Raw genomic sequence first — 107,185 nt, 5'->3', positions numbered from 1 at the left:
TGACTAAAGTCACAAGTGTGCGTAGCTATTTTTTAATCAAATAATTCATCGCCAAAATCCTCACTTGTTCTTTCAATTTCTTTTATGACTAATATTTTATTCTCTTTTTTTATCTTTTCTATATCTATGTCCATATCTGGTATATCTATAAATTCAACTTTTATCTCATCCATGACTGAGTTTATACTTTTGGCAGCTCTCTTTGAAAATACAAGCCCTTCAAGTAAAGAATTACTTGCCAGTCTATTTGCTCCATGAACACCTGTGCAACTAATCTCTCCAACTGCATATAAATTTTCCATAGATGTTTTTGAGTCCAAGTCGACATGTATCCCACCCATAAAATAATGTTGTGCAGGTGATACTTTTATATATTCCTTAGTTATATCTGTCCCTCTAGTCAAACATTCATTGTAAATGAAAGAAAATCTGTTAATTAAATATTCGCTATCTAAATGCGTTGCATCTAGATATACATAAGGTGAATTATCTTTTTCCATTTGCTCAAAAATAGCTTTTGAAACTACATCCCTAGGAAGAAGTTCATCGACAAATCTTTCTTTATTTTTATTTAAAAGTTTAGCTCCCTCTCCTCTTAGTGATTCAGATATAAGCATTCTCCTACCTTCACTATTCTCTTCATAAAAAGCTGTAGGATGTATTTGAATATACTCTAAGTTCTCTATTTTTATATCATTTTTTAAAGCTATAGCAATTCCATCACCTGTAAGGTGTCTTTGGTTGGTAGAGTTTTTGAAAAGTCCACCTATTCCGCCTGTAGCCAAAACTACCACTTTTGAAAAAACATGAATTTCTCTTTGAGATTTAAAAATTCTAGCTCCTATACACTTATTACCATCTTTTAATATATCTAAAAGATACGCATCTTCTATAAGAGTTATATTTTCTCTAGTTTTAGCTTCTTTTAATAAAGTCTTAAAAACAACCTCTCCAGTATTATCTTTACTATGAACTATTCTATTTACACTATGAGCACCTTCTCTAGTGTAATCTATTTCTCCATTTTCTCTATCTAAAGGCATACCATAATCTACTATTTGTCCTACATTTTCAATAGATTCATCTGCAAGAACTTGGACTGCTTCAACTCTATTTTTATACTGACCAGCTTTCATTGTATCTTCAACAAAAGACTCTATATCATCAATATTTCTAGCAGTTGAAATTCCACCTTGTGCAAGATATGTATTATTGTTTTCAATTGTAGATTTTGATACTACTAATACATTTAAATTTTTATCTAAATTTAATGCACAATATAACCCTGAAATACCACTTCCAACTATTAAAACATCTTGTTCTAAATTCATAAGTCTATCCCTCTATCCTTCTGCTAATCTGTGCATATTAAGCAGTGAATTTAAAGCCTTTTCCATGATTTCATCTTCTACAGTGACTTCATTTTCCATATTTTTAAGCGTACTGTATAAATTTTCTAATGTTGTCTTTTTCATATCAGTACATAGTATTCTTCCTCCAGGGATATAAAAGTTTTTATTAGGATTCTTTTTCTTTAATTCATGTAATATTCCTTCTTCAGTTGCTATTATAAAATCTTTATTTTCACTATTAGTAGCATATTTTATTATTCCTGATGTACTGCCTACATAATCTCCTAAATCCCTTACTTCCTTTTTACATTCTGGATGTACCAACACTTCTGCATCTTTATACTTATCTTTTAATTCAATTATTTCTTCAGCCTTTATATTATTGTGGTATTTGCAATATCCATCCCAAAATATAAAGTCTTTATCTGGAAATTTCTCTGCAATATATCCTCCTAAGTTTTTATCTGGAAGAAATATAATTTCTTTATTATCTATGTTTTCTAATATTTTAATTGCACTGGACGATGTAACGGAAACATCACAATGTGCCTTGACTTTAGCTGTAGAGTTTATATAACATACAACCAAAGCATTTGGATACTGTTGTTTTAGTTTTATCACGCCTTCTTCATCTACCATATCTGCCATAGCGCATCCAGCGTTACTTACTGGCATTAATACAGTTTTCTCAGGTGATAATATCTTAGCACTTTCTCCCATAAATCTTACTCCACAAAATACAACCACATCTTCGTTACAATCTCTAGCAATTTCACTTAAGTAATATGAATCACCAACTGCGTCTGCTAATTCTTGTATTTCTGGTGGTTGATAAAAATGGGCAAGTATTATTGCATTTTTTTCTTTCTTTAGCTCTTTGATTTGATATGTTAAATCTTTATCCATAATTGCACCGCTTTCTATATGTACTAGTGTATATACACCTGTAAACTCATTATATCACTTGACTATTCTTTCTTCAAGAATTTTAGACCTCTTAATATTGTTAAGATATAGACATTTACATTATCAATTGATTTATCTTTTTTACTTATATATTTAAACTATTTTTTATGTTTTTTAATTTTTTTGTAAAATATTATCAGAATTTTGTTTATATTCTTTATTGCTATAATATTGAAAATTTTACCAAACACATGTATACTAAGTACATGATTATGTGTATGTATTAATTTCTGAAATTATATTACTTTTAGTATTTTATAGAATTTGTAGGTTATTTCAATACGTATACAGAATCCAAAAATTTTATAAATGGGGTGATATTATGACAACGTTCTTAATTGGATTGGCTATATTACTAATAGGAGGTGCTTTATATGGTGCTTATTGTGAAAAAGTATTTAGCCCAGATGACAGAAAAACACCTGCTCTTGCTCAGAGTGATGGTGTAGACTATGTTCCAATGAAAAAATGGAAGAATAGTCTCATTGAATTGCTTAATATAGCTGGTACAGGACCAATTCTAGGACCTATCCAAGGTATATTGTTTGGCCCAATAGCATTTATACTAATCCCTATTGGTTGTGTATTTGGAGGAGCTTTACATGACTATATGAGTGGAATGATTAGTATAAGAGAAAAAGGAGCACAGATGCCTTCTCTTATCAGTAGATTTTTAGGTAATAAAGTATTTCAAGTCTATAATATATTCCTTTGTCTATTAATGCTTTTAGTTGGTGCAGTTTTTATTTACACACCTGGAGATTTGGTTGTTACACAAATCTTAAATATGAAGTCAACTATAAATAATCCAGTTGTATGGATAGTTTATGGAATTATTTTTGTATATTATTTATGTGCAACACTCTTCCCAATTGATAAGATTATAGGAAAAATATATCCAATATTTGGGGCAATACTACTTTTATCTGCTGCTGGTGTTGGAATCGGAATATTTACACAAGGTTATGATCTAGCTAATCTAAGTCTTGCAAATTGGAAAGGTATTCATCCTGATGGAATTCCTCTTATCCCTACATTCTTCGTTACAGTTGCTTGTGGTATAGTTTCTGGGTTTCACTCAACTCAAGCCACTCTTATAGCAAGATCAGTTTCAAATGAAAAAGAAGGAAAAACTACTTTTTATAATATGATGATTTTAGAAGGTTTAATTGCAATGATTTGGGCTGCAGCTGCTATGGGTATTTACAATAAAGGTATACCTAAGGAATTGATAGGCTCTCCTGATGTAATAGGCTTAGTTGCAAGAGATTTACTTGGTTCCATTGGTGGAGTCATAGCTATAATAGGTGTTATCATTTTACCTATAACTTCTGGAGATACAGCTTTAAGATCTCTAAGATTAATGCTTGCTGATTATTTTCATTATGACCAAAAGGAAAAGAAACATCGTGTTATACTATCAATCTGTATATTTATCCCTGTCATAGCCATCCTCATATTTGCAAAACTCAGTACTTCTGGATTTAATATATTATGGAGATATTTCTCATGGAGTAATCAAACCATCGCTATATTTGCATTTGCTATGATTACAGTCTATCTTATAATAAAAGAAAAAAATTATATTATAAGCTTGATTCCAGGTATGTTTTATTCTTTTATCATATTTAGCTATATATTCAATGCTCAAATTGGATTTAATCTAAGTATAAACATATCCTATATTTTAGCTGCTATATTTACTGTATTATACGCTGTTTTAACTGTATACTATGGTAGAAAGTTAAAAAACAAAGCAGATGTGAAACTAGCTGACTAAAATTAACCAGAGTTACACTTAAATTAAACTTTTAATATAAAAATCATAAAAAGAGGCTATCTCAAATTAGAGATTGTCTCTTTTTTATTTAACACATAAATAACTAGGTATTTACTCTTTATTGGAATATTTATCCTGAATTTCTAATATAAATAAATAAAAGTTTTAAAACAATCTACACATTTATATACTTAAAATAAATTTTTTTGGAGGAATACTTATGAATAATAAATTACATGAACTTGAAAAAAATCTACCAGAGACATCTTGTTCTTTTTGTACGCATCTTTCATTCAAGGGGCCCAGCCTAGACTATAGATATGATATTAGATGTGTTATTTCAGATACTAAGCCTGACTTTAGAGGATGTTGTGAATATTTTGAACCAGAATATACAGAATTAGATACAGGAGATTTAGATAATCTATACATAAACTTTCTTGAAACATGCCTCAAGGTGAACTACAATGATTACATCAATTCTATGTACTGGAAGTTATTTAGAGAAAGGACTTTACTAGAAAACAATTTCAAATGTTCTATATGTGGTTCAACTGAAAATACAGATGTATATCATGTCAATAGAAATTTAGGAAGAGAAACTTCAAAAGATGTAATTGTTAAATGTGATAAATGTAATTGTAAATAGGTGTATAAAATTTAAATAACTTCACATAATAAGTTTAAATAAAACTTAGGAGGTTATTTTATGAAAAATAATAATTTAAATTGCGATGCTACTAATTGTGCTTATAATACTAGTGGATACTGTTATGCTGGGAGCATAAAAGTAGATGGAATGCAAGCAACTACTACAGGAAACACTTATTGTGCTTCTTTTGAAGACAAATATACTTCTGGAATAACTAGTCGTTCTAATGATACTAATCAAGTTGATACAGACAATATCCATTGTGAAGCTGTAAAATGTAAATACAATAAAAATGAACTTTGTAAAGCTGAAAAAGTTCATATAAATTCAGGAAATGCAAGTTGTGAAACTTTTGAAATGAAATAAATTTCTTGTTATTAATTCTATAGTATTTATAAAAATCAAAATGGAACCTATAAAACAGACTTCTTTTATTAATGATGTCCATTTATAGGTTCTTTTTTAAATCAAATTATGAGTCGCATTCATAAAATAAATTATTATTGTAATACATTATCTAGAAGTAAATTTAACACCTAAAATATCCATAAGGAACATGAATATTGGAACTCCAATTAATAATCCCCATACACCCAAATAATGCTCTCCTACAAGTAAAATAATAAACACAAAGCAAACTGGAAGTTTTGTTCTATTTGACATCAGCTTAGGATTCAATATGTATGTTTCTACTGCATGTACTATACAAATCATTGCCAAAACTCCAAGTACTTTTGTTATCCCACCTATATTAAAGGCTATTACAGTTAGTGGAATTAATGATACTATAACTCCTGCCACTGGAATAAGACCTAACACGAAAATCATAAATCCTAAAGCCCATATTTGAGGGAATCCCATAAAACCTAAAAAAATCATGGAAACAACAGAGTTTATAAATGCAATCATTACTTGTACTTTCATTACTTCACCAAAATTTTTCACAAAACTCTTTCCGAAAAATACAAGGGAATTATAAATAAAAGAAATCTTACTATCTGCAAGTTTATTTCCAAATTTCTTGATATCATTTTTTTCAAGTAAAAGAAGCAAACTCAGTAAGAAGCCTAACAATATATTTACTCCAAAGCTTCCAACCTTTGTTGCTGTTGATGCTATAAGTAGCCCTGCCTGTGAAATATATTTATTAAAATCTAACTTTGAAACAACAGGATAAAGTTTTGGACCTAGAGATTGAGCAAATTGATTTACATCAAAATCACTAAAAATCCTGCTCAATTCCGTAAGTTGGACTATAATTATTGGTACAACTGCATAACTAATCAATACCAGTAATATAGCAAATAGTAAGTATAACACCACAATTATCAACGAATCTGGAATAATTCTAGAGGAAATTTTATTAATTCGTTTTCTTATGGCTACAAGTAAGTTATAGAAAATAAAAGTCATTATAAATGTTAAAAGCACCATATTTAACATGTACCAGAACGTAATTAAAATAATTACTACAACAGATATAGAAACAATTTTATATTTTGAGCCATCATGTGTCAATTCTTTGTTATCTTTCACAGTTTAAACCCTCCCCAAATTTTTATGACTTTACAGTGTCACTCTTTTTTATTCTAATTCTAAAAATAATCAAAAAGCTTTCAAAACAACTTATTAATTCTTCATAAAACAATATTAAAATTTAGAGAAGATATTTCTATACAATTACGTTTATACTAAAATCTGCTCCATATTATAAGTTTAAATTATTATTATCTATATCATATAGTAATTCATATATTTCTGGATATTCAAAAAATAAACCATCCTTTATCAATTGTCTTATTCTGTCTGTACTTACCCACTTTATATCACTTACTTCTTCTTCTTGCAAAATAGCTTTTGATATATCATACTCCTTCTTAACAAAGTATACATCCCAAAGAGTATCACCATGAATCATACTTCTAAAAACTTTCATTTCATCTTTAGATATATCTATCCCTATTTCTTCCTTTGCTTCACGAATTGCACCTTCCAAACTATCTTCTCCAGAAACAATACATCCAGTTGTCATTCCCCACATATTTGGTAATGTCTTTTTACTTTTAGACCTTTTCTGAATTAAAATCTGAGAGTCACTATTTACAATCTATACCTCAACTGCTAAATGGTAATAACCTTCTTCAATAGAATTACCTCTTTCTATAACTTTTCCTGTTTTAATTCCATCAGTATTATATAAATCCCATAATTCCATTTCCAAATCTCCTTACCTTTACATAAATTAAACAAAATACAAATATATTTTGGTATACTTAATTTTGCTCATTTTTTATTGCAATACTTGATTTACACTTATGTTCATCTCTTTTCTTTTCTTTCCATTCTTTTATATCATCTATAATAAATCTATGTTTAAGCGACTTCGTGTCAAAATTAAACATCCTAAACACTATTTGTAATACATATCCTAGTCCTAATGCACTTACAAGTGTACCAATACCTACAGAACCTCCTAATAACCAACCAACAACTAGAGCTAGTATTTCAAGAACTGTCCTAACAAGGCGTACTGATTTATTAGTTCTCTTTTGAAGAGCAATCATAAGACCATCTCTTGGTCCACTTCCTAGACAAACACCTAAATATAGAAAACTTGCTATAGCTGCTAAAATAATTCCTATAACAACCATAAATACACCTACATAAGTGTTACTTGCATGAGGTATTACTTCAGAGAATATTACTAAATCAATAAATATTCCTATGAATGTCATGTTAAGTAGTGTTCCCCATCCTATGTTTTCACCAAAAACTGCATCCAATATAACGATTATAACCCCTACCATTATAGATGCCTGACCTATAGTTATACCTAATTTTATAGATAAACCTTGATGAAGCACATCCCAAGGCATAAGCCCAACATGCGCATTAATCATCAATACAGAAGAAATTGCAAATATAAAGAAACCTGAAAACAATCTTATCATACTTTTTAAATTTATTTTTCCCATCAAAAATCACTCCTCATAATAATAATAACAATAAATACCAATAAAATATATATATAAATACAAAATTTTACATAACTCTTCATTAATTTAATATAAAATTTCAATTATAAAAAAAGTGGCAATTCATATTTTATACACTTTCACTTATATTCTAAGCTTTCGTGTATAAAAATGGATATACCACTTTTTAATATATAAACATTTTTAGTTGTTCTTATTAATTTTCACTATAAATTCTAGCTTCTTCTTCTCCATTTAGTACTCTTAAAGTTCCAAAAGCAAGTGATTCTAACTCATTTTCTCCTGCCATAATTTCTACTGGTGCAATAAATTCCACTTTCTTTTTAACCATTGAAGTAAACATTTCAGAATATGCAATTCCACCTGTTATAATTATAGCATCTACTTTTCCATCCACTACAGTTGCTAATTCTCCAATACCTTTTGCCAATTGATAAGCCATTGCTTCATAAATAATTTTTGCTTCTTTATTTCCTTCTCCTATCATCTTCTCAACTTCTCTAGCATCTACAGTGTTTAGATATGAAACGATACCACCTTTACCTCTTATCTTTTTAGTCATTTCTCTTTCTGAGTACTTTCCTGAATAACAAGCTGCCACTAATTTTGTAGCAGGTACTCTTCCTGACCTTTCTGGAGAAAATGGCCCTTCATCATCAGATAACATATCAACCATTCTTCCATTTTCATGAAGATAAATACTTACTCCTCCACCAATATGAGCTACTATTAGATTTAAACTCTTATAATCTTTCCCATTATCTTTAGCATATTTTAAAGCCATAGCTCTAGTATTTAATGCATGCCCTGTACTTGCTCTATCCATTCCACAAAGTCCAGATACTCTGGCTACATCTATAAGCTCATCTACTGCAACAGAATCATAAATATATGAGTTTATTCCAAGTGGCTCTGATATTGCGTGTGCCACAATAGCTCCTAAATTTGAAGCATGTTCAAGCACTGGTCTATGTCTAAGTACATCAATCATTTCTTCATTTACTAAATATGCTCCTGATTTTACTGGTGGTAAAACCCCACCTCTTCCTACTATTGCACTAAGAGATTTCAAATCTATATTATTTTCTTCAAGAATATTCAAAACAGCTTCTTTACGCATTTCAAATTGGTCTTGTATTGTATTATATTTTGCAATCTCTTGAGCTGGATGGTCTATTGTCTTCACAAGAATTTGTTCTTCTCCATCATATACTGCTATTTTTGTAGAAGTAGAACCTGGATTTATGGCTAATATTCTGTAAGTCATAATTTTCTTCCTTTCACCTTAATTTCTATAGTTTATTTATATATATTATAAACTATTTGTTAACCATTTCCATACCTTCATGGAAAGCTTTTATATTTAATTCAACAAATTTTGGTTTAACATTTTCACTTATAATTTTTTCCCAATCGATAGACTCTAATTCCATAGATTTAACTAGACAACCTAATAAAATAACATTCATTATTTTTGAATTTCCTAGTTCTTCAGCTTTATCAGCAGCGTTTATAACTTTTGCATTTAATCTATTTAGTTCTTCATCTATATCACCTTCTAGATATTCAGCTCCTCCGATTAAGACAGTCATAGAATCTATTCTATAATTGTTTACTAAAGCTTTTCCTTCTGGTTTTAAATAATTAAACCATCTTAAAGCTTCCATTTTTTCAAAAGATACTAATATGTCTGCTCCACCAATTTCTATAACTGGAGAATGCACACAATCTCCATATCTAACTTGTGAGGAAACAGAACCTCCTCTTTGACTCATTCCATGTATTTCACTCATTTTTACATCGTATCCAGCTTCCATCAATCCCATAGTTAATAATTTACTAGCAAGTATAGTTCCTTGACCTCCTACACCTACCAAAAGTATACTCTTAGTCATATTATTTTTCCTCCTTAACTATTGCTTGTTTTGGACAAACTTGTGAACATACTCCACATCCTACACACTGATTTCTATCTATATTTGATAATTTATTTTCTTTATCAAATGATAGGGCTGGACATCCAGTTTTCAAACATAATTTACATCCAATACACTTATCATGGTCAACTTTACACTTAGTCTTAAATGGGTTATTAAATTCTTCTATATCTTCTTTAGAGAATTTTTTAAGTACACATGGCCATCTTGTAATTATTACTGATGGTTCATCTTCTATAGCTAAGGCCCAATCTAATGCTTCGTTTACTTCTTTTAGATTGTTAGGGTCTATAACTCTTACATGTTCTATTCCACAAGCTTTAACTAATCCTTCTATATCAACATCTTTAGTTTTAGCACCTTGTAAAGTATATCCTGAACCTGGGTTTTCTTGGTGACCTGTCATTCCAGTTATTCTATTGTCTAATATAACTGATATAGAATTTCCTCTATTGTAAACTACGTCTAAAAGACCATTTATTCCTGTATGGAAGAAAGTTGAGTCTCCAAGTACACCTACTAATCTTTTTTCATTTCCTTCTTTCATATTAAGAACTTTTTGAGCTCCATGTGCAGTTCCAAAAGCAGAACCCATACAAACAACATAATCTATTCCATTATATGGAGGAGCAAATCCAAGAGTATAACATCCTATATCTCCACCAACTATTAAATTTTTTCTCTTTCCAAGTTCATAGAAGAATCCTCTATGTGGACATCCTGCACAGAAACTTGGTGGTCTTGGTGTTACTAATTCAGATTTGTATTCTATAGTATCATTTGTTTTTCCAAATATAGCTTTTCTTAAAACATCTGGTGTCATTTCACCATATGGAGGCATTACATCTTTTCCAATACAGTCTATTCCATATGCTTTTATTTGTTCTTCTATAAATGGGTCATTTTCTTCTATTACATATATTTTGTCAACTTTATCTGCAAATTCTTTTATTTTTTCATAAGGTAATGGATTTGTAAATCCTAACTTCATATATGATGCATTTTCTCCAAATACTTCTTTAGCAAAATTGCAACACATACCTGAAGCTATAACACCTATTTTTGTATCATTTATTTCATAATAGTTTAAGTCAGTTTCATTTGAGAATTTTTTAAGAATTTCCATTCTTTCCTCAACAACACCCCTTCTTATTTGAGCGTTTGCTGGAACTGTTACCATTTTTTTAGCATTTTTAGTGTATTCTTTAATTTCAACTTCTTCTCTATCATAACATTCCACTAAACCTTTTGAATGACAGAGTCTTGTTGTAACTCTATATAAAACTGGTGTATCGTATTTTTCACTAACTTCAAACGCTTCTTTTATCATATCTTTAGCTTCTTGGCTAGTTGATGGTTCAAATAAAGGTATCTTTGCAAATTTTGCATACATCCTATTGTCTTGCTCATTTTGAGATGAATGCATTCCCGGTTCATCTGCTGTAATAAGTACCATACCACCATTTACGCCTGTATATGCATAAGTAAATATTGGGTCAGCTGCAACATTCACACCAACATGTTTCATAGAAGCCATAGTTCTTGCTCCTGCAATTGAACCCCCTATAGCAGCCTCAAGTGCTACCTTTTCGTTTGGAGCCCATTCTGCAACTATTGCATCTTTATATGTTGCTATATTTTCTAATATTTCTGTACTTGGAGTACCTGGATATGCGGATGCATATTTAACACCAGCCTCATAGGCTCCACGTGCAATTGCTTCATTACCTGTCATCAATTGTTTCATATAAAATTCCCTCCATCTACAATTATTAAATTCATAGTCCACCCAATTTGTTCAATGAAATTAATTATTTATTTTTACTTCTAAACTTTCAAGTGCTTCTTTTATAATACTTGGTGCTTTCTTACATTTTTCTTCTGAAACTGCACAAACTGCAAATCTTAATCCCATTTTTAATGGAACTGCAAATAGATTATGTTTAGTCAATTCTTCACATACTTCTTTTGGATTATCACATGGTATACTTACAAAGAATCCTGCTATATATGGAAGAATTTCTAAGCCTACTCTTTCAGCTTCTTTTACAAATACATCTGCTCTTCTAGTTAGCATTTTTTTGTATATGTCTTTTTCATCTTCATATTCTTTAAATTTTTTAGGGTCATTTACAATGTTAGATAATACTGCCATAGCGCTTCTATTACAATTTGACCAGTTTGCTCTACATGAATGAACACATGAATAATGGAACTCTTCAGCTACCTCTTCACTTGAAGATATACAAATTATAGCTCCCATTCTCATACCATAAGCTGTAAATCCTTTTGACATACTGAATCCAACTAATACGAGAACGTTTTCAGGTAGATTTGAAAATTTCTTAAAAAACTTTCTACATACATCATCATCACCTGCAAAGTCAATATATGCTGAATCTACGAAAAATATTATCTTTTTATCTTTATCTTCTGCAATTTCTTTTGATAAATCTAATATTTTATCCCATTCATCATCTGCAACACTATATCCAGTTGGATTGTGAGCTGGTGTATTTATAATTGTAAAAACTCTATCTTGTTTTTGTGCTATATTTACAAAATTTTCTTTGAATGACTCAAAATTAAATCTTCTATTTTCATCAAACAATTGGTAGTTTACTACTTTTCTATTGGCTTCTTCAGCTATACTTACATATGGACTCCAAAACCAATCAGATGTTAAAACCTCATCACCTTCATTAGTATAATTCCATACAGCCAATTTTATTGCACCACTTCCTCCTGGTGAAGCTAATACTCTTATATGTCCTTCTGGTAAGTAATCTCTGAAAAATACTTTTTTAACTGCTTCTAAGTAATCTGGCTGACCTTCAAGAGCCGCATATGCACCTATTTCACAGTTATCTAATGCCTTATATTCTTCATATACAGTTTTCATTGTTATTAATTTTCCTGAATCATCCATTAGAGCGCCTATTGTTGCATTTATTACATTATCCATGCCTAAAGCCTTCTCTGCTGCTTGAGCTCTACCAGATATGCTAAATATAACATCATTTTCTTTTGGCCACATCGCATGCTTACCAACCATACTTTGACTCATACCATCACCCCTAAAATTGTATTTACTCTCACATTATATATTAAGCAATTAGCATGCCAACAAATTTTACTTTATGTAAAACTACTTTTGTTTAGAATTCTGATTTTTTTCATTATTAAATTAAGTATTTTAGTTATTTTTCTTAGAAATATATATACTTGTCTAAAAAAACAAAAAATTACAAAAAAGTAATGTTAATTTTTTTTAACACTTGTTTCAAAAAATTAACATTACTTTCAAAATATTTTATATGTATTTGTATTTATATATTTTTGTTATACTTTTTCCATAAAGACGTACGACTTATTCCAAGAACTTGTGCCACTTCATTTTTAGAGAGTCCTTGAGCAAAAAGCATGTTTATTATTTTTTCTTCAACATACTTATTTACCTCTTTTATGTCTATACACACCTTACCATCGTTTATCTTACTTATATCTACAACTTCATCTTGAACTTCTACACTGGCTGTCGTTTCAGAATTAAATTTGTCTATTTCAGAACTAGGTGCTACCTTTTGAGTTTTAAAATCTCGTTCTTTTCTCAATTTAATTTTTCCTGTTACAACATATTTCTGGGCTATTGTTTTTAATTCTCTAACATTTCCAGGCCAACTGTAATTATACAGTTTATCAATTTCATCTTTAGTTAAAACAAAATTTTCATCTATGCTATTTATTCCATTAAGACCATCGTCCTTTAATACTTCATTTACAAAGTTATTAAATAGTGGTATTATATCCTCTCTTCTATCTCTTAGAGGAGGAATATTTATCTCCAAACTACTTAATCTATAAAACAAGTCAGCTCTAAATGTTCCCATAACTATTTTTTCAGTTAATGATTCATTTGTTGCTGCTATGATTCTTATATCTAAAGGTATTATATAGTCAGAACCAATTCTCATTATTTGGCGTTCTTCTATTACTCTTAATAGTTTTGTCTGAATATTAAAAGATAAACTATTTATTTCATCTAAAAAAAGTGTTCCTCCATGTGCAAGCTCAAATAGACCTCTTTTTCCACCTTTTCTGGCACCAGTAAATGCACCTTCTTCATATCCAAAAAGTTCACTTTCAAGCAAATTCTCTGCTATAGTAGCACAGTTTATTGCAACGAAAGGTCTGTCTTTCCTTCTACTTATATTATGTATACTATGAGCTATAATTTCTTTACCAGACCCACTTTCTCCATATAGTAGAGTTGTATAATCACTTTTTCCAATTTTTTTAGCTTCTTCAATAAATTCTTTAGTTAATTTATCTTTAAATAAAAAATCATCAAAAGTATATCTAGCATAAAGACCTTTTTGATTTAAATCAAATCTTATTTTTCTTTCTAAGTTTTGTAGTTTAGTTATATCTTGTATTATTCCCAAAACTCCATAAGTGCTATTATCTACTTTTATTAATGTAGTTCTAGTATTAACAATTAAATTATTTATATTTCTTATCTTTCTATCTTCTACATCATTTTTTTCATGTAAACAGTCTAACATCCACTCCATTTTTGGGAATACATCTAATATATATTTATTGAGTGCACATCTTCTTTCTACTTTAAGCATGTTTTTTGCACTTTCATTGTACAAAATTATACTACCATTACTATCTATCGCGATTACTCCATCTTTTATACCATCAAGTATATTTCTTAAAACTTCATTATTAAATTTTTCTTCACCTAATGTATCTAATAATTTCTTACAATACTCAACAGCTTCTCTTATAGATTCATCACTAGCAGTTGCAAATACACTATCAATGCCATATTGTCTTGCAAAAGAACAAGCTAGACCTCCACCTACTATTACAACTTCGTCTTTTTGGTCTATATACTTTACAACTTTACTTCTTATCTCATATTTAGATTCAAACCATTCCTCAGTTATCTCAGTACTTATTACATTTCTCCAGCCAACATAATCAAAAGAAACTTCATTATCTCCAAGAATCAATACCACTTTTTTAGAATATCTCTTTGCTATTTCTATTGCTCTTAAGAGGTCAGTCGATTTCATATTCATAGGTATAACAGGTACACTTACTGTATCTATTACTAAACTATAACCTCCACCTCTACCAATTATAGCTTGAGCACCTTTTTCAACAAGTATACGTCCTTGATTTTCCATTAAGTCTAAATTGAGTATGTCAATTATTATGGTTCCATTTTCTACATCTTCTTTATATAATTCTTCTATTCTTTCTTTTAATTCAATATCAGAGGCTATAATTCCTATTTTTTTTTGCAACAAAATCACCTCAATTTTAAATTATAATGTATTGATTTCTACCTGCTTTTTTTGATTTATATAGGTTCTTATCTGCATCTTCAATTAATACTTCAGCATCTTTTCTGCTACGACACCTTTTTATACTTACTCCAGCACTTATAGTTATATAGTTTTTTACTTTAGAATACATATGTTCAATACCTTCAAATTCTAGAAGTTTAAAAACTCTTTTAATATATAATTCTATATTATCAATTTCTTCAATATCTACTGATTTTATAGAATCTACTAATATTAAAATTTCTTCGCCTCCGTATCTAATTATGTGTTCAGTAATGTCTATAAATACATTTCTTATAATATCAGTTACCTTTGTTATAACTTTATCTCCTGCTAAATGACCATAGTTATCATTATAACTCTTAAAATAATCTATATCTACCAATATCGCGACCATATTTTTTTCTCTAGTTCCATTAAATAAATCTAATTGTTCCTCTAAATATCTTCTATTATATAGTTGAGTAAGTCCATCTTTTAATATATCATTTTCTAATTTTTTATTATTATCTACAAGTGCTCTTAAACTTTCTTGTTTTTGCCTAAGTTCATATTGTTTATGAATTCCTTGAGATGTTTTATAGGAATTATTTTTTTCCCATTTGTCAGAATACCAATCCATACTTTTATAGTATTCTATCGCTAGTTTAAAATCTTTTTTTAGTTCATATCCATTTGCTATTAGACCATAAAATATAGACATTTTCTTAGGATTTAATGAGCTTTTTTTAACCAAGCTTAAGCCTTTTAGATAACAGCTTATACCTTCATCTATATTACCAAATTTTATATATAAATCTCCATACAATTTATATATATAATCTAGTTTGGAATTATATATAAAAACATCTCCAAAACTTTTATATATATTTTTTGATAAAATCAAATAGGCGTTTACTTTTTCAAAATTACAATCACTTTTCTTTAACTCAATTTCAGCTGAATATAAAAATATAAATGAGTATAAATAATCCTTATACACACCTTCAACAGCTTTCATCAACTTTATAGCTTTTACTAGAACATCTTCTGCTTCTTTATTCATATCTTCCTTTAAATAGGCCCATATAAGGTCTATTTTTATGGCTACTCTTTCAGTTAGTGATATTGAATTATTATTGTGTGCAACATCTAGTACATTTTTTATGTATTTTATGGCTTCTATATTATTTCCACTTTCTAAATAACACAAGCTTATTATACATTTACAAAAAGCTTCTATAGAATACAAGTTATTTTCTTGAGCCAACCTTAGGCATTCAATTAGATACTCCATACTCTTTATAAAGTTATTAAATAAATAAAGATAAACTCTTCCAAATATATAATTTGCTCTACTTACAAGGACTTTATTTTTTAAATTTTTTAAAAAAGATACTTCCTCTACTAAAGATATTACATCCGTTTTAGTCTTATATAATGCACTTATTTCTACACATAAACTCATATTAAACAAGACTAATAGCTCGTTTAAGTGGTTTTGTTTTATGCTTTTTTTTGCTAAAAAATAAAAGTTATTTGCCTTATCATATTTTCTTATAGAAATAGCTGATAGTGTAAGATAAATATAAATCTTAGATATTATCTCTGCATTCTCTTTTGATGGCAATTTTTTAATGTCTTTTAATGAATCCAGCAGATATTTGTATGATGCTTCTCTATCTTTTTTTATATAGTTTATGAGACTAATTAAATATAAAACATAAACTCTATTCTTAACTTCTATTTTTGTATTTAAAAGTTCTTTGTGATAATCCAAGATGTAGTTTAAATCTGTCAAATTCAGATAGAATTTAGTCAACATATCATATTCTATCTTTTTTATATTTCTCTTTAAATCTTCTATTAAACACCCTTTCAAATGAATCACCAATCCTATTTAAATAGTTAAAAATTTTTAAAATCATGATAATGCAAACATCGATTTCTGCCACTTTGTTTGGCCTTATACAAGGCTTTATCCGCATTTCCTATTATCTCACTTATATCTATACTACTATTTTTACATGTATCAATACCAATACTAATTGTCAAATTATTGTTTAAAATCTTTTTTACACTTCTACATAACTTTCTTCCAAAGATTTTACTTTTTTTATAATCTTTACATATAGATAGTATTAAAAATTCTTCTCCACCATACCTTATTATAAGCATGTCTTTTTTTAGATATTTTTTTATTATTGTTGTTATGTTTTTAAGAGCAATATCTCCATTATAATGTCCATAGGTATCATTATAGTTTTTAAAGTAGTCTACATCTATCATGAATGCCGTACTGTATTCGCTGACTTCTTGTCCTTCTAAAAAATTATTTAGAAAAACTCTATTATACGCACTCGTCAAATGGTCAATATATTTTTTCTTATCTAAATCAGTCTTTACTTTTCTCATGTTATTTATTTCTTTTTCAACATATTCGTACCTATAATTTAAAGAATCTATATAATTTCTATTTCTAGCTTTTACATACATCATTTTTAACTCATAATACATTTTAAAGTATTTCATACTCATTTCATAATCTTGAATCATTTCAAAACACATATATATATTCTTATATGCTAGTCTTACATAATTATAATTTTTAGCATTTTTAGATTTCTCAAGTAGTTTTTTACTTGTATCTAATGCACTATTATAATCTCCAAAACAATAATATATCTTTACTTGATGATAAACTACTTCCAAATAATACAGTATATATTCTTCTTCACTTTTTATAATACTTAAGATATCTTTAGCTCTATCTAAATAACAGATTGACTGTTCAAATGAATTTTCATTACTTTTTGCATAATACATAGCTAAATTTATAAATAATCCAAACTTCTCAGTTTCTTTTAAATTATTATTTTTAATTTTTTCTAAGTACACTTCAGATTTTGCTAAATTATTTATCGCTTCAGGATAGTTTTTAGTTTTTATTAATATCTTAGTTATATTATTTGACGCTCTATATTTTTGTATTGTATCTACATTTATATATTTTTTATTACTTATTACTTCATTAAAACAGTCTATCGAGCCTTCATAATTTTCAAATGAACACTCACATTCACCTATTTTTATATTACATAATGAAGACACGTCCATATCCTTTAATAAATCTGCATATTTTCTTGCCTGTAAAAAATTTACTTTAGCTACTATAGCATCATCTAAAAACAAAAAATATATTTTACCAACAATAAAAAAATATATTTTTTTACAATTAAAATCGTTAATTTCTTTTACCTTTATATATAAATCTTCTATTTCTTTAATTATTATAGAAGATTCTATGCATTTACTTGCCTTAATGTAAATCAGTTGTGATTTGAAAATAATTTCTTCAACCGAACAATTATTATCGTTACAAATAACATTAAATTTATCTATATGTAAATTTGCCTTATTTATATTTTCATTTTTTAAACTTAAAATAGCTATTTGTGAATAAAACCTCGCTAGAAATTTATAATCTTTAGGTAAGTATTTATCAATATATTTATAGGAAATCAAAATATACTCTTTCATTTTTTCACTAATCCCTTGAACACCATATAATAAAGCCAGCAAAAAATTTGATTTTAATAACATCAAACTATTTTGTTCAGTTTTATAGCAATCGATTGAATTCTTTACTACATCAATGTTATTTTCAATAAAATCATTATTATTCAATAATCTTTCATTCAAGGTTAACCTAAACATTAAATCTAAAATTGTATCATCTATCTCTTCCAAACATTTAATATATATTGTAACTCACCTCCGACTTACATTATCTCATAAAATTAGTAATTTTCCATACTATTTGATAAAAAAGTCAGTGTCTCAATTTAGAAATTTCTCCTAAATTAAGACATACTTTACATTAAACCATACAATTTTCTACCTGAACTATATAATCCTGACAATTTTCGCAAATTATCACGCTCACAATATAACTATTATCAACTTTATTTGCTCTTGATAATTTATTAAAAGATAACCCCTTATAGTCACTAGATATGTTACTTATTACATATTTTCCATCTTTACTGAAAATATAAAAATGATATTCTAAGAAAGGAAAGAACTTTTTCTTTTCTTTCACTCCTTCCAAACATAATGGACATGCTTCTTGATAATATTCTATGTCAAAATCAACCTCTTCTGTTTCATTAAGTATATCAATTATTTTTGAAACAGTTATTCCTTGAATTGGATTTTCTTCATCATTTATTAAAGCACTACAATTCTCTTCTTTTAACAAATATTCCTTATCATCATATATAAACTTGTATAAACTCATATTATATCCTCCTTATAATTATTAATCTCCAAGTTATTCTACCACTTAAATAACCTTAATAAAAGTAATTGTTTATAATATCTCCAATTAATTAAATCTTGTATACATATATCGTCATACATTTACATTAATCAATTGTCTCAAAATCCAAGTTTACGCTTTAAATATCCAGTTTTTCAAAACCTATTGTCAAAACTTACTTTAGCTATTAATATAAGGATATAAATATAGAACTGCATAGATGTGACACGCTCAAATATTTTATATGATACGATTTAGTATCTAAATTTATATATTGTATATAGGGGGAGATATATATGTATAAAGATAAAAGTGATGAATGTATACACTTAATGACTGCCTACATTGATAGCATAAGTGGATATTATTCATTTATTGACACACAGTTAGATGATTTTATGGTTAGATATGGAGAAAATATTGTTGATTCAAATTTACACAGTATAATGATGTTGCTCTGTAAATGGGGATTAGCGTAGCATTTTGAGAAACTTTTTTGTATATTGTATTCTATATTATATATTCATTAATAAAAAAAGGATTGACATAAATTTAAGGACTATAGATAGATTTTCAAAAAAATCTATCTATAGTCCTTTTAAAGTTTCTCAAAATGTATACTTGAATAAGCACTATTTATTTTTCTATAATTAACTTAGCTCATATGCTATACTTTAAGTATCTACAACAATAAAAAATATCTAATATGTATTATATTTAACTCATCATAATATCATTTCTACACTTACAATTAAGATATTTTCAATATAGTACTACTCAATTTTAATATTATGAAAAGGAGAGTTTTTATATGAATTATAATGAATTGTTAAAATCAGCTAGGGAGAACTTTAATGGAACATGTAAAGTCTGTAAAATTTGTAATGGATTAGCTTGTGCTGGAAATGTTCCTGGCATGGGAGGCAAAGGAAGTGGTTCATCTTTTATTGAAAATAGAAAGAGTCTAGAAAAAATAAAGATAAATATGAGAGTAATACATAATGTTTCAAACCCAGATACTTCTATAGAATTATTTGGTAGAAAAATGAGTTCTCCTATATTTGCTGCACCTGTATCAGGTACTATATTAAATATGGGTGGTAAAGTTTCTGAAAAAGAATACATAGAACCTGTCGTTAGAGGCTGTTCCAACTCTGGAATTTATGCTATGGTTGGTGATACCAATGTGGATACTTTTTTATTGAATAATTTAGATGTATTAAAAGATAATGATGGAAATGGAATTGTATTTATAAAGCCTTGGAAAAATTCAAAGATAATAGAAAAAATTAGATTATCTGAAGAAGCAGGTGCTTTTGCGGTTGGTGTAGACCTTGATGCTTGTGGATTGATTAATAATCAACTTCAAGAGAATCCTTTTTCTCCTAAGACGATTAGTGAGATTAGAGAATTGGTTGAATCTACTAGATTACCTTTTATTATAAAAGGAATTATGACTGTGGATGATGCTTTGATGGCTGTAGAGTCTGGTGCTAGTGCTATTATTGTTTCAAATCATGGAGGAAGAGTACTTGATTATACTCCTGGTACTTGTGAGGTACTTCCAGATATAGCTAAGGCTGTAAAAGGAAAGATAACAATACTTGCTGATGGTGGTGTTAGGACTGGTGTTGATGTAGTTAAGATGCTTGGATTGGGTGCTGATGCTGTTTTGATGGGAAGACCTTTTGTTACTGCTTCTTTTGGTGGTGGTCTTGATGGTGTTGAGTTTTTTATAGATAAGGTTAGGAATGAGTTATGTGAGACTATGATTTTGACTGGTTGTCAAGAGATTAAGGATATTGATGGTAGGGTTATATGGAAGTGATTTTAAACTCATTTTATAACATTTATATTTAAATAGTATATCATTTTATATTTAAAAATAGTGTCTCATTTAAATTGAAAAATTATATTGAGACACTATTTAGTATATTTTTAGATTTTAATCCTATGAAAGAGTAGGATCAGTTAGTCTACCCAATTTATCCCAAGTAGCTGAGCCAATTATTCCATCTGCAGATAAACCGTATTTTTTTTGGAAGCTTACAACTGCATTATATGTATTGCTTCCAAAAATACCATCTGTACTTGTACCATAACCAAGTTTATATAACATAATTTGTGCAGCTTTAACTTCTTTTCCAGTATCACCCTTACGTATAACTTTTGTTGTGCTTATAGTCAGATATTCATTACCAATAATTGTTATAGTTTTAGCATCTATATTATAAGAAACTGTATAATTTATATAAACACCTTTACTATTATCATCATTCATTAGATTAGCTGATTCTGGAACAAATATTTCATCATCTGGCTTAGGTTCTATATTTATATCTTCACAATTTTGTTTATGTTCATCTCTTATTTCTTGTGGTGCATTTTCATATGTATATACATAACCAGAAATATTAAAAGAATATATTTTTTTCTCTGAAATAGCTTTGTTACTTCCTCCTTCTTCTTTACTTGTGTCAGCAAATGCTACACTTGTAAAAGTAAGCATTAAACAACACATAATAGTTAATGTTTTTCTTGATTTTTTTAACATAAAATCCTCCTTATAATTATTTTATTAATTTATTGTAATCATCTATATTTATTGCTATTATGTCATAGTCTCTAGGTATCTTACCTTGTAATTTACATTCATCTTCATAAAAGTTTCTAATTTTACTTGGTGCATCCTTATAATAAATCTCTCGAAATATATCAGTTGTCTTATTCAATAAAAATTCATTACTATTTTTATTCATTCCATCATTACTCTCATCAATTTTAACTTGAGCATTTATTTCAATAAAAGATGTCATAGAAATCGTAAATACTAAAATAGCAATTAATATTCCACTTCTACCTTTCTTTTTAACAATACTATCAAGTCTCTTTTCTAAATTTGTCTTGTCAAATTCTGTTGTCAAAATCCTGCTATTATAATTTTTACTAAGCTTAATTGATTTTATAAGAGCTAATGCATATTCTTTCTTATCTTTTATAGAACAATCAGATAAAACACTTTCATCACAACATAATTCACAATCAAGATTTACTCTGTTGCTCATTATATAAACAAGTGGATTAAACCAATATATTATTTTAACAGACAACACTAAAAACTTTATCAAAATATCCTTGTTCTTAAAATGCATTAATTCATGTTTTAAAATCCAAATCAACTCATTCTTACTATAAGGATAATCTGGTAGAAATATGTACGATTTGAATAATCCCATACCTGCTGGACTTATCAATTCATCAGAACCTCTTAACTCAATTTTCTTTTTTATATTTAATTCTTTCAACAAACCTTTATAGATACAGTTTATATCAGAATCTTCAATATCATAGGATACATCAACAATAAGATTTTTAAATCTTGTATATTTTATAAATGTATAAACTGCAATGACTATAGTTACAAATATCCACAAATAAGCTACACACAACATGAAATTATTATCTTTAGGAATATCAATTTGTGTAATATTATTTCCTACTGTATTTCCTTTGGGTTCTTTTACTTCATATGTTACTGTATAATTAAATAGAAAAAGTAGCATTCTAAAAACTATTATCAACCAAATATAATAATTGAATCTCTTACTAAACTTCTTAAACACATATCTTTTCAAAAATAATAATAGACAAATACCAAGACTACATATAATAGTTGTCTGTATAAGATTGTCAAAGATATACAACATATAATTATTCATCCTTTAAATTATCAAAATAACTTTCTAAAAAATCCAGCTTATCTTTGCCTAAATTTTCATCCTCATGTAATGCTGAAATTAAACTTGTAAAAGAATCATCATGTATATTGCTTAGGAAATCCTTTGTCTCAAAGCTTAAATATTCTTTATGTTTTACCACTATTGTGTAATGTGTATATCTGTCTATTTTTTGAGCATCTAGGAATCCTCTTTTTACTAGCCTTGATAAAAGTGTCAGTGTTGTTGTTTGTTTCCAGCCATATTGTTCCTCCATTGCTTCAATAACATCTTTTGATGTCACTGTAGCATCTACTCTCCAAATAAATTTCATTACTTTTAGTTCTGCTTGTGGTATTTTTTTTATCATTATTTACACCTCCCCCAAAACTCCCGCTAACATAATTCTACAACACGTGAATTTTTTAGTCAAACAATTTATGAAAAAAATGTGAATTTTTGTATTTTTTGTTAATTTTCTAATTTTTATACCATATTAAAAGTTAGATTTAGAAATATACTTTTCTAAATATTTTACTTTTTATATGTTTAATTACAATAATGTATAGTAATTTTTTTATACTAAATTTTTTTCATAAGAATGTCTATATTTACACACAAAGGATATTATAATACTTTTTTTTAAAATAGACTATACTAATCAGCAAATAAATTTTAATAATTTCTTTACTGTCCCTTTATTACACATGTATATTTGTTTTATATTGATTATTTTCCAATAAAAAATATATCTAGATTTTGAAATTCTTATAATAATTACTATTTTTCAATATCAATTTATTTATGAACCTTAATAATTGAAAGTATAATACTATTAAAAAATTTAGCTTTTGTAAAATATGATATAATTTTAAATAAACAAAACTGGAGGTTAATAGTGATTATAAAAGTGAGTTTTGGTGGAGATTACAATCCTGATTACATAAAAGTACCTAATGACATTAATTTGAAAAAATACGAAATTAGACGTAAATTCTATAATTGGATTGATAATACAGAAGAAGAACATCCTTTCTGGGAATATGAAAATGGACTTAGAATTGGATTAAATTATAGAGGAAATGCAATTGTTTATTGGCTAAATAATTATATTCTAAAAAATGCTAAGTGTAAGTCAAGGTTAATTGAAAGTTTCTCTAACAAAAGTCTAGATTATGATTTAATGATAAAGTTATAGAATATAATATATGATTTAGATTTTCAAACATATCTACTTAAATTAATTACATACCTCATTGAGTAAATTTATTTAGAGTTATATCTTTTTAAAGATGTAAAATTTAAAAAGATATAGTAAAAAACCCTTAAAATACTTTGATTTATTATTTTAAGGGCTTTTATTATATTATAAATTTTTATTTTCTATCTATAAAATCTAATTATTTATAAAGTGTTTTAAATTTATAACTTTTCTTTGCTATCTCATAATATAAACATAAATGTCCCCTAGCTTCATAATTATCCATATTAATACTTAATTTATCTATTGCTTTTTAACACTTTTAATATTACACAATTCCTTTGAAATTTCTTCAAATCTTTCATCAGATATGCCAAGCTTTTTCTTAAACTTTTCATCATTCATTCTTTCAACAATTACTTTATCTGGAGATAATTCCTGAATAATACTCTTTATCTTATCAATAGACTTATCATCATCATTATATCCCTTGATAACTGTTATATCTAAGATAAATGTTCCTCTATACTGTCTATTAAATAAAATCATATTTGAAATATATTCATCTAGAATATATCCTACAATTGGTCTTTGAATTTTCTGAAAATCTTCTTCTGATATTGTTTTTATCTCTCCAACAACTTCATCACACGTATTAGCTATTTTTATATATTCAGCTTTACCAAATAAATACCCATTAGAAAGTAATCGTACAGACACTTTTTTTCTCTTTATTAATTCAATAATATCGTAAATTTTATCATTCAATAGAGCCTCTCCTTTTGAATTAATAAAAACCAATTCTACTCCATTCTTTTCTATCATACTTTCTAATTCTTTCAATGAGTCATTCATATTTTCAAAAGATTGTGGTGTATCTACTTTATTATATGACCTTCCAATAGGACAAAATATACAATCAAAATTACAGTACTTTTCAGGAAGTATATTGACTTCTACTATTTTTCTACCATCCTCAATATAGATGTCTTTATAGCTAAAACTACTCATCACTATATCATCTCCAAATTAATTTATTAATACTTCTTTATTATTAGTATCTAAAATTGAAATTTTACATGTACCACCTAAATTTTCTTGAACCGTTTTAGCTAAGTCACTTAAAGCATTTTCAAACTCTTCAAATCTACTTTCATCCACCAATTCAATACATAAAAAGGCATTGTTTGTACTTTCAGTAAGCATTGTTCTTATTGCTTCACGCCAATTCCAACACCTACAAATTGCTCCTTCATCATCTTTATAGACTACTTCACCTTCATATGGAGGTGTATTTTCATCTGCTCCCAATGGAATAAATTCCTCATTTCCAACTGCTTTAGTTAACCTAATATCCCCTATAAATTTGTCTATATCTTCTCCTCCACAAGGTAGCGCATATTTTAGTGAGATAGAATTATAAATATCCACTAAAGGGTTGATAGTTCCTATGTTATTTCCATTATATACTCTTTTTAATAGTGCCTCAATAGATGACCTTGCTCCTTTTTTCGTTTTAAATTTTTTAAATGCGTCTCTCCATACTTTAATTACTTGATTATTACTAAACTCTGAATCTTTTAAGTATTTTAATGCCTCTTCTTCTCCCTGCAAAATCATTTTTTTATATTCTTTATTTCTTATATAGTTGTCTATATTATTACAAATAACAACTCCAATCTTAGCACTGGGAAATAGATTCCAGAACTCATCCTCAATAATAAATCTCTTCACTAGAATACCTCCTAAAATTTAAAATATATAAAACAAAAAAGCCTAGAGAAATATTATTAAATATCTCCCAGGCTTTTATCCTTCCGTGTACACAATAATCGTGCGTTTTCTCTTGGACCTGACCATTATAAAATGCGGAACCCTAGAAAACTAAAATATTTTTTTGTTTTATAAAATACAAGTAAATTTTAGCATAATATAATATTTAAAACAATACTACATTCTACATTTTATACAATAAAACAATTGCCACCAAATTACAACTTTGGTGGCAATATGGTGGCAAAACAGTTTTTTATTATATATCACTAGACTGAAAACACTAAAAGCACTAGATTTTATATTTTCTTAATCAATTTCCGACTTAAAAGGAGTGTCATCAGCTTTAGCTATTCTATATTCCTTATCAGTTATATAACCAAGCTCATGCATCTTATACAATACAATTAATTGTCTCTTTTTAGCCTCTCCATGGTCAATATACCTTGCAGGATTATTTGTCATACCAGCCAACATAGCACATTCAGATAAATTTAACTCACTAACTTTTTTACCAAAATACACTTCAGCTCCCTTTGCAGCTCCATATGCATTTTTACCTAAATACATATTATTTAAATAAGCTTCAAGAATTTCATCCTTACTCATAATCTTATTCATCTGCTTAGCATTGTACATATCCCTTATTTTTCGTTTCATAGTTTTATCATCACTAGTAAGCAGATTTTTTGAAACTTGCATATCTATAGTACTTCCACCTTGTGTTGTATCTGTAAATACATTATTGAGTACTGACCTAGTTAAAGAAATAACATCTACTCCTTTATGCTTGTAAAATCTCTCATCTTCTATAGAAACTATAGCATGCTTTAAGTCATTTGGCATTTGCTTTATGCTTACAACTTCACTACTTATATATTTAGACCTAATTAATTTTTTAGTGACTTCAGGTGACCCTTTTATAGCCGAAACTGTAAATATTGCACCTGCTACTGAAAGTATAATCAGAGCAACTAGCATAATAGATAACAATGCTCTAGCTATCTTAATCCTTTTTTGTTTTTTTCTTTTTTTACTTTTTAGCTTTTTCTCTCTTTGCTTATAATCAACTCTTCTTCTTTCTCTTTGATTGTAATCTGTATTTAAAGGTCTTACATTATCTCTTGTAAAACTATCTCTTTCTCTTTTTATAAGATTCTGTGAATCTACTTTTTCACTCATTCTTTTACTAGAGCTTGTCTTAGAAGTTTTATTTTTTTTATTTGTTGAAGTATAAGAATGTTTAGATTTTTTATTACTATCTTTACTATTATTTACTTTTTTACGTCTTATTTTATTATTATCATCATCATCGTAATAACCCATTTTAGTCTCCCTTCTTTATACTAAGGTACATTATACATTGTTCTACAAAATAAATCAAAGAACAAAATTGTAAGTTTAAGGGTCAATTTTATAAAGGATATTTTCACTAATTTTCTCTATATTTAAGATTAATATTCATCTTTTATTTTCAAAAATAGTTTTGCAGTTGCTAAAGTGTCACTGTCAGCTCTATGAGCATTTATATTCTCTATATTGTAATAAGCACAAGCTGTTTCAAGCTTCTTATTTTTTCCTTTATAACTTTTACATTTTTTTAATAATTCTAGTGTACATATATAATTGTTTATTGGTTCTAAATCTAATATTCTAAGATAGTAATTTAAAAACTTTAAATCAAACTTCGCATTGTGTGCAATTATAGTTCTATTTCCTATGTATTTTCTAAATCTAGGTAAAACCAATTCTAGAGGCTCTTCATTTTCTACCATTTCATTACTTATATGTGTCAATTCTGTTATAAATGAAGAAATTATACCTTTAGGTTTTATCAATCTTGAGTAGTTTTTTACAATTTCGTCATTTTTTATTTCTGTTATTCCTATTTCTATTATTTCACAACCTTTATATGGATCTAAGCCTGTAGTTTCTAAATCCACAACTACATATTCATTCATATCTCTTCTCCTTATTATCAAATGGATATATTTATATTCTATATTTATGTAATAGACTAATCAATACTTAATTTTATACCATATAGAAAGATTTTACAAATTACAACATATATATATTATTTTTCCATTATAAATAAAGATTATTTTTTTATAATCGCTAGATTTTCACTTTATTATTATTTAATCTATTTCGATAAATATTATTTATCTCCTTATTGTTTAAATCTTTAAGGTCTAAATTTTTACATTGTTCATCATCTTCCCATATTCCTGCCTGTTTATTTCCATCATTTTTATATAATATACCTTTACCATTTTTCTTATTATCTAAAAAATATCCCTTATAAATATCATTATTTGGATATGTCAATTTTCCCAAACCATTTTTTAATCCATATTTAAATTCTCCTGTATATATTGAGCCATCTCTATAAGTATACTTTCCTATTCCATGCATCTTATCATCTTTCCATAATCCTTCATATCTTTCATTACTTGAAAAAACATATATTCCAAATCCATTTTTCTTTCCATCAACAAACTCACCTTTATACAGGTCTCCATTGTCATATTTGAATACTTTTTCTTCTTTTAATTTTTTATTACTATTGTTGCTCTTAGTTTTGTTGATATTATTAATTTTTATATGTACATCTTCTCTTCTCGTTTCAATCAAATCTCTATCATACCTAAATCCTTTTTTCAATTTATTTTTCTGATTAACTTTTTTCTTATTAATAAATACTCTTGCCAGTTGAATAAATATAAATGCAGACGATAAACATATAAATACACATAGTATCGTTCTAAAATAGCTAGTTATACTTTCCATAATAAATCACCCTTTAAAAATTTATTTAAAATACCTAATACAATATATATTTTTATTAAGTGATATTTATACTTTTATAATAATATATTGAATAAAATTAATATTAAAGTTATTTGTGTTAAAATAAGGTCACTATAAAATTAATAAATTGAGCTTCTAATTAACATAAAACTATTTATAAAACATATTTAACTATTTCAAATAAACTTTTTTATCTAGATAACTGATTTTCTATGAGCAAATAAAAAAATGAACCCTATCAAATAGAGTTCATTTTTTTTAATATATTTATTCTTTTACAAGAACTTTTATAATTTCTGAAATATACATAGTGTGATAATCCTTATTTGGATACCACTTTTTATCATTTTCTTTAGCATCGAAATTTTCTGGTGGCATAGTATCATGATACAATTTCTTACATACCATAATCATATTAGCTTCTTCAAAAGCTACAGTATCATCTACAAAATATGGTGTAAGTCCTGCTTTTTCTACTTTATTTATATCTCTACCAGAAATAGTTCCACAGATATTTAAAGCCTCTCTATAAGTTTCATCAAAAAATGCAATTGTAAATGTATCATTATTATCTACAAATTCCTTTGTATATCTCTGTGGTCTTATGTAAGTTGTAACAACGTTTTTACTCCAGTATACTCCGACACCACCCCAGCTAGCAGTCATTGTGTTAAATTTTTCTGAATCACCAGCTGTTATTAGCAACCATTCTTTACCAATCTTAGTAAATGGATTAAACTGTAATTCCTCAATTTTCACTTCTTTAAAGCTCATGACTTCATCCTACCCTTCACCTTTTAATATATAAACTAATAGTTAAATTTTTGAATATATCTACTCTTATAATACTTTTTTTAATTGTCTTACATATTCATGTAAATTATAATACAACAAATCAATTACTTTCGCAAGAAATAGTTTCTATATTTTATAACAGTAAAATATCACTAAAATATATTAATTATAAAACAGATACTATATTTCTTAAACTAAAAAAATGTAGAAAGTATACATCCTTTCCACATTTTTTATTATTTTATATATTTTTATATCAATTTAGTTCTATCTAACTTTAATCTTATAAAAAATTATCATAGTCATCAAATTTTATTATATTATATATAATTTCCTATACCTTGTTAATAGCATCTAAATTATTATCTTTATTGATATATATTTTTTCATTACATAAATCTTCATCAAACATTTTTATTATATTTTCTACTTCATACTTATACTCATCTTCATGCACTCTATAAAGCATTAAATCTTCTAGCAAATCTTTCATATCAAAATATACATCTTCTAATAAGTAAAAATAACCTTCTTCTATATCTTTCAGTTTATCTATAGTATCCAATTTCTTGCTTATATCTTTCATAACCTCTAAATTTTGTATATTTATATTTATGATTGTTAATAAGTACATTCTCACAGTTTTTATTATCTCGATAGAAAAATCTACAATATTATAATTTCCTTCTTTATTATACAGAGACTCCTTAAATTTATTAAAACAAGTATCTAAGTCACAATTTATGTCATTAAATGGTGGTCTTATTATATCTCGTATTATCAAAAGATTTTGTATATCAATATTATTTGTTATTGCTTCATCCAAAACAAATAAATTATATGCGTCATTTAATGGGTCATGAGCATCTCCACTAAATTCTAAATTAGCAAATTCAAGTAAGTTTTTTAATGATATATAGTTCATACATCTCATACCACAGTTTATATATTTTTCTTTTATATCTATAAATAAATCCCTAATATTATTTACAAATCTTGGATGATTATTCTTCTTAGAACTTCTCATATCAGTATTATTAAAACATGTCAAATCTAAATTGCCAAAAGTATATATTCCTTCAATGTCAGAAAATATGCCTAACCATTTTTTAAACTTTCTCATGACCTCTTCATAACTTGGTGCATTCTTCAATTCTTCTGAAGATATATGTGTTAATTCCTGTATATGAGGATACAATTCTTCATTACTTACTGGCTTTATTAAAGATTTAAATTTATCAATATTTTTTGTCTTTTCATCATACATAACTGCTCCAATTGCAATTATATCAGAATTTAATACTGCCCTCTTTGATTTAGAATTTGGCATATTCATTTCAAAGTCTACATATACTCTTTTCAATATAAACACCCTTTCCAATTGTTTATAGTGATTCTTTTTAATTATTTTTATTCAAAATCTTCTAAGAAAGAATGTTTCTCCCCATTTTGTTGCCAACCAAGTATTGAATCAAGATTTACATTTTCTGCTGCCTTAAATATAGATTTCTCTACATTTTTAAAATTTGGCTCTAAACTTTTTATTAAGTCTTTTATTTCATATCTCTTGTTTCCTGTTTTTTTAGCTGCAACCATACATGCACAATTTAGTGGCCATATACCACTATTTTGAATAAATCTTATAATATGCTCTTCTCTTATATAATAAAGTGGTCTTATGATTTTTATACCTTCAAAATTAGTAGAATTAAGTTTAGGAAGCATTGTTTTAAAATTACCAGCACACAATAAATTAAGCATTGTTGTCTCTATTACATCATCATAATGATGACCTAATGCAAGCTTATTACATCCTAACTCTTCTGCCTTTGAATATAATGCTCCTCTTCTCATTCTTGCACACATATAACATGGATAATCTTTTGCTATTTCATCTGCGATTTCAAATATTCTTGAATCAAATAAATGTATTGGTATATTTAGGTACTCACAATTATCTATAAGTAATTGTCTTATATTTGCATGATATCCAGGGTCCATAGCAATAAACTCAACATCGAAATTAACTTGTCCATGTCTTTTTAACTCCTGAAACATTTTAGCCATAAGGATACTGTCTTTTCCACCAGAAATTGCTACAGCTATCTTATCCCCTTCTTCAACTAATTTATAATCTCTTATTGCTTTCATAAACTTTGACCATAAATTTTTTCTATATTTTTTTATTATACTTTTTTCTATATCTCTTACTGGAAGTCTTTCCTCAAAAGGAACTATAATTTCACAGCCTTTTCCTGATAGCTCACTCATTTAATCACCTCATATATTTATGTTAATAATATTTTACAAAAAAGTCTACCTTCATCTATAAAATACTATAATTTTCACTTTAATTTCAGCAAATAATTTATAATTTTCAATAACACATAAACTTATAATAACATAAATAACCTCTTTCTTTTATTATCTTTTTTATTTTTCTCATTTAATATTTTATTATGAGTAACGATTTTTAAATGACTGAATATTATACACTAGATAGACTTACCTATCTATTCACAACAAGGAGGTTTTCAACTTGGAAAATAAGACTAGAGATATCAAAAAAAATTGTGGTCCATCTTTGGCTAGACCATACATTAATAATCAAATTTTCACAGAAATGTACTGCCTTTCTGATGCATTAAAATTTGGAACTATATTCCCAGAACTAAACTTATTAGAATCTGAAATGTACAACAAAGAATTATATGCTAAGCCAAAAAAATTTAGAGGAGGTAGAAGATAATGAAAGATTCATCTAGAGCTGAACTTATGAGAAAAATTCAGGAGACATCTTTTGCATGTGTTGATATGAACTTATATTTAGACAATCATCCCGATGATAAAAATGCTATCAACACTTACAATTCATTATGTAACCAATTTGCGCAAGCTAGATATGCTTACGAAAATAAATATGGTCCTTTAACTAACTTTGGGTATGCTCCAAGTAGATGCCCTTGGCAATGGGCTGACCAACCTTGGCCTTGGGACAGAGAATTTAATTATTAGACATCAAGTATTGGAGGATTGAAAATTCATGTGGATATATCAGAAAACTATACAACACCCAGTTAATATAAAAACTTGCGACCCTAGAATGGCTAAATTTCTTATAACTCAATTTGGGGGACCAAATGGAGAACTTGCTGCATCTTTAAGATATTTAAGCCAAAGATATACAATGCCTACTGGCAATATGCGTGCACTTTTAACAGACATTGGTACAGAAGAATTAGCTCATGTTGAGCTTATATGTACTATGGTTTATCAGTTGACTTCTGATGCAAGTCCAGAAGAATTAAAAGCTGCAGGTCTTGGTTCAAACTATGCACAAAATGGATATGGAATTTATCCAACAGATTCAAATGGTGTTCCATTTGATGTAAGACCTATAGCCGTTATGTCAAATCCTGTAACTGATTTACATGAAAATATGGCTGCTGAACAAAAAGCACTTGCGACTTATTATCAACTTATAAATCTAACAGATGATGTTGATGTTATAGATGTACTAAAATTCTTAGGTCAAAGAGAAATAATTCACTATCAAAGATTTGGTGAAGCTTTAATGGATGCTTACGACTTAGAAGAAAACCAAAAAATGTTCTAAAATTTTTATTTATATAAACTAATATTATTTGATAATTTATAATTTACTGTTGTTATTAAAATTTACAAAATAACATAAATCCAGTTTATTTTCTATAAATTGAAGAAGGTAAAGAAAAAAGCAGGTACTAATTAAATAGTAATATAGAATGTAATCTATAACACTATTAATATTGTACCTGCTTTTTTATTATAAGCAATAAAGAAAAATCTATTGATTAAGTTCTATAATAAAAAATTATTATAAAACTCTTCTTGCGTTTACATATCTACTTGAATAGTAACTACTATTTATATTAGATATTGTTACCTTTTTCGATGAACCTGAAGATGCATGTATCATATCTCCATTTCCCATGTATATTCCAACGTGACTTACAGAACCATTATTTGACCCTTGTGTATCAAAGAATATTAAGTCTCCACTTCTAAGGTCTCCTCTGTTTACATATGTTCCATACTTACTTTGGTCTCTAGATACTCTTGGTATGCTAACACCTGCTGATTTTTTCATAACGTATTGTGTGAATCCTGAACAGTCAAAACTATTTGGACCTTCTGCTCCCCATACATATGGTTTTCCAAGTAGTGTCTTTGCAAAACTTATTACACTATCAGCTCCCTGACTTGGAGTGTTAGTTGAATCAGATGGAGTTGAAGTATCAACAGAACCTTTTTCAGCAAGATATTGACTTGATACATATCCTGTTTGATTGTCATGATTTACCTTTGTCCATCCTCCATCTTCAGAAATACTTCCAACTTCAGTTCCATAGCTTAATGTTGCTACTTTAGAATGACCTGTACCTGGCCCCGTTCTAAGGTTTAATGATTTTGCTGTTACAACCTTTGTGTCCTTTACAAGGTCATTTGAACTACTTCCAGAATTTCCATTCGTAGATTCATTTATGCTAGTTCCTAAATATTTGCTTGAAACATAACCCACTCTACCATTAGAACTTATTTTTGACCACCCATTTGACTCAGATATGTATCCAACTTCAGTTCCGTATCCTAACGTAGATATTTTAGAACTACTTGTACTTGGTCCTGTTCTAAAATTTAATCCTTTGGCTGTAACAACTTTTGTTGACTTAACTGAAGCATCACTACTTTCATTACTATTCCCAAGGTTATTTATTCCTACATAATTTGCATGTACATAACCTGTGTTTCCATTATATTTAACTTTTGCCCAAGAACCATCTTTTCCTACATACTCAACTTTATCACCTTTGTAAAGTTTTCCCATTGATTCATGGTTTGTACTTGGTCCTTTTCTAAAATTTACTGCATTCCCTGTTATTGTTCTACTTTCTATACTTACACTCTCTACTCCAGATTCATCGGCATATGCTAAATTCCCCATTGTAGGCATTATTATCGCAGTTGCCATTATACTGGCTGCTATTCTCTTTTGATTAAAATTCATAACTTTCCACTCATCTCCTCTTTTCTAGTAACTTTATTTAATTTTTAAATATAAAAGAAATAATTGACACTCTATTGAAATATCAATTATTTCTTTTATATTAATATTATTACAAATTTGTAACTATTTGTCTATAGCAATATTTATTTACCACAAATTACCATAAATGAATTTTAATTATTAACAGTCTGTAATTCAGCAATATAGCCATCTTTTACCTTTTTAAAAGATGGCTATATTTTTTAACTTTTTTGTAACTTTTTAAAAACCTGTTGAACCAAATCCACCTTTTCCTCTTTCAGAATCACTTAATTCTTTCACTTCTTCTATGTTGATATCATAGATAGGTTTCACTATCATTTGAGCAATTTTCATATGTTTCTCAACTTTAAAATCATTTTTCCCATGATTTATTAATATAATTTTAAGCTCTCCTCTATATCCTTCATCAATAGTTCCTGGTGTGTTTAACACAGTAATAGAATGTTTTAAAGCAAGTCCACTTCTAGGTCTTACCTGTGCTTCTGTCATAGCAGGAAGCTCTATACATATACCAGTTTTAATAAGTTTAGTCTCCCCAGAAGGTATTACAACCTCTTCTATAGAATACAAATCCATACCAGCATCACCCTTGTGAGCAAAATTAGGTATTATAGCATCATCATTTAATTTTTTTACTTTCAAATTATACATTTTATATCTCCTTTCAACTTTCTATAAATATTATAACTTAAATTTCGACCTCTTGAAGTTTTTTATTTTTTTGTGGTAATATAATTATTAGTGTTTTAAAGGAGGATTTTTTATGAAACTTGTACTTGCTGAGAAACCATCTGTTGCAAAAACTATAGCATCCTTTCTAGGTGCAAAGACTAGACAAGATGGTTACTTTGAAGGAAATGATTATATAATTACTTATGCAGTTGGGCACTTAGTATCATTATATGATATGAAGGATTATGATAAAGATAAATATTCTGGTTCTTGGAAAATGAATAATTTTCCATTTGTTCCTGAAGATAAGTTTAAATTTAAGATTGATAGTTCTAAAACCAAACAATTTAATACTGTAAAAAAGCTCTTGAATAGAAAAGATGTAGAATACATAATAAATGCTACTGATAATGACCGAGAAGGAGAACTCATAGCATTTCTGATATTTTTACTTGCAAACAATAAAAAACCAGTAAAAAGAATCTTAGTAAATGAATGGACACCAGAAGACATTACAAGAGGTATAAAAAACTTAAAAGATGAAGATGAAATGAGAAATCTTCAAGCAGCTGGATATACAAGACTTATCACTGATTGGTTGATTGGAATAAATTTCACTTCTGTTGCTACATTGAAATATGGAAATGGAAAATTATTAAATATAGGTAGAGTAATTCTTCCAACAGTTAAATTAGTCTATGATAGAGATATGGAAATACTAAATTTTGTTCCTAAAACTTATTACGAAATCGAAGGTCATTTTAAAGCTGAAGCTGGTGAGTATAAAGGTAAGTATGTTAAGGGCAAAGAAAGTAAATTTGATACACTTGAAGATGCAAATAAAATTATAGCTTCAATTACATCTGAAACAGGTAAAATACTAGATAAAAAAGTTACTATGTCAAAAGAATATGCACCCAAACTTTTTAGTTTGACATCACTTCAAGGATATATAACTTCTAAGTATTCTAATTTTACATCTGACAAGGTTTTAAATGTCTGTCAATCTCTTTATGAAGGTAATGGTAAGGGTGGATATATAACTTATCCTAGAACTGATTCTATTTTTTTAGAAGAAAGCTTAACTTCAAAGGTATCTCAAACCTTAGACAAATTAAAGGTTGGTCTTGAATATGAAAATAAAATTAAATTTTCCAAGACTAAAAGAGTCTTTGATTCTTCTAAAGTAGATTCACATAGTGCTATAATCCCTACTTATATAATTCCAAAAAGCTTATCTAAAGATGAACAACTAGTTTATGATGCTATAAAAGATAGGTTTATAGCAAACTTTATGCCTCCTGCTGAATATGAGAATACAGAAATTAAGACAGAAGTAGATAATTGTACTTTCCTAACAAAAGGTAAAGTACTTAAATCAAAAGGATATCTTGAAGTATATAATAAGGAAGAAAAAAACGATTTACTTCCACTTGTAAATAAAGATGATAGTGTAGATGTCTTAGAAGTAAAACCATTAACTAAACAGACTAATCCTCCTAAACCATATACTGAAGACACTCTTCTAAAAGCCATGAAAAATTGTGGTAAAAACGTGCCTGAAGAAGATACAACAGTGTTATCAGGATATTCTATAGGGACATCAGCCACACGTGCTGATGTATTGAAGAAAATAAGCCAAGTTGGATATGTAAATAAAAAAGGAAAATCTTACTCTATAACAGACCTTGGAAAAAACTTAGTTGAAATTTTCCCTGTTAAAGACTTATTTGATGTAGACTATACTGGAAAACTTGAAAAAAGTTTGAGTGATATTCAAAAAGGAAAATACACTAGAAAAGAATATCTTACTAATATCATTAATTTTATATATCAAAATGTCAATATTATAAAACACGATACTTCAAAAAACATAAACACAGAAGCATATATTTTTGATTCAAAAACTAAAAAATTTACTAAAACAAAGGAAAAAAAGCAGAAAAAAGGTATAGCTAATTCCACAAAGGAAATTGCTGTGTCAAAAGATTCTGATGACAAAAATGAAAGTAAAAATAATGATGATAATCCATCTCTTGGTAAATGTCCTGTTTGTCAAGGTGATGTGCTTGAATTCGATAAAGGGTTTGCTTGTAAAAATCATAAAGAATGTAAATTTGTTATTTGGAAAAATGATAAGTACTTAAGTCTTTATAAAAAGAAAGTTAATAAAACAATGGTCAAAAACATTTTGAAAAAAGGTGAAACCAAGGTAAAGTCTTTAACTTCTAAAAATGGGAATAAGTTTGATGCCACATTAAAATACAATAAGAATCCAGATAATGGTTATTTTAGTTGGAAAATAGAGTTTGATAATTAAATAATACTCATAAAACAATAAATGTCAGTAGTATAATATATAATATTATGCTACTGACATTTATTGTTTTACAAAATTTTTCTTTTTTAATTATGACTTTCACAACTACATCTAACCTAATTTTTTTACTATTTCTGATAGCTTCAGTGTGTGTTCATCCAATAAAGTTAACTCTTCTTCAGAAAGATTTGATAGTTTCTTTACTAAAGACTCTTTAAGTATAGCTTTTACTGCATCAAACAATTTAAATGCCTTATCCGTTAATTCCACCCTAAGAATTCTTCTATCTTTTGGGTCAGGAAATTTATTCACTAAATCATGTTCTACCAACCTATCAATAATTGGTGTCATATTTGATTTTAATATTCCTAAATTAGAAGCTATTTGAGAAATTGATGATGAGTTCGATGTCATAAGATAAAGAATTACCTTCGCATGCGATGGAGCCATTGGACATTCTTCAAAATACGCTTTCATTATATCCGAGTTATTTTGAAATTTTTTTAACAAATCACTTTCTTTAAATATATTATTTTCAAGTACAAATAAGAAATCTAAGAAAGAGTCTGCTATTTTAAGTATATTATTGTTATCCATCTTTGTAACATCCCTTCAACAAATAATGTAATAAAACATTCGTTATTTATATAGTATAAATTATAAACTATTAATAAATTTAAAACAAGAAAAAGTTATTGACTCATAATAATTATAAATTTATAATCAAATTAGAGAATTATAAATTGCCAATAAAGGGAAGTTTTTTTATTAGCCTAAAACTAAACTTAAAATAAGACACTTTAAATTCTACAACAAGCTAGTGTGCAATATATAATAGGAGGAGATATGAAAAGATATTTAATAGTTTTCTTAATGTGTAGTTCACTGTTTTTAGTTGGATGTGGAAAAACAGAAGAACCTGAACCTGAGAAACCAATAGCAGTTTCTGTTCAAAAAGCAGTAGGGGGAGAAATTGAAAACACAAATGCTTTTTCAGGAACTACAAAGGTTAAAGATGAAACAGCTGTTACTGCACAGACTGTTGGCACAGTTCAAGAAGTTTATGTAAAACTTGGGCAAAATGTAAGAAAGGGAGATGAATTATTGAGTATAAGCAGTCCAGATCTAGAAAATAGTGTAAAACAAAGTAAAGCAGCATTAGATTTGGCTAAAGCAAGTTATTCAAGTGCAACTGGTGGTTCATTAGAATCACAAGTAAATCAAGCAAAGACAGCTCTTGATAATGCAAAGATTCAATATGATGAATCTCAAAGGAATTATGACAATAATAAGGTTCTTTATGAGCAGGAAGTAATTAGTTTAGACCAATTTAAAAAAATAGAATTTGCTTTAGAACAATCAAAACAACAACTAGATTCTGCTCAAAGATCATACGATACAGCAACTTCAAAGAGTATACCTCAAGCTAAAGCTCTTGCTAAAAAACAACTTGACCAAGCTCAAGTATCATATAATTTGGCAATGAGTAACTTAGATAAATTAACATTAACAGCTCCAGTAGATGGTACAATAACGGCTAAAAACTTTGATGCAAAAGAAATGATAACACAATCACAGCCAGCTTTTACTATTTCCAACCCTAACATATTAGAAGTTGACTTAAATGTAGCCGAATCAGACATAGGTAAATTTAAGAAGGATGGAAACGTAGAAGTTATAATTGAAGACCAGAGAATCTTAGGAAAAGTAGATTATGTACCTTCAGTAGTTGACCCACAGACATCTTTATATCCTGTTAAAGTGCTTGTTAATAATACAAACAATAAATTTAAAGCAGGAATGTCTGCTCAAGTAAATTTAAGTGTTGAAAAAGAAAATGGTGCTGTTACAGTACCTAAAAAGGCAATATTCGAAGAAAAAGGAAAGAAATATGTATACATAGCAAAGAAGGATAATATAGCAAAGAAAAAATTAGTTCAAACTGGAATTGTAACAGAGGATAAAATAGAAATCAAAAGTGGTGTAAGCGAAAAAGATACAGTGGTTATTGGGGGTATAAGTCTTATTTCTGATGGAACTAAGATATTTCCTGTAGAAAAGGAGAAATAGTATTATGAATTTTATACAAACTTCTGTTAAGCGTCCTCTCACAATCATAATGGTCTTCTTAGTATTAATAGTTTTTGGTGGTATTGGATATAAGAAAATGTCAATAAATCTAATGCCTGATATAGAAATACCTGTTGTAATGGTTATGACTACTTGGACAGGTGCTGGTCCTCAAGACGTTGATGAACAAGTTAGTCAAAAAGTTGATGAAAGTTTATCAGCTGTTTCAAACGTAAATACTACCATATCAAGTTCACAAGAAAGTGTTTCTATGGTAGTTGCTCAATTCGAGTTTGGAACCAATTTAGATGAAATAATGAACGATGTTAGGTCTAAAGTTGATGCATTACAGACTAGTCTTCCAGAGGATGCAGCTAAACCAACAGTTCTAAAATTAGATATGAATGCACAAGCCATAGGTCAGCTTGTTATATCTGGAGGAAATGAAAATAGTTCACAGGCATTAAGAAAATATGCTGAGGATGTGATTCAACCTAAAATAGAATCTATAGATGGTGTAACTTCAGCAGACCTTAAAGGTGGAGAAAAAGCACAAGTCAATGTAATAGCTGACCCAGCTGTTCTTTCAAATTATGGAGTTAGTTTATCAACTATAAAGGGTATCTTATCATCTAGTAATAAAACATATCCTTATGGGTCAATTACTCAAGGTGAAGATAAAATAGTTTTAAGAGCAATTGATAAACTTGAATCTTTAGATGATATAAAACAGCTTCAAATTCCTGTAAAAGGTGGAAATACAGTTAGATTAGATAACCTTTGTAGTGTAGATTATGGATATGCAGACAAAGACAGTATTTATAGATATAATGGAAAAGACAGTTTGGTAATAGATATTTCTAAACAACAGGATGCCAATACTGTAAAAGTTATGCAAAATGCATATAAATATGTAGATGAATTAAATAAAGAAAATCCTCAATTTAAAATTAAAATTGCTAACGATACAAGTGAGTACATAAGTGAATCAATAAATAGTGTAATGAGCAACTTGCTTATAAGTGCTGTTATTGCCTTTGTGGTAATCTTTGCTTTCTTAAAAAGTGTAAGAGCTTCACTAGTTGTTGCCATAGCAATCCCAATTTCTATAATAGGTGCTATAGCAGTTCTATACTTTACAGGAGAAAGTTTAAACCTTATCACTGCAAGTTCCTTGGTAATTTCAGTTGGTATGGTTGTCGACAATGCTACAGTTGTAATTGAAAATATATTTAAATATAGGAAAAGTGGTCGCATGAGTATTGATGATTGTGCTATTGAGGGTACAAGAACTGTAACCAATGCCATACTTGCATCAACATTGACTACTATAGCAATATTTTTACCTATTATGTTTACAGAAGGTATAGCTAAAATAACCTTTGGAGCATTAGGTAAAACACTTATAGCTTCTCTAGCCTTCTCTTTCATAGGCGCAATTACTCTTGTTCCTAGTGTATTCGCAAAATTAAGTAGAGGTAAGAATAGCGAAAAAATGAAAGAAAAAGATAGCCCTATATTTGATAAAGTAAGTGAAGGGTATAAAAAATTACTAAGTGTATGCTTAAGACACCAACGCTTAGTAGTAATAGCAAGTTTACTTATTTTTATAGCTTCTCTATTTGGAATGAGCTTTATAGGTATGGACTTTATGCCTGCTGCAGACAAAGGGGCATTGGCGATTTCTATAGAACTTCCAAAGGGTCTTAGTCTAGAATCTAATGACTACTATGTATCTATGACTGAGAAAAAAGTTTCAGATATCCCAGAAGTTAAAACTTTAATAACAACTTTAACATCAGATTCAAATAATAATACAGCAAATATAGCAATTGAATTAGAATCTCAAAAAAATAGAAAGAGAACTACTGATGAGATAGAAAAAGAAATAATTGATAGAGTTGCCACTGTCCCAGACTGTAAAATAAATGTAAGTCAAAATAGTAGTGTCATGGGTGGAAGTACAGGGGCAGACTTTACATTAGAAATGAAAGGCCCTGATTTAGATGTATTAAAAATATTAGGAAAAGAAGCCGAAAAACAATTCAGCTCCATAAAAGGATTTAGAAATGTTAAGACTTCTCTTACAGATACAACACAAGAAGCTCAATTTACTATAGACAAACATAAAGCTCAAGAGTATGGTGTAAATACTGCCGAAATTGCAGGATTACTACGTACAGCAATAAATGGTGATTCAGTCACTACTGCTACTATTGATGACTATAAAGTGGATGTAAATTTAAAATTTAAAGCAGACAGTATTGACAATCTGGAAGATATAAAACAATTAAAAGTAAACTCTGCAACTGGAAAAGAAGTTCCTCTTGGTGCTTTTTCAGATATAAAAATGGCAGATGGTCTACAATCTATATCTAGGACTGATGGAGATTTCTCTGTAAATATAACTGCTACACTTGATAATGTAGATGCTGGTACTGCTACTAAACTAGCACTAGAAAAAACTAACAAGATGGTAATTCCTAAAGATTACTCTATTGGTGTTGGTGGAGAAACAGAGATGATGAACGAATCTATGGCAAGTCTTGGATTCTCAATGGTTATAGCCATAGCATTAGTTTATATGGTAATGGTAGCTCAGTTTGAATCATTTAGTAAACCATTTATAATCATGTTCTGTGTTCCATTTGCATTTGTTGGAGTTGTACTTTCTCTCCTAGTCAGTGGGCAAAGTTTGAGTACTGTAGGTATGTTAGGTATAATCTTACTTATAGGTATAGTTGTTAACAACGGTATAGTTCTTATTGACTACATAGAACAACTTAGAAAAACAAATCGTAGCAATGATTTAATTGGATTGGTTTCTATTGGTTGTGCAGCAAGATTAAGACCAGTTCTAATGACAACAGCAACAACAATTTTAGGTATGTTACCAACAGCACTATCTCTTGGTGAAGGCGGAGAAACAATGCAACCACTAGCAATAGTTATAATGGGAGGTCTGACTGTATCTACACTTATAACTTTGGTACTTATACCTACCATATACTTGATGTTTGATAGATGGGAAGATAAGTTTTCAGACAAAATGCCTAAAATATTTGGTAAAATAACAGATAAAATAGGTGATATAAAAAGAAAAATAATAAAGAAACCAAAATTGAAAGCTAAAGTTTAAATAGAATGGAGGGTGATTGTATTGAATAAGAAAGTTAGTAAAATAGTTGCAATCGGATGTGGTATTGGTATAATAACAGCTAATCTAATGCCAGTTTATGCAAATGATAATACTTCTTCTATAAATAAGGTTGATAACTCTATCATGAATGACTCAACTAAAAGAACATCTGAAAAGGAAATTTTGACTGCTAGAGAAGCTGTCAGTGCAGCACTTAAAAATAGTGATAAATTAAAGATGAAATCAGAAGAAATAAAAATGTTAAAAGAAAAGTTAGAAGTACAAGATGAGTTTGATAGTTTTACTGGAAGTGATAATGCATTTCCATACGACCAAATTGGACTTCTTAAAAATCAAAGTGAGCAAGCTAAGGGATTTATGGAAGACCAAATAGCCAATGATATTACTAATAAATACAATGATTTAGTCTCAAGAGAAAATGAGTTGGATAAAATAAAAAACAATCTTGAAATCAAAACTAAAGAAATTAAAGATATGAAATTAAAAAAAGAATTAGGTTTAGTAACATCATTGGAAACTGAGTCAGCTGAACTTGAACTTCAGACACTACAAAATACTCAAAAATCTAAGCTTCAAGAATTAAAAAATAATCAAGACTATTTCAAATTGTTAACTAATATAGATTTAAATAATTATCAATTGGATAAGGAATATAGATTTGAATCTTTTAGAGTTGGTGGCTCAGTCGATTCATATATGGAAGGTAAGGTTAATGAATACTTAAAGTACGACCAATTGATTTTAGAACGTACTGAAGAAAGTTTTAATGATAAGGATGAGAATAAAGCAGATTTACCAGATAGACCTAATCTTACAAGACCAGTTGCACCTACAAAACCAGAACAAAATGGTTTACCTGATGATGAATATAAGGTTCTTATGGATAAGTATAAAAAAGATTATGAGCAATATGAAAAAGAAGTTGAGGCATACAATCTTGAAAGACAGACTTATGCTGCTGGGCTTACTACATATGCAAATTATCTTCAACAAAAATACAATACTGAAAATGGTCTAGTGACATTAGAAGACAGTAAAAAAGCTCTAAAAAAAGGCTTAATTGACAGTTATGCTCAATTACTTGCTTTAGAAGATACAATTGAAATTACTAAAAAGCAACTTGAATTATCAGAAAAACAAGTGAAAAATACTAAATTAAGATATGATTTAGGATTAATTACTCTAACTGATTATAAAAAACAAGTAGTAAGTAATGAAGATGCTAAAAATAGCTATGACACGCTTATTGTAAACTATAACTCACTAAAAAATGGTATAGAAAAGCCTTGGATACTTAGTACTGGAAATAATACTGGTAAATAGAAAGTATTAAATAACTTTCACAAAGTTGTTTAATAAAAATATATAGAAAATTGATTTATTATTAAATAAAAGACTGTAGATATATTTATATAGAAACAAATATATCTACAGTCTTCTTAGTATACAATTTATAAATTTATTTTATATAAATCTACTTAATTCTCTATATTCAATATTTCAATTTCATATCAAATAATTTTCATTTTAAATCATTATAACTTTTCTAAGTTCCATATGACATAGTCATTTTACCTAGAGCTTATATCTATGTAAGTCTTTATTATAATAAAATAATTGACAGTTAGAAAAATAAAACTATTTTGAAACCTGGAATCCATATTTTAAAGGGTCATCATTGTCAATAATATAAGTAGATACTCCTGTTATATAAGCACTTCCTGTAATTTTAGGTATTACTGCAGAATAATCTCCAGCCTTTGCTTCTTCCTTAATTACACCTGTAAATGTAGTACCAATAAAGCTTTCATATATAAAAGGCTCTCCAATACCAATTTTACCTCTTTTATAAAGAGTTGCGAGTTTAGCGCTAGTACCAGTTCCACATGGAGAACGGTCTGCCATATAATCACCAAATATTACAACATTTCTCATGTCACATCCAGGTGTTGAAGTAGGACAATACAATTCAGCAAGGTCAACAGAAGTAATATCACATTCAGGATGTTGTATTTCGTTTTCTTGGTTAGCATGTTCAATTAATTTCATACCAAAATCAGTTAGAAATGGAATATTTTCAGGTGTTACATCCATACCAAATTGTGTAACATCACACAATGCGAAGAAACTTCCTCCAAATGAAATATCATATGTAATCTCTTTTCCATCAATATTAGTTGTTAAGTTTTCCTTATACAAAAATGCAGGTACATTTGTTAGTGTTACATTTACAACTTTACCATCTTTTACTTCTGCTTTTGTACGTATTAGACCAGCAGGTGCATCTAAAACAACTTCTGTATATGGCTCTTTTGCTTCTACAAGTCTAGCTTCTATAATCGCAGTAACTGTTCCAATAGTTCCATGCCCACACATATTCAAATATCCACCAGTATCCATATATATAACTCCATAATCTGCTTCTGAATGGATTGGTTCAGTAACAATAGAGCCAAACATATCATGATGTCCACGAGGTTCAAACATTAATGCCTTACGATACTGGTCACAATTCTCTTCCAAATATTTTTTCTTTTCAATCATTGTATTTCCTGGCAATTTTGGAAATCCAGATAATACAACACGTGTAAATTCTCCAACTGTATGTGTATCAACAGCAGTAAAACATTTTTCGTAAATACTAAGATTTACATTTGGTTTTAGTTCCATTTTGGAAACCCCCTTAATATTATGTAATATAGTTATGTAACTTTATTTTATAACTTTATTTTTAAATTGTCAACTCAGAGAACTGGAAAAGATTAAGAAAATATGATATCGTATATTTAAACAAAAGTAACGACTAATGGAATATAACAAGAAAGGAAATGTAATCTATGGGAAATAGAGAGAAACAGTTGAAAAATGCTTCAATGCCATCAGACTTAAAATATTTAAATCGGAAACGAATACTTGATATCATCAGAAATACAACGGAAGTATCAGTCAATGATATTAGTGAAGCGACCAAAATCAGTCGTCCTACAGTGAAAAAAGCTATTCAGAGTTTTGAAGAAATAGGGCTTTTGGTCTCAGCAGGTAAAGGCAGTTCTACAAATATTGGTGGAAAACGCCCAGAATTATATTCGTTTTCTTGTAATAAAAGGATATTGTGTATCTCTCTTGAAGAGAGCTATATTCATTTTGCAATTTTGACTATGAAAAATGAATGTGTCTTAGAAATAGAAATTCCTGCTACTTACAACAATACATTAGACACATTTCAGAAAGAATTAGCAATTCATATTGAAGATATTCTAGTAAATGCAGAAGTCTCTCATGATGAATTATATGGCATAAGCTTTGCAATCGCTGGATTCGTAGACCAAAAATATGGTATTGTCAGATTTTTTATGATGGCTCCACATTGGGGAAGAAATATCAATATAAAAGAATGGCTTGAGAAATTGTATCCAAAACAGGAGATTATAGTAGAAAACCTAGTTAGAATGGCTGGAAATGCGCTTCTTCTTGAGGAAGAATTTCGTAATAAAAGGACAGTTGTCATGTATGCAGAGGCAGGAATTTCTTCATGCTACATTGATAATGTTGTACTTACTGGTAGAAATGCTCTTATTGGAGAAATCGGACATATGACTGTTGATTACAGTGATGAAGAGATTTGTTCCTGTGGAAGTAAGGGATGCTTTGAACGTATGGTTAGTGCTGAAAGAATTCGCCATAGGTTAAAGAAAAATTCAATGAAACTTTTAAAGTCTTCTATAAATCAATGGATAGAATCTAAAGATTTAATTCGACATGTGTTTGAAGAGGCAGACAATGGAGATGAACTGTCAATGATAGAGGTTGGTTATCTGGCAGAAATGTTCTCATTAATGTTGAAAAATGTAGCAATCAATTTTGACCCAGAAATTGTAGTCCTCCTTGGACAATATGCTTATGCAGGAGACTATTTTAAGATTAAATTGAAAGAAGATCGAAAAAAAGCTCGATTCTTCCCAGAAGAAACTGCATCTGTAATATATTATGATATACGACCATTAAGAGAACTCCAAAAAGCTGGTGGATATCAGGTATTAACACAAAAATTCTTTGAAAATCCCATATTTTATAAAGGTAATATTAAGGAAAATGAAGAGTAATCAAAAGCTTATGATTTTATAGAGCCATCCAAAATGGATGGCTCAAAAGTTTAACTCTGAATTTAATTATCTTTTATCAAATGTCTCATCTATTTTACATCTTACCATGTTAACAAATTCAGAAATATTATATCCTTTCAGTTTGCATCCACATTTAGGACAATAATCTAGTCTCCTAGATACCAAAGCCCTACAACTAGGCTCTGGGCATCTCATTTTTAAACTTTCCTCTGCTACTTTAAATCCACATCGTGGGCATATACTACCTGGACGTGATGATACTTCCTTTCCACATTTAGGACACTTTGTCAACTTTATCCCCTCCAGTAAACTCAATTTAATTATTAGTTAAAATTTCTCTCTACAATAATATATGCAATACAATTAAATACGTTTCACCTTAAGTTATATAAGTTATCTTTTTATAATAAAATAAAAATCCCCTATACTTAACTTACAAATAATTTATTTGATACATTAAATATATAGGGGATATTACTTTAATTATATAATTTTACAGTATATTACTATCTAGGATTTTTTATAGATGCCTGAGCTGCTGCAAGTCTAGCAATTGGCACTCTAAATGGTGAACAAGATACATAGTTAAGTCCTACATTATAACAGAACTCTACTGAAGATGGTTCTCCACCATGCTCTCCACATATTCCTAGTTTTAATTCTGGTTTAACTTCTCTACCTAACTTAGCTCCCATCTTAACTAATTTACCAACACCATTTTGGTCTAGTACTTGGAATGGGTCTTTTTCTAATATTTCTTCATCTACATATTGACCTAAGAATTTACCAGCATCATCTCTTGAATATCCAAATGCCATTTGAGTTAAGTCATTAGTACCAAAGCTGAAGAAGTCTGCCTCTTGTGCTATTTCATCAGCAGTTAAACAAGCTCTAGGTATTTCTATCATAGTACCTACAGTATAAGGAACTTCTACACCTTCTTCTTTTATTATAGCATCAACAGTATCTACTATCATTTTTCTTATTATCTTTAACTCATTTACTTCTCCAACTAATGGAACCATTATCTCTGGAGAAACTTTAACACCTGCTCTTATTGCCGCTATAGCTCCTTGTATTATAGCTTTAGATTGCATTACACATATTTCAGGATAAGTTATTGCAAGTCTACAACCTCTGTGTCCAAGCATTGGGTTAAATTCATCTAAATCAACTATTCTCTTCTTAATATCACTTACTTTTATACCCATAGATTTTGCAAGCTCTTCTATAGTCTCATCATCATGAGGTAAGAATTCATGTAGTGGTGGGTCTAGTAATCTTATATTAACTGGTTTTCCATCCATAACTTTAAATAACTCTACAAAATCTTCTCTTTGCATTGGTAATATTTTTTCAAGTGCTTTTTCTCTTTGCTCTACTGTATTAGATAATATCATTTCTCTAACTGCTGGTAATCTATCTTCATCAAAGAACATATGCTCAGTTCTACATAGACCTATACCTTCAGCACCAAACTCTATAGCTGCACGAGCATCTCTAGGATTATCTGCATTAGTTCTAACCATCATACACTTGTGTTTGTCTACCCACTTCATTAATTTCTCAAAGTTACCAGTTAAAGCTACTTCTGTTTTCTTAACATCTCCTAAGTAAACATTTCCTGTAGAACCATCTATAGAAATATATTCTCCTTCTTTTATAACTACATCATCAAGTGCTCTTATTTCTTTGTTAAATTCATCAACTTTTATTTCTCCACATCCAGCAACACAACATTTACCCATACCTCTAGCAACAACTGCTGCATGTGATGTCATTCCTCCTCTAGCTGTAAGGATTCCTTCAGCCTTAACCATACCTTCTATATCTTCTGGAGATGTCTCTAGTCTAACTAAAACTACTTTTTCTCCTTTTTCACTTGCTTTTACTACATCATCAGCATTGAAATAAACTTTACCACTTGCTGCACCTGGTGATGCTGGTAAACCTTTTGCTATAACTTTAGCTTCTTTTAATGCCTTATCTTCAAATTTTGGATGTAATAATTGGTCTAATTGATTAGGCTCAATCCTCATTATAGCTTCTTTTTCGTCTATTATTCCATCTTCAACTAAATCAACTGCTACAGCTATTGCTGCTGCTGCTGTTCTCTTACCATTTCTAGTTTGTAATATATATAATCTTTCATTTTCTATAGTAAACTCTATATCTTGCATATCTTTATAGTGACCTTCAAGTATATGAGTAATTTTTACGAATTCATCAAATACAGCTGGCATTACATCAGCAAGAGTTGATATATTTTGAGGAGTTCTTATACCTGCAACAACGTCTTCACCTTGTGCATTCATTAGGAATTCACCAAATAATTTATTTTCTCCTGTAGCTGGATTTCTAGTAAATGCAACACCTGTACCACTAGTTTCTCCCATGTTACCAAATACCATTGATTGGATGTTTACTGCTGTTCCTAAGTTATGAGCTATATCATTCAATTTACGGTATACGATTGCACGAGGGTTATTCCATGATCTAAATACAGCCTCTATAGCAAGCATTAATTGCTCTTTTGGGTCTTGTGGGAAATCACTTTTAATTTCTTTTTTGTATATTGCTTTAAACTCTTTTACTATTTCTTTTAAATCATCAGTTGTAAGCTCTGTGTCAACTGTATATCCTTTTGCTTCTTTTACTCTATCTAATACATTCTCAAATTTATATTTTGGAACTTCCATAGCAACATCAGAAAACATTTGTATGAATCTTCTGTAACTATCATATGCAAATCTTTCATTTTGTGTAGCTTCTGCTAGACCAACAACACTATTATCATTAAGACCTAGATTAAGAATTGTATCCATCATTCCTGGCATAGAAAATACTGCACCAGAACGAACTGATACTAATAATGGATTCTTATTGCATCCTAATGTTTTATTTAAGTCTTTTTCTAAAGTAGCTAAATGATTTTCTATTTCTTTTATTATCTCTGCTCTTATACTTTCATTGTTAACATAATAGTCATTACATGCTTCTGTTGTTATAGTGAATCCAGGAGGGACAGGTAAGCCTATCTTAGTCATTTCTGCTAAATTGGCACCTTTACCTCCTAGTAAAGATTTCATGTCTTTGCTTCCTTCACCAAAACTATAAACATACTTAGTTTCCATTGTTAAATCCCCCATTAATCTTTTTATTTTAATTTATATCATTTTTATTAATAGACATTATTAAATTTCTATTTCTTTGTATATCTTTAGACCATTTTCTTTCATTATATCTAAGATTATACCTGCTGTTTCTTCTATTGCCTTATTTGAAACATTTATTACTGGGCATCCTATTTTTTTCATTATTTCTTCTGAATAATCTAATTCCTGAAGTATTCTTTCTAGATTAGCATAGTTGGCTTTACTAGATAGACCTAAAGCTTTTAATCTTTGAGTTCTTATTTCATTAAGCTTTTCAGGTGAATTAGTAAGACCTATTATCTTCTTAGTATTTATCTCAAATACCTCTTTAGGAATTGGTATTTCTGGAACTAATGGAACATTAGCTACTTTTATATTTTTATTAGCCAAATACATACTCAAAGGAGTTTTAGATGTTCTTGAGATTCCCACTAAAATTATGTCTGCTTGAAGAACACCTCTAGGGTCTTTTCCATCATCATATTTTACTGCAAACTCTATAGCTTCAACTCTCTTAAAATAAGATTCATCTAATTTTCTAATTATACCAGCTTCTCTTTTAGGTTTTCTTCCTGTTCTCTTGCTTATTTCTCTTAAGATATCTGTCATAAGGTCTATACAACTAAGACCTTCTCTCTCACAATATCTTTCAACAATACTGCATAACTCTTCATCAACTAATGTATATACAATCAAAGCGTTTTCAGCTTTTGCATTCTCCAATGTTTCAAGTAGTACTCCTTTATTAATCATGTATGGGAATCTTTTTATTTCATAAGTTTCATTTACATAAAACTGAGACATACATGCTTTTGCAACTTGTTGTGCAGTCTCCCCTACTGAATCTGATACTGCATATATAATTAGGTTTTTCACCAGCATACCTCCTTAATTGTCAACTATTTCTAAGAATAGCTTAGTTATGTTGGTTTTTGATATTCTCCCAACAACTCTCATATGATTTTTGTCTTCTCCCTTATATTCAACAATTGGAATCGAATCTACTTCATGTTCTATTATTTTTCTTGAAGCTAATAAAACACTTGCTCCTTTAGTTAAAGTAACTACATTTGGAGTTCTTGTCATTATCATGCCTATTGGCATCTTATTTATATCAGAACCTCCTATTGTTGCTTTTAGCAAGTCTTTTCTGGAGACAACTCCACATAACTCTTCATTTTCATCTATAATAACTATACTCCCTACATCAGATAAAAACATAGTGACTATTACATCATATATACTTTCGTCCTTCTTAGCTAGTACAGGCATGCTCATTATATCTTCTACTGATTTTTCTTTTATACTTTTACCAATTAAATTAATTTCACTAACTCCTGAATAAAAATATCCAACTTTTGGTCTTGCGTCTAGTATTCCTGTCATTGTCAATATAGCTAAATCAGATCTAAGTGTAGCACGAGTCACATTCAAGCTGGAGGCAATACTTTCACTCGTTATTGGTTCATTTTCCTTAACTATATCTATAATTTTTAGTTGTCTTTCATTAAGCTGAATAATAATCACCTTCTTTCATTGTGCTATACTTTTTATCTTTTCGCATCTTATATAGTATATTATATAACTATATATACCATTCTGTAAACAGATTTTTTATTGAATACGATATATTTTTTTACTAAGTCCTCTTGCTTAAAGATATTTATTATATATTAATGGGGGATATTTCTTTAATTAATAGAACTATATTAGTATTACAGTTAATATTATAATACATAATTGGTCATTTTAATTCATTTTATATTAAAATTTTTAATTATATTATTTAAAATATGAATATAAAGTTGCAAAATTAATTTGAATTAAATATACTATTGAGATTTTCAATTATAAATGACCTATAATATATTTACATACAAAATATTCTACCAAAAATATACATAAATTTAAAAGGGCTGATTTAAAAATAACCATCACCCCTTTTGAATAGTATCTATATTATATTATAACCAAATCTTACCCAAATATTTTTTCTTGTAATTGTCTTAAATGATATAAAGTAGTATCTTTTTCTATCTCAACCATATCATAAGTTATAACTTCACCTTTTTTAATATCTTTAACTACTTTAGTCTTTTTGCTAACTAGACCAATAGGAACAGCATTCATAGCTTTTGCAACATCGTACTTTTCTATAGTACCATAGCATGTATATGCACCATATCCATCCATATACTCACCTTTTTTCAAGTCTTTCTTAGCTATAGTCATAACTTCTGCAACTAGTCCATTTTTAGGTACTATTGTAGCCTTATGTTCTAAAACTGCCATAGCTGCTGATAAAGGAGTCTCTAAGCTACACAAATGATATGGTCTATATAATATGTAATTAGGTCCATCACCCATACTTAAATATTTTAATTCATCATTAACAGCTTTTAATTTATGAGCAACTACTACGAATACTCCAGGTGCTATACCATTTACAAAATCAACTACACCATAATTATCTAATACTCCACCTTCACTTTTTAATGCATACTTTTTAGGTACTTCATTCACTGTAGCTTCAATACCATGACCACCTCTTACATCAGGTACAAATCCAGTTGCATTACACATTAAAGCCATTTCTACCATTGTTTTAGTTCCTTCTTTAAAAGAAGCTATCATATGAGGTGAAGCTCCTTTTCTTTCTGCTTCTTCTCTAACAGTATCAGGGTTACAATCTAAATCTAATTTATTATTTTTACCTTTTCCTATGACTCTAACTTCAAATCCCATTGCATCTGCAAAATCGAATAATTCCATTACAGCTCCTGGCTCATCCCCTGCAGAACCTGTAAAGATTACTCCAGCATCATCTGCTAATTTTTTAAGTATTGGTCCAACAACACAATCAGTCTCAGCATTTAACATTACTATGTGTTTTTTATTTAAGATAGCATTTAGTGCTATTTCTGCTCCAATTGCAATACCACCAGTTGCATCTATAACTACATCTATTGACTTAGTCTTACAAGCTACAAGAAAATCATTACAAGTCAATACTTTTCCTTCTTGTAATTTTAGTTCTGCATCATTTTCATTTGTTACATTATCTATAACTGCTTCATCTATTCCTGCATCAGTAAATGCCTTATGAGCTAATTCTAAATTTATATCTACAACAATAGAAGCCTCAATACCTTTCATATTCGCCATTTGGCTTACCATTCCATTTCCCATATGACCAGCACCTATAAGAGCTACTTTTATTTTCTTACCTTCTTCTTCCAACTTTGCAAGTTTTCTGTTTAAATCTAACATATCCATTCCTCCTGTTATAATAATTTTATTTTTCAAATTAAGAAATAGTTATTAAATCTCCAATAGTTACATTTGGATTTCCTATTTCTACATGTATTTCTCCTGGTAAATTTACTTCACATTCCCCATCAAATTTGATTGTACAATGACCAATTTCTCTAAGAGTCTTTTGAGCAATGTCTCCAACTGAAACTATACAATAATCTCTATTTCCTATTGTAAGTGTGTCTCCTATTTCAACATCACTTTTTAATGTTGATATTGAATGAATTACAGATATATCCTTTAAGTCTTCATCATTGATGGTTTCATCATATATGATAAGACAATTGCTTTCATCCATTAACTCTTTAACTAAACTGCCTATCCCACTTATCTTAACTTCATATTTCATGACATTCCTCCTGATAATTTATATTTATATTAAGTTAATTAAAAGAAACATTTATTTTTTCTTTTATAAATTTTATAGCTTGTACAATACTTTCTTCATCTTTAAATCTTTGCTCTGCACTATATATGTCTAATCCTTCTATTTCTTCAATCTCTTTAAACTTAGCCATTACTGTGCGTCCTTTCAAAATTTCCCCAAACCTTATAAAACCATCTGAATCTGAAGATATAATAGCTATACTTCCTTTAGAAAAATAACTTTTCTTTTTTCCTGTAGATACTATCTCCCCTTTTGTTTTAGCTCTATTTAAAGTTTTAAAATATAATTTATTCTGTTTCATTATAAATATAGTATTTAGAACATAAACAACAAATAAAATTACAAGTAGTTTCATATTTATACACCTTCCACAAATCACATTATTTTTTAATTCTGTACGATTCTACATAAGATTTTTGAGTAACACTTTTTTAAATTCTAAAAAACTTCTACATTTACTTATCTTATTTGTTAACTTTACATCTTGTCCTATCTTTAAAACTTCTTCATAAATTTTTACCAACAAGTCTGAATCCATTTGATTCTCACATGGAAACATGGTCATAAGTATTATTTTTATACTTCTATTTGCATATTGTATTGGTTCTTCTAAAATCCCAATTGCCATTAGAAATTTATCTGACTTTTCATTTACAGAATGGGGAAATAATAGACCTTTATCAAAAACTGTAGGAGATTTTTCTTCTCTATTAATTATGTTTTCTCTAAACTTATCATCAATACATCCTAAATCCATAAGATTGTCCATCATTTTTTCCAAAGACCCAAGTATCGTCTTTTCATTCAATATCATAAATTTATCTTCATCCAACAAATTATTTATTAATAAATTTGTAGAATTAGTGGTATCAATATTTCCTTCTCTTAAACACAATACTGTTTTTAATTGTTCTCTTAGTTTATTTTCATCAAATATTGTATTTATTTTCAACACTATTGTTCCTATATTTGATGTGTCTAAATCAATAGTTGTAAAAACTATATCGTATTCATCTAAGTTAATATTTCTCAAATTAAAACTTGAAAGAGTATCAATTTGTGGATTATTACCTATTAATTTTTCAACTCTTATTTTTAATAGCTTTGCTGTCCCTAGACCAGTACCACATATAATTGCTATTTTCTTTATTGAATAAAATCTACTGCTATTTCTTTCTAAATATCCACTAAAATGAATTGCTATATATCCAATCTCATCTTCTGAAACTTCTAAATTATATTTCTGCTCTATTACTTTTCCTGCTATTTGAGCTAATTTAAAAGGAAGTATATAGTTCTGTTTAATCTCTTCTAGCAATATATTCTTTAATTTTATATTAAATAATAGTCTATTTAGAGTAAAACTAAGATGATATCCTAGTCCTATCCTTAATTCATCCTCATTTATCAAAATACCCATATCAATATATATTTGGTTAAATATATTTTCCATCAACTCATCAATATTTTTATTAATTCTACTACTATTTAAAGCACATTCTGATGCTGGTGCATTTCCACTTACTAATGGTATAGTCAAATAAATAATTTCCTCATCATTTAAAACACATTCAAATCTTTTTGATAATATTTGTTTTATTTCCCTAGCAATAAGGTATTCATCATATGATTTGAGTAAATCAAACTTTGCATTATACTCTTTTACTCTATTTTTTTCTTTTACTCTATAAATTAAAACTACAATATAGTTAAGAACTTCTCTTAGCATTTCATCTGTAACATAAAAATTATTATTTTTGAACAAAGTCAATAATTCCTCTTCCAAACTTGTGAGTTCTTCTTTTTTAATATCTTTAAAATATTTTGAATTATTTAAATCCTTTCTTGAGTTCTTATACAACTGATTTAATATAAGTAATCTAATATCAAGTTCATTTCCATGTAATTTCATCCCTGTATTCTGTTTTTTTATTAAGTTTAAATTATATGAAGCTAGAACTTTTTCTACATACTGGAAATCATTTACTAGAGTAGTTCTTCCTACACACATCTCATCTGCCAAACTATCAAGTGTAATAAATCCATCTAGTTCTATCAAATAATTTAGTATAAACTCTACTCTATCTTCCTTTGAGTTTAATGAGAATATATTTTTTCTATTCATATCAATAATCTTATTAAGTACTTTTTCATCTTTTATTTCCAGTTTATATCCTTGACCTTTTACATATTTAATTACTGCTATATCACTCCCTAAGTCTTTATTCAATTGTTTTATATATGTTCTTACACTTCTAGTTGTAACATTTAGTTCATTTGCTATTGAATTGATACTTACAAACTCTTTTTTACTACATATAATCAATATTTTAAATATCTTGCGGTCAATAGAAGGAATTTTCTCAGTTACATTCATTTTGTATCTCCTCCTTGATTTCATTCTAGTACAAACTTGAAACCAAATTAATACATAAAATTTCACTTTAATAGAGGAAAATTTAGTATTAATCTAAATCGATAATTACAGTTGATTAATAGTATAAAAGCTAGCCTTTCATTAACAAAACTCTTGACTAGCTTAAATTTATATTTTAAATTTTATTAATCAAATTTAAACCTAATACTGACATTAAATATTATCTTAAAGCAAATACCGCAACTCCATATGCAATAATAACAGATATTGGACCAGTTATTAAACGAGAATAAAATAGAGCTGGAACACCATATTCCACGGTTTCTGGTTCTGCTTCTCCTAAGCTTAATCCTACTGGGACAAAATCGCAGCCAGCTTGTCCATTTATTGCAAATAAAGCAGGAAGTGCTAAGTATGCTGGTATTGCTCCAAGACCAATTTGAGTACCTACAAGAGTTCCTACTACTTGTGCTATAACTGCACCAGGCCCTAATATTGGTGATAAGAATGGAAGTGTACAAATTATTGATATAATCAATAACCCACCAATATTACCAGCAAGTGGAGATATTACCTTTGCAATCCAATCTCCCAACCCAGATGCTAAAATAATTCCCATAAGCATACTTACGAATGCCATAAATGGTATTACATTATTCATTATCATTTGGATAGTATCTCTACCAGCATCATAAAACTTTGAAACTACTTTTCCTGCACCTTGACCAATAGAAAGTATTATGTTCTTTTTAGCATATTCTCCTTGTGCTTTTGATTTTACTTCATCATAATTATCAGGCTTTCTAATGGAACTCTTATTTTCACTTTTATTTTCTTGAGCTTTTTGTGGCATATCTTCTCCATCTACAACACTTATACAATTAGGGTTAACATCTGATACATAATATTCCTCTGTTATAAATTTTGCTAGAGGACCTGTTTTTCCAACTGGATTTACATTAATTGTAGGTATTTTTTTCTTTGGATATACTCCACATCTAGCAGTTCCACCACAATCAATAATAACTACTGCCACTTCTTCATCAGAAACACCAGTTTTAAATCCATCTACAATCTCACAACCCAGTAGTTCTTTTATTTTTAATGTTACTTCATGGATACCACCAGCAGTCATTGATAAGATTTTATTTCTATTGCCTTCTTTTTTTATATATAAAGGGCCTCCCCAACCTGAACTTCCTTTTTCTATTTTTAATATCTTGTTTTCATCCATTTTAACTACCTCCTAAGCTTTATTTGCTACTTTATTTTTTCTTGTTAAAAAAGCATACATTTTTTCTGTTATTATACCTCTTATAAAAATCACGATTAAACCAACTATAAAATACCATAATGCTAATGTAGTAGTTTCTTTACCTAAAGTAGTCAAACCAGCTGATATTCCTAACCATACAAAAAGTTCTCCTGCATTTGCATGTGGAAAAAGACCTGTAATTGGATGTACAAATGAAACTGCTGCATCATAAAATCCTGCTTTATGTTCTTCTTTTAAAAATCTACCAAATGTATAACACATAGGATTTCCTAAGAAAAACACTGATACTAATGGAAGTAAAATATATCTTGTAAAAGAATTCCTTCCAAGCTTAGAAGCCCAATTATTAACTCTTTCCTCACCAATTATTTTAATCAAAGAGTTAATAGCTACCATTAACACGATTAGCGTTGGAAGAGTTCCTGAAACAAGACCTACAAATTGTTCTCCTCCCTTCTGAAACAAACCAATAAACCACTCTGCACCTTTACTTAGACCTGTAATAACGTTTTCCATAAAATTATAACCTCCCTATAATATCTTTAAATTTTTAATTTTATTACTCGCTATTAATTTTACAAATTACCTCTTTTTTCTGTACTATATGCTATTATTATAAATGTTTTTTATATTAATATCATTTTAATATAATACTTTTGATAAATAAATACATCTTTTTTCAATTTTATGAAGGAAAAAATTGTACTAATTAGAATTTTCAGAAATATACAAATCTTATTTCGACTATATTTTAAATTCTTCTTAAAAATTTAAGAACTTATTTTCATTTATTTTATTATTAATACTATCTAAATCTTATAGAAATAAAAAAATAGATGCTTTATGATAAGCATCTATCCTTTAATTAAATTATTTTTTAGTTTTTTTATAGATTATTTTATAGGTATATAAATATCAATTTGTGAATCCATATTATCAGGACCTAAAAATCGTTCATCATATACTTCAAAATCCTCTCTTATATCAATTTCGTCTTTTGAACTCAAAAACCAAGTGCCCCATATATATTCATAAGTTTTATCTAAACTTTCCAAGCTACCAATATGAGTAAATACAGCATACTTTCCTCCTGTAATAGTTTTTGCAACAAATGAATTTGGAATATACTCATAACTGCTAACTTCAAACCCTATTATCTCATTAAATTCCATATTCTCACTAACTAGATGTATTTTAGATGTTGCTTCACAAATTCCAAAAGCTCTCCTTGATGGTAAAGTATTTGGAACAATATGATGCACTTTCTTAAACCTTTCCCACAAATTAGGTAATGAGTTATCTTCTAGTATCACATTATCTCTTATACCAATTACCATTATTTCATCTATTTCTTTTATAACTGGTTTAATCGTTATATTCTCCATAAGATGCTTCATAAAATCTAATTCTAATTTTTTCTTTTTACCAACAAATACATCTATTCTATTTTTTCTATATTCCATAGGGCTAACTTTATATATAGACTTAAATGCTCTGCTAAATGCTTCTGAGGATTCAAAACCACTATCAATAGCTATATCTATTATCTTTTTTTCACTGTATAAAAGCTCTTTTGTGCTATTGACCAAACGTCTTTTTTTTATATAGCTTCCTACACTTTCACCAAACATAGACTTGAATAAGCGTGTCAGATGATAATAAGAATATCCTGATTCTTTTGCCACATCATTTACAGTTATATTTTCTTTTAGATTATTCTCAATATATACTACCGCTTTTTCAAAATACTTTAAGTAGTCCAATATGACACCTCCTCAAATCAGAGATTCTTATAACTTGTAAATATACATATCTAAATTAATACTATTTTGTTAATATACTAAAATATAACAAATAATTCAATACCATGTTATATAAAGACTATAAATTCTCATTATATCTACTAGGATTTAAAATATAATATACTATTTATATATCCTACATTACATATAAAACCTATCCAAAATCATCAGTTTTATTATCAAGCTTCATCATATTCTAATTTATTCTTGTACTGTAATTTTAATTGTTTTTGAAAGTGTCTCAATATAATCTTCACCTGATATAGCAACACATAAACTCAGCTTCTTCATATTATTTGCCCTCTCTTTGGTATATTAAAGGTATTTTTTACTCAATCAATTCAAAAAAATCAGAAGGTGCTTTTTCAATATCTATATTTATTAACTGTGTTGTAGATTTAATATTGTCATTCAGATAGTATTTATTCCATATATTACTTTCTAGTCCACCCCATAATATGTTAAATGTTCCTGTATTTAAGTCCATAACTATACTTTTTAAAGTTCCAAAAAAATCGTTGTAATAATTACAAGATAATCCATATGGATATTTTAAGGATAAGAAATTCATTAAATCCTTCTCACTAATTTTTTTAGAATTATCTATGTATTCTTTAATTAAATTATATCTATGAATAGAATTATTCATAGACTGTGGTTCTAATTTATGAAGTTTATCAATATGAATATGATTTGTAGAGTGAAGAAAATATTCTCTCTTATTTCCAAATTCATTTATTTTCTTTATCTCTTTTTTTCCATCTAGAGTTTCTACAAGTACCATATTTCCAGACTTATCTGCAAGTAATAGATTAATGTTATATGCAATAGGCATATCTTCTATATATCCTAATGCCTCCTCTACATCTTTGCAATTTTCTAATAAATATCTAATAACAGCCCAAAACTGTAAACCTACAATTTTAGGTTTTCTCATACCTTCTTGAGCTCCTACAGGATAACCACAAGATGTTTGACTTACACCCAAACCACACTCATTCATACCTTCAGTTCTTCCAAACTGCATTACTGTAGTTCCAATGTGTGCATATTTACCAACCACCTTAGTTTTACATAAAGCAAAATCTTCCATATGGTGTGAGAAATCAAAATTACGAGCAAAGAGAACATGCCCATTTTCAGTTAATTCTGGTGTTAAAGCAACTTGACTGCAACCTGGTCTAAGATAGGTCATAGTATAGTATAAAAGTTGACTACTATCTACTTGAATAGCATCAGCAAAACCTTGTAATTCTTCATTAAGTCCTGGGCAATATTTGTCAAATAACTCTACCATATAGTTTTCTTCTTCTTTAGTTACAACATTAGATTTATTAGTTTGTTCACATATCAACTCTGGTATATTTACAATTGATTTTCCTAACTCATATCCTATTTCATAGTTTGTGCCACATAATTCGTAAGTTCTTACTTTTAAAGTTTCCATATTATTTCCTCCTATATATCTCTTGTACTTGATTTTATCATTAGGGCTACAACCTTTCATGATATTTTTTGCTATAATAAGTTTGCAAATCTAAAAAATCTAATACGTACTAGATTTATATAGGATTATTTAAGTGCCTATTATATAAATTAAGTGTCCAAACTTAAAATATTACTTTTGTTCATGCATATTTATTCTTTTAAGCCATGAAATAATTTTTTCTTCTGCGCCATTTCCTCCATTTCCGTAAATATCAAATATATCTAAAACTTTTGAATTAGGACATAATTTTTTTATGTCTTTATCAGCATGACCTTTTCCACCACCTCCATGAGTAATAAAAGGTATAATATTTTTTCCACTTAAATTATTCTGGTTAAGTAAAGTTGCTATAGGTGGTGCAATTGTACTCCACCAATTTGGTGTCCCTAAAAAAATAGTATCATAATCACTTAAATCATATGATATTTTTTTAATACTAGGCATAATCCCCTTCTGTATCTCTTGTTGAGCTTGTTTTACTAGTGCATTATAATCCTTTGTGTATGGTGTTTCTGTAAATATCTCTTGTATATCAGCCAATGTATACTTTTGAATAATTTCTGCAATTCTTTTAGTGTTTGACGAACTTGAAAAGTATAATACAATATTTTTTTTACTCATATCTATTCCCCCTTATTTTTTAATGTCATACATTTAGCAACTGTATTTCCTGTTTTTAAATATGTATAACCAGGCATTTCAAATAAAATTGGTTTTAGTTTTTCATAATCAATTTTGCTTTCTTCATTTAAAATTTCTTCATCTGCATATGTATGGCTTATTTTTAATATAAAACTTTCAAATCCCTTTGTTTCATAAATATCATCCACATAACATTCCATGTTTAGTTTTGATTCTTTTATTAGTGGAGCTCCTTCATCACCTATTTCGTATTCAAATACTTTTGATTTATCAATTTTACTTCCACTTACACAACCAACATAATCTGCTTTTGACAACATAGACTCATCTACAACATTTACAGAGAGTACTTTACTTTCTCTAATCCCTTTATTTGTATAATGTGATTTTGCTAAACTTATCATAATATGGTCATGCCCAATAATACCTAAATGTCCTACTAACATCCAGTTAGGGCTTTCATCAATTACTACTCCAACAACTACCAATGGTGTAGGATATAATCCTATTATAGAACCTAAGTCCTTTTTCATATATAATTACCTCTTTTCTTTTATTTTCTTATATTGTATTCCCTTAACCAAACTTAAGGTCAAATATTATTTTTTATATTCGTGCTTTTCTTTCCATTCCTTAACCATTTTTTGTGTTACAGGGTCACATAGGTTATAGTAATTTTCAATTTTATACTCAACAACATCTAAACATTCTCGAAGTTTATTAATCTGTGTAGTCAAATCTTCTTTTACTTCTACCAATATTTCTCTACGTACTTCTTTTGTATCATCATCAGAACATGCAAGTCGTACATATTCAATAATAGCTTCTAAAGAAGCTCCTGCTTTCTTAAACTTCATAACAAACTCAATCCAGTGAATAGCACGTTCATCATAATCACGAATTCCAGACTTATTTTTAGGAATAGGTGGTATTAATCCTATCCTTTCATAATAACGTAAATTATCTACTGATATTCCAGTACGTTTTGAAGCTTCTTTAATTGTCATAAGCATCACACTCCTTATAAGTATCTTTTTTTAATATACAACCTTAAGTTAACTTCAAGTCAAGCCTTTTTTAAAACTTTTTTACAAATTGGAAAATTAAATTAAAAAGGTGAACTACACAGAGTTCACCTTTTGTTTTAGAAACTATATTTAAATGTAATTTACTATATTATAAATAATTTAATTTAATACGTTTAATCATAATATATATTAGTTTAAAACTATATAAATATATTTTTAACTTTTTAAAAAGGACCTAAATTAATCTGCACTGCAATCATCAAAAATATAAACCCTAAAGCTAACTCCATAAGTATTATCTTTGATGCAAATTTAAACCATCTTGTATAAGGTACATGAGCAATAGATATTCCAGCCATAAGAACTCCAAGTGTTGGAACTATTCCATTTGCAAATCCATCACCCATTTGGTAAGCTAACACTGCAACCTGTCTAGGTATACCTATAACATCTGCAAGTGGAGCCATAAGGGGCATTGTTACCATAGCTTGACCAGTGCCTGAAGGTATAAAGAAATTGATTACAGACTGCATAATCATCATTACTCCACCGCTAAAAATTCTAGGAACATAATTCAACACCAATGACAATCCATGAACTATTGAATCTAAAATTACTCCCTGTTCTAATATAACTACTATACTAGATGCAAATCCTATCAAAATAGCTGGATAGACCATTTCTTGCATACCTTTCACGAATCCAGAAGCAATTTTATTTGGGCTCATTCCATAGACTACTCCACATAAGATTCCTAAAGCAAAGAAATAAGCTGATAAGTCTGACATACTCAAAGAAAATTTTACAATCAATATCATCAAAGCAAGTATACCACCAAAGAATGTAACTAATACTCTTATATTTCCAGCAGACAATTTTTCTTTAATGGAAGACTTATCTAATTGCCAATGACTATAATCAATATCTGCTACTAAACTTTTGCTTGGGTCTTTTTTTATTTTTTTACAATAAAAAATTATGTATGTTGAAAGTAAAATCATGGTGCAAATCCAAAATATCCATCTAAACCACATTCCTGAAAAAAGTGGCAATCCAGAAATACCTTGCGCCAATCCTACAGTAAAAGGATTAATAGTAGCCGAACCATAACCCGATGCAAGCCCTAGAAGTAAAATACCTGCAGCAACTAAAGCATCATACCCTAAAGCAATACACAGAGTCATTAATATAGGCAAGAATGCAATACATTCTTCATACATACCTACCACTCCACCAGCTAAACCAAAAGTCAATACTAAACAGGTAATTATAATCTCGCCTTTTTTGCTTCCCTGACTTTTAGAAATAACTCTTCCAATCAAAGCATCTAGTGAGCCAGTAGAATTTACTATACCAAATGCACCTCCAATAATAAGTACAAAGAAAACTGTTACAGAATTTTTCCCAAGCCCACTTGGTATAGCTCTAAATACATCCATTATACTGACTGGATGTTGTTCTCCATATTTAAAACTTCCTGCTTGCACAAGCATATTTCCAGTAGTTAAATCTTCAACTCTATTATATGTTCCAGAAGGAACAATATAGGTCATTATAGCTGCAAATATTATGAGACCTATCATCAAAACATATGCATCTGGGAATGATAATTTTCTCTTTTTGCCTTCAGTTTTATTAGTCATAGCAAAATCCCCTTTATCTAAAGTCTACTCTTCTTTCATCTTTTTAATTAAGTCTGGGTTTTCAAATAAACTAAAGCCTGTTAAAGCTAATATCTTTATACCATCAATCACTCTGTTTTTTGCATATGAATTCATAGAAGCTTTCAAAAATTCCTTTGTATGTAGCTCTTCACAATTTTCGGAGAATTTCATTAAAGGGTGTATACATGGTATCATTTGACTTAGATTTCCCATATCTGTAGAACCTAATAATACTTGTTCATCGTCATCATATATACCAAATTCCTCCATAATATTTGTAAAGATACCTGTTAAAACCTTGTTTGCATTTAAACCTTGGCAAGTTGGCTCAAAATGGTAAAACTCAAGTTCACAGCCAGTAGCTATTGCAGCTCCTCTAGCACAATTTTTTACTTTTTCAACTACCTCATCAAAGTAGTCTTGCTCTTTTGCTCGTATTTCTAGTCTTACTTTTCCCATGTCAGGTATTACATTTGCAGCAGTTCCTGCTTCTAGTATGATACCATGTATTCTAGTTCCATCTACCAATTGTTGTCTCAATGCATTCACATTATTATATAATAATACTACTGCATCCAAAGCATTTATTCCATTATATGGCTTAGCTCCTGCATGAGATGCTTTTCCAGTAAATATGAAATCTAATCCCCCTATTGCTATAATTTCTGGCGTTACACATGTTTTTGAATTTGGATGTATCATCATTGCTGCATCATATCCATCAAATACTCCATGTTCTATTAAGTAAGGTTTTCCATCTCCAGTTTCTTCAGCTGGTGTCCCAATTATACTTACCTCTCCTTTGTAAGTATCTAGTATACTTGCAAGAGCTAATCCAGCTCCAACTCCCATGGAAGCTATCAAATGATGGCCACATGCATGACCATTGCCTGGAAGAGCATCGTATTCTGCTATAAAGGCTATTCTTGGACCATCGCCATTTTTCTTAGTTGCTTTGAAAGCTGTGGCCATACCTGCCAAGTTTTCCTCAACCTCAAAACCTTCTTCTCTTAGAAATTCTGCTATTTTTTTAGCAGACTTGTATTCTTGTAAGGCAATCTCTGGCTCATCATATAAAGATTGACATAGACCTAAAATTTTTTCTTTCTTTAAATCCGCCACTTGTGTTATTTTTTCTTTCATATCAATCTTACCTCCCACTAAATTTATTTATTAATTCTTGTATCCTATTATAAACTTTGATTTACTATATTGAACTTATAATCTATCTACAGTAACATTATTATTAGATTTCTTATAAAATTTAATGATAATTCTACTGTAAAATATAATCACACAATGAATATCCAAATATCTTTCTATCTATTAAAATAAATAATCTTACTATATACTACTATCCAAAATAACAGTTTTAAATATAAATACTCTATATTTCAAATTCATAAAGTAATCTTCAATAATTTAAAAGTTTAAATAGATTTACTTTAAATTTCAGTTTTTCTCGCATGCATAATATTAAGTTCATATTTAATTTTTATTATAAATAATTAAATAAAACATGTATAGGACTCTGTAAAATATCTTTAATTTAACTCATGTTTATTTTCTTTTATGTATTTATTTTCCCAAAATTCAGCATTTTTTATATCTAATTCTATAGGATTAAAAGTTCTATCGCTCCTTTTTACTCCCATCTTTTTCTGCCTTTGATAATCGTAATATGCTTTTATAGCTGGTTTTTTTAGTGTAAATATACCAACTAAGTTTATATATGTTAATACACCTATACATATATCACCAAGTGCCCAACTTGTAAGTGGTTCTATAAAGCAACACATTGCTGCACATATTATAAGCATAAATCTACAGACATTAATTATGTGCTTTTCATGTTTTTCTGCCTTAATTCTAGTCACTAAGTAAGATACATTGGTCTCCATCATGTATGAAAAGGCTAATAATGTTGTAAATGTAAATAGTAGTAAAACTATTGCTATAAAAATATCACCTAATTGAGGATGTAATGTATTTACTGCACTCTGTACATATTGTGGACCTGGTTCTACACCTGGTAATGTTGTGTAAACATCTGTAACATTATACATTCCCGTTATTATAATCATAATACCTGTAGCCATACATATTAATAGTGTGTCTACATAAACAGAAAAAGCTTGGACTAATCCTTGTTTGGCTGGGTGACTCACTTCTGCTGCTGCTGCACCATAAGTTCCAGAACCTTCTCCCGCTTCATTTGAGTATATACCTCTTTTTACTCCCCAAGATATTGCTGAACCTAACATCCCTCCAAAAACCGAACCAAATCCAAATGCAGATTTAAACATTGTCATAATAGCTCCTGGAACTAGATTTATATTTGCTATGATTATTACCAATGTCATAATAAGGTATGCTCCACCCATTATAGGTACTACTTTCTCAGCAAATAAACCAATTCTTTTAATTCCTCCAAAAATTATTATCCCTAGTGCAATAGAAGATGTAACTGCTATTGTCATTTTTGAAAATCCAAATGCTTGATTCATTGCTAGATATAGAGTATTTGATTGTGTGCCAGGCATAAAAAATGTATAGCTTATGATTGCAACCACTGAAAATAAAATTGAACATTTTTTCCAACCAAGACCTTTTTCAAAGTAATATGGAGGACCTCCTCTGTACTGTCCATCATGCTCATCTTTATATATCTGAGCTAAAGTAGATTCTACAAATGCAGTTGCCGACCCTAATGTAGCCATTATGCACATCCACACTAATGCTCCTGGTCCTCCCATTGCTATCGCTACAGCTACACCAGCTATATTTCCAGTTCCTATCCTTCCTGCCATAGATGTAGCAAAACCTTGGAAAGAAGATATTCCAACATGAGAACTATCTCCTTCAAGCAAAAGAGTAAACATTTCTTTTACATCTTTTATTTGAAAAAATCTTAATTTCATTGAAAAATATAATCCTATACACAAACACATTGCAACTAATACAGGTGACCAAACAATTCCATTAATGGTGTTAACTAAATCGGTCACTTAACTCACCACCATTCATTTTATATTTATAGACAATAATTTAAATAGCTATGTTTCAACATTCTATATAATCTTCAACTCAATATATCTAAAAAATCTATCTTCTATTTATATTATTTTTAATCCACAAGCTATAAGTATCTATCTCTAAAACAAAGAATATTAATCGATATATAAACGTAAATTTATAAACTTTTTAACGATATGTATTTGACAAATAATCAAACAATATAAATTGGAATACATGTAATGAAAAGCCTGAAACTGTTACTATATAAATAGTACCATATACAATTATTAATATATAATTGAATAGTATATAGTTAGATTTTAAATTTTCGTATTTATTATGAGGTGTAAAATTGAGTACAATTACCACCTATTTTTGAAATTCTTTTAATTTAAATTAAATAGGTTTATGTAAATATATAAATAGATGATAATTGCTACTCAATTCCAGACCTTTAGGGGTAACTTTATACTAAAACCTAGAAAACTTGATAACATTTTGGTGTGTTGCACTTTAAATTTTAAGTATTGCTATAAAACTTAATAATTTGGTATTTTTACAATATTTATGCTTCTAACTTACTTTCTCTTTTCTTCTTAACTTTTAATATATATAAACAAGATAGTATACCAATTATTAGAATTGCTATCTGGAATATAAATGTATATGTGTAACCTTTATTGCCATAAGTATCTATCCAGTGTCCTATTAATGCAAATTGGAATACATCTGGTGAAAATCCTAAAGCTGCAGCTATACCTATAGTAGTTGCTGAATATTTAACTGGAACTTTTACTTCATCTTGAACTGCATAGTATATACCTTTTCCCATGTAACCTAATATACCTACTACAAATGTTAAAGCTATAAATATAGTCATTGGAGTAGATGCAGGTAGTACTAGGAATAAAATTATTACTGCTATACCAAATACATATATTGGTAGTAGTACTTTTGTAGGTGATTTTACTTTATCTGCACAATATCCTCCAAATGGTGCTCCAAACAATTTTAGACCATGTTGTCTTATTATTGCTAATGCCCCAGACAATGCCACAGAACCTCCAAGTACTGATGTTATATATGGTGTAAAATAAGACATTGTAACTGTGAATGAATATACACAGAATATGCTTATTCCTACTAGCCAAGTGTTTGGTGATTTTAGTACTGTCATAAAATCGCCAGCAGACATTTTTTCACTTGCTTCTTCTTCTTTATCTTCTCTGATATCTACATCTTTAATTACAAACCATAATACTGGACACATCACTATTGATAATATTCCTAAAGATATCATTACCCATCTCATACCCAATACAGGAGTTGAAAAGCATGTATAAATATATAAGAATATTGCTCCCATTACTACGCCAGAAACTCCAACCATAGCTTCATTGAATCCATAAACTTTACCTTGATTATCTTTTCCTATAACTCTAAGTATTTTTACCATAGAAGGATAGTTCATAACTAATGATGTGATTGCACAACCTACCCAAGTTGCAACTGCGAACGGATAGTTCATGTTAAATGCAAATGCAAATGATACTAATCCATTAAGAAATACAGAACCTAAAATTATCTTTCTATAATCAAATCTATCTGCTAACCAACCCCCTATAGGAGCTCCAAATATATTCCCTAATCCATAAATCGTAAGTAGAAAACCTAGTTGAGTATTTGTACACTCTAATGCTTTTAAGATTGGATCATATAATGTATATTGGATAAATGGTATAATATAAACTAATTCCCAAGATATTGCTATAATAACAAGTTGAAACATTAACTTTCCAAACTTTATACCGTTCCCTTTTTCTCCCATATTTAAGCCCTCACTTTTTATATTTATTCACAAGCATAATTGAGTTCTTTTTTTATAACTTCTGCAAGTATCTGAATTCCATTAACTATTTGTTCTTCTGACATAGTTGTATAGTTAAGTCTCATAGTGTTCTTTGGTCCATTATTTGCAAAGAATGACTCTCCAGAAACGTATGCAACTCCAGCATCAATAGCTTTGTCTAGTAAATCATCTACATTTATGTTTTCAGGAAGCTCAACCCATATAAACATTCCTCCATCTGGCTCTGTATATTTAGCTTCTTCTGGAAAATGTTTTTTCATAGCATCTAACATCAATAAACATCTTTTTTTGTACTCAGCTCTTATTTTTTCTATATGTTCATTTAAATTATATTTCTTTAAGAATTCTATTACTTGTACTTGAGAAAATTGATTTGATTGTAAATCTATACCTTGTTTTAAAAGTTCTGCTTTATCTATGATGTCTACATTACCACACATCCAAGCAACTCTAAACCCTGGACATAATACTTTTGAAAATGAACCTAAGTATAATACTTTATCTTTAGTATCAAGAGATTTAAGTGTAGGTAGAGGCTCTGGTGTAAATCTTATTTCTCCATAAGGATTATCTTCTATTACTATGACATCATATTTATTCACGACTTCCATAAAATCTTTTCTTCTTTGTAAAGACCATGTTTTTCCTGTAGGATTTTGAAATGTTGGTATTACATAGATTACCTTTATGTTAGAATTTTCAGATAATAATTTATCTAAATCATCTGTTACCATTCCTTCATCATCAGTATCTACGCCTAAAAAATCACATTCATAAGGTCTAAATGCATTTATTGCACCTAAGTAACTTGGATTTTCTGTAACTACTATATCTCCTTTTTCTAATAAAATCATAGCACTAAGAGATATACCTTGTTGTGAGCCAGTAGTTATTATGATATTTTCTGCTTTTGTATCAATATTTTCTTCTTCCTTCATTCTTTTTACTAATAACTCCAATAACTCATCTTCACCTTTAGTAGGGCCATATGCTAAAGCAAATTTGCCTCTTTCACTAAGTACTTTTTGAGTTACTTCACTTATCTCTTCTATTGGAAATAAGTTTGGGTCAGGAAGTCCTGCAGCAAAAGATATAACCGTACCACCACTTGCCACCTTCTGAGCTATTTTCTTTTGAGAAGCTCTTATAGCTGAAGCTTTTACCATATCCATTCTTTTTGCATATTTCATAATACTTTCTCCTCCTTAATAATAATTTCTTATTGTGACGCTAAGCATGCTAATGCTATTGAATTTATTTTAATTTCAGCTGTATCAGAACGTGAACCTAAAATTATTGGATTTGTTGCTCCTAAAACTATACCAGCCCACTTAGCTTGATTAAATCTAAGCCATGATTTTCCTAATATATTCCCTGCTTCTATATTTGGAAATACTAGCAAATCAACATCACCAGCTATATTACTTTTAATACCTTTATGTTCTGCTGCATGTGCATCAAATGCCACATCAAATGCTATCGGACCTTCTGCTATACACTTTGGTATTTCTCCTGATTTTTCCATTTCTACAAGTAGGTTTGCATCTACTGTAGATTGTATTTTATGATCTACCATTTCATTTGCAGTAAGTATAGCAGTTTTAGGATTTTCCATTCCTATACTCTTCATAGTAAGAAGTGCATTTATCATTATATCTTTTTTCTGATTTAAATTTGGTGATACATTTATACCACTATCAGTGCAATAAAGAAGTTTGTGATATTGAGGTAATTCATATACTGCAAGTAAACTCAATAATCTCCCTGTTCTAAGACCTGTTTCTTTATTTAATATAGCTCTCATATAGACACTCGTATTAACTAATCCCTTCATAAGAACTTTAGCCTCTTTATTCTTAACTATCTCTACAGCTTTTTTAACTGATTCATCAGGATTTTGACATCCTATTATTTCGTGACCTTTTAATCCAATTTCTTTTGATATATTTTCTATTTTATCCTTGTCTCCTACAAGAATTGGCTTTATAATATTTAAATCTGTTGCTGATTTTACAGCCTTTAATACTTCTTTATCTTCTGCAACAGCAACACTTACAATAACAGGTTCAAGCTTTTTAGCCTCTTCTAATAAATTATTAAAATCTTTTAACATACTCTCTCTCCTAAATATTAATAAGTTTTTGCTATTTCTTCTCCTTTAAGTACTCTAAGTGCTCCAAGAGCAAGTGCTTCCATTTCCATTTCTCCTGGAACTGTTTCTACTGGTGCCAAATATGAAACTTTTTCTATTACTCCTTTAACTACCATTTCCGAATGTGATATCCCCCCAGTTAAAATAATTCTATCTACATTCCCTGAAAGTGAAGCTCCATACATAGATATTTCTTTTGCTATTTGATAAATAAATGCATCCATTATAAGTTTTGCCTTTTTATCACCATCATTAATTCTATTCTCAATTTCTATCATATCCTTAGTTCCTAAGTAATCGTACATTCCTCCAATTGAACTTACTTTTGCGACCATTTCATCATGAGTATATTTTCCAGAGTAACACAATTCTACAAGAGGATATGCAAGTAATCCACCACTTCTTTCTGGAGAAAATGGACCATCAGACCTTCCACCACTTCCATCAATCATTTTCCCTTGTTTATGTGCTACAATTGATATCCCTGAACCTAGATGGGCTACAATAAAGTTATAATCCTCATATTTTCCACCTAGTTTTTGTGCAATTTTTCTTGAAACAGCTTTATGGTTTAATGCATGTAACCAACTAGCTTTTTCTATGTCTGAAATTCCTGTAATCCTCGATACATCATCAAACTCATCTACAGAAACTGGATCTACTACAAATGATTGTACTCCTATTTCATCTGCTATAGTCTTAGCCAATAATGCACCTAGATTAGAGGCATGTTCTCCATTTATCTCATTTCTCATATCCTCAATCATTTCTTCACTCACAGTATAAGTGCCGCCTTTTATAGCCTTCATAAGTCCACCACGTCCAACTACTGCATCAAAAGAATTTATACTATGATTCTCGCTACTTAAGATATCCACTATTAATTGTTTTCTATAGTCATATTCATCAAATACTTTAGAAAATTTTTTTAAATCCTCTCTTGTATGAGTTATATTTTTTTTCAAAACTTCATTTTCATCTTGGAAGACAGAAATCTTTGTAGATGTACCACCAGGATTTATTACTAAAACTTTCAATTTAACACCCCCAGTTTCACTATATAGAACACCGTTCTGATATTTAGTTTTAAAAAGTTATGTCCTACTACTCAGAACGACGTTCTATATTTTATTAATTAAATACTAACATATAAAAATAAGTATTTCAATAATTATTTTAAATATTTAAAATATTCACTTATAATCATACCCAGCTTCAAATGCTTCTATATTTTTGGCATTAAACTTGCCTTTTCCTTGATTTTCAAAGTATTCACACATACCCTTTTCAAATTCTTCCTTTGTAAATAAATCTAAATTTTTTACCATAACACCTAACATACAAATATTAGCGGCTTTTTCATTACCTAAATTTTGTGCAATTTCAGTAACAGGTGCTTTTATAACATTTATATCTTCTCTATATTTTCTATCCTTACTTACTAGTGATTCATTGACAAACATATAACCATTTTCTTTCATTAAACTTTCATACTTATCTACTGATACACTATTCATTCCTAATAATATATCTGGATTTTTTACACAAGGATTTGCAATTTTCTCATCGCTTACAACAACATTACAATTTGCACTTCCTCCTCTCATCTCATTTCCGTAAGATGGGAACCATGTAATTTTCTTATCTGCTTTATATGCAACATACATTATAATTTTTCCTGCTGTAAGAACTCCCTGTCCTCCAAAACCAGCACATATGATTTCATTTAACATATCATTTCCTCCCTAATCAATAAATTCTCCAAGTGGATACTTTGGAACAAGTTCATTTTCGATTCTCTTCATAGCATCTACTGGCTTTAGCCCCCAGTTTGTTGGGCATGGTACAAGTACTTCTATTAAACAAAAACCTTTATTTTCTTTTTGTTTTTCCAGTGCTTTTTTGATGTATCTTTTTGTTGTATTTATTTCTTTAGGGTTAGTTATTGTTCCTCTTGCTAGATACGCTATATCCAAATTACCCATAACTTTTACAACATCAAATGTTGAACCATGATCTGCGTAATTTCTACCATTTGGAGTAGAAGCTGTATATTGACCTTCTATAGTAGTTGGGGCCATTTGACCACCTGTCATTGCAAACATATTATTGTTCATAACAAGGAATATAACATTATCATTTCTAGTAGCAGCTGACATAGTTTCCCCAAGCCCTATCGCATAAGCTCCACCATCTCCAGCTATTGTAAATATATATTTATCTGGTCTAACTCTTTTCATAGCTGCCATTGCTGCACCCATTTTACCATGTGGTGGAACGACAACATCTACATTCATACTAAATTGAAACATATGATTACAACCTATATCTGAACATATAATTGTATCTTGACATATATCCATTTCTGTTAATACTTCTCCAATAATTCTATCGACTATAGAGTGTCCACAGCCTCCACAGAACATATTTTCACACATCATTATTGCTGGTGCTTTCTTAGCCATAATTAAAATACCTCCTCTTGCTTAGCTTTTCCATCTATAATCTGTTGAGCAAAATCTATCAATTGATTTACTTCTGCCATATATTGAGCTGTTGCTACTGAATATACTGGGAATCTATTATCACATGCTATAATTACATCTTCCTTCATTTGTGCCATCATGTTCATTTCAACTGTTACAAGACCTTTTAGTGAATCATTCAATTTTTTAAATGCTTTTCTTGGGTAAGGCCACAATGTTTTTGGTCTTATTAATCCTAATTTTATTCCTTTTGCTCTAGCATCTCTAACTGCACCTTCTGCTATTCTTGATGAAATCCCATATGCTACAAATACTACATCAGCATCTTCTATCTCTATTTCTTCCCATCTTTGTTCATTTTCTTGAACTTTTCTCATTTTTTCTATATAGCCTTTTTGCCATGTATCTTGGTCTTCAAAATATGTTATATCAGTTATAACTTTATTTTTTTCTCCTACAGGAGTTCCTTTTGCTGCCCATGGAGCTTTATCCTTATCATACTCTTTCATTGGTGGGGCTATACAAGGCTCTACCATTTGACCTATTGTAGCATCAGAAAGTATAAGCACTGGATGCATATATTTCTCAGCTAACTCAAAAGACTCATATGCCATATCCATATTTTCTTGAACACTATTAGGTGCCAATACAATTAAATGATAATCTCCATTTCCTCCACCTTTTACAGCTTGCCAATAGTTATCTTGACCTGCTCCTATAAATCCATCACCTATACCATATCTTTGTACACATGCTACAACTGCTGGCAAACCAGCTGATACCCAGTATGCGATGCCTTCTTGTTTTAATGAAAATCCTGGCCCAGATGAAGAAGTCATAGCTCTTGCTCCAAGTGCACTCGCTCCCATAACCATATTTACACTGGCTATTTCTGATTCACCTTGAATAAATACTCCTCCTACTTCTTTTTGTCTCCATGCCATCATTTCTAATATTTCTGATTGTGGTGTTATTGGATAACCTGCATAAAATCTACAGCCACCACGTATAGCACCTTCTGCTAAAGCTTCATTTCCCTTAATTAATAAACTCTGCATACTTTTTCTCCCCTCCAATAAAATATAGTTTATAATATCTCAAATACTAAATCAGGACACATTGTATAACAAGCGCCACATTGAATGCATTTTTCTTCATCAACTTTGATAGTTACAAAGCCTTTTTTATTTGTGTAATCAGAAAGACTTATTGCATCTTTTTTACAAGCTTCAATACAAAGATAACACCCCTTACATCTTTCAACACTCAACTTGACTTTTTCCATTTCTTAAATCTCCCCTTTATGTAATATTTTTTTACTTAATTTTAAATATATAATATTTATATTTTATATAGACATTATATATGCTTCAGTATTGTTCCACACTTTAGAACATCGTTCTATTTTGTATTGCTTAATTAAAAGATAACACATTCGCTTATATATTTCAACAACATTTTAAATTTTAAGAATATTTAATTTTTGATTAAATAAAAAGAGGTCACATTTAAACTGATATTCACAAATAACAATTTAAATATAACCTCTTTTTATTGTTTCGATTAAAAAATTATCTAAAAAGCTCAGATATACTTTTTGCAGTTTCCATAACTCTTTTAATTTTATACTCAAAATCTCCTTCTCTCATTCTTATAGTTGGACCAGATAAACTTATTGCTGCAATAGCTTTATTATCTTTATCTAAAATAGGTGCTCCAATACAAGTTAGCCCATGTTCTAATTCTTCATCATCTATGGCATATCCTTGTTCTTTTATTTTTGCTAAAAAAAGCATCATATCATCCCAATTATCAATTGTATGCTCTGTGTATTTGTGTATTGGTGTCTTTCTATATTTTTCAAAGTCTATAGAATCATTAAATGCCATAAGACATTTTCCAACTGCTGAACAATAACATTCGCTACTGGAGCCAACTGACGGATTTACTGAGAGTAGTTGATTTGAGCCATATTCTTTATGTATTATTATACTTCTTGGAGAATCTTGAGCTCTTTCTTCTAATATAGATACATTAACCACTTCGTTAAATTCTTGATTTAATTTTTTCGTATATGGTTTTACTATTTCATTCAATGACATTTTTTCTCCCACAACCATACCTATTGCATATAAATTTATTCCTAGCCAATACTTACCATTTTCTGTGTTTTGTATAACAAAACCCTTGTTTTCAAGAGTGACTAAAGTTCTATGTACAGTACTTTTATATACTCCCATAGCTTTACTTATTTCAGTTATTCCCATTTCTCTCTTTTCATGATACAATAGCAAAATTATGTCTAGGGCTCTATCTAATGCATTTATTATTTCTCCCATATACAAATACTCCTCCTGCGAATATTAAGTGCTACTTCAACACTCTACTAAATATTATATATTAAAATTACAAAATTATCTATTTATCTTAATTATATTTTATAAAACAAAAATATTATACTTATTTTATAAAATAAAAACAAAATACTTGCTATGTCTTCCTTATTTTTTCTCTTAATGATATTGTACTGTTATATTTTCATCCTATCTAGATAATAATAATATATATCTCTATTATACAATAGATTCAGTTTTATACAAGACTAATAACGAGGTGTGACAATGGATAATTTTAAGAAAAGATTGTTAAATGAACTACCCAACTTTAAAGAATATTCTTTGAAGTTCTTAAATGAAGAGATAAATAAAATGCAATACAAAGGCTTTTCTGGTGGATATGGAGTTTATGCTCAAAGGGACAAAAAGTCTTTTATGATAAGGCTTAGAGTATCTGCTGGAGTTTTATCCAAATATCAACTTAATAGAATTTACGAAATGGCTGTTAAGAATGACTTAAATAAAATACACTTAACAACTAGACAAGCTATACAACTACATGATTTGTCTATAGACTCCATTGTTGATGTTATGGAAGAAGGAATAAAAAACGACATCTTTACTAGAGGTGGTGGTGGTAATTATCCTAGAAATGTCGGATTATCTCCACTATCGGGAGTTGACCCTGATGAAGCCTTTGATGTTACTCCATATGCAGTTGCTACTGATAAATATTTTATCAAAAATGCTACTACATATAATTTACCTAGAAAATTAAAGGTTTCTTATTCTAGTTGCTATACAGATGCTGCTCATTGTAGCATACAAGATTTAGGATTTGTGGCTACTTTAAAAGATGGTAAACCATATTTTAGAGTTTTCTTAGGTGGAGGTTTAGGTAAACAACCTAAGGTCGCTTTAGAGCTTGGTGAACTTATAAAACCTACAGATGCACTATACTGTGTTGAAGGTATGATTAAGTTTTTTATGGCTTATGGTAATTATGAAAATAAAAATAAAGCTAGGGTTAGATATATGGTCGAAACACTTGGTGAGAAGTTATTTTTAGAGAAGTTTAAAGAATATTATAAAGCAGAAAAAGAAAAAGGTAACCTTGAACTCAATGTTGAAGAAATAGATTACTCAAAGCCTGGTGTTAAAATAGATGTTCAGGATTCTAGATTGATACCTCAAAAACAAGATGGTTTATACACTGTATATATACATCCTGTTGGAGGTATCTTATCGACAAAGGATTTAAGTATTTTACTTCAAGAATTAGACATTATTGAATCTCCTATGATTAGACTAGGAATGACAGAGGGATTATACATCTTAAATTTAAATGGAAATGAAGCAAAAAAAATATTGGAAATAAGTAAGACTATTAGTTATAATTCTCAACTAGAACAAAGTATCTCCTGTATAGGTGTTCCAATATGTCAAATGGGTATACAAAACAGTCAGAAAATGTTACATGAAATCATAGATTACTTTAGATTGCAAAATAATGAAGAAATTTTAAATAAAGCTCCTAAATTATATATATCAGGATGCTTAAATTCATGTGGTGTTCATCAAGTTGGTAGTATCGGTTTATGTGGTAAAAAGAAGAGTGTTGATGGCGTATCTACAGATGCATTTGAATTGTTTGTTGGAGGCAGTTTTGAGATAGGCAAAACTAAATTAGGAAAATCTATAGGTGATTTTAAAGCTAGTGATATTCCTGAAATGCTTTATAAAATATCTGAAGTTTCTTCAGGAGATTTTTATGGGTGGATAAATTCTAATAGTGATATTTTAAACAAAATAACTGATAAGTATAAGATATAATTTATTATGTTTACTTATAAAAAATGAGATAGTTATAAGCTATCTCATTTTTTATAAGTAATTTAAGTTTTCTTATTTATAAACTATTTTAGATAAATCACAAATCTCTAACATAGTATCATATATTTGTTTAAGTAAACCAAGTCTATTATTCTTAATAGCTTCATCATTATCCATAACCATAACTGAATCAAATAAGTTATCAACTACTGGTCTTAAAGATGCAAATTCATCCAAAGCAACACCATATTTCTTATCTTTCAATAATTCCTTAACTTTTACTTTTACTTGTTTAAACTCATTGTAAAGTTTGATTTCTGCATCTTCTTTTAATAACATTTCGTCAACTTTATCACAATCTGCTTTTTGAGCTAAAGTAGAAACTCTATTAAATGCAGTAAGCATTTCCACTAACTCATCTTTTTCTAACCAATTATTAAGCTCTAGAGCTCTCATATGCATATCAGAAACATCATTTATATCAGAACTTAATACAGCATCAACAACATCATATCTTATACCTAAATCTTTAAACAGATTTTTCACTCTCTCATTGAAGAAATTCATTATTTGTTCAACAACTTCTTCTTTGTTAAAATCTAAGTCAGAATAATTATCTAAAGCATGTTCAATAAGCACTTTTATATCTACAGCAACTTTTCTATCCATTAGTATACTAAGTATACCTAAAGCTTGTCTTCTTAAAGCATATGGGTCTTGAGAACCTGTCGGTTGTATCCCTATAGCAAAGAAACCTGCTATTGAATCCAACTTATCAGCTATTGATAATGCAACCCCAGCATTAGTTTTAGGAAGTATATCTCCTGCAAATCTTGGAAGATAATGTTCAAAAATAGCTTCGCTTACAACATCATTCTCTCCTCCAACTTTTGCATATTCTTTTCCCATAAAACCTTGTAATTCGTCAAATTCTCCTACCATTCCAGTAACTAAATCTGCCTTACATAACTTAGCAGCTCTTATAGCGTCTGTCTTTTCATCTACTAAACCTAAACTATCAAGTATATCAGCACTTAATTTTTCAAGTCTTAAAGTTTTATCATAAATAGTTCCTAGTTTTACTTGGAATACAACAGTTTTTAATTTTTCTATGTAGCTTTCTAAGTTTCTCTTAATATCTTCTCTATAGAAAAATAAAGCATCTGCAAGTCTTGCTTCTAAAACCTTTTCGTTTCCAGCTTTAACATTATCTATTCTGTAAGAATCACCATTTCTAACAGCTATAAAGTTAGGTAACAGTTTTCCATCTTTAAGCACTGGGAAATATCTTTGATGTTGTTTCATAGGAGTTATAACAACTTCTTTTGGTAATTTTATATAATCTGTATCAAATTCTCCATAAAAAGCAGTTGGATACTCAACTAAGTAAGTTACTTCTTCAAGTAAATCTTCATCAAATTCAACTTCTCCACCTAAAGAATTTGCAACTTCTATACATTGTTTTCTTATAATTTCTTTTCTCTTATTTTGGTCTAAAACTATATAATTTTTTTCTAATTTTTCAAGATAGTCTTCTATAGAATTTACTTCTATAGTACTTTCTCCTAAGAATCTATGACCTTTTGTTATATTAGAAGATATTATTCCTTCTAAGTCAAACTCTAATACCTTGTCATTCAACAATGTAACTATCCATCTTATAGGTCTTGCAAATTTAAGATTTTTACCTCCCCAACGCATAGCTTTTGGGAATACTACAGATTTTATAGTCTCTGGTAATATATCTTTTAATACTTCTGAAGTCTCTTTTCCATCTTGTTTTATAGTTGCAAATATATATTCATCTTTACCAACTTGTTTAAAGTATATATCAGACTCACTTAATCCTTTACTTTTTATAAATCCTAATGCTGGCTTTGTTAAATTATTTTCTGCATCAACAGCAATTTTTTTAGCAGGACCTTTTATTTCTTCTTCTAAGTCACTCTGTTTATCACTCAATCCTTCAACTACCAAAGTCAGTCTTCTTGGTGTACCATATGCACTTATTTTGTCAAAAGATATTCTATTTTCATCAAATAATTTGTTAAGATTGTTTTTTAATTGTTCTAGTGTACTGCCTACAAATCTAGATGGCATTTCTTCAACACCGATTTCAAATAAAAGATAATTTTTCATTATTTGTCACCGTCCTTTAAAAGAGGGAATCCCATTTCTTCTCTTTGTTTTACAAAAGTTTCTGCAACAGTCTTTGCCATATTTCTAACTCTACCTATAAATGATGCTCTTTGACTAACACCTATTGCGCCTCTTGCATCCAATGTATTAAATGCATGAGAGCATTTTAATACATAGTCATATGAAGGTATTACAAGTCCTTTTTCCATAAGTCTTAATGCTTCTTTTTCATATATATCAAACAGATTAAACAGCATATCTGCATCACATAATTCAAACGCATACATTGAGTTTTCATACTCAGCTTTATTAAATACTTCACCATAAGTTATTTTATCATTCCATTTTAAATCATAAACACTATCAACTTCTTGAATGTACATAGCTAATCTTTCTAATCCATATGTAATTTCTCCTGTCTCAAGCTCACATTCAATATTACCTACTTGTTGGAAATACGTAAATTGTGTTATTTCCATACCATCTAGCCAAACTTCCCATCCAAGTCCCCATGCACCAACTGTAGCAGCTTCCCAGTTGTCTTCAACAAATCTTATATCATGCTCACTTGGGTCAATTCCAATTTCTTTTAAACTTTCCAAATACAACTCTTGTATATTATCTGGAGATGGCTTTAATATAACTTGGAACTGATGATGTTGATATAGTCTGTTTGGGTTTTCACCATATCTTCCATCTGCTGGTCTTCTTGAAGGTTCTACATAACATACTTGCCAAGGCTCAGGTCCTAGTGATCTTAAAAAAGTATTTGGATTCATAGTTCCTGCACCTTTTTCAATATCATAAGGTTGCATCATGATACAACCTTGCTTTGACCAGTATTTTTGCAACGCTAGTATCATCTCTTGAAAATTCATAAAAATCCCTCCTATAACAATAAAGCCTCTCGTCTACACGAAAGGCTATTTTAATAGTTCTTCTACAACTTTTAGAATATCAAATTCTATAAAATTTGTCAATGTTAGTGATAATTCTTATAATTATCTTCTCTTCATTTTTTAAAAGTCACTTTATATCTATTTATTTTCGTCTTCGTCTTCTTTATTCTTTTCAAATTCTTCTTTCATAAGGTCAGCAGTTACATCTTTATCATCTTCTTTTTTGTCAACTACTACATCCTTAACATCTTTAGCAGCATTAGTTATCATATTCTTCAAAACATGAAGTTTTTCTTCATTCAACTCACCTAAGTCTACGATTTCTCCATCTTCTTCATTTTGAACTTTTATACGATATTTACTTATAACAGCAGCTGATAAGCCTACTAAAGTAGCTAATGGAACAAAAGCTAATCCAACAACTCCAACTGTTAAAGGAATGTTCATCATAGTTTTTCCATCTTTCTCAACTATTACTCTTACTACACTACTTTTTCTAAGAAGCTCTTTTAGTTGAAGTTTTATATTTTCTCCATCTTTACCAAACACTTCTTCCATAGTTTCTTTAGCAGATTTTGCTTTACAATTACAAGTATTTTTTTTATTTTCTAAATATATTACTGCCTCAATTACGTCTCCATTGCATACTACTAATGCTTCTTTTGCTTCTGCATAAGTTGCTCCTGGAACTCTTTCAAAGACTGAATCAACCATTTCAATAGTTATATTACTACTCATCATTATCCACTCCCTTATTGTTTTTTACACTTTGTAATACGTGTAATGATTTAAAATTAATATTATCAACATAAACTTTCAAATACTTGTCTAGAATATTTTCAAGCTCATGTGTTATATATTTTGATACTTTAGCTTTACTACATGTTAAAATATCATTCTTTAATACATATTCCATAAGACTTATAGTTGTTAAGTCTAATTTTATGTTATTATCAAAAAGTTTACTACACTTACTACATAGTATACCACCTTCATAGATATTAAACACAGAATTTTGTAAAATTTTACATTCACAATTAATGCATTTATTTACTATAGGTTTAAATCCTATATAGTCTAAAAATTTCAACTCGAATGCTGCTGTTATAAACCTATTATCTGTATTCTCCTGTGTATACAAGTACAATGTCTGTGCAAGTAATATAAATAGCCTATTATTAGTCTGATTTTCAAGTATAGAATTCTCAACTAATTTTGTAATATATGTAGCATAAGAAAATGCTTCTATATCATAGGATATATTATAAAAACTTTTTATTATTTCACTTTGAGTAACCTTGTACATATTACCTTGTTTTTTTAAGGTAAAATTGCTATAAGAAAATAACTGTGATGATGAAAGTAAAGAGCTCTTATTTTTTTTAGCTCCTTTTGCTATTGCAGATACTTTTCCAAGCTTTCTTGTAAATAGTGTAAGTATTACGTCACTTTCCTTGTACCTTATAGCTTTAAGTACTATCCCCTGGGTGTTCAGGATTATCATCGTCTTCTTTTTTCTCCCTTACTTCTTCAATTTCTTCATGTATGTTTTTGCAATCACAGAAATATAGATATGCATCTATACTACCTGTTTTTTTAAAAACTTCCCAACTTATATTGTTCATTTTTAAAAAACCCCCTTCTTACATTTATACTTATATTTTTAGTAAGAAGAGGATAAATCATACATAAAGTTATTAAACAATTTTTGACAATAATGCCGTTGTTATTATAAAGTAAACTGCTATACCAGTTATATCAAGAGCTGTAGATATAATTGGTGATGAAACTGTAGATGGGTCTGCATCCATTTTTTTTAATAGAACAGGCATAAATGCACCTATTGTTGCACCTAAAACCATATTTATAAATAATGATATTGAAACAATTAGTACAATGTCTAATTTTCTCATAACAAAGTAAATCACAATACCAGTTATTATACTACATAAAAGACCTGTAATAATTCCTACAATACCTTCTCTTACCACATTACTAAAATTTAAATCTTTATTAGATAGTGTTATTACTGTAACAGATGATGATTGAGTTCCAATATTTCCACCCATACCTATTACTACAGGTATAAAGAACACTAATGGAGCATATACAGGATTCATTATATAATCTAAGTTAGAAAGTATTAAGGAAGCTAATAATCCTCCTATTAATGTAATAATTAACCAAGGTAATCTTCCTCTAAGTGCTGATATTGTTTGCTCTTTCAATGTAGGATTTTCTTTTTCAGCAACTTCTCTTTCATGTTCTGAACTTCCTGCAAATTTATACATATCTTCTGTTGCTTCTTCTTCCATTACATCGATTATATCATCTACTGTTATTATTCCTTTTAATTTTTCTTGTCTATCAACTACTGGAATTGCTATTAAGTTGTATTTAGATACTAATCTTACTGCTTCTTCTCTATCTTCATCTACATAAACAGAGATTATATTTTCACTCATTAATTCTTCTACTATATTTGCATCTCTTGCTATTATTAATTCTCTTAATGATAATACTCCAACTAGTTTTTCTTCATCATCAACCACATATATATAATAAATAGTTTCAGCTTCTTCAGCTTCTTCCCTCATATGGTCTATAGCTTCAAGAGCTGTCATGTCTTTATTTATAGATATATATCCAGTCGTCATTGTTCCACCAGCAGAATCTTCATCATAGAATAACAGTTCTTTTACATACTCAGCATTTTCTTGATTCAAAAGATTTATTATATGTTCTCTCTCTTCTTCTTCAAGCTCACTTAATTTATCTGCCATATCTCCAAGAGACATAAGTTCAAGTATATTTTTTGAGTGTTCTACATCAAGCTTAGATAAAATACTAACAAAAAACTCTACACTACCTTCTTCTAATATAGAAGATGCCATATCTAAAGGAAGTACTTCAAATAATTGAATTTTCATGTCTTCCTCTAAATTTTCCATTATATCGAATATATCAATTATATGATATTCCTCTATTAATTCTCTTAACTCCAATACTTTATTATTAGCAATTAATGATTTTACTTCATATAATAAATCTTGGGAAGCATCCAGTTTCCTATCCATATAACCCACCTTTATTTATCATTATATCCAAAATTATTTATATAATTTTGTAAATTTCTCCAATTTTCTTTAACCTTAACCCATAATTGAAGATTTATTTGTGACCCTAAAAGTAATTCTATATCTTGTCTTGCTGATTTTCCTATTCCTTTTAGTTTCCTACCATTCTTTCCTATTATTATTCCTTTATGTGAATCTCTTTCACAATATATCACAGCAGATACATCCACTATTTCTTTATCATTTCTTGCTTTCATTTTTTCAATTTCAACAGCTACACCATGAGGTATTTCATCATTAAGATAGTGAAGAACTTTTTCTCTTATAAGTTCTGCTATTAATACTCTCTCTGGTTGGTCTGTAATCATATAATCTGGAAAATACTTTGGACCTTCTTCTAAATACTTTTGTATAACTTTTATTAAGGTATTCGTGTTTTTTCCTTTTAATGCTGATATTGGTACTATTTCTTTAAAAATACCTTCATTATCATACATTTTGATTATATCAAATAACTCATCTTTTTGGTCTAGTTGATCTATTTTATTTACAACTAGAATTATTGGTGTTTTAACACTTCTTAAGTCCTCCATTATCTTTCTATCTCCAGGACCTATTTTTTTAGAATCATCAACTACAAATAATATCAAATCTACATTTTTGAAGGCATCTGTTGCTGCCTTCACCATAAATTCACCTAACTTATTTTTTGGTTTGTGAATGCCTGGTGTATCTAAAAATACTATCTGCATCTCTTCATCTGTATATACTGCTTGTATTGTATTTCTTGTAGTTTGAGGCTTATCACTCATTATAGCTATTTTTTCTCCAACTACATTATTCATTAAAGTAGATTTCCCTACATTTGGTCTCCCTACTATACTGACAAAACCTGATTTGAACATTAACTGTCTCCTAACTTTATTTATCTTCTTGTTTTAATTATTTATATTTTTTAAATCTATTTTAAATCATTTCCAGAGAAATAGTTTGGCAACAAATCCTTTATATCCTGCTCAAAAACCTCTCCTTTAGTATATCCTGTTATTATTTTTATATCAGAACCAAACTCTATAATTACCTGTCTGCATATTCCACAAGGATATGTTTGCTCATTATTTTCTGAGTTGTCACTTGCTATAGCTATTTTATATATATCTTTGTCTCCTTCTGATATTGCTTTAAAAATAGCTGTTCTTTCTGCGCAATTTGTTCCACCTAATGATGCACATTCAATATTACACCCAGTATAAACTTTACCACTCTTAGTTAAAAGAGCTGCACCTACTCTAAAACCAGAGTAAGGAGCATAAGAATGTTGCCTGGCATTTTCTGCCAACTTTAACAATTCTATGTTATCCACAACATCTCCTCCTGTATACAATAATTAAAAGTTATTTTTATTTAATACTCTACATTATATCATAAAAATTTAATTAGCATAGATTTGTTTTATTTTAAACATTTTATGTACATTTATTTTAATTGTAGAACATTCCAAGCTGAAACACTAGTATAGCTATTAATACACCTAACAAAGCTCCAGCTATAGTTTCCCAAAATGTATGTATTTTTCCTTCAATCCTACTTTGGGCAACTAATACAGCCATTATATATGCAAGAGTAGACGCAACTACTCTTTCAGTCATAAGTGTAATTGCAGTTGCTATAGCAAATGCTAATGCAGCATGACCACTTGGCATACCTCCTTTTAGAGGTGTTCCTGTAGAAGTCAATGCTTTTACAACCACTACAGCTATAAGAACCAATAATATACATATCAAGGTTATATGTAATTCTGATTCTCTTATCTTATAAATTAATATCCCAGATATATCTGTCAATTTATCATAAAATAAAATATATCCAACCACTACTGAATTTAGTGCTGCCACTAGAACACCACCTGCTGCAACATCTTTTGCTATCTTAGCAAGTACATGGTATTCATCAGTCACTAAATCAACAGCCTTTTCTATAGCTGTATTAAACATCTCAGCAACTACAACTAAACATATAGACATTAATAACATTATCATTTCTAATTTTGAGAAATTAAAAAACAAACTTATTATAAGCACAGCAACTGAGCCTAAATAGTGTATTTTCATATTTCTTTCAAATTTAAATGTATACAATATCCCTTCTATAGCTGCATTAAAAGCTTTAATTATACCTTGACGAGTTTTTCCTGGTTTCATAAAAACTACTCCCTTGTTATGTTTAACTTATTCAATATATGTTCTTCTTTTTCTCTCATTTCCTTTGTATTATCATCTGTATCATGGTCATAACCTAAAAGATGAAACATACTATGACATATTAAAAAACACACTTCTCTTTCAAAACTATGGTTATACTCTATACTCTGTTCTAAAGCTCTTTCAAGAGACACTACTATATCACCTAGAGATTCTTCTTCTAACTCAACATCCTCAAAATCATCACTTAAAAGAGGAAATGATAAAACATCAGTTGCTCTATCAACACCTCTATATTCTCTATTTAACTCATGAATCTCTTTATTATCTACAAAAGAAAGACTCACCTCATAATTATCATCATATCCTTCATAATCCAAACATTCTATGATTATATCCTTTATCTTTTCAATTAGCTCTTCATTTACTTCTAATTTATCTTGTCTATCATCTAATATCAAATCCATTAATTACACCTACTTTTTATTCATTAATAATGCTATACATCTATATTACTACACTTTTACTTTCTTTTGAAAGTCTTTTCCTGTATTTTCATTTTTTTGCGTTCTTCTTTTTTAAATTCTTCTCTTTTATCATGTTTCTCATAAGCTCTTATTATCCTCTGTACTAACTCATGTCTTACAACATCTCTATCTGTTAACATTATAGACCCAATCCCTGGAACTCCTTTAAGAATCTCTGTAGCTTGTATTAGACCACTTTTCTTATTTTGTGGTAAATCTGTTTGTGTTATATCACCTGTAACTACAGCCTTAGAGCCAAATCCTAATCTAGTTAAAAACATTTTCATTTGCTCTGAAGTAGTATTTTGAGCTTCATCCAATATTATAAAAGAATTATCAAGTGTTCTACCTCTCATAAAAGCAAGTGGTGCAACTTCAATAGTGCCTCTTTCCAAATATTTATTAAATTTATCAGCACCTAACATTTCAAATAATGCATCATATAATGGTCTTAAATATGGGTCAACTTTATCCTTTAAATCCCCTGGTAAAAAACCTAGACTCTCCCCAGCTTCCACAGCTGGTCTTGTAAGTATAATTCTACTAACCTCATCTCTTTTAAAGGCTTTTACTGCCATAGCTACTGCAAGGTAAGTCTTTCCTGTTCCAGCAGGTCCAACGCCAAAAGTTATATCATTATTTTCTATAAGCTTTATATATTCTTTTTGACCTAGTGTTTTAGGTTGAACAGCTTTCCCTCTTTGTGTTATAACAATGGTTCCCTCAAGTTCTTTTATTTTTTGTTCACTACCTTCAAGTAAAAGGGATAACGAATAAGAAATACTCTGTTTATCTAAATGTTTACCATTTGATACAGTTTGATGCAATTCATTCATAAGCTTTAGTGCAGAATCTACATTTTTTTCTTCTCCAATCAAAATTATATTTCCTTCTCTAAGTATCACATCTATATTTAAAGTTTTCTCTATTAATTTTACATTTTCATCAAAATTTCCAAATAATTCTCTTTCAAAATTTCCATCTGCTATTGTAAATTTTTTTTGTATTATCAATTGAATTGTTCCTCCTCAAGTTTTAAGTTTAATTTTATTAGTTATTGTTACTATTTTGATTACTATTATTTTCATTAGAGTTATTTTTATTCTTATCTTTAGTATCCTCATCAAAGTCATTTCTTATATCATTTAATGGTCTTTTTTCTGGATTAGAAGGAACTTCCTCTTCTCCTTCTTTTGGTTTACTTTCTTCCTTTATAAATCTTTCTGCTTCTGATTTACTAAGAGGATAAATTTTAGCAATATTTTCACTAGTTTGAACTGTTATTAAATATTCTAACATGTTTTTATTAACCTTAAAGTTATGTTTTACATCTATTATTCTAGCCGAAGCTGGGATTATGTATTCTAACTCTTTTAAAGCTTTTTCAGATAATTCTTTTTTCAACTCTTCTTTATTTCTTTTTACTTCAACTTTTTTTGTTTCATAGAAGGTACTCGTCTTTATCTTTATTGGAAAAGTATAATCTCCTATTGCTAATTTTTTTTCTTTATTTTCAACAACATAATTTTTATATTTTATATTTTTCCTCATTGTAAATTCTTTATCATAAAAGCTTATTGTGTATATGTTTTTCTTTTCTCCTGTCTTTTTATTTACAGTGTCCACATAACTTGCCTTCTTGGCAGATTCATAAAAAGTACTTGCCCATACTTCTGGTATTGATTTTGTATTAGCTCCATTTAGCAATACATCTCCCTTTTGTACTATATCTCCAGATTTAATAACGGATTTACCACTTCTAGGGATTACCTTTTCTATTATACCATTTTTTAAAGCAATTACATTACAATAATTTGATTGGTCTGTAGATTTTAGGGATTCTGCTTTTTTCGTAACAGTAACAAATATATTTGTTCCTTTTACATTAATAGATAAATACGCCACATCATTAAATTTCGACATCATATGGTCTCTAACTTCTTTTCTATCAATACTCTTCTTATAAACTCCTGGCCTTACTCCAACCTTGTAAAGTTCACTTCTGAGAGCTTCTTTTTTTATACCTTCAGGAGATTGTATATATACATCTGTCACAAACTGCGATGTAGACATCAATAAAAATAAAGAGAGAATAGCACAAATCCACATACCTTTGTGCTTATAAATTCTTTTAATAATAAAAGGAACCCCTGTTTTTTGTTTTACCTTTATCTCAAACTTACTGCCTCTATAAATATTCTTAAATTCTTTTATATCTTGTCTATCTATATGAAACTCAATTTTAGTATTTTTTATTCTAGTTACATTGTAAACACTTATCCCATTTCTTATAAGATGATTTAAAAATTGTTCAAGTCCTACTCCTTCCACAACTATAACATAGTATCCCCTTATAAAGCTTATCAAGTGTATCTCCTCCTAATCAACATACTCCATATTGTAGATAATTCCTTTTATACCTATCTCACTATCAGTAATATACTTAAGCGAAAGTTTATCACCAGATATTTTAATTGTTTTAACTTTGGTCTTTATTCTTATTAAATCAACTTCATACTCAAGTATTGATAGATAATTTTCTATACTAATAAACGTATTACCTGTAACAGTAACAACTGGTTGATTTACCTGTAAATCAGTGGATATTTCTAACATAAGCATTACCCCCTTAATTAATTTTATGCTTGAAATAGGTATTTATGCACTTTATTGATGTTATAACAGATTAGTTCTAAAATTTTTATACAATAAATACCCTAATAATTAATATATTATTTAAACAATAAAAAGGTAATCATATTGATAAAAAATCAACATGATTACCTTTTTATTTTTCTTATATAGAATCTACAATGTATACAATTTTTTATTAGTCTTGTTCTATTAAACCATATCCACCAGCTTTACGCTTATACACTATGTTTATTTCAAAATTATCTTGATTTCTAAACATATAGAAATTGTGTCCTACCAATTCCATTTGAAGTATTGCCTCTTCTGAACTCATAGGTTTTACATTAAATTTCTTTCTTCTTTCTATAACTATATTTTCATCTTCTTCATCATCATAATCATAATCATTAAATTCACTGCTGTTATCTATAAAGTCAACATTTTCAAATCTTATGCTCTTATTATTTTGACCTTTGTCTTTAACTTTAGTTTTATACTTGACAACTTGTCTACTTAATTTGTCACAAACAATGTCAATTGCTGCATATAAATCATCTTCTACATCTTCTGCTCTTATTATTTGCCCACTAATAGGAATTATTGTGACCTCAACTTTTTGTCTATCCTTTTTCGCACTTACTGTTACTTTCACTTCTGATTCAGGATCAAGGTATTTTTCTAACCTACTTAATTTTCCATCTACGTATCCTTTTATTCCGTCAGTTAATTTCATTTGTCTCCCAGATACTATTATTTGCATAAAAACCTCTCCCTTCAAGCCTTTCCAATTCTAATACTTTAATATGTTAATCTTTAAATACAATTTTGATAAATTTATTATATTTAAATTAATATTATTGTATATGAAAATGATTCTTTTTAATAGTCTATTCATTTTTTATTTGATATGATATTATTAAAAGTACAGGGTAATTTACAGAATCTTTACATTCTATTTATTAATAAACCATATAAAATAATTCAAGAATCCAGCATAAACAAGCCACATCAAATAAACCAAATTTATGTATCCAGCTCTCTTATCTATTTTAGAAAACTTTGAAATCATTATTACAGAAACCAAAATCATTATTATTATGTCTACTAAAGCTGTAAATCTAAGTCCAAATCCAAAAAATAATATAGTCCAAACAAAATTTAATGCAAGTTGTAACCCATAATAAAAGATTGCATCTCTTACTTTAGGTAAATTGTAACCCTTTCTTAATATTAAGTATGAAGATATACCCATCAATATGTACAATATAGTCCAAACTATCGGAAAGATAAATGCTGGTGGTGCAAAGCTTGGCTTTGTGAGCTGTAAATAGTAGGTTGAGATATCTGTCCCACTAATAATCATTGTTAAAACACTACTTAAATAACCTATTATTAATGGTATCAATATGTTTATCAAAAAATTTCTAATTTCCTTTACTGATATAATCAAATTCTTCCCCTTCTTTCAAAATTTTCTTTGATTATAGATATGCTCAAATATGACTTGTTATTCTCAAAAAATATAAAAAGCCTAGAGATTTCTCTCTAGGCTATATCAATCTATTGTAAGTTTTGTTTTACCAACTTATTTATAAGTTTTCCATCAGCTCTTCCTTTAACCTTTGGTTGGATAACTGACATTATTTTTCCCATATCCTTCATAGAAGTTGCTCCTACTTCAGATATAGTAGATTTTACAATTTCTTCTAACTCTTCTTCGCTTAATTGTTGAGGTAGGTACTCTTTTAAAACTTCAATTTCAGCTTCTGTTTCTTTTATTAAGTCTTCTCTTCCAGCTTTTTCAAATTCAACTAATGCATCTCTACGTTGCTTTAATTGCTTTGCTATTACATCGATAATTCCATCTTCATCAAGTTCGACTCTATTATCAACCTCATACTGTTTAATGGAAGCTCTTATTAAAGTTACTACAGATTTTCTCACTGTATCTTTGTTTTTCATAGAAGATTTCAAATCCTCTTGTAACTTTTGCTTAAGGGACATCCCCTTCACCTCTTTATTCTTATTTACTACTATTTCTTAGCGTTTTTTCTTCTTGCTGCTTCAGCTTTTTTCTTACGCTTAACGCTTGGCTTATCATAGTGCTCTCTTTTTCTCACTTCTGACATGATGCCAGACATTGCACATTGACGCTTGAATCTTCTTAAAGCGCTGTCTAATGTTTCATTCTCTCTAACTCTTACTTCTGACATTTCTTTTTCCCTCCCTCCAATAGCGCAATTATGCTGGGACTGTAACTATGTTCTTTTTGCATAATATGCATTACAACCTAACACTTTGTTTATTATAAACTAAATTTTTACTTTTATCAAGTATTTTTATCAAGAAGGAACTCAATTTTTCAATAATTTAGTTTAGTTTTGTCCCGCTTCGTAATTAGGAAGCTTTTTACCAGCTAAAATATGATAGTGCAAATGTTTAACTTCTTGCCCTCCATCACTTCCACAATTATTTATGATTCTGAATCCAGTTTGGTCAAAACCTTTCTCCTTAGCTATTTTATTAATAACAACATGAATATGTGACACAATATCCATCTCTTTATCAGGAATATCAATTACACTATCGTAATGTTTTTTAGGTACTACCAATATATGGTATGGAGCAACTGGGTTTAAGTCATTAAATGCTAAGACTCTATCATCTTCATAAACTTTAGTTGAAGGTATTTCTCCGTTCGCTATTTTACAAAAAATACAATCCATTTTTTCCACCTCCTATCTTATAAATATTATAATTTCTACATGTTATATCAAAATTCCTTCTACATATTCATCTTTTACGTCATTTATTTTCACTTTTAATATCTGACCTTGTATATTTTTGTCACTTTCAACAACAACTCTTATATAATTTGATGTTAGTCCCTCAAATTTATTGCCTTCTGTATTTTGTTCAAATAAAACATCTAACTCACTTCCAATAAATTTATTTGCAAATTTATTAAAATTTACTTTGCTTAAATTTAAAAGTTGCTCACTTCTAAAATGTTTCATTTGAGGGTCAACCTGATTTTCCATAGTCGCAGCTGGAGTCCCTTTTCTTGGTGAGTATTTAAAAATATGCATTTGTGAAAGCTCTATTTCTTTTAAAAACTCATATGTTTCTTTAAATTCATCGTTTGTCTCTCCTGGAAATCCTACTATCACATCTGTAGTTATTGCGACATTTGGCATTTTACTTCTCAATCTATCTACAATAGTTTTGTACTCTGAAGTTGTGTATCTTCTATTCATTCTTTTTAAAGTTTCATCACATCCACTTTGAAGTGATAAGTGGTAATGAGGACAAACTTTATCCATCTTTAAAACTTCATTCACAAATTCATCTGTAAATAAGATTGGTTCAACAGAACTAAGTCTAATTCTCTCTATTTTATCTATTTCATTTATTTGTTTTATTACATCAAGAAGTTTAATATCCTTATCTTTTAAATCTTTTCCATAAGAGGCAACATGTATTCCTGTTAATACGACCTCTTTATAGCCATTATTAGCCAATTTTTTTACTTCATCGACTATACTATCAATATCTCTACTTCTAACGCGTCCTCGTGCATAAGGAATTATACAGTAGGTACAAAATCTGTCACACCCATCTTGTATTTTCATAAATGCTCTAGTCTTTCCGTTAGTTTGGCTGATTTCTATTTCTTCGAATGCTTTAACCTTCATTATATCATCAACTGTACTAACTTTCTTACTTGCATCTATCTTTTTAATTTCTTCAACAATCTTTCTTCTGTCATTTGTACCCATAACTAAATTTACTTCTTCTATATCCAAAATTTCCTCTGGAGATACCTGAGAATAGCATCCCACCACGGCTATTATTGCATCTGGATTTTTCTTTTTAACTCGTCTTATATATTGACGAGATTTTCTATCACTCATATGAGTAACCGTACATGTATTTATAACATAAACATCAGCATATTCTTCACTATTAACTTGTTCATAACCATCTTTTTCAAATAGCTCTAACATAGCCTCAGTTTCATATTGATTGACTTTACACCCAAGTGTATAAAAAGCTACTTTTTTCAATTTATTTTTCTCCTCCTAAATCACTTAGCTCATACAAAGTTATTGTTGATGCTACAACAGAAGCTGTCTCAGTTCTCAATATTCTAGGCCCTAATGATACAACACTACAATTATCTTGTTGTACTTGCTCTATCTCTTCTTCAGAAAATCCTCCTTCAGGACCTACAAGAATTCCAACACTATCTATATTAGAATCACACTTTTTAAGTGCATCTTTTATTGAAACTGTTCTTTCATTTTCATAAGGGCAAATATTTATATTATTTTTCTTCATATCTTCTAAAGCTTCTCTAAAACTTAAAATACCTCTTAGTTTTGGTATTTTACCTCTTTTACTTTGCTTTGCTGCTTCATAAATTATTCTTTCCCAACGTTCAAATTTTTTGTCTTCTTTTTTGTCATCAACTTTAGTAACACTTCTCTTAGTTTGAACTAATATTATTTCTTCTACACCTACTTCAGTTAACTTTTGAAGTATCATCTCCATTTTTGGGGCTTTAGGAAGCCCTTGATATAATCTTATTTTAAGTACTGATTCTCTATTTATATCAACTTTTTCTAAAATATTTAAATTAACCACACTTTTATCTATATTCGTTATCTCACAAATATACTCATTATTATTCTTGTCACATACCTCAAGCTTCTCGCCTAACTTACATCTTAAAACTTTTGAAATATGTTTTACATCTTCACCTTCTATAGTGCAAGTTTTATCTTGTAGATTTATATTATTTTTTTCAACAAAAAATCTGTCCATTATACTTCACCATACCCTCTATTTTTTAAGCTTAGAAACTATTGCTGACCATTCACCTAGTTTTTGAACTTCAACTATTTCAAATCCATTTTCAATTAAACTTTCTTTAACTTCTTCTACTTTATCCAGAATTATACCTGAAGATATGAATATAGCATCTTCTTTCATAAAGTTTTGAACATCTTTTGCAAGTATTTTTATTATATCAGCTATTATATTTGCAACTATTACATCAGCTTTATCTTTTATTACATCTGTTAAATTACCATGCATTACAGATACATTTTCCTCTACCTTATTTTCAATCACATTTTCTTTTGCAACTTTTACTGCCACTTCATCTAAATCTACAGCTATAACTTCTTTTGCCCCTAATTTGGCTGCTGCTATTGCAAGTATTCCACTACCACAACCAATATCAAATACTTTAGAATCTTTGTTCACATATTTTTCTAATTCTCTTATACACATACTAGTAGTCTCATGTGTACCTGTACCAAATGCCATACCAGGGTCAAGCTCTATTATTAAGTCCCCTTCTTGCACAGTATAATCTTCCCATGTAGGTTTTACTACTACTCTTTGTCCTACTTTTGTTGGTTTGTAATATGCCTTCCATGCATTTGCCCAATCAGCTTCATTTACTTGGTCTAATGATACACTTCCTTCACCTATATCTATACCAAAATCTTTTAGACTTAAAACTTTTTGCTTTATTATTTCGACAAATTCCATCACATTTTTTTCTTCTGAAACGTAAGTTTTTATAAGTACATCATCTTCTTCATTCTTTTTAAATACTTCTTCTTCAACATAGTCCCAATCTAATTCATTTTTCTTCTGAAATAAAAAGTCTTTTGGGTCTTCTATTACAGCCCCACCAGCTCCTTGTTCATATAGTATATTTGTTATAGGTTCAACTGCTTCTGTTGTTGTTTTTATAGTTACTTCTATCCAATTATTCATAAGTTTACCTCTCTTCTTTATAGTAATCTTCCTGTTTTTCCATAACTTTTATTATATCATAAATATCATACTTTTTTGTTTTATAAATTTTTAATAGTAATATCTTAATGACATATACTTTTCAATTTTTACCAAACTAAGTATATAAACAGTAATTTAGAAACCATATATTATTAAATTTTATTAAAAAAATAATAAATATCACTTTTAATCTCTTTTACAAATTACATAATAATCTACATTATATGTAAAAATAATAGTAATTAAACTATTAAACAAAAAAGTTTGGCTATTTTACACATTTAATAGAATAAAAAAATTTGATATTATATAACTAAAATTTAAATATTAAGGAGAACACAATGTCTGAAGTAATCTTAAAAAATATATCAAAACTTTACTCTAATGGATTTAATGCAGTAAAAAATATAAATATAGATATCAATGATAAAGAATTTATCGTTTTAGTAGGTCCATCTGGTTGTGGTAAATCAACCACACTTAGAATGATTGCTGGTCTTGAAGAAATCTCTGAAGGAGAACTATACATTGGAGATAAACTAGTCAATGATATAGAACCAAAAGATAGAGATATAGCTATGGTTTTTCAAAACTATGCTTTATATCCTCACTTATCAGTTTATGAAAATATGGCATTTGCACTTAAACTTAGAAAATTATCCAAAGATGAGATAGACAAAAAAGTTAAAGAAGCTGCTAAAATATTAGATTTAACGCCTCTTTTAAATAAAAAACCTAAAACATTATCTGGAGGACAGAGACAAAGGGTTGCATTAGGGCGTGCAATAGTTAGAAATCCTAAGGTATTCTTAATGGATGAACCCCTATCCAACTTAGATGCAAAACTTAGAACTGCCATGAGAACAGAGATAACTAAACTTCACCAACAGCTTGGAACTACATTTATCTATGTAACACATGACCAAGTTGAGGCTATGACTATGGCCGATAGAATCGTTGTAATGAAAGATGGAGTAGTTCAACAAATTGCAACTCCACAAGATGTATATGATTATCCAGCTAATATATTTGTTGCAGGATTTATTGGAGCACCACAGATGAATTTTATTGATGTAATATTAATAGAGGAGAACAATGAAATCTATGCACAAAATGAAAATATTAAACTTAAATTGAATAAGGAAAAACACTACAATTTAATAAAAGACAATTATATTAATAATGAAGTCGTTATAGGTATCAGACCAGAAGACATTCATGTAGAAGATACTTTTATTAAATCCAACCCAGATACTTGTTTTAAATCAAAGATTGAAATAAAAGAACTTATGGGAGCAGAAACTTATGCTCACTTAAAATTAGGTGAAAATACGATAACAATTAGATTTGATAGTAAAAACAGAATTAATGTTGGTGATGACTTAACACTTTCAGTTGATAGCAGTAGAATACACATATTTGACAAAGAAACTACTTTAGCTATAAGATAAGAATATAATCTTATTTTTAAGGAGACTTTATGGAAGATTTAAAAAGTTTTTTAGAAAGACAACTTAATAAAAAAATAAATATCTATCCGTATGAAAATCAAAGTTTAAGTTCTAATAGCAATTTAATTACTTTCAACAATACTATTTATGTTGTTGATTTTCTAGTTGAAAATAATCTCGACAATCTAAAAGGTAACTTTTATCTAATTTATCAGTCTCATATAGATTTTGAATATCTAAAAAATATTTTTTATAACTTATATGATAATATAAATATAATACAACACAATGGTTTTTTTATTATAAATTCTAAATACAACTTAGATATTAATATAACTACACAAAATATAATTGAAACTGAAACTTATCAAAGTACCTATATTTTTTATCTTGGTGAGTTAGATAATAAATCCGATTTTAATTTTAGATTACAATTATGTTCTGACTTACTACCTTATATTGTAAAAGATAACGCTGAAAATAAATTTTTAAATTTATTTGACCTCATTAGATATAAAACTTTTGATTTGATTAATAAAGATAATACACTCAATAAATTAATAGACTTTAATAAGATTAAATCTATTGATGAAGAACTTCTATATACAGGAATAAAGTTTATAAGTAATGATTTAAATATCTCTAAGACATCTACTAGTATGTTTTTACATAGAAACACACTGGTATATAGGTTGGAAAAAATCAATGAGATACTTGGATTTGATTTGAAAAATTTTGAAAATGCAATGATTTTTTATCTGAGTGTCAAATCTTATTTTCTATATAAAAAAATTTAAGTACTAAATTAAGCAGAACTCCAAAACATTAGTTCAAAGTTCTGCTTAATTTTAATTTATAATATTGTATACTTATTAAGTATTCTTTATTTAAAAGCTTGAAGTTTATAAATATCAATCACTCATGTTTTACAAACAATATTTTCAAGTGTGTAAAATACTAGACTTATTAAATCCATAAATCTACTATTTTACTGTTCTTAATTCTTTCTTTAAAACAAAATTCAATAAAAAACTTATTGTACCTAAAACCACCATAACATAACCTAATATTTGAAATTGAGCTGATGTTATACTTGCTTCAAATACCATTCCAAGTAAAACTGTTGCTAAAATAGAACCTAAATAACGACTAGTTTGAAATAGACCTGAAGCTGTCCCTATACTGTCAGAAGGGCTTTCTTTAAACATAGAGGATTGTAATGCCACATTCCCAACTCCATAGCTAATACCTGCCAATGATAAAATAATGCCCTTTCCTATTACTGGTATATGAACAAAAACTATTGAAAGAAGTACTGCACTAATCAACATAAAAATTGATGACATCATCAGAGGCAATCTAGTACCAGATTTGTCTATCCATCTCCCAGTTAATGGAGATATAAATATACCTATACCAGACATAAATAACATAAATAGCCCAGTCGATTTTGCACTATAATGTAGTGCATCTTGAAAGTAACTAGGAAGACCAAAAAACAAAATATAATTAAAGAAATTTAATATAATAAACTGTAAATAGACCTTTGACAGCTTAGGATTATTTACAAATAACTTAATATCTATAAATGGTAATTTTGTTCTAAGCTCATGCCAAATAAAAATACACATCAATATTACACCCAATACAAGTTGTTCTAAATTAAGAGACTCCTTCATAGATAACAAGAATAGTAATAGAAAAATCATTGCAATTGAAAATATAAGTATACCAATAATATCTAATCTCGATAATACATTTTTTAAAGTCTCTTTTATACAGTTCTTCTCTTTTGTTTCTTTTGGAAATAAAAAATATCCTAGACATATAGAAACCATAACAATAGGTATGTTGACAAGAAATATAGCATGCCATCCACCTAAATCCAATAATAAACCTCCTAATGTTGGTCCTAACCCTGCTGTAGTTGAAGCAAAGATAGTTAAAACGGCTAATGCAGAAGATTGTCTTTCCTTTATATTATTTTGTATAAGAGCAACCCCAGATGGATATAGGGTACTTGTTCCAATAGCCTGAATTACTCTTATAAAAATCAATATAAAAAATGATTGAACAAATGGTACTATAGATGCTGACAAAATCACAAGTATCAAACCACTCAAAAACAAGACTTTCCTACCTATTAAATCTCCTATCTTCCCTGAAACTGGTTGTGCAATGGCACTAGCCAAATAAAACGCTGAAACAATCCACGATACAGTTGTAAAACTAATATGAAAATCATTTTGTATACTATGTAAAGCAAGTGAAATCATAGACGAATTAAGAGGATTAAGCATAGTTCCTGAACCTATTGCTATCAAAAAAAGTGTTCTTCTAGCATTTATCTTACTCATATATCATGCCTCCAGTAAGCAACTCCTTTACCTTATAAAAAAGCAGCTCCTATAATTCCTGCGTCTGAGCCTAAAGTTGCACATGTAATTGTAGCTATATCTTCTTTTTTGTACAATACAAATTTTCTTACTAAATCCTCTATTCCATCGAGTATTATATCACTAGCTTTAGAAATACCTCCACCGATAGATATAATTTCTGGGTCTAAAGAATTTATTGTATTTGCAAAAGTTTTAGCTAAATACTCCTTAAATCGATTTATTACTTCAATTGCAACTTCATCATTTTCCCTATATGAATCAAACACCATCTTTGCATTTATATTTTCTAAATTTCCTTCTGCTAAATTTAAAATCATACTTTCTCGCCCTTCTTGTATCAACTTCTGAGAATACTTTATAATTGCAGTTGCAGAACAAAAAGTTTCTACACAACCATTATTTCCACAATTACAATCAAAATAGTTTTCTCCTATAATTTGATGACCTATTTCTGAGCCTAATCCATGTGCTCCAGAAAAAACTTTTTGATTAATTACTATTCCTCCACCTACACCAGTTCCTAAAGTATATAAAACACCAACATCAGCACCCTTCATACTTCCAAATTTCGCTTCTCCAAGTGCTGCTACTGTTGCATCATTTTCTCCATGAATTTCAACCTCTGGAAAGATTCTTTTTAGTTCATTATTAAAATCTTTTCCATCCCATTTTAAATTTACACATGTTACTAAACCATCTTTATTTATAAAGCCAGGTACTCCAAATCCAATAGATTTTATATTGCTAATAGTAAGCTCATTCTCTTCTAGCAACTTATCAATCATTACTTTTATGTCATTAAGTATTCCTTCAAAACCTTTTTCAATAACAGTTTTACATTCTGACCTAAAAAGTATCTTTCCATTATTATCAACTACACCTGCTTGTATACCTGTTCCACCTATATCTACACCTATATAATACATCCTTTTCACCTTTCTCTTTTGAATCATTTAATTTTGCTCTATATTTTATTATATATATAGTATATTAAAATGTGACACTATGCAAATTTTTCATAACAACTTATACACAAAGTAAAAACATCTTCCCACAGTATATTTTTACTATGAGAAGATGCCTATTTTATTAATTATTTTAATTTGTTAAGCGTTCAAAACAAACTATATCTAAAACAAGTATTTTAAGTCTTTATATCTACTTATTTTTTATCTACAACATTATTTATAACTAAATATCAAACAAATCTTAAGTATGCCTTTTAGTAGCTAGAATTTGACTTTCTACACAACATATGCATACTTCTTTACATATATCTAGCTAGATACATATTTCTTTACATACATATCTAGTACAATAAATAATAATACATACATATTTCTTTACACATATACATATTAAAATCAATTTACAACTAACTTTTCATAACTGAATTATAATCAGATAAATCTTTTGTAAAAATATTAATTTATACTATACAAAAGATTTAAAAATTAGATACCTTGTCTATAGAATATTACTATTTTACTATTAAAGGTTTAAGTCTAGGTAATTACAATAATTATCCCAGCTCGTGAGTTTTTCCAGTACTTAATATAGCACTAAAAGTATCTAATTTTATCTTACATATTATAATTGAGTTTTCTTCATCATTTGGCAGTGCCACATCCGTTCCCACTGGAATCACCCCTTTCTGTTATTTGATTATATTATAGCATATTATATATTTGGGGACAAGCATTTTTCAGAAAATTATTTATATTCAGTTTTTATTTTTTTCCTATAAAAATAGCCAATATAAAAATCATACTATCTCCATTGAAAATCTCTTAAATAGACAAGATTTCAGAAATACGATTATATATTGGCCATTTTAATTACTTTTTCTTAAACATATCTTCTATTTTCTGTCCGAATGTTTTTTTCTTTTCGTGGACGTTCGACCCACACTCCTTCGCAAATTCCTTTAACAGGTCTTTTTGCTTGTCATTTAATTTTTTAGGAATTTCAACTACAACTTTAACATACTGGTCTCCTCTTGAATTACCTCTAATTCTAGGGATTCCTTTTTCTTTAAGTCTAAATACAGTTCCAGTTTGTGTTCCTTCTGGCACGCTATATTTAACTTTTCCATCCAAAGTAGGTACTTCTATCTCATCACCTAAAGTTGCTTGAACAAATGTAATTGGCATTTCAAAGTAAATATCATTTCCATCCCTAGTAAATAGTGGATGTGACTTAACATTAACTACGATATATAAGTCTCCTCTTGGAGCACCTTTTTCTCCTACCTCACCTTGACCAGAAAGTTTTATCATTTGACCATCATCTATACCTGCAGGTATGTCTACTTCTATAGTCTTAACTTTTCTTGTATTTCCAGTTCCATGACATTTACTACATGGAGATTCAATAACTTCTCCAGTTCCATTACAAGCACTACAAGGTCTTGAACTTGCTATATTACCAAATGGAGTTCTTTGAACAGTTCTAACTTGACCAGTTCCATTACAAGTTGAACAAGTTTTCTTTGATGTACCTGGTTTTGCTCCAGTTCCACTACATTCTTCACACTCTTCACTTCTGTTTACTTTCATAGACATCTTTTTACCAAATGCAGCTTCTTCAAAAGATATAGTGACACTTTGTCTTATATCCGCACCACGTTGAGGACCTCTTCTTCTCTGTCTTCCACCTCCGAAGCCTCCTCCAAACATGTCTCCAAATATGTCTCCAAACATATCTTCAAAACCACCAAAGCCTTGACCGCCAAATCCTCCTTGGCCACCAAAACCACCTTGACCATTTAGCCCATCATGCCCAAACTGGTCGTAAGTTTTTCTCTTTGTATCATCTGATAGTACTTCATAAGCTTCATTTATCTCTTTAAACTTTTCTTCTGCTTCTTTATCGCCAGGATTTCTATCTGGATGGTACTTCATTGCTAATTTTCTATAAGCTTTTTTTATCTCTTGAGCTTCTGCACCTTTACTGATGCCTAAGACTTCATAATAATCCCTTTTTGTACTCAAAAATTGACACCACCTTCATTTTACAAAACGATAGCTTGTAGAATAATAAACTACAAGCTATCATTAATTCTTATATTCTACTTTAAGTTATATAATCTATGATATATTATATTCTTTATGATGTATATTGTCCATATATCTTTAACATCTATATGATTTTCATAAATCATATATTATCCATCTATCATTTAGTGTTACATATTATATATCTTATTTGTCTTCATCTACCTCTTTAAAGTCAGCATCTACTACATTGTCATCTTTAGGTCCATTGTCTTGAGCTTGTTGTTCTGCTCCTTGTGCTGCTTGTTGCTCTTGAGCTGCTTGTTGGTACATTTCTTGAGATACTTTTTGGAACTTAGTCATTACTTCATCTGTAGCTTTTTTAAGTTCTTCTGCTGTAGCATCTTGTTTGTCTTTTACAGATTTTAAGTTTTCTATAGCTTTTTCTATATCTTCTTTATCACTTGAGCTTATTTTATCTCCAAGTTCATTTAAAGTCTTTTCAGTTTGATATATAGTAGATTCAGCTTGGTTAAATGCTTCTATTTTTTCTTTCTTTTGTTTGTCTGCTTCTGCATTCATTTCTGCTTCTTTTATCTTTTGCTCTATCTCTGATTCTGATAGATTAGTGTTTGATGTTATAGTTATTTTTTGTTCTTTTCCTGTACCTAAGTCTTTAGCTGAAACATTAACTATACCATTTGCATCTATATCAAATGTAACTTCTATTTGAGGTATTCCTCTTTGTGCTGGTGGTATATCTGTTAATTGGAATCTTCCTAAAGTTGTATTGTCATAAGCCATACTTCTTTCACCTTGAAGAACATGTATATCAACAGCTGTTTGATTATCAGCAGCAGTTGAGAATACTTGAGATTTCTTAGTTGGTATTGTAGTGTTTCTTTCTATTATCTTAGTCATTACATTACCCATAGTTTCTATACCAAGAGATAATGGAGTAACGTCTAGTAATAATAAATCTTTAACATCTCCTGCTAAAACTCCTGCTTGTATAGAAGCTCCTGCTGCAACACACTCATCTGGGTTTATACCTTTATGAGGGTCTTTTCCTATAAATTTCTTAACAGCTTCTTGTACTGCTGGTATTCTTGTAGAACCACCTACTAATAATACATCATCTATATCACCTGTAGAAAGTCCAGCATCTTGTAAAGCTCTCTTAGTTGGTTCCATAGTTTTTTCAACTAAACCTCTAGTTAATTCTTCAAATTTAGCTCTTGATAAGTCTATATTTAAGTGTTTTGGTCCTTCTGCTGTAGCAGTTATGAAAGGTAAGTTTATGTTTGAATTCATTGTTGATGATAATTCTTTCTTAGCCTTTTCTGCTGCTTCTTTTAATCTTTGAAGAGCCATATTATCATTTCTTAAGTCTACACCTTCAGCTTTTTTGAATTCATCTGCTAAATAGTCTATTACTATTTGGTCAAAATCATCTCCACCTAATCTATTGTTACCAGCTGTAGCTAAAACTTCGAAAGTTCCATCTCCTATTTCAAGTATAGATACATCAAAAGTTCCTCCACCTAAGTCAAATACTAATATTTTCTTTTCTTGGTCTAATTTATCCATACCATAAGCAAGAGCAGCTGCTGTTGGTTCGTTTATTATTCTCTTAACATCAAGTCCTGCTATTCTACCAGCATCTTTAGTAGCTTGTCTTTGAGCATCTGTAAAGTAAGCTGGTACTGTTATAACTGCCTCTGTTACTGTTTGTCCTAAGTAACTTTCTGCATCTGATTTTAATTTTTGTAATATTATTGCTGATATTTCTTGTGGAGTATATGATTTTCCATCTATATTTACTTTGTAATCAGTTCCCATATGAGTTTTTATAGAAGTTATTGTTTTATCTGCATTTGTAACTGCTTGTCTTTTTGCAGGCTCTCCAACTATTCTTTCACCATCTTTTGTAAATGCTACTACTGATGGAGTAGTTCTCATACCTTCACTATTTGCTATTATTTGTGCTTCTCCACCTTCTAATACTGCAACACATGAATTTGTTGTTCCTAAATCTATTCCTATTATTTTTCCCATGACTAAAATCCTCCTCGAGTAATTATATAATTAAGTTTTACTTATTTGAATATTTCATATTAGGTTAAATAATCAACCTTTAATTTATACTTAGCAAGAAACTTTAACCATTGAAGGTCTTATAACTTTAGTTCCTAGCTTATATCCTTTTTGAAGTACCATTACTATTTGATTTGCTTCAACTCCATCTACACTTTCTTGCATAACTGCTAGGTGTAAATTAGGGTCAAATTCCTTAGATTCTGCTTCTATTTCTTCTACTCCAAATTTTACTAGAGTGTCCATTAACTGTTTATGTACAAGGCTTATACCCTTATACATAGTATCTTCCTTATCTTCACATGCATCTAAGGCTCTTTCCATACTATCTATAACTGGTATCAACTCAGTTATTATCTTTTCATTTGCAAACACACCTATCGTCTCTTTTTCTTGTTGAGTTCTTCTTCTGTAGTTTGCATATTCGGCTTGAAGTCTTTGATATTTATCATTTGATTCATCTAATTCGTCTTGCAATTTTTTTTCTGCTAATTTAGAATTTATATCTGTTACATTTTCATCATCAACTTCTTTTTCATCACTTGTTTCACTTGATTCCTTACATTCTTCATTAACAATTTCCTCTTCTAACTCTACTTGAGTTTCAGATTCTTGGTTAATAGAAGTATCATTTTCTTCTTTTACTTCCTGTTGCTCATTTTTTTTATCCAAGACTTTACACCTCTCAATTTAAAATTTCTTTACTTTCTATTAATTAATAAACTCATATAATTTATTATAGAGTAAATTCTAGCATAATCCATTCTTGTAGGGCCTATAAAACTTATTCGCCCAACCAAGTCTCTATCTACATTATAAGTTGCTGTAACTATACTACAATCCTGTGCCAATTCACAATCATTATCACTACCAATTATTATATTTAGATTGTCTTTTTGTATTCCCTTTGATTTAATTATGTCAGCTATTGTCTCTTTTTTCTCCAACATATTTAAAAATGACTTTGCTTTTAATACATCATTAAATTCTGGATAGCTAAATATGTTAGTAGCTCCATTTAATGATAGAGAAAAATCTTCTTCTTTCATATTTGAATTCAAAGCATTTAAAAGCTCATCTATAAGCCCAGAATACTCACTTATTTCGTATTTAATAAAAGCAATTAGATTATCATCCAAATCTGTTATACTTTTACCTAAGAGCTTCCTTGTAAGATTATCAGAAATCAAGTTTAACTTAGATTGATCTAAATATACATTAGTTGTAAGGTTAGCTTTTTTTAAATCTCCTTTATCTGTTACAACTATAAGTAAAATATTATTGTCATTCATAGCAACCAATTGTATGTGCTTTATAACACTTTGATTTATTAAACTCTTAGTAACTGCTACAGTTGTATAGTTTGTTAGTTGAGATAATAGCTTTGAAGTTTCATGAATCAATTCTTTTATATGATTTATATTATGATTCATACATTGTTCAATAAGAATTTTATCATTATCATCCAATTCGCTTTTACTCATAAGAGAGTTTACATATAACTTATAGCCTTTTTCAGACGGAACTCTACCCGCAGAAGTATGAGGCTGAATCAAGTACCCTAATTCTTCAAGGTCAGCCATTTCATTTCTTATGGTAGCAGCACTAACACCTAAATCATGTCTTTTAGATATTGTTCTAGAACCTATAGCTTCAGCTGTTTCTATATAATCTTTAACTATAGCTTTGAGGATATTTAATTTTCTTTCATTTAATTCCATCTTATTATGCCTCCTAGCTGTTAGCACTCACCAAGTTCGAGTGCTAAAAAGATTATATATATTATATACCATTATAAATTTGTTTTGTCAACACCTTAAAAATTATTCCATAAATTCTATAAAGATACTATTAGATATTTCTCTTCCTTTTTGAGTTAGTTGTATTCCCTCAAAGCTCTGATTTATAAGCTTTCTATCTAATAGCATTTCTATTTGCTTATTATATTTTTCTCTAAAATCTAGCCCAAAATTTTTTTTAAAATCTTCAAATTCTATACCTTTATTCATTCTAAGCCCCATAAATATCTTCTCTTCTATCATATCTTTTTCAGAAAGAATCTCATTTTCTTGTATTGGTTTCTCTCTTTTTGTTAAACTCAAATGATAGTCATCTAAAGATTCTAAATTATTATATCTATTCTTATTAATATAACCAGAAGCTCCTGCTCCTAGACCTATGTAATGTTCACATTCCCAATATAAGATATTATGTTCACAATTATAACCATCTTTTGAGTAATTTGATATTTCGTATTGATTATACCCTTTTGATTTTAGATAGTTTATTGTATACTCATACATTTCTATATCCATATTTTCATCTATGAGCTCAAACTTATTATTCTCATACATATTATATAACTCTGTTCCTTCTTCTAATATAAGAGAATAGGCTGATATATGTGTTGGATTTAGGTCTGAAACTTTTTGAAGGGTTTCCTTCCAATCACATAGAGTTTGATTTGGAAGACTGTACATTAAATCTATATTAATATTTTTAAAGCCTACACTCAATGCATCTTTATAGTTTTTCTCAAATTCTTCATAAGTATGTATTCTTCCTATAAAGTTCAAATGTTGTTCTTGAACAGCTTGTAAACCAATACTAAGTCTATTTATACCAATATCTTTCATAGTTTTTAATTTTTCTAGTGTCAGTGTACCAGGATTACACTCTATAGTTATTTCTGCATTCTTATCTATATTAAACATTGCTCTTACACTTGTAAATATTTCTCTTATTTCATCAGATGTCAATATACTAGGTGTACCTCCTCCTACAAATATACTCGTTATTGTATCATCACTATTTAGATGGTAATCTTCTTTCTTCTTGTATTTGTTATCCTTATATAATTTATTACTGTACAATTCCATTTCAATTTTTAAATCTTCTATATATCTTTTTTTTGCATCTATGTCCATTTTGTAAGAGTTAAAATCACAATACTTACATTTTTTTACACAAAATGGAATATGTATATAAAGTCCCAACATTTTTTATTCCTCGTTTCTTTAATTATCTTAAAACATCAATT

General features: G+C 28.9%; 100 protein-coding genes and 1 riboswitch. Of the genes, 17 read left to right on the top strand and 83 right to left on the bottom strand.

Annotation, left to right across the window (positions count from 1 at the left end):
- Positions 1–32: 32 nt before the first annotated feature.
- A complete protein-coding gene (locus Q3287_RS05970) occupies positions 33–1,331 on the bottom strand; it encodes an L-aspartate oxidase (protein ID WP_407963667.1) in 1,299 nt (432 codons plus the stop codon).
- A 12-nt stretch (positions 1,332–1,343) separates the two neighbouring features.
- Entirely contained in the window at positions 1,344–2,258 is a 915-nt protein-coding gene (nadA, locus tag Q3287_RS05965; RefSeq protein ID WP_054270971.1) for a quinolinate synthase NadA, read from the bottom strand.
- 382 nt (positions 2,259–2,640) lie between these two features.
- Between nadA and Q3287_RS05960 the strand changes: the two genes are divergently transcribed.
- The 3 genes from Q3287_RS05960 (at position 2,641) to Q3287_RS05950 (ending at position 5,116) form a co-directional block, all read left to right on the top strand.
- Entirely contained in the window at positions 2,641–4,098 is a 1,458-nt protein-coding gene (locus tag Q3287_RS05960; protein WP_407963666.1) for a carbon starvation protein A, read from the top strand.
- 220 nt (positions 4,099–4,318) lie between these two features.
- Entirely contained in the window at positions 4,319–4,747 is a 429-nt protein-coding gene (locus Q3287_RS05955; protein ID WP_054270973.1) for a hypothetical protein, read from the top strand.
- Positions 4,748–4,807: 60 nt separating this feature from the next.
- Positions 4,808–5,116 carry a DUF1540 domain-containing protein gene (locus Q3287_RS05950; RefSeq protein WP_021385244.1) on the top strand — a complete coding sequence of 103 codons (309 nt, stop codon included), beginning with the start codon at positions 4,808–4,810 and terminating at the stop codon, positions 5,114–5,116.
- 147 nt (positions 5,117–5,263) lie between these two features.
- Here the strand turns inward: Q3287_RS05950 and Q3287_RS05945 are convergent, their stop codons facing one another.
- The 11 genes from Q3287_RS05945 to Q3287_RS05895 all read right to left on the bottom strand — a co-directional run bounded on the left by Q3287_RS05945 (position 5,264) and on the right by Q3287_RS05895 (position 19,325).
- A complete protein-coding gene (locus Q3287_RS05945; protein ID WP_074178397.1) occupies positions 5,264–6,286 on the bottom strand; it encodes an AI-2E family transporter in 1,023 nt (340 codons plus the stop codon).
- A gap of 172 nt (positions 6,287–6,458) precedes the next feature.
- Positions 6,459–6,857 carry an NUDIX domain-containing protein gene (locus Q3287_RS05940; protein WP_407963670.1) on the bottom strand — a complete coding sequence of 133 codons (399 nt, stop codon included), beginning with the start codon at positions 6,855–6,857 and terminating at the stop codon, positions 6,459–6,461.
- 166 nt (positions 6,858–7,023) lie between these two features.
- Complete coding sequence (locus Q3287_RS05935; RefSeq protein ID WP_054277140.1) at positions 7,024–7,725, bottom strand: YitT family protein; 702 nt, start codon at positions 7,723–7,725, stop codon at positions 7,024–7,026.
- A 217-nt stretch (positions 7,726–7,942) separates the two neighbouring features.
- Entirely contained in the window at positions 7,943–9,013 is a 1,071-nt protein-coding gene (buk, locus tag Q3287_RS05930; protein WP_407963665.1) for a butyrate kinase, read from the bottom strand.
- A gap of 52 nt (positions 9,014–9,065) precedes the next feature.
- A complete protein-coding gene (locus tag Q3287_RS05925) occupies positions 9,066–9,641 on the bottom strand; it encodes an indolepyruvate oxidoreductase subunit beta (RefSeq protein ID WP_054270977.1) in 576 nt (191 codons plus the stop codon).
- A gap of 1 nt (position 9,642) precedes the next feature.
- Complete coding sequence (gene iorA, locus Q3287_RS05920; RefSeq protein WP_054270978.1) at positions 9,643–11,430, bottom strand: indolepyruvate ferredoxin oxidoreductase subunit alpha; 1,788 nt, start codon at positions 11,428–11,430, stop codon at positions 9,643–9,645.
- A 60-nt stretch (positions 11,431–11,490) separates the two neighbouring features.
- On the bottom strand, positions 11,491–12,750 hold the full coding sequence (locus Q3287_RS05915) for a pyridoxal phosphate-dependent aminotransferase (protein WP_054270979.1): 1,260 nt from the start codon (positions 12,748–12,750) through the stop codon (positions 11,491–11,493).
- A 262-nt stretch (positions 12,751–13,012) separates the two neighbouring features.
- On the bottom strand, positions 13,013–15,013 hold the full coding sequence (locus tag Q3287_RS05910; protein ID WP_407963664.1) for a sigma 54-interacting transcriptional regulator: 2,001 nt from the start codon (positions 15,011–15,013) through the stop codon (positions 13,013–13,015).
- A gap of 7 nt (positions 15,014–15,020) precedes the next feature.
- Positions 15,021–16,850 carry a diguanylate cyclase gene (locus Q3287_RS05905; RefSeq protein WP_407963669.1) on the bottom strand — a complete coding sequence of 610 codons (1,830 nt, stop codon included), beginning with the start codon at positions 16,848–16,850 and terminating at the stop codon, positions 15,021–15,023.
- Positions 16,851–16,933: 83 nt separating this feature from the next.
- Positions 16,934–18,775, bottom strand: a complete 1,842-nt coding sequence (locus Q3287_RS05900; protein WP_407963663.1) for a diguanylate cyclase — start codon at positions 18,773–18,775, stop codon at positions 16,934–16,936.
- Between the two features lie 130 nt (positions 18,776–18,905).
- Complete coding sequence (locus tag Q3287_RS05895) at positions 18,906–19,325, bottom strand: DUF3785 domain-containing protein (RefSeq protein WP_054270983.1); 420 nt, start codon at positions 19,323–19,325, stop codon at positions 18,906–18,908.
- Positions 19,326–19,642: 317 nt separating this feature from the next.
- Between Q3287_RS05895 and Q3287_RS05890 the strand changes: the two genes are divergently transcribed.
- Both Q3287_RS05890 and Q3287_RS05885 read left to right on the top strand, forming a co-directional pair.
- Positions 19,643–19,825, top strand: a complete 183-nt coding sequence (locus Q3287_RS05890; RefSeq protein ID WP_021385205.1) for a hypothetical protein — start codon at positions 19,643–19,645, stop codon at positions 19,823–19,825.
- 332 nt (positions 19,826–20,157) lie between these two features.
- Positions 20,158–21,174, top strand: coding sequence for an alpha-hydroxy-acid oxidizing protein (locus Q3287_RS05885; protein WP_407963662.1), 1,017 nt, complete (start codon positions 20,158–20,160; stop codon positions 21,172–21,174).
- A gap of 123 nt (positions 21,175–21,297) precedes the next feature.
- On the opposite strand, the gene Q3287_RS05880 is transcribed toward Q3287_RS05885, so the two are convergent.
- From Q3287_RS05880 to Q3287_RS05870, 3 genes are read right to left on the bottom strand one after another with little or no spacing between them, the layout of a single operon-like run.
- Positions 21,298–21,900: a peptidoglycan-binding domain-containing protein gene (locus Q3287_RS05880; protein ID WP_407963661.1), complete on the bottom strand. Its 603-nt coding sequence runs from the start codon at positions 21,898–21,900 to the stop codon at positions 21,298–21,300.
- A 16-nt stretch (positions 21,901–21,916) separates the two neighbouring features.
- A complete protein-coding gene (locus tag Q3287_RS05875) occupies positions 21,917–23,065 on the bottom strand; it encodes a M56 family metallopeptidase (RefSeq protein WP_407963660.1) in 1,149 nt (382 codons plus the stop codon).
- Complete coding sequence (locus Q3287_RS05870) at positions 23,058–23,432, bottom strand: BlaI/MecI/CopY family transcriptional regulator (protein ID WP_407963659.1); 375 nt, start codon at positions 23,430–23,432, stop codon at positions 23,058–23,060. The genes Q3287_RS05875 and Q3287_RS05870 overlap by 8 nt, the downstream gene beginning before the upstream one ends.
- 528 nt (positions 23,433–23,960) lie before the next feature.
- Between Q3287_RS05870 and Q3287_RS05865 the strand changes: the two genes are divergently transcribed.
- Positions 23,961–24,260, top strand: coding sequence for a hypothetical protein (locus Q3287_RS05865; protein WP_407814174.1), 300 nt, complete (start codon positions 23,961–23,963; stop codon positions 24,258–24,260).
- A 306-nt stretch (positions 24,261–24,566) separates the two neighbouring features.
- On the opposite strand, the gene Q3287_RS05860 is transcribed toward Q3287_RS05865, so the two are convergent.
- The 8 genes from Q3287_RS05860 to Q3287_RS05825 all read right to left on the bottom strand — a co-directional run bounded on the left by Q3287_RS05860 (position 24,567) and on the right by Q3287_RS05825 (position 31,916).
- Positions 24,567–25,274 carry a radical SAM protein gene (locus Q3287_RS05860; protein WP_407963658.1) on the bottom strand — a complete coding sequence of 236 codons (708 nt, stop codon included), beginning with the start codon at positions 25,272–25,274 and terminating at the stop codon, positions 24,567–24,569.
- A gap of 18 nt (positions 25,275–25,292) precedes the next feature.
- Positions 25,293–25,997 (bottom strand): B3/4 domain-containing protein, encoded by a 705-nt coding sequence (locus Q3287_RS05855; RefSeq protein WP_407963657.1) that lies wholly within the window; start codon positions 25,995–25,997, stop codon positions 25,293–25,295.
- A 62-nt stretch (positions 25,998–26,059) separates the two neighbouring features.
- Positions 26,060–26,154, bottom strand: a riboswitch (guanidine-I (ykkC/yxkD leader).
- Positions 26,155–26,345: 191 nt separating this feature from the next.
- Entirely contained in the window at positions 26,346–27,362 is a 1,017-nt protein-coding gene (locus Q3287_RS05850) for a biosynthetic peptidoglycan transglycosylase (RefSeq protein ID WP_054270989.1), read from the bottom strand.
- Between the two features lie 128 nt (positions 27,363–27,490).
- The gene (locus tag Q3287_RS05845; RefSeq protein WP_074178409.1) at positions 27,491–27,997 is read right to left on the bottom strand and encodes a PolC-type DNA polymerase III; all 507 of its coding nucleotides are present in this window, start codon (positions 27,995–27,997) and stop codon (positions 27,491–27,493) included.
- A 157-nt stretch (positions 27,998–28,154) separates the two neighbouring features.
- Positions 28,155–28,829 (bottom strand): MORN repeat-containing protein, encoded by a 675-nt coding sequence (locus Q3287_RS05840; RefSeq protein ID WP_054277155.1) that lies wholly within the window; start codon positions 28,827–28,829, stop codon positions 28,155–28,157.
- Between the two features lie 288 nt (positions 28,830–29,117).
- Positions 29,118–29,624, bottom strand: coding sequence for a flavin reductase (locus tag Q3287_RS05835; protein WP_054277156.1), 507 nt, complete (start codon positions 29,622–29,624; stop codon positions 29,118–29,120).
- A gap of 355 nt (positions 29,625–29,979) precedes the next feature.
- Positions 29,980–31,008, bottom strand: coding sequence for an exonuclease domain-containing protein (locus Q3287_RS05830; protein ID WP_407963656.1), 1,029 nt, complete (start codon positions 31,006–31,008; stop codon positions 29,980–29,982).
- Positions 31,009–31,055: 47 nt separating this feature from the next.
- The gene (locus Q3287_RS05825; protein ID WP_021385277.1) at positions 31,056–31,916 is read right to left on the bottom strand and encodes an ATP-binding protein; all 861 of its coding nucleotides are present in this window, start codon (positions 31,914–31,916) and stop codon (positions 31,056–31,058) included.
- A 268-nt stretch (positions 31,917–32,184) separates the two neighbouring features.
- On the opposite strand from Q3287_RS05825, the gene Q3287_RS05820 reads away from it, so the two are divergent.
- The 3 genes from Q3287_RS05820 to Q3287_RS05810 are packed head-to-tail and all read left to right on the top strand — an operon-like array spanning position 32,185 to position 33,261.
- On the top strand, positions 32,185–32,394 hold the full coding sequence (locus tag Q3287_RS05820) for a spore coat associated protein CotJA (RefSeq protein ID WP_054270993.1): 210 nt from the start codon (positions 32,185–32,187) through the stop codon (positions 32,392–32,394).
- Positions 32,394–32,660: a spore coat protein CotJB gene (locus tag Q3287_RS05815; protein WP_003416729.1), complete on the top strand. Its 267-nt coding sequence runs from the start codon at positions 32,394–32,396 to the stop codon at positions 32,658–32,660. Before Q3287_RS05820 ends, Q3287_RS05815 begins: the two co-directional genes overlap by 1 nt.
- 28 nt (positions 32,661–32,688) lie before the next feature.
- Positions 32,689–33,261 carry a manganese catalase family protein gene (locus tag Q3287_RS05810; protein ID WP_054277158.1) on the top strand — a complete coding sequence of 191 codons (573 nt, stop codon included), beginning with the start codon at positions 32,689–32,691 and terminating at the stop codon, positions 33,259–33,261.
- Between the two features lie 240 nt (positions 33,262–33,501).
- On the opposite strand, the gene Q3287_RS05805 is transcribed toward Q3287_RS05810, so the two are convergent.
- The gene (locus tag Q3287_RS05805; protein ID WP_054277159.1) at positions 33,502–34,692 is read right to left on the bottom strand and encodes an SH3 domain-containing protein; all 1,191 of its coding nucleotides are present in this window, start codon (positions 34,690–34,692) and stop codon (positions 33,502–33,504) included.
- 261 nt (positions 34,693–34,953) lie between these two features.
- The gene (dut, locus tag Q3287_RS05800; RefSeq protein ID WP_054271009.1) at positions 34,954–35,385 is read right to left on the bottom strand and encodes a dUTP diphosphatase; all 432 of its coding nucleotides are present in this window, start codon (positions 35,383–35,385) and stop codon (positions 34,954–34,956) included.
- Between the two features lie 112 nt (positions 35,386–35,497).
- On the opposite strand from dut, the gene Q3287_RS05795 reads away from it, so the two are divergent.
- Positions 35,498–37,726, top strand: coding sequence for a DNA topoisomerase (locus tag Q3287_RS05795; RefSeq protein WP_407963655.1), 2,229 nt, complete (start codon positions 35,498–35,500; stop codon positions 37,724–37,726).
- A 111-nt stretch (positions 37,727–37,837) separates the two neighbouring features.
- On the opposite strand, the gene Q3287_RS05790 is transcribed toward Q3287_RS05795, so the two are convergent.
- Positions 37,838–38,323: a MarR family transcriptional regulator gene (locus Q3287_RS05790; RefSeq protein WP_196344328.1), complete on the bottom strand. Its 486-nt coding sequence runs from the start codon at positions 38,321–38,323 to the stop codon at positions 37,838–37,840.
- A gap of 249 nt (positions 38,324–38,572) precedes the next feature.
- Here Q3287_RS05790 and Q3287_RS05785 point away from each other — a divergent pair, with 249 nt between their 5' ends.
- From Q3287_RS05785 to Q3287_RS05775, 3 genes are read left to right on the top strand one after another with little or no spacing between them, the layout of a single operon-like run.
- On the top strand, positions 38,573–39,796 hold the full coding sequence (locus tag Q3287_RS05785) for an efflux RND transporter periplasmic adaptor subunit (protein ID WP_054271012.1): 1,224 nt from the start codon (positions 38,573–38,575) through the stop codon (positions 39,794–39,796).
- A 4-nt stretch (positions 39,797–39,800) separates the two neighbouring features.
- Positions 39,801–42,935, top strand: a complete 3,135-nt coding sequence (locus Q3287_RS05780) for an efflux RND transporter permease subunit (protein WP_407963654.1) — start codon at positions 39,801–39,803, stop codon at positions 42,933–42,935.
- 21 nt (positions 42,936–42,956) lie between these two features.
- Positions 42,957–44,279: a TolC family protein gene (locus tag Q3287_RS05775; protein WP_407963653.1), complete on the top strand. Its 1,323-nt coding sequence runs from the start codon at positions 42,957–42,959 to the stop codon at positions 44,277–44,279.
- Between the two features lie 315 nt (positions 44,280–44,594).
- Here Q3287_RS05775 and Q3287_RS05770 read toward each other — a convergent pair whose 3' ends face one another.
- The gene (locus Q3287_RS05770) at positions 44,595–45,626 is read right to left on the bottom strand and encodes a proline racemase family protein (RefSeq protein WP_054277163.1); all 1,032 of its coding nucleotides are present in this window, start codon (positions 45,624–45,626) and stop codon (positions 44,595–44,597) included.
- A gap of 167 nt (positions 45,627–45,793) precedes the next feature.
- On the opposite strand from Q3287_RS05770, the gene Q3287_RS05765 reads away from it, so the two are divergent.
- Positions 45,794–47,059 carry an ROK family protein gene (locus tag Q3287_RS05765; RefSeq protein WP_407963652.1) on the top strand — a complete coding sequence of 422 codons (1,266 nt, stop codon included), beginning with the start codon at positions 45,794–45,796 and terminating at the stop codon, positions 47,057–47,059.
- A 66-nt stretch (positions 47,060–47,125) separates the two neighbouring features.
- Here the strand turns inward: Q3287_RS05765 and Q3287_RS05760 are convergent, their stop codons facing one another.
- From Q3287_RS05760 to Q3287_RS05630, 27 genes are all read right to left on the bottom strand, one after another.
- The gene (locus tag Q3287_RS05760; protein ID WP_054271017.1) at positions 47,126–47,371 is read right to left on the bottom strand and encodes a hypothetical protein; all 246 of its coding nucleotides are present in this window, start codon (positions 47,369–47,371) and stop codon (positions 47,126–47,128) included.
- A gap of 215 nt (positions 47,372–47,586) precedes the next feature.
- Entirely contained in the window at positions 47,587–50,214 is a 2,628-nt protein-coding gene (gene ppdK, locus Q3287_RS05755) for a pyruvate, phosphate dikinase (RefSeq protein WP_407963651.1), read from the bottom strand.
- 60 nt (positions 50,215–50,274) lie between these two features.
- Entirely contained in the window at positions 50,275–51,117 is an 843-nt protein-coding gene (locus Q3287_RS05750; RefSeq protein WP_044213707.1) for a pyruvate, water dikinase regulatory protein, read from the bottom strand.
- Positions 51,118–51,123: 6 nt separating this feature from the next.
- Positions 51,124–51,762, bottom strand: coding sequence for a helix-turn-helix transcriptional regulator (locus tag Q3287_RS05745; RefSeq protein WP_054271019.1), 639 nt, complete (start codon positions 51,760–51,762; stop codon positions 51,124–51,126).
- 450 nt (positions 51,763–52,212) lie between these two features.
- Complete coding sequence (locus Q3287_RS05740; RefSeq protein WP_054271020.1) at positions 52,213–53,505, bottom strand: NAD(P)H-dependent oxidoreductase; 1,293 nt, start codon at positions 53,503–53,505, stop codon at positions 52,213–52,215.
- A 37-nt stretch (positions 53,506–53,542) separates the two neighbouring features.
- Positions 53,543–53,899, bottom strand: coding sequence for a PTS glucitol/sorbitol transporter subunit IIA (locus Q3287_RS05735; protein WP_054271021.1), 357 nt, complete (start codon positions 53,897–53,899; stop codon positions 53,543–53,545).
- 34 nt (positions 53,900–53,933) lie between these two features.
- Positions 53,934–54,293, bottom strand: a complete 360-nt coding sequence (locus tag Q3287_RS05730) for a transcriptional regulator GutM (RefSeq protein ID WP_054277165.1) — start codon at positions 54,291–54,293, stop codon at positions 53,934–53,936.
- A 48-nt stretch (positions 54,294–54,341) separates the two neighbouring features.
- Positions 54,342–56,315 carry a BglG family transcription antiterminator gene (locus tag Q3287_RS05725; RefSeq protein ID WP_407963650.1) on the bottom strand — a complete coding sequence of 658 codons (1,974 nt, stop codon included), beginning with the start codon at positions 56,313–56,315 and terminating at the stop codon, positions 54,342–54,344.
- 220 nt (positions 56,316–56,535) lie between these two features.
- A complete protein-coding gene (locus Q3287_RS05720) occupies positions 56,536–57,549 on the bottom strand; it encodes a PTS glucitol/sorbitol transporter subunit IIB (RefSeq protein WP_054271024.1) in 1,014 nt (337 codons plus the stop codon).
- Between the two features lie 12 nt (positions 57,550–57,561).
- On the bottom strand, positions 57,562–58,107 hold the full coding sequence (locus Q3287_RS05715) for a PTS glucitol/sorbitol transporter subunit IIC (RefSeq protein ID WP_054271025.1): 546 nt from the start codon (positions 58,105–58,107) through the stop codon (positions 57,562–57,564).
- Between the two features lie 377 nt (positions 58,108–58,484).
- A complete protein-coding gene (locus Q3287_RS05710) occupies positions 58,485–59,354 on the bottom strand; it encodes an AraC family transcriptional regulator (protein WP_223152822.1) in 870 nt (289 codons plus the stop codon).
- A gap of 367 nt (positions 59,355–59,721) precedes the next feature.
- Entirely contained in the window at positions 59,722–60,840 is a 1,119-nt protein-coding gene (locus tag Q3287_RS05705; RefSeq protein WP_407963649.1) for a C45 family autoproteolytic acyltransferase/hydolase, read from the bottom strand.
- A gap of 171 nt (positions 60,841–61,011) precedes the next feature.
- Complete coding sequence (locus tag Q3287_RS05700) at positions 61,012–61,503, bottom strand: flavodoxin (protein WP_407963648.1); 492 nt, start codon at positions 61,501–61,503, stop codon at positions 61,012–61,014.
- 2 nt (positions 61,504–61,505) lie between these two features.
- The gene (locus Q3287_RS05695) at positions 61,506–62,057 is read right to left on the bottom strand and encodes a flavin reductase family protein (protein ID WP_054271030.1); all 552 of its coding nucleotides are present in this window, start codon (positions 62,055–62,057) and stop codon (positions 61,506–61,508) included.
- A 66-nt stretch (positions 62,058–62,123) separates the two neighbouring features.
- On the bottom strand, positions 62,124–62,531 hold the full coding sequence (locus tag Q3287_RS05690) for a MerR family transcriptional regulator (RefSeq protein ID WP_054277170.1): 408 nt from the start codon (positions 62,529–62,531) through the stop codon (positions 62,124–62,126).
- 245 nt (positions 62,532–62,776) lie between these two features.
- The gene (locus tag Q3287_RS05685) at positions 62,777–64,195 is read right to left on the bottom strand and encodes a YfcC family protein (protein ID WP_054271032.1); all 1,419 of its coding nucleotides are present in this window, start codon (positions 64,193–64,195) and stop codon (positions 62,777–62,779) included.
- 24 nt (positions 64,196–64,219) lie between these two features.
- Positions 64,220–65,359, bottom strand: a complete 1,140-nt coding sequence (locus Q3287_RS05680) for a M20 family metallopeptidase (RefSeq protein ID WP_407963647.1) — start codon at positions 65,357–65,359, stop codon at positions 64,220–64,222.
- A gap of 401 nt (positions 65,360–65,760) precedes the next feature.
- Complete coding sequence (locus tag Q3287_RS05675) at positions 65,761–67,224, bottom strand: sodium:alanine symporter family protein (protein WP_074178420.1); 1,464 nt, start codon at positions 67,222–67,224, stop codon at positions 65,761–65,763.
- Between the two features lie 575 nt (positions 67,225–67,799).
- Positions 67,800–69,062: an MFS transporter gene (locus Q3287_RS05670; protein WP_054277172.1), complete on the bottom strand. Its 1,263-nt coding sequence runs from the start codon at positions 69,060–69,062 to the stop codon at positions 67,800–67,802.
- Between the two features lie 23 nt (positions 69,063–69,085).
- The gene (locus Q3287_RS05665; protein ID WP_054277173.1) at positions 69,086–70,294 is read right to left on the bottom strand and encodes a PLP-dependent aminotransferase family protein; all 1,209 of its coding nucleotides are present in this window, start codon (positions 70,292–70,294) and stop codon (positions 69,086–69,088) included.
- A gap of 29 nt (positions 70,295–70,323) precedes the next feature.
- The gene (locus Q3287_RS05660) at positions 70,324–71,217 is read right to left on the bottom strand and encodes a bifunctional enoyl-CoA hydratase/phosphate acetyltransferase (RefSeq protein WP_054271037.1); all 894 of its coding nucleotides are present in this window, start codon (positions 71,215–71,217) and stop codon (positions 70,324–70,326) included.
- A gap of 17 nt (positions 71,218–71,234) precedes the next feature.
- Entirely contained in the window at positions 71,235–72,293 is a 1,059-nt protein-coding gene (buk, locus tag Q3287_RS05655; RefSeq protein WP_054277175.1) for a butyrate kinase, read from the bottom strand.
- A gap of 156 nt (positions 72,294–72,449) precedes the next feature.
- Positions 72,450–72,989, bottom strand: a complete 540-nt coding sequence (locus Q3287_RS05650; protein ID WP_054271039.1) for a 2-oxoacid:acceptor oxidoreductase family protein — start codon at positions 72,987–72,989, stop codon at positions 72,450–72,452.
- Positions 72,990–73,001: 12 nt separating this feature from the next.
- A complete protein-coding gene (locus tag Q3287_RS05645; RefSeq protein WP_054271040.1) occupies positions 73,002–73,721 on the bottom strand; it encodes a thiamine pyrophosphate-dependent enzyme in 720 nt (239 codons plus the stop codon).
- Positions 73,722–73,723: 2 nt separating this feature from the next.
- Complete coding sequence (gene vorB / locus Q3287_RS05640; RefSeq protein WP_054271041.1) at positions 73,724–74,800, bottom strand: 3-methyl-2-oxobutanoate dehydrogenase subunit VorB; 1,077 nt, start codon at positions 74,798–74,800, stop codon at positions 73,724–73,726.
- A gap of 29 nt (positions 74,801–74,829) precedes the next feature.
- Entirely contained in the window at positions 74,830–75,027 is a 198-nt protein-coding gene (locus tag Q3287_RS05635; RefSeq protein WP_003416663.1) for a 4Fe-4S binding protein, read from the bottom strand.
- A 286-nt stretch (positions 75,028–75,313) separates the two neighbouring features.
- On the bottom strand, positions 75,314–76,081 hold the full coding sequence (locus Q3287_RS05630; protein ID WP_054271042.1) for an IclR family transcriptional regulator: 768 nt from the start codon (positions 76,079–76,081) through the stop codon (positions 75,314–75,316).
- 282 nt (positions 76,082–76,363) lie between these two features.
- Between Q3287_RS05630 and Q3287_RS05625 the strand changes: the two genes are divergently transcribed.
- Positions 76,364–77,911 (top strand): nitrite/sulfite reductase, encoded by a 1,548-nt coding sequence (locus Q3287_RS05625; RefSeq protein ID WP_407963646.1) that lies wholly within the window; start codon positions 76,364–76,366, stop codon positions 77,909–77,911.
- Positions 77,912–77,983: 72 nt separating this feature from the next.
- Here Q3287_RS05625 and glyS read toward each other — a convergent pair whose 3' ends face one another.
- From glyS to prmA, 21 genes are all read right to left on the bottom strand, one after another.
- Positions 77,984–80,050 carry a glycine--tRNA ligase subunit beta gene (gene glyS, locus Q3287_RS05620; protein WP_407963645.1) on the bottom strand — a complete coding sequence of 689 codons (2,067 nt, stop codon included), beginning with the start codon at positions 80,048–80,050 and terminating at the stop codon, positions 77,984–77,986.
- Positions 80,050–80,928 carry a glycine--tRNA ligase subunit alpha gene (gene glyQ, locus Q3287_RS05615; RefSeq protein ID WP_021385338.1) on the bottom strand — a complete coding sequence of 293 codons (879 nt, stop codon included), beginning with the start codon at positions 80,926–80,928 and terminating at the stop codon, positions 80,050–80,052. Before glyQ ends, glyS begins: the two co-directional genes overlap by 1 nt.
- A gap of 159 nt (positions 80,929–81,087) precedes the next feature.
- Complete coding sequence (locus tag Q3287_RS05610; RefSeq protein ID WP_021385335.1) at positions 81,088–81,687, bottom strand: DUF4342 domain-containing protein; 600 nt, start codon at positions 81,685–81,687, stop codon at positions 81,088–81,090.
- Complete coding sequence (recO, locus tag Q3287_RS05605; protein ID WP_054271045.1) at positions 81,680–82,453, bottom strand: DNA repair protein RecO; 774 nt, start codon at positions 82,451–82,453, stop codon at positions 81,680–81,682. The genes Q3287_RS05610 and recO overlap by 8 nt, the downstream gene beginning before the upstream one ends.
- Entirely contained in the window at positions 82,419–82,574 is a 156-nt protein-coding gene (locus Q3287_RS05600) for a YqzL family protein (protein WP_003416649.1), read from the bottom strand. The genes recO and Q3287_RS05600 overlap by 35 nt, the downstream gene beginning before the upstream one ends.
- 72 nt (positions 82,575–82,646) lie before the next feature.
- Positions 82,647–84,026 (bottom strand): magnesium transporter, encoded by a 1,380-nt coding sequence (gene mgtE, locus Q3287_RS05595; RefSeq protein WP_054271046.1) that lies wholly within the window; start codon positions 84,024–84,026, stop codon positions 82,647–82,649.
- An 11-nt stretch (positions 84,027–84,037) separates the two neighbouring features.
- Positions 84,038–84,931 (bottom strand): GTPase Era, encoded by an 894-nt coding sequence (gene era, locus Q3287_RS05590; RefSeq protein WP_054271047.1) that lies wholly within the window; start codon positions 84,929–84,931, stop codon positions 84,038–84,040.
- 56 nt (positions 84,932–84,987) lie between these two features.
- Entirely contained in the window at positions 84,988–85,389 is a 402-nt protein-coding gene (locus Q3287_RS05585; RefSeq protein ID WP_054271048.1) for a cytidine deaminase, read from the bottom strand.
- 118 nt (positions 85,390–85,507) lie between these two features.
- Complete coding sequence (locus Q3287_RS05580; protein ID WP_021385290.1) at positions 85,508–86,227, bottom strand: diacylglycerol kinase; 720 nt, start codon at positions 86,225–86,227, stop codon at positions 85,508–85,510.
- 5 nt (positions 86,228–86,232) lie between these two features.
- Positions 86,233–86,694, bottom strand: coding sequence for an rRNA maturation RNase YbeY (ybeY, locus tag Q3287_RS05575; RefSeq protein WP_054277178.1), 462 nt, complete (start codon positions 86,692–86,694; stop codon positions 86,233–86,235).
- A gap of 56 nt (positions 86,695–86,750) precedes the next feature.
- The gene (locus Q3287_RS05570; RefSeq protein ID WP_054271049.1) at positions 86,751–87,767 is read right to left on the bottom strand and encodes a PhoH family protein; all 1,017 of its coding nucleotides are present in this window, start codon (positions 87,765–87,767) and stop codon (positions 86,751–86,753) included.
- A gap of 37 nt (positions 87,768–87,804) precedes the next feature.
- Positions 87,805–89,121 carry a sporulation protein YqfD gene (gene yqfD / locus Q3287_RS05565; protein ID WP_407963644.1) on the bottom strand — a complete coding sequence of 439 codons (1,317 nt, stop codon included), beginning with the start codon at positions 89,119–89,121 and terminating at the stop codon, positions 87,805–87,807.
- A 12-nt stretch (positions 89,122–89,133) separates the two neighbouring features.
- The gene (locus Q3287_RS05560) at positions 89,134–89,370 is read right to left on the bottom strand and encodes a YabP/YqfC family sporulation protein (RefSeq protein ID WP_021385288.1); all 237 of its coding nucleotides are present in this window, start codon (positions 89,368–89,370) and stop codon (positions 89,134–89,136) included.
- 214 nt (positions 89,371–89,584) lie between these two features.
- Entirely contained in the window at positions 89,585–90,148 is a 564-nt protein-coding gene (gene hpf / locus Q3287_RS05555) for a ribosome hibernation-promoting factor, HPF/YfiA family (protein ID WP_054271051.1), read from the bottom strand.
- 192 nt (positions 90,149–90,340) lie between these two features.
- On the bottom strand, positions 90,341–90,838 hold the full coding sequence (locus tag Q3287_RS05550; protein ID WP_054271052.1) for a TspO/MBR family protein: 498 nt from the start codon (positions 90,836–90,838) through the stop codon (positions 90,341–90,343).
- Positions 90,839–90,948: 110 nt separating this feature from the next.
- Complete coding sequence (locus Q3287_RS05545; RefSeq protein ID WP_054271053.1) at positions 90,949–91,392, bottom strand: GatB/YqeY domain-containing protein; 444 nt, start codon at positions 91,390–91,392, stop codon at positions 90,949–90,951.
- Positions 91,393–91,421: 29 nt separating this feature from the next.
- A complete protein-coding gene (rpsU, locus tag Q3287_RS05540) occupies positions 91,422–91,601 on the bottom strand; it encodes a 30S ribosomal protein S21 (RefSeq protein WP_003416618.1) in 180 nt (59 codons plus the stop codon).
- Positions 91,602–91,763: 162 nt separating this feature from the next.
- A complete protein-coding gene (locus Q3287_RS05535) occupies positions 91,764–92,114 on the bottom strand; it encodes a histidine triad nucleotide-binding protein (protein WP_054271054.1) in 351 nt (116 codons plus the stop codon).
- A 42-nt stretch (positions 92,115–92,156) separates the two neighbouring features.
- The gene (gene mtaB, locus Q3287_RS05530) at positions 92,157–93,455 is read right to left on the bottom strand and encodes a tRNA (N(6)-L-threonylcarbamoyladenosine(37)-C(2))-methylthiotransferase MtaB (protein ID WP_231300808.1); all 1,299 of its coding nucleotides are present in this window, start codon (positions 93,453–93,455) and stop codon (positions 92,157–92,159) included.
- A 1-nt stretch (position 93,456) separates the two neighbouring features.
- A complete protein-coding gene (locus Q3287_RS05525) occupies positions 93,457–94,215 on the bottom strand; it encodes an RsmE family RNA methyltransferase (protein ID WP_407963643.1) in 759 nt (252 codons plus the stop codon).
- Between the two features lie 18 nt (positions 94,216–94,233).
- Entirely contained in the window at positions 94,234–95,181 is a 948-nt protein-coding gene (gene prmA, locus Q3287_RS05520; RefSeq protein WP_407963642.1) for a 50S ribosomal protein L11 methyltransferase, read from the bottom strand.
- A 362-nt stretch (positions 95,182–95,543) separates the two neighbouring features.
- Here prmA and Q3287_RS05515 point away from each other — a divergent pair, with 362 nt between their 5' ends.
- Entirely contained in the window at positions 95,544–96,653 is a 1,110-nt protein-coding gene (locus Q3287_RS05515) for an ABC transporter ATP-binding protein (RefSeq protein WP_407963641.1), read from the top strand.
- A gap of 29 nt (positions 96,654–96,682) precedes the next feature.
- Positions 96,683–97,450, top strand: coding sequence for a CdaR family transcriptional regulator (locus tag Q3287_RS05510; protein WP_054277187.1), 768 nt, complete (start codon positions 96,683–96,685; stop codon positions 97,448–97,450).
- A gap of 186 nt (positions 97,451–97,636) precedes the next feature.
- On the opposite strand, the gene Q3287_RS05505 is transcribed toward Q3287_RS05510, so the two are convergent.
- From Q3287_RS05505 to hemW, 7 genes are all read right to left on the bottom strand, one after another.
- On the bottom strand, positions 97,637–99,010 hold the full coding sequence (locus tag Q3287_RS05505; RefSeq protein WP_223152811.1) for an MFS transporter: 1,374 nt from the start codon (positions 99,008–99,010) through the stop codon (positions 97,637–97,639).
- A gap of 32 nt (positions 99,011–99,042) precedes the next feature.
- The gene (locus tag Q3287_RS05500; RefSeq protein WP_407963640.1) at positions 99,043–100,005 is read right to left on the bottom strand and encodes an ROK family protein; all 963 of its coding nucleotides are present in this window, start codon (positions 100,003–100,005) and stop codon (positions 99,043–99,045) included.
- A gap of 885 nt (positions 100,006–100,890) precedes the next feature.
- Entirely contained in the window at positions 100,891–102,045 is a 1,155-nt protein-coding gene (gene dnaJ / locus Q3287_RS05495; RefSeq protein WP_407963639.1) for a molecular chaperone DnaJ, read from the bottom strand.
- A 210-nt stretch (positions 102,046–102,255) separates the two neighbouring features.
- Complete coding sequence (dnaK, locus tag Q3287_RS05490) at positions 102,256–104,106, bottom strand: molecular chaperone DnaK (protein ID WP_054277191.1); 1,851 nt, start codon at positions 104,104–104,106, stop codon at positions 102,256–102,258.
- Positions 104,107–104,196: 90 nt separating this feature from the next.
- On the bottom strand, positions 104,197–104,817 hold the full coding sequence (gene grpE / locus Q3287_RS05485) for a nucleotide exchange factor GrpE (RefSeq protein WP_054277192.1): 621 nt from the start codon (positions 104,815–104,817) through the stop codon (positions 104,197–104,199).
- A 29-nt stretch (positions 104,818–104,846) separates the two neighbouring features.
- Positions 104,847–105,866, bottom strand: coding sequence for a heat-inducible transcriptional repressor HrcA (gene hrcA, locus Q3287_RS05480; protein ID WP_004454754.1), 1,020 nt, complete (start codon positions 105,864–105,866; stop codon positions 104,847–104,849).
- Between the two features lie 102 nt (positions 105,867–105,968).
- Positions 105,969–107,144 (bottom strand): radical SAM family heme chaperone HemW, encoded by a 1,176-nt coding sequence (hemW, locus tag Q3287_RS05475; protein ID WP_074178432.1) that lies wholly within the window; start codon positions 107,142–107,144, stop codon positions 105,969–105,971.
- Positions 107,145–107,185: the final 41 nt, after the last annotated feature.

Source organism: Clostridioides sp. GD02404 (assembly GCF_045898275.1).
GTDB lineage: Bacteria > Bacillota > Clostridia > Peptostreptococcales > Peptostreptococcaceae > Clostridioides > Clostridioides difficile_A.
This window is presented reverse-complemented; position numbering and strand designations above follow the sequence as displayed.

What these genes read in the sequence shown, in the direction of transcription:
- Q3287_RS05680 (WP_407963647.1), bottom strand. Translation starts at nt 65,359, where the DNA reads ATGAAAGAAAAAATAACACAAGTGGCGGATTTAAAGAAAGAAAAAATT.
- Q3287_RS05895 (WP_054270983.1), bottom strand. Translation starts at nt 19,325, where the DNA reads ATGAGTTTATACAAGTTTATATATGATGATAAGGAATATTTGTTAAAA.
- Q3287_RS05725 (WP_407963650.1), bottom strand. Translation starts at nt 56,315, where the DNA reads ATGAATGTAACTGAGAAAATTCCTTCTATTGACCGCAAGATATTTAAA.
- Q3287_RS05625 (WP_407963646.1), top strand. Translation starts at nt 76,364, where the DNA reads ATGGATAATTTTAAGAAAAGATTGTTAAATGAACTACCCAACTTTAAA.
- Q3287_RS05835 (WP_054277156.1), bottom strand. Translation starts at nt 29,624, where the DNA reads ATGAGCTTTAAAGAAGTGAAAATTGAGGAATTACAGTTTAATCCATTT.
- Q3287_RS05715 (WP_054271025.1), bottom strand. Translation starts at nt 58,107, where the DNA reads ATGGAAAACGTTATTACAGGTCTAAGTAAAGGTGCAGAGTGGTTTATT.
- Q3287_RS05875 (WP_407963660.1), bottom strand. Translation starts at nt 23,065, where the DNA reads ATGAATAATTATATGTTGTATATCTTTGACAATCTTATACAGACAACT.
- Q3287_RS05510 (WP_054277187.1), top strand. Translation starts at nt 96,683, where the DNA reads ATGGAAGATTTAAAAAGTTTTTTAGAAAGACAACTTAATAAAAAAATA.
- Q3287_RS05730 (WP_054277165.1), bottom strand. Translation starts at nt 54,293, where the DNA reads ATGAAACTACTTGTAATTTTATTTGTTGTTTATGTTCTAAATACTATA.
- Q3287_RS05785 (WP_054271012.1), top strand. Translation starts at nt 38,573, where the DNA reads ATGAAAAGATATTTAATAGTTTTCTTAATGTGTAGTTCACTGTTTTTA.
- glyQ (WP_021385338.1), bottom strand. Translation starts at nt 80,928, where the DNA reads ATGAATTTTCAAGAGATGATACTAGCGTTGCAAAAATACTGGTCAAAG.
- Q3287_RS05705 (WP_407963649.1), bottom strand. Translation starts at nt 60,840, where the DNA reads ATGGAAACTTTAAAAGTAAGAACTTACGAATTATGTGGCACAAACTAT.
- dut (WP_054271009.1), bottom strand. Translation starts at nt 35,385, where the DNA reads ATGTATAATTTGAAAGTAAAAAAATTAAATGATGATGCTATAATACCT.
- Q3287_RS05890 (WP_021385205.1), top strand. Translation starts at nt 19,643, where the DNA reads ATGTATAAAGATAAAAGTGATGAATGTATACACTTAATGACTGCCTAC.
- Q3287_RS05740 (WP_054271020.1), bottom strand. Translation starts at nt 53,505, where the DNA reads ATGTTAGATTTAAACAGAAAACTTGCAAAGTTGGAAGAAGAAGGTAAG.
- iorA (WP_054270978.1), bottom strand. Translation starts at nt 11,430, where the DNA reads ATGAAACAATTGATGACAGGTAATGAAGCAATTGCACGTGGAGCCTAT.
- Q3287_RS05600 (WP_003416649.1), bottom strand. Translation starts at nt 82,574, where the DNA reads ATGAACAATATAAGTTGGGAAGTTTTTAAAAAAACAGGTAGTATAGAT.
- Q3287_RS05795 (WP_407963655.1), top strand. Translation starts at nt 35,498, where the DNA reads ATGAAACTTGTACTTGCTGAGAAACCATCTGTTGCAAAAACTATAGCA.
- prmA (WP_407963642.1), bottom strand. Translation starts at nt 95,181, where the DNA reads ATGAATAATTGGATAGAAGTAACTATAAAAACAACAACAGAAGCAGTT.
- Q3287_RS05685 (WP_054271032.1), bottom strand. Translation starts at nt 64,195, where the DNA reads ATGACTAATAAAACTGAAGGCAAAAAGAGAAAATTATCATTCCCAGAT.
- Q3287_RS05645 (WP_054271040.1), bottom strand. Translation starts at nt 73,721, where the DNA reads ATGGCTAAGAAAGCACCAGCAATAATGATGTGTGAAAATATGTTCTGT.
- Q3287_RS05810 (WP_054277158.1), top strand. Translation starts at nt 32,689, where the DNA reads ATGTGGATATATCAGAAAACTATACAACACCCAGTTAATATAAAAACT.
- Q3287_RS05750 (WP_044213707.1), bottom strand. Translation starts at nt 51,117, where the DNA reads ATGCTGGTGAAAAACCTAATTATATATGCAGTATCAGATTCAGTAGGG.
- recO (WP_054271045.1), bottom strand. Translation starts at nt 82,453, where the DNA reads ATGATAATCCTGAACACCCAGGGGATAGTACTTAAAGCTATAAGGTAC.
- hemW (WP_074178432.1), bottom strand. Translation starts at nt 107,144, where the DNA reads ATGTTGGGACTTTATATACATATTCCATTTTGTGTAAAAAAATGTAAG.
- Q3287_RS05690 (WP_054277170.1), bottom strand. Translation starts at nt 62,531, where the DNA reads ATGACAATTAAAGAAGCTTCAAAACGTACTGGAATATCAGTAGATAAT.
- Q3287_RS05780 (WP_407963654.1), top strand. Translation starts at nt 39,801, where the DNA reads ATGAATTTTATACAAACTTCTGTTAAGCGTCCTCTCACAATCATAATG.
- glyS (WP_407963645.1), bottom strand. Translation starts at nt 80,050, where the DNA reads ATGAAAAATTATCTTTTATTTGAAATCGGTGTTGAAGAAATGCCATCT.
- Q3287_RS05700 (WP_407963648.1), bottom strand. Translation starts at nt 61,503, where the DNA reads ATGAGTAAAAAAAATATTGTATTATACTTTTCAAGTTCGTCAAACACT.
- nadA (WP_054270971.1), bottom strand. Translation starts at nt 2,258, where the DNA reads ATGGATAAAGATTTAACATATCAAATCAAAGAGCTAAAGAAAGAAAAA.
- Q3287_RS05735 (WP_054271021.1), bottom strand. Translation starts at nt 53,899, where the DNA reads ATGAAATATGAAGTTAAGATAAGTGGGATAGGCAGTTTAGTTAAAGAG.
- Q3287_RS05770 (WP_054277163.1), bottom strand. Translation starts at nt 45,626, where the DNA reads ATGGAACTAAAACCAAATGTAAATCTTAGTATTTACGAAAAATGTTTT.
- Q3287_RS05670 (WP_054277172.1), bottom strand. Translation starts at nt 69,062, where the DNA reads ATGGGAGAAAAAGGGAACGGTATAAAGTTTGGAAAGTTAATGTTTCAA.
- rpsU (WP_003416618.1), bottom strand. Translation starts at nt 91,601, where the DNA reads ATGTCAGAAGTAAGAGTTAGAGAGAATGAAACATTAGACAGCGCTTTA.
- Q3287_RS05580 (WP_021385290.1), bottom strand. Translation starts at nt 86,227, where the DNA reads ATGAAACCAGGAAAAACTCGTCAAGGTATAATTAAAGCTTTTAATGCA.
- Q3287_RS05660 (WP_054271037.1), bottom strand. Translation starts at nt 71,217, where the DNA reads ATGTTAAAAGATTTTAATAATTTATTAGAAGAGGCTAAAAAGCTTGAA.
- dnaK (WP_054277191.1), bottom strand. Translation starts at nt 104,106, where the DNA reads ATGGGAAAAATAATAGGAATAGATTTAGGAACAACAAATTCATGTGTT.
- Q3287_RS05925 (WP_054270977.1), bottom strand. Translation starts at nt 9,641, where the DNA reads ATGACTAAGAGTATACTTTTGGTAGGTGTAGGAGGTCAAGGAACTATA.
- Q3287_RS05950 (WP_021385244.1), top strand. Translation starts at nt 4,808, where the DNA reads ATGAAAAATAATAATTTAAATTGCGATGCTACTAATTGTGCTTATAAT.
- Q3287_RS05935 (WP_054277140.1), bottom strand. Translation starts at nt 7,725, where the DNA reads ATGGGAAAAATAAATTTAAAAAGTATGATAAGATTGTTTTCAGGTTTC.
- Q3287_RS05535 (WP_054271054.1), bottom strand. Translation starts at nt 92,114, where the DNA reads ATGGATTGTATTTTTTGTAAAATAGCGAACGGAGAAATACCTTCAACT.
- Q3287_RS05845 (WP_074178409.1), bottom strand. Translation starts at nt 27,997, where the DNA reads ATGAATGAATATGTAGTTGTGGATTTAGAAACTACAGGCTTAGATCCA.
- Q3287_RS05870 (WP_407963659.1), bottom strand. Translation starts at nt 23,432, where the DNA reads ATGATAAAAAAAATACCACAAGCAGAACTAAAAGTAATGAAATTTATT.
- Q3287_RS05790 (WP_196344328.1), bottom strand. Translation starts at nt 38,323, where the DNA reads ATGGATAACAATAATATACTTAAAATAGCAGACTCTTTCTTAGATTTC.
- Q3287_RS05905 (WP_407963669.1), bottom strand. Translation starts at nt 16,850, where the DNA reads ATGTTGACTAAATTCTATCTGAATTTGACAGATTTAAACTACATCTTG.
- Q3287_RS05805 (WP_054277159.1), bottom strand. Translation starts at nt 34,692, where the DNA reads ATGAATTTTAATCAAAAGAGAATAGCAGCCAGTATAATGGCAACTGCG.
- Q3287_RS05765 (WP_407963652.1), top strand. Translation starts at nt 45,794, where the DNA reads ATGGGAAATAGAGAGAAACAGTTGAAAAATGCTTCAATGCCATCAGAC.
- Q3287_RS05850 (WP_054270989.1), bottom strand. Translation starts at nt 27,362, where the DNA reads ATGGGTTATTACGATGATGATGATAATAATAAAATAAGACGTAAAAAA.
- Q3287_RS05955 (WP_054270973.1), top strand. Translation starts at nt 4,319, where the DNA reads ATGAATAATAAATTACATGAACTTGAAAAAAATCTACCAGAGACATCT.
- Q3287_RS05515 (WP_407963641.1), top strand. Translation starts at nt 95,544, where the DNA reads ATGTCTGAAGTAATCTTAAAAAATATATCAAAACTTTACTCTAATGGA.
- Q3287_RS05695 (WP_054271030.1), bottom strand. Translation starts at nt 62,057, where the DNA reads ATGAAAAAGGACTTAGGTTCTATAATAGGATTATATCCTACACCATTG.
- Q3287_RS05970 (WP_407963667.1), bottom strand. Translation starts at nt 1,331, where the DNA reads ATGAATTTAGAACAAGATGTTTTAATAGTTGGAAGTGGTATTTCAGGG.
- Q3287_RS05665 (WP_054277173.1), bottom strand. Translation starts at nt 70,294, where the DNA reads ATGAAATATGCAAAAAGAATGGATATGGTAAAAGCTTCAGCTATAAGA.
- Q3287_RS05630 (WP_054271042.1), bottom strand. Translation starts at nt 76,081, where the DNA reads ATGGGAGAAATAATAAATGCATTAGATAGAGCCCTAGACATAATTTTG.
- Q3287_RS05885 (WP_407963662.1), top strand. Translation starts at nt 20,158, where the DNA reads ATGAATTATAATGAATTGTTAAAATCAGCTAGGGAGAACTTTAATGGA.
- Q3287_RS05815 (WP_003416729.1), top strand. Translation starts at nt 32,394, where the DNA reads ATGAAAGATTCATCTAGAGCTGAACTTATGAGAAAAATTCAGGAGACA.
- Q3287_RS05505 (WP_223152811.1), bottom strand. Translation starts at nt 99,010, where the DNA reads ATGAGTAAGATAAATGCTAGAAGAACACTTTTTTTGATAGCAATAGGT.
- Q3287_RS05500 (WP_407963640.1), bottom strand. Translation starts at nt 100,005, where the DNA reads ATGATTCAAAAGAGAAAGGTGAAAAGGATGTATTATATAGGTGTAGAT.
- Q3287_RS05825 (WP_021385277.1), bottom strand. Translation starts at nt 31,916, where the DNA reads ATGAGTGAGCTATCAGGAAAAGGCTGTGAAATTATAGTTCCTTTTGAG.
- Q3287_RS05525 (WP_407963643.1), bottom strand. Translation starts at nt 94,215, where the DNA reads ATGGACAGATTTTTTGTTGAAAAAAATAATATAAATCTACAAGATAAA.
- hrcA (WP_004454754.1), bottom strand. Translation starts at nt 105,866, where the DNA reads ATGGAATTAAATGAAAGAAAATTAAATATCCTCAAAGCTATAGTTAAA.
- Q3287_RS05720 (WP_054271024.1), bottom strand. Translation starts at nt 57,549, where the DNA reads ATGGATGAAAACAAGATATTAAAAATAGAAAAAGGAAGTTCAGGTTGG.
- Q3287_RS05860 (WP_407963658.1), bottom strand. Translation starts at nt 25,274, where the DNA reads ATGAGTAGTTTTAGCTATAAAGACATCTATATTGAGGATGGTAGAAAA.
- ppdK (WP_407963651.1), bottom strand. Translation starts at nt 50,214, where the DNA reads ATGGAAACTAAGTATGTTTATAGTTTTGGTGAAGGAAGCAAAGACATG.
- Q3287_RS05650 (WP_054271039.1), bottom strand. Translation starts at nt 72,989, where the DNA reads ATGTTAAATGAAATCATATGTGCTGGTTTTGGAGGACAGGGAGTTCTT.
- vorB (WP_054271041.1), bottom strand. Translation starts at nt 74,800, where the DNA reads ATGCAGAGTTTATTAATTAAGGGAAATGAAGCTTTAGCAGAAGGTGCT.
- mgtE (WP_054271046.1), bottom strand. Translation starts at nt 84,026, where the DNA reads ATGGATAGGAAACTGGATGCTTCCCAAGATTTATTATATGAAGTAAAA.
- era (WP_054271047.1), bottom strand. Translation starts at nt 84,931, where the DNA reads ATGTTCAAATCAGGTTTTGTCAGTATAGTAGGGAGACCAAATGTAGGG.
- Q3287_RS05840 (WP_054277155.1), bottom strand. Translation starts at nt 28,829, where the DNA reads ATGGAAAGTATAACTAGCTATTTTAGAACGATACTATGTGTATTTATA.
- hpf (WP_054271051.1), bottom strand. Translation starts at nt 90,148, where the DNA reads ATGCAAATAATAGTATCTGGGAGACAAATGAAATTAACTGACGGAATA.
- Q3287_RS05880 (WP_407963661.1), bottom strand. Translation starts at nt 21,900, where the DNA reads ATGTTAAAAAAATCAAGAAAAACATTAACTATTATGTGTTGTTTAATG.
- Q3287_RS05635 (WP_003416663.1), bottom strand. Translation starts at nt 75,027, where the DNA reads ATGGAAAAAGTCAAGTTGAGTGTTGAAAGATGTAAGGGGTGTTATCTT.
- Q3287_RS05560 (WP_021385288.1), bottom strand. Translation starts at nt 89,370, where the DNA reads ATGTTAGAAATATCCACTGATTTACAGGTAAATCAACCAGTTGTTACT.
- Q3287_RS05960 (WP_407963666.1), top strand. Translation starts at nt 2,641, where the DNA reads ATGACAACGTTCTTAATTGGATTGGCTATATTACTAATAGGAGGTGCT.
- ybeY (WP_054277178.1), bottom strand. Translation starts at nt 86,694, where the DNA reads ATGGATTTGATATTAGATGATAGACAAGATAAATTAGAAGTAAATGAA.
- Q3287_RS05915 (WP_054270979.1), bottom strand. Translation starts at nt 12,750, where the DNA reads ATGAGTCAAAGTATGGTTGGTAAGCATGCGATGTGGCCAAAAGAAAAT.
- buk (WP_407963665.1), bottom strand. Translation starts at nt 9,013, where the DNA reads ATGACTTACAGAATATTAGCCATAAATCCAGGTTCTACTTCTACAAAA.
- Q3287_RS05545 (WP_054271053.1), bottom strand. Translation starts at nt 91,392, where the DNA reads ATGTCCCTTAAGCAAAAGTTACAAGAGGATTTGAAATCTTCTATGAAA.
- Q3287_RS05610 (WP_021385335.1), bottom strand. Translation starts at nt 81,687, where the DNA reads ATGAGTAGTAATATAACTATTGAAATGGTTGATTCAGTCTTTGAAAGA.